Origin of the sequence: Gimesia alba (assembly GCF_007744675.1) — a bacterium.
Classification (GTDB): domain Bacteria; phylum Planctomycetota; class Planctomycetia; order Planctomycetales; family Planctomycetaceae; genus Gimesia; species Gimesia alba.
The window spans coordinates 1,295,858-1,409,049 of the sequence record NZ_CP036269.1 but is presented as its reverse complement, the minus strand read 5'-3'; the positions used below and the strand labels follow the sequence as shown (position 1 = coordinate 1,409,049).

129 protein-coding genes and 1 tRNA gene (2 of these 130 running past the window's edge) are annotated in these 113,192 nt (G+C 51.6%); 102 read left to right on the top strand and 28 right to left on the bottom strand.

What is annotated here, in order from left to right:
- The 4 genes from Pan241w_RS05615 to Pan241w_RS05600 form a co-directional block, all read left to right on the top strand.
- Positions 1-1,150: the 3' portion of a hypothetical protein gene (locus Pan241w_RS05615; protein ID WP_145212206.1), read on the top strand. It extends 209 nt beyond the left edge of the window; the window shows 1,150 of its 1,359 coding nt (coding positions 210-1,359); the start codon falls outside the window, past its left edge; its stop codon occupies positions 1,148-1,150.
- 82 nt (positions 1,151-1,232) lie between these two features.
- Positions 1,233-2,114: a pantoate--beta-alanine ligase gene (gene panC, locus Pan241w_RS05610; RefSeq protein WP_145212203.1), complete on the top strand. Its 882-nt coding sequence runs from the start codon at positions 1,233-1,235 to the stop codon at positions 2,112-2,114.
- A 195-nt stretch (positions 2,115-2,309) separates the two neighbouring features.
- Entirely contained in the window at positions 2,310-2,897 is a 588-nt protein-coding gene (locus Pan241w_RS05605; protein ID WP_232107363.1) for a sigma-70 family RNA polymerase sigma factor, read from the top strand.
- Entirely contained in the window at positions 2,894-4,516 is a 1,623-nt protein-coding gene (locus Pan241w_RS05600; protein ID WP_145212197.1) for an anti-sigma factor family protein, read from the top strand. Before Pan241w_RS05605 ends, Pan241w_RS05600 begins: the two co-directional genes overlap by 4 nt.
- A gap of 48 nt (positions 4,517-4,564) precedes the next feature.
- Here Pan241w_RS05600 and Pan241w_RS05595 read toward each other — a convergent pair whose 3' ends face one another.
- Complete coding sequence (locus Pan241w_RS05595; RefSeq protein ID WP_232107362.1) at positions 4,565-5,605, bottom strand: SMP-30/gluconolactonase/LRE family protein; 1,041 nt, start codon at positions 5,603-5,605, stop codon at positions 4,565-4,567.
- Positions 5,606-5,879: 274 nt separating this feature from the next.
- Between Pan241w_RS05595 and Pan241w_RS05590 the strand changes: the two genes are divergently transcribed.
- The 63 genes from Pan241w_RS05590 to Pan241w_RS05280 all read left to right on the top strand — a co-directional run bounded on the left by Pan241w_RS05590 (position 5,880) and on the right by Pan241w_RS05280 (position 56,176).
- Positions 5,880-5,953, top strand: a tRNA-His gene (locus tag Pan241w_RS05590).
- A 134-nt stretch (positions 5,954-6,087) separates the two neighbouring features.
- Positions 6,088-6,318 (top strand): helix-turn-helix domain-containing protein, encoded by a 231-nt coding sequence (locus tag Pan241w_RS05585; RefSeq protein ID WP_145212194.1) that lies wholly within the window; start codon positions 6,088-6,090, stop codon positions 6,316-6,318.
- Positions 6,319-6,556: 238 nt separating this feature from the next.
- The gene (locus tag Pan241w_RS05580) at positions 6,557-7,438 is read left to right on the top strand and encodes a tyrosine-type recombinase/integrase (RefSeq protein ID WP_145212191.1); all 882 of its coding nucleotides are present in this window, start codon (positions 6,557-6,559) and stop codon (positions 7,436-7,438) included.
- Positions 7,439-7,492: 54 nt separating this feature from the next.
- Entirely contained in the window at positions 7,493-7,912 is a 420-nt protein-coding gene (locus Pan241w_RS05575; protein WP_145212188.1) for a hypothetical protein, read from the top strand.
- Positions 7,913-8,026: 114 nt separating this feature from the next.
- Complete coding sequence (locus Pan241w_RS30070; RefSeq protein WP_232107361.1) at positions 8,027-8,446, top strand: hypothetical protein; 420 nt, start codon at positions 8,027-8,029, stop codon at positions 8,444-8,446.
- Positions 8,447-8,555: 109 nt separating this feature from the next.
- Positions 8,556-9,071, top strand: coding sequence for a hypothetical protein (locus Pan241w_RS29290; protein WP_198000344.1), 516 nt, complete (start codon positions 8,556-8,558; stop codon positions 9,069-9,071).
- Complete coding sequence (locus Pan241w_RS05565) at positions 9,064-10,773, top strand: DEAD/DEAH box helicase (RefSeq protein ID WP_198000343.1); 1,710 nt, start codon at positions 9,064-9,066, stop codon at positions 10,771-10,773. The genes Pan241w_RS29290 and Pan241w_RS05565 overlap by 8 nt, the downstream gene beginning before the upstream one ends.
- Positions 10,774-10,803: 30 nt before the next feature.
- A complete protein-coding gene (locus tag Pan241w_RS05560; protein WP_145212179.1) occupies positions 10,804-11,373 on the top strand; it encodes a GNAT family N-acetyltransferase in 570 nt (189 codons plus the stop codon).
- A gap of 141 nt (positions 11,374-11,514) precedes the next feature.
- A complete protein-coding gene (locus Pan241w_RS05555; protein ID WP_145212176.1) occupies positions 11,515-12,048 on the top strand; it encodes a gp33 family protein in 534 nt (177 codons plus the stop codon).
- 67 nt (positions 12,049-12,115) lie between these two features.
- Positions 12,116-12,961, top strand: coding sequence for a hypothetical protein (locus Pan241w_RS05550; protein ID WP_145212173.1), 846 nt, complete (start codon positions 12,116-12,118; stop codon positions 12,959-12,961).
- 105 nt (positions 12,962-13,066) lie between these two features.
- Complete coding sequence (locus Pan241w_RS05545) at positions 13,067-13,357, top strand: hypothetical protein (RefSeq protein WP_145212170.1); 291 nt, start codon at positions 13,067-13,069, stop codon at positions 13,355-13,357.
- 62 nt (positions 13,358-13,419) lie between these two features.
- Positions 13,420-15,084 (top strand): bifunctional DNA primase/polymerase, encoded by a 1,665-nt coding sequence (locus tag Pan241w_RS05540; protein ID WP_198000342.1) that lies wholly within the window; start codon positions 13,420-13,422, stop codon positions 15,082-15,084.
- 162 nt (positions 15,085-15,246) lie between these two features.
- Positions 15,247-16,887 carry a UvrD-helicase domain-containing protein gene (locus Pan241w_RS05535; RefSeq protein ID WP_145212163.1) on the top strand — a complete coding sequence of 547 codons (1,641 nt, stop codon included), beginning with the start codon at positions 15,247-15,249 and terminating at the stop codon, positions 16,885-16,887.
- A 72-nt stretch (positions 16,888-16,959) separates the two neighbouring features.
- A complete protein-coding gene (locus Pan241w_RS29285) occupies positions 16,960-17,124 on the top strand; it encodes a hypothetical protein (protein ID WP_198000341.1) in 165 nt (54 codons plus the stop codon).
- 16 nt (positions 17,125-17,140) lie between these two features.
- Positions 17,141-17,419 carry a hypothetical protein gene (locus Pan241w_RS05530; protein ID WP_145212160.1) on the top strand — a complete coding sequence of 93 codons (279 nt, stop codon included), beginning with the start codon at positions 17,141-17,143 and terminating at the stop codon, positions 17,417-17,419.
- Between the two features lie 303 nt (positions 17,420-17,722).
- Positions 17,723-18,037 (top strand): VRR-NUC domain-containing protein, encoded by a 315-nt coding sequence (locus tag Pan241w_RS05525; protein ID WP_145212157.1) that lies wholly within the window; start codon positions 17,723-17,725, stop codon positions 18,035-18,037.
- 103 nt (positions 18,038-18,140) lie between these two features.
- Positions 18,141-18,482: a hypothetical protein gene (locus tag Pan241w_RS05520; RefSeq protein ID WP_145212154.1), complete on the top strand. Its 342-nt coding sequence runs from the start codon at positions 18,141-18,143 to the stop codon at positions 18,480-18,482.
- 34 nt (positions 18,483-18,516) lie between these two features.
- Positions 18,517-18,747 (top strand): hypothetical protein, encoded by a 231-nt coding sequence (locus Pan241w_RS05515; RefSeq protein WP_145212151.1) that lies wholly within the window; start codon positions 18,517-18,519, stop codon positions 18,745-18,747.
- The gene (locus tag Pan241w_RS05510) at positions 18,734-19,069 is read left to right on the top strand and encodes a hypothetical protein (RefSeq protein WP_145212148.1); all 336 of its coding nucleotides are present in this window, start codon (positions 18,734-18,736) and stop codon (positions 19,067-19,069) included. Before Pan241w_RS05515 ends, Pan241w_RS05510 begins: the two co-directional genes overlap by 14 nt.
- Positions 19,059-19,526: a hypothetical protein gene (locus Pan241w_RS05505; protein ID WP_145212145.1), complete on the top strand. Its 468-nt coding sequence runs from the start codon at positions 19,059-19,061 to the stop codon at positions 19,524-19,526. Before Pan241w_RS05510 ends, Pan241w_RS05505 begins: the two co-directional genes overlap by 11 nt.
- On the top strand, positions 19,523-20,521 hold the full coding sequence (locus tag Pan241w_RS05500; RefSeq protein WP_145212142.1) for a hypothetical protein: 999 nt from the start codon (positions 19,523-19,525) through the stop codon (positions 20,519-20,521). The genes Pan241w_RS05505 and Pan241w_RS05500 overlap by 4 nt, the downstream gene beginning before the upstream one ends.
- A gap of 1 nt (position 20,522) precedes the next feature.
- The gene (locus Pan241w_RS05495; RefSeq protein ID WP_198000340.1) at positions 20,523-21,359 is read left to right on the top strand and encodes a TlpA family protein disulfide reductase; all 837 of its coding nucleotides are present in this window, start codon (positions 20,523-20,525) and stop codon (positions 21,357-21,359) included.
- Positions 21,356-21,655, top strand: coding sequence for a hypothetical protein (locus Pan241w_RS05490; RefSeq protein WP_145212136.1), 300 nt, complete (start codon positions 21,356-21,358; stop codon positions 21,653-21,655). Before Pan241w_RS05495 ends, Pan241w_RS05490 begins: the two co-directional genes overlap by 4 nt.
- The gene (locus Pan241w_RS05485) at positions 21,655-21,945 is read left to right on the top strand and encodes a hypothetical protein (RefSeq protein WP_145212134.1); all 291 of its coding nucleotides are present in this window, start codon (positions 21,655-21,657) and stop codon (positions 21,943-21,945) included. The genes Pan241w_RS05490 and Pan241w_RS05485 overlap by 1 nt, the downstream gene beginning before the upstream one ends.
- A gap of 522 nt (positions 21,946-22,467) precedes the next feature.
- Positions 22,468-22,752 (top strand): hypothetical protein, encoded by a 285-nt coding sequence (locus Pan241w_RS05480; RefSeq protein ID WP_145212131.1) that lies wholly within the window; start codon positions 22,468-22,470, stop codon positions 22,750-22,752.
- A gap of 108 nt (positions 22,753-22,860) precedes the next feature.
- Positions 22,861-23,445 (top strand): hypothetical protein, encoded by a 585-nt coding sequence (locus Pan241w_RS05475; protein ID WP_145212128.1) that lies wholly within the window; start codon positions 22,861-22,863, stop codon positions 23,443-23,445.
- A 55-nt stretch (positions 23,446-23,500) separates the two neighbouring features.
- Positions 23,501-23,758, top strand: coding sequence for a hypothetical protein (locus Pan241w_RS05470; protein WP_145212125.1), 258 nt, complete (start codon positions 23,501-23,503; stop codon positions 23,756-23,758).
- Positions 23,759-23,802: 44 nt separating this feature from the next.
- On the top strand, positions 23,803-23,982 hold the full coding sequence (locus Pan241w_RS05465; RefSeq protein WP_145212122.1) for a carbon storage regulator: 180 nt from the start codon (positions 23,803-23,805) through the stop codon (positions 23,980-23,982).
- Positions 23,960-24,343, top strand: a complete 384-nt coding sequence (locus Pan241w_RS05460; RefSeq protein ID WP_145212119.1) for a hypothetical protein — start codon at positions 23,960-23,962, stop codon at positions 24,341-24,343. The genes Pan241w_RS05465 and Pan241w_RS05460 overlap by 23 nt, the downstream gene beginning before the upstream one ends.
- Positions 24,344-24,550: 207 nt before the next feature.
- Positions 24,551-24,760 carry a hypothetical protein gene (locus Pan241w_RS05455; RefSeq protein ID WP_145212115.1) on the top strand — a complete coding sequence of 70 codons (210 nt, stop codon included), beginning with the start codon at positions 24,551-24,553 and terminating at the stop codon, positions 24,758-24,760.
- A 13-nt stretch (positions 24,761-24,773) separates the two neighbouring features.
- On the top strand, positions 24,774-25,064 hold the full coding sequence (locus Pan241w_RS29280; RefSeq protein WP_198000339.1) for a hypothetical protein: 291 nt from the start codon (positions 24,774-24,776) through the stop codon (positions 25,062-25,064).
- Between the two features lie 29 nt (positions 25,065-25,093).
- Positions 25,094-25,312 (top strand): hypothetical protein, encoded by a 219-nt coding sequence (locus Pan241w_RS05445; RefSeq protein ID WP_198000338.1) that lies wholly within the window; start codon positions 25,094-25,096, stop codon positions 25,310-25,312.
- Positions 25,313-25,317: 5 nt separating this feature from the next.
- Positions 25,318-25,590 carry a MutS N-terminal domain-containing protein gene (locus Pan241w_RS05440; protein WP_145212109.1) on the top strand — a complete coding sequence of 91 codons (273 nt, stop codon included), beginning with the start codon at positions 25,318-25,320 and terminating at the stop codon, positions 25,588-25,590.
- 11 nt (positions 25,591-25,601) lie between these two features.
- Positions 25,602-25,982, top strand: a complete 381-nt coding sequence (locus tag Pan241w_RS05435; protein WP_145212105.1) for a LexA family protein — start codon at positions 25,602-25,604, stop codon at positions 25,980-25,982.
- Between the two features lie 266 nt (positions 25,983-26,248).
- Complete coding sequence (locus Pan241w_RS05430) at positions 26,249-27,157, top strand: ParB/RepB/Spo0J family partition protein (protein ID WP_198000337.1); 909 nt, start codon at positions 26,249-26,251, stop codon at positions 27,155-27,157.
- Entirely contained in the window at positions 27,157-27,549 is a 393-nt protein-coding gene (locus Pan241w_RS05425) for a LexA family protein (protein WP_145212098.1), read from the top strand. The genes Pan241w_RS05430 and Pan241w_RS05425 overlap by 1 nt, the downstream gene beginning before the upstream one ends.
- Positions 27,546-27,863, top strand: coding sequence for a co-chaperone GroES (locus Pan241w_RS05420; protein WP_145212095.1), 318 nt, complete (start codon positions 27,546-27,548; stop codon positions 27,861-27,863). Before Pan241w_RS05425 ends, Pan241w_RS05420 begins: the two co-directional genes overlap by 4 nt.
- Positions 27,864-28,397: 534 nt before the next feature.
- Complete coding sequence (locus Pan241w_RS05415; protein ID WP_145212092.1) at positions 28,398-28,634, top strand: helix-turn-helix domain-containing protein; 237 nt, start codon at positions 28,398-28,400, stop codon at positions 28,632-28,634.
- A gap of 38 nt (positions 28,635-28,672) precedes the next feature.
- Complete coding sequence (locus Pan241w_RS05410; protein ID WP_145212089.1) at positions 28,673-29,272, top strand: hypothetical protein; 600 nt, start codon at positions 28,673-28,675, stop codon at positions 29,270-29,272.
- A complete protein-coding gene (gene terL / locus Pan241w_RS05405; protein ID WP_198000336.1) occupies positions 29,157-30,698 on the top strand; it encodes a phage terminase large subunit in 1,542 nt (513 codons plus the stop codon). Before Pan241w_RS05410 ends, terL begins: the two co-directional genes overlap by 116 nt.
- Positions 30,699-30,700: 2 nt before the next feature.
- A complete protein-coding gene (locus tag Pan241w_RS05400) occupies positions 30,701-31,015 on the top strand; it encodes a hypothetical protein (RefSeq protein ID WP_145212085.1) in 315 nt (104 codons plus the stop codon).
- 647 nt (positions 31,016-31,662) lie between these two features.
- Complete coding sequence (locus Pan241w_RS05390) at positions 31,663-32,580, top strand: phage minor head protein (RefSeq protein WP_145212081.1); 918 nt, start codon at positions 31,663-31,665, stop codon at positions 32,578-32,580.
- A gap of 498 nt (positions 32,581-33,078) precedes the next feature.
- Positions 33,079-34,878 (top strand): phage portal family protein, encoded by a 1,800-nt coding sequence (locus tag Pan241w_RS05385; RefSeq protein ID WP_145212078.1) that lies wholly within the window; start codon positions 33,079-33,081, stop codon positions 34,876-34,878.
- Positions 34,878-36,149 (top strand): hypothetical protein, encoded by a 1,272-nt coding sequence (locus Pan241w_RS05380; RefSeq protein ID WP_145212075.1) that lies wholly within the window; start codon positions 34,878-34,880, stop codon positions 36,147-36,149. Before Pan241w_RS05385 ends, Pan241w_RS05380 begins: the two co-directional genes overlap by 1 nt.
- Positions 36,150-36,240: 91 nt before the next feature.
- Positions 36,241-37,023, top strand: a complete 783-nt coding sequence (locus tag Pan241w_RS05375; RefSeq protein WP_145212070.1) for a hypothetical protein — start codon at positions 36,241-36,243, stop codon at positions 37,021-37,023.
- A gap of 163 nt (positions 37,024-37,186) precedes the next feature.
- Positions 37,187-38,479, top strand: a complete 1,293-nt coding sequence (locus Pan241w_RS05370; RefSeq protein WP_145212067.1) for a phage major capsid protein — start codon at positions 37,187-37,189, stop codon at positions 38,477-38,479.
- A gap of 99 nt (positions 38,480-38,578) precedes the next feature.
- Positions 38,579-39,229 (top strand): hypothetical protein, encoded by a 651-nt coding sequence (locus Pan241w_RS29655; protein WP_232107360.1) that lies wholly within the window; start codon positions 38,579-38,581, stop codon positions 39,227-39,229.
- A gap of 107 nt (positions 39,230-39,336) precedes the next feature.
- Positions 39,337-39,585 (top strand): hypothetical protein, encoded by a 249-nt coding sequence (locus tag Pan241w_RS05355; protein WP_145212059.1) that lies wholly within the window; start codon positions 39,337-39,339, stop codon positions 39,583-39,585.
- 54 nt (positions 39,586-39,639) lie between these two features.
- Positions 39,640-39,936, top strand: coding sequence for a hypothetical protein (locus Pan241w_RS05350; protein WP_145212056.1), 297 nt, complete (start codon positions 39,640-39,642; stop codon positions 39,934-39,936).
- 5 nt (positions 39,937-39,941) lie between these two features.
- Positions 39,942-40,682 carry a hypothetical protein gene (locus tag Pan241w_RS05345; RefSeq protein ID WP_145212054.1) on the top strand — a complete coding sequence of 247 codons (741 nt, stop codon included), beginning with the start codon at positions 39,942-39,944 and terminating at the stop codon, positions 40,680-40,682.
- On the top strand, positions 40,682-40,984 hold the full coding sequence (locus Pan241w_RS05340; RefSeq protein WP_145212051.1) for a hypothetical protein: 303 nt from the start codon (positions 40,682-40,684) through the stop codon (positions 40,982-40,984). Before Pan241w_RS05345 ends, Pan241w_RS05340 begins: the two co-directional genes overlap by 1 nt.
- An 8-nt stretch (positions 40,985-40,992) precedes the next feature.
- Positions 40,993-41,391 carry a phage virion morphogenesis protein gene (locus Pan241w_RS05335; RefSeq protein WP_198000334.1) on the top strand — a complete coding sequence of 133 codons (399 nt, stop codon included), beginning with the start codon at positions 40,993-40,995 and terminating at the stop codon, positions 41,389-41,391.
- 14 nt (positions 41,392-41,405) lie between these two features.
- Positions 41,406-42,302, top strand: coding sequence for a phage tail tube protein (locus tag Pan241w_RS05330; protein ID WP_145212045.1), 897 nt, complete (start codon positions 41,406-41,408; stop codon positions 42,300-42,302).
- Between the two features lie 80 nt (positions 42,303-42,382).
- The gene (locus tag Pan241w_RS05325; RefSeq protein ID WP_145212042.1) at positions 42,383-42,826 is read left to right on the top strand and encodes a hypothetical protein; all 444 of its coding nucleotides are present in this window, start codon (positions 42,383-42,385) and stop codon (positions 42,824-42,826) included.
- Between the two features lie 402 nt (positions 42,827-43,228).
- On the top strand, positions 43,229-45,781 hold the full coding sequence (locus Pan241w_RS05320; protein ID WP_145212039.1) for a coiled-coil domain-containing protein: 2,553 nt from the start codon (positions 43,229-43,231) through the stop codon (positions 45,779-45,781).
- Positions 45,781-46,515 (top strand): hypothetical protein, encoded by a 735-nt coding sequence (locus Pan241w_RS05315; protein WP_145212036.1) that lies wholly within the window; start codon positions 45,781-45,783, stop codon positions 46,513-46,515. Before Pan241w_RS05320 ends, Pan241w_RS05315 begins: the two co-directional genes overlap by 1 nt.
- 12 nt (positions 46,516-46,527) lie before the next feature.
- The gene (locus tag Pan241w_RS05310) at positions 46,528-49,365 is read left to right on the top strand and encodes a LamG domain-containing protein (protein ID WP_145212033.1); all 2,838 of its coding nucleotides are present in this window, start codon (positions 46,528-46,530) and stop codon (positions 49,363-49,365) included.
- The gene (locus tag Pan241w_RS05305) at positions 49,365-51,500 is read left to right on the top strand and encodes a hypothetical protein (protein ID WP_145212031.1); all 2,136 of its coding nucleotides are present in this window, start codon (positions 49,365-49,367) and stop codon (positions 51,498-51,500) included. Before Pan241w_RS05310 ends, Pan241w_RS05305 begins: the two co-directional genes overlap by 1 nt.
- The gene (locus Pan241w_RS05300; protein WP_145212028.1) at positions 51,500-53,344 is read left to right on the top strand and encodes a hypothetical protein; all 1,845 of its coding nucleotides are present in this window, start codon (positions 51,500-51,502) and stop codon (positions 53,342-53,344) included. The genes Pan241w_RS05305 and Pan241w_RS05300 overlap by 1 nt, the downstream gene beginning before the upstream one ends.
- A 15-nt stretch (positions 53,345-53,359) precedes the next feature.
- Entirely contained in the window at positions 53,360-54,685 is a 1,326-nt protein-coding gene (locus Pan241w_RS05295) for a glycosyltransferase family 4 protein (protein WP_145212025.1), read from the top strand.
- 2 nt (positions 54,686-54,687) lie between these two features.
- The gene (locus Pan241w_RS05290; RefSeq protein WP_145212023.1) at positions 54,688-55,224 is read left to right on the top strand and encodes a hypothetical protein; all 537 of its coding nucleotides are present in this window, start codon (positions 54,688-54,690) and stop codon (positions 55,222-55,224) included.
- 13 nt (positions 55,225-55,237) lie between these two features.
- A complete protein-coding gene (locus Pan241w_RS05285) occupies positions 55,238-55,570 on the top strand; it encodes a hypothetical protein (RefSeq protein WP_145212020.1) in 333 nt (110 codons plus the stop codon).
- A 21-nt stretch (positions 55,571-55,591) separates the two neighbouring features.
- The gene (locus Pan241w_RS05280; protein ID WP_145212017.1) at positions 55,592-56,176 is read left to right on the top strand and encodes a class I SAM-dependent methyltransferase; all 585 of its coding nucleotides are present in this window, start codon (positions 55,592-55,594) and stop codon (positions 56,174-56,176) included.
- 217 nt (positions 56,177-56,393) lie between these two features.
- Here Pan241w_RS05280 and Pan241w_RS05275 read toward each other — a convergent pair whose 3' ends face one another.
- Both Pan241w_RS05275 and Pan241w_RS05270 read right to left on the bottom strand, forming a co-directional pair.
- Positions 56,394-56,660, bottom strand: coding sequence for a hypothetical protein (locus Pan241w_RS05275; protein WP_145212014.1), 267 nt, complete (start codon positions 56,658-56,660; stop codon positions 56,394-56,396).
- Positions 56,661-56,672: 12 nt separating this feature from the next.
- Entirely contained in the window at positions 56,673-56,948 is a 276-nt protein-coding gene (locus Pan241w_RS05270; RefSeq protein WP_145212011.1) for a helix-turn-helix domain-containing protein, read from the bottom strand.
- Between the two features lie 103 nt (positions 56,949-57,051).
- Here Pan241w_RS05270 and Pan241w_RS05265 point away from each other — a divergent pair, with 103 nt between their 5' ends.
- From Pan241w_RS05265 to Pan241w_RS05170, 21 genes are all read left to right on the top strand, one after another.
- Positions 57,052-57,390: a hypothetical protein gene (locus Pan241w_RS05265; protein WP_145212008.1), complete on the top strand. Its 339-nt coding sequence runs from the start codon at positions 57,052-57,054 to the stop codon at positions 57,388-57,390.
- Positions 57,391-57,456: 66 nt separating this feature from the next.
- A complete protein-coding gene (locus Pan241w_RS05260; protein ID WP_198000332.1) occupies positions 57,457-58,278 on the top strand; it encodes a methyltransferase domain-containing protein in 822 nt (273 codons plus the stop codon).
- 51 nt (positions 58,279-58,329) lie between these two features.
- Entirely contained in the window at positions 58,330-59,037 is a 708-nt protein-coding gene (locus Pan241w_RS05255) for a hypothetical protein (RefSeq protein WP_145212001.1), read from the top strand.
- Positions 59,038-59,057: 20 nt separating this feature from the next.
- On the top strand, positions 59,058-59,474 hold the full coding sequence (locus Pan241w_RS05250) for a hypothetical protein (RefSeq protein ID WP_145211999.1): 417 nt from the start codon (positions 59,058-59,060) through the stop codon (positions 59,472-59,474).
- 22 nt (positions 59,475-59,496) lie between these two features.
- The gene (locus Pan241w_RS05245) at positions 59,497-60,423 is read left to right on the top strand and encodes a site-specific DNA-methyltransferase (protein ID WP_145211997.1); all 927 of its coding nucleotides are present in this window, start codon (positions 59,497-59,499) and stop codon (positions 60,421-60,423) included.
- A 63-nt stretch (positions 60,424-60,486) separates the two neighbouring features.
- Positions 60,487-60,693 (top strand): hypothetical protein, encoded by a 207-nt coding sequence (locus Pan241w_RS05240; RefSeq protein ID WP_145211994.1) that lies wholly within the window; start codon positions 60,487-60,489, stop codon positions 60,691-60,693.
- A gap of 61 nt (positions 60,694-60,754) precedes the next feature.
- Positions 60,755-61,501, top strand: coding sequence for a hypothetical protein (locus Pan241w_RS05235; RefSeq protein ID WP_145211992.1), 747 nt, complete (start codon positions 60,755-60,757; stop codon positions 61,499-61,501).
- Positions 61,502-61,545: 44 nt separating this feature from the next.
- Positions 61,546-61,872, top strand: coding sequence for a DUF4031 domain-containing protein (locus tag Pan241w_RS05230; protein WP_145211989.1), 327 nt, complete (start codon positions 61,546-61,548; stop codon positions 61,870-61,872).
- A gap of 48 nt (positions 61,873-61,920) precedes the next feature.
- A complete protein-coding gene (locus Pan241w_RS05225) occupies positions 61,921-62,418 on the top strand; it encodes a hypothetical protein (RefSeq protein WP_145211987.1) in 498 nt (165 codons plus the stop codon).
- Positions 62,419-62,483: 65 nt separating this feature from the next.
- Positions 62,484-62,645 carry a hypothetical protein gene (locus tag Pan241w_RS29275; RefSeq protein WP_198000331.1) on the top strand — a complete coding sequence of 54 codons (162 nt, stop codon included), beginning with the start codon at positions 62,484-62,486 and terminating at the stop codon, positions 62,643-62,645.
- A 7-nt stretch (positions 62,646-62,652) separates the two neighbouring features.
- Positions 62,653-62,922, top strand: a complete 270-nt coding sequence (locus Pan241w_RS05220; RefSeq protein WP_145211983.1) for a hypothetical protein — start codon at positions 62,653-62,655, stop codon at positions 62,920-62,922.
- Positions 62,923-63,123, top strand: coding sequence for an HNH endonuclease (locus tag Pan241w_RS30005; protein ID WP_145211980.1), 201 nt, complete (start codon positions 62,923-62,925; stop codon positions 63,121-63,123).
- 4 nt (positions 63,124-63,127) lie between these two features.
- On the top strand, positions 63,128-63,343 hold the full coding sequence (locus Pan241w_RS05210) for a hypothetical protein (protein WP_145211977.1): 216 nt from the start codon (positions 63,128-63,130) through the stop codon (positions 63,341-63,343).
- Between the two features lie 88 nt (positions 63,344-63,431).
- The gene (locus Pan241w_RS05205; RefSeq protein WP_145211974.1) at positions 63,432-63,740 is read left to right on the top strand and encodes a hypothetical protein; all 309 of its coding nucleotides are present in this window, start codon (positions 63,432-63,434) and stop codon (positions 63,738-63,740) included.
- Positions 63,741-63,805: 65 nt separating this feature from the next.
- Positions 63,806-64,402, top strand: a complete 597-nt coding sequence (locus Pan241w_RS05200) for a hypothetical protein (protein WP_145211971.1) — start codon at positions 63,806-63,808, stop codon at positions 64,400-64,402.
- On the top strand, positions 64,399-64,590 hold the full coding sequence (locus Pan241w_RS05195; protein WP_145211968.1) for a hypothetical protein: 192 nt from the start codon (positions 64,399-64,401) through the stop codon (positions 64,588-64,590). Before Pan241w_RS05200 ends, Pan241w_RS05195 begins: the two co-directional genes overlap by 4 nt.
- 3 nt (positions 64,591-64,593) lie before the next feature.
- Positions 64,594-64,818, top strand: a complete 225-nt coding sequence (locus Pan241w_RS05190; RefSeq protein ID WP_145211965.1) for a hypothetical protein — start codon at positions 64,594-64,596, stop codon at positions 64,816-64,818.
- On the top strand, positions 64,818-65,609 hold the full coding sequence (locus Pan241w_RS05185; RefSeq protein WP_145211962.1) for a hypothetical protein: 792 nt from the start codon (positions 64,818-64,820) through the stop codon (positions 65,607-65,609). The genes Pan241w_RS05190 and Pan241w_RS05185 overlap by 1 nt, the downstream gene beginning before the upstream one ends.
- Positions 65,596-66,396, top strand: coding sequence for a hypothetical protein (locus Pan241w_RS05180; protein ID WP_145211959.1), 801 nt, complete (start codon positions 65,596-65,598; stop codon positions 66,394-66,396). Before Pan241w_RS05185 ends, Pan241w_RS05180 begins: the two co-directional genes overlap by 14 nt.
- On the top strand, positions 66,396-66,665 hold the full coding sequence (locus tag Pan241w_RS05175) for a hypothetical protein (RefSeq protein WP_145211956.1): 270 nt from the start codon (positions 66,396-66,398) through the stop codon (positions 66,663-66,665). Before Pan241w_RS05180 ends, Pan241w_RS05175 begins: the two co-directional genes overlap by 1 nt.
- Positions 66,666-66,749: 84 nt before the next feature.
- Positions 66,750-66,998, top strand: coding sequence for a ribbon-helix-helix protein, CopG family (locus Pan241w_RS05170; protein WP_145211953.1), 249 nt, complete (start codon positions 66,750-66,752; stop codon positions 66,996-66,998).
- Positions 66,999-67,057: 59 nt separating this feature from the next.
- On the opposite strand, the gene Pan241w_RS05165 is transcribed toward Pan241w_RS05170, so the two are convergent.
- Positions 67,058-67,246: a carbon storage regulator gene (locus Pan241w_RS05165; RefSeq protein WP_145211950.1), complete on the bottom strand. Its 189-nt coding sequence runs from the start codon at positions 67,244-67,246 to the stop codon at positions 67,058-67,060.
- A gap of 562 nt (positions 67,247-67,808) precedes the next feature.
- On the opposite strand from Pan241w_RS05165, the gene Pan241w_RS05160 reads away from it, so the two are divergent.
- From Pan241w_RS05160 to Pan241w_RS05145, 4 genes are all read left to right on the top strand, one after another.
- Complete coding sequence (locus Pan241w_RS05160) at positions 67,809-68,453, top strand: D-sedoheptulose-7-phosphate isomerase (protein ID WP_145211947.1); 645 nt, start codon at positions 67,809-67,811, stop codon at positions 68,451-68,453.
- A 7-nt stretch (positions 68,454-68,460) separates the two neighbouring features.
- Positions 68,461-69,045 (top strand): D-glycero-beta-D-manno-heptose 1,7-bisphosphate 7-phosphatase, encoded by a 585-nt coding sequence (gene gmhB, locus Pan241w_RS05155; protein ID WP_145211944.1) that lies wholly within the window; start codon positions 68,461-68,463, stop codon positions 69,043-69,045.
- A gap of 164 nt (positions 69,046-69,209) precedes the next feature.
- Positions 69,210-69,800 (top strand): hypothetical protein, encoded by a 591-nt coding sequence (locus tag Pan241w_RS29270; protein ID WP_198000330.1) that lies wholly within the window; start codon positions 69,210-69,212, stop codon positions 69,798-69,800.
- A 195-nt stretch (positions 69,801-69,995) separates the two neighbouring features.
- Positions 69,996-70,889 carry a DUF1559 domain-containing protein gene (locus tag Pan241w_RS05145; protein WP_145211941.1) on the top strand — a complete coding sequence of 298 codons (894 nt, stop codon included), beginning with the start codon at positions 69,996-69,998 and terminating at the stop codon, positions 70,887-70,889.
- 40 nt (positions 70,890-70,929) lie between these two features.
- On the opposite strand, the gene Pan241w_RS05140 is transcribed toward Pan241w_RS05145, so the two are convergent.
- From Pan241w_RS05140 to Pan241w_RS05115, 6 genes are all read right to left on the bottom strand, one after another.
- Entirely contained in the window at positions 70,930-72,270 is a 1,341-nt protein-coding gene (locus Pan241w_RS05140; protein WP_198000329.1) for an ATP-binding protein, read from the bottom strand.
- Between the two features lie 35 nt (positions 72,271-72,305).
- Positions 72,306-73,895: a PAS domain S-box protein gene (locus Pan241w_RS05135; RefSeq protein WP_145211935.1), complete on the bottom strand. Its 1,590-nt coding sequence runs from the start codon at positions 73,893-73,895 to the stop codon at positions 72,306-72,308.
- 425 nt (positions 73,896-74,320) lie between these two features.
- Entirely contained in the window at positions 74,321-75,127 is an 807-nt protein-coding gene (locus tag Pan241w_RS05130) for a class I SAM-dependent methyltransferase (protein WP_145211932.1), read from the bottom strand.
- 26 nt (positions 75,128-75,153) lie between these two features.
- Positions 75,154-75,393, bottom strand: a complete 240-nt coding sequence (locus tag Pan241w_RS05125) for a Trm112 family protein (RefSeq protein WP_145211929.1) — start codon at positions 75,391-75,393, stop codon at positions 75,154-75,156.
- A 117-nt stretch (positions 75,394-75,510) separates the two neighbouring features.
- Positions 75,511-76,530, bottom strand: coding sequence for a sugar phosphate isomerase/epimerase family protein (locus tag Pan241w_RS05120; RefSeq protein WP_145211926.1), 1,020 nt, complete (start codon positions 76,528-76,530; stop codon positions 75,511-75,513).
- A 162-nt stretch (positions 76,531-76,692) separates the two neighbouring features.
- A complete protein-coding gene (locus Pan241w_RS05115) occupies positions 76,693-77,427 on the bottom strand; it encodes a GntR family transcriptional regulator (protein ID WP_145211923.1) in 735 nt (244 codons plus the stop codon).
- Between the two features lie 255 nt (positions 77,428-77,682).
- Between Pan241w_RS05115 and Pan241w_RS05110 the strand changes: the two genes are divergently transcribed.
- Both Pan241w_RS05110 and Pan241w_RS05105 read left to right on the top strand, forming a co-directional pair.
- Positions 77,683-78,963, top strand: coding sequence for a Gfo/Idh/MocA family protein (locus Pan241w_RS05110; RefSeq protein WP_145211920.1), 1,281 nt, complete (start codon positions 77,683-77,685; stop codon positions 78,961-78,963).
- 84 nt (positions 78,964-79,047) lie between these two features.
- Positions 79,048-80,454 carry an aspartate aminotransferase family protein gene (locus Pan241w_RS05105; protein ID WP_145211917.1) on the top strand — a complete coding sequence of 469 codons (1,407 nt, stop codon included), beginning with the start codon at positions 79,048-79,050 and terminating at the stop codon, positions 80,452-80,454.
- Between the two features lie 119 nt (positions 80,455-80,573).
- Here the strand turns inward: Pan241w_RS05105 and Pan241w_RS05100 are convergent, their stop codons facing one another.
- The 3 genes from Pan241w_RS05100 to Pan241w_RS05090 all read right to left on the bottom strand — a co-directional run bounded on the left by Pan241w_RS05100 (position 80,574) and on the right by Pan241w_RS05090 (position 84,049).
- On the bottom strand, positions 80,574-81,539 hold the full coding sequence (locus Pan241w_RS05100) for a tetratricopeptide repeat protein (protein ID WP_145211914.1): 966 nt from the start codon (positions 81,537-81,539) through the stop codon (positions 80,574-80,576).
- Positions 81,540-81,750: 211 nt separating this feature from the next.
- Positions 81,751-83,298, bottom strand: coding sequence for an ATPase (locus Pan241w_RS05095; protein ID WP_145211911.1), 1,548 nt, complete (start codon positions 83,296-83,298; stop codon positions 81,751-81,753).
- Between the two features lie 67 nt (positions 83,299-83,365).
- Positions 83,366-84,049 (bottom strand): hypothetical protein, encoded by a 684-nt coding sequence (locus Pan241w_RS05090; RefSeq protein WP_145211908.1) that lies wholly within the window; start codon positions 84,047-84,049, stop codon positions 83,366-83,368.
- A gap of 615 nt (positions 84,050-84,664) precedes the next feature.
- Between Pan241w_RS05090 and Pan241w_RS05085 the strand changes: the two genes are divergently transcribed.
- Together Pan241w_RS05085 and thpR are read left to right on the top strand one after the other, a co-directional pair.
- Positions 84,665-87,142 carry a Tex family protein gene (locus Pan241w_RS05085; protein ID WP_145211905.1) on the top strand — a complete coding sequence of 826 codons (2,478 nt, stop codon included), beginning with the start codon at positions 84,665-84,667 and terminating at the stop codon, positions 87,140-87,142.
- A gap of 43 nt (positions 87,143-87,185) precedes the next feature.
- Positions 87,186-87,758, top strand: coding sequence for an RNA 2',3'-cyclic phosphodiesterase (thpR, locus tag Pan241w_RS05080; protein ID WP_145211902.1), 573 nt, complete (start codon positions 87,186-87,188; stop codon positions 87,756-87,758).
- Positions 87,759-87,950: 192 nt separating this feature from the next.
- Here thpR and Pan241w_RS05075 read toward each other — a convergent pair whose 3' ends face one another.
- From Pan241w_RS05075 to aroE, 6 genes are all read right to left on the bottom strand, one after another.
- Complete coding sequence (locus Pan241w_RS05075) at positions 87,951-88,844, bottom strand: DMT family transporter (RefSeq protein ID WP_145211899.1); 894 nt, start codon at positions 88,842-88,844, stop codon at positions 87,951-87,953.
- 35 nt (positions 88,845-88,879) lie between these two features.
- Positions 88,880-89,620: a 1-(5-phosphoribosyl)-5-[(5-phosphoribosylamino)methylideneamino]imidazole-4-carboxamide isomerase gene (gene hisA, locus Pan241w_RS05070; RefSeq protein ID WP_145211895.1), complete on the bottom strand. Its 741-nt coding sequence runs from the start codon at positions 89,618-89,620 to the stop codon at positions 88,880-88,882.
- A gap of 36 nt (positions 89,621-89,656) precedes the next feature.
- A complete protein-coding gene (gene hisH, locus Pan241w_RS05065) occupies positions 89,657-90,262 on the bottom strand; it encodes an imidazole glycerol phosphate synthase subunit HisH (protein WP_145211892.1) in 606 nt (201 codons plus the stop codon).
- 164 nt (positions 90,263-90,426) lie between these two features.
- Positions 90,427-91,704, bottom strand: coding sequence for a prepilin peptidase (locus tag Pan241w_RS05060; RefSeq protein ID WP_145211889.1), 1,278 nt, complete (start codon positions 91,702-91,704; stop codon positions 90,427-90,429).
- A 24-nt stretch (positions 91,705-91,728) separates the two neighbouring features.
- On the bottom strand, positions 91,729-92,256 hold the full coding sequence (locus Pan241w_RS05055) for a shikimate kinase (protein WP_145211887.1): 528 nt from the start codon (positions 92,254-92,256) through the stop codon (positions 91,729-91,731).
- A gap of 12 nt (positions 92,257-92,268) precedes the next feature.
- Positions 92,269-93,765 carry a shikimate dehydrogenase gene (gene aroE, locus Pan241w_RS05050; RefSeq protein ID WP_145211884.1) on the bottom strand — a complete coding sequence of 499 codons (1,497 nt, stop codon included), beginning with the start codon at positions 93,763-93,765 and terminating at the stop codon, positions 92,269-92,271.
- A 284-nt stretch (positions 93,766-94,049) separates the two neighbouring features.
- Here aroE and Pan241w_RS05045 point away from each other — a divergent pair, with 284 nt between their 5' ends.
- From Pan241w_RS05045 to Pan241w_RS05030, 4 genes are all read left to right on the top strand, one after another.
- A complete protein-coding gene (locus Pan241w_RS05045) occupies positions 94,050-94,559 on the top strand; it encodes a cupin domain-containing protein (RefSeq protein WP_145211881.1) in 510 nt (169 codons plus the stop codon).
- On the top strand, positions 94,519-95,091 hold the full coding sequence (locus Pan241w_RS05040; protein ID WP_145211879.1) for a TetR/AcrR family transcriptional regulator: 573 nt from the start codon (positions 94,519-94,521) through the stop codon (positions 95,089-95,091). The genes Pan241w_RS05045 and Pan241w_RS05040 overlap by 41 nt, the downstream gene beginning before the upstream one ends.
- 166 nt (positions 95,092-95,257) lie before the next feature.
- Positions 95,258-95,749, top strand: coding sequence for a DinB family protein (locus Pan241w_RS05035; RefSeq protein ID WP_145211877.1), 492 nt, complete (start codon positions 95,258-95,260; stop codon positions 95,747-95,749).
- 164 nt (positions 95,750-95,913) lie between these two features.
- The gene (locus Pan241w_RS05030; RefSeq protein WP_198000328.1) at positions 95,914-96,873 is read left to right on the top strand and encodes a prenyltransferase/squalene oxidase repeat-containing protein; all 960 of its coding nucleotides are present in this window, start codon (positions 95,914-95,916) and stop codon (positions 96,871-96,873) included.
- 504 nt (positions 96,874-97,377) lie between these two features.
- Here the strand turns inward: Pan241w_RS05030 and Pan241w_RS05025 are convergent.
- From Pan241w_RS05025 to Pan241w_RS04990, 8 genes are all read right to left on the bottom strand, one after another.
- A complete protein-coding gene (locus Pan241w_RS05025) occupies positions 97,378-98,016 on the bottom strand; it encodes a family 16 glycoside hydrolase (protein WP_145211872.1) in 639 nt (212 codons plus the stop codon).
- A 154-nt stretch (positions 98,017-98,170) separates the two neighbouring features.
- Positions 98,171-99,514: a DUF1501 domain-containing protein gene (locus Pan241w_RS05020; protein ID WP_145211869.1), complete on the bottom strand. Its 1,344-nt coding sequence runs from the start codon at positions 99,512-99,514 to the stop codon at positions 98,171-98,173.
- Positions 99,515-100,048: 534 nt separating this feature from the next.
- Positions 100,049-101,335: a metal-dependent hydrolase family protein gene (locus Pan241w_RS05015; RefSeq protein ID WP_145211866.1), complete on the bottom strand. Its 1,287-nt coding sequence runs from the start codon at positions 101,333-101,335 to the stop codon at positions 100,049-100,051.
- 56 nt (positions 101,336-101,391) lie between these two features.
- Positions 101,392-102,243, bottom strand: coding sequence for an alpha/beta fold hydrolase (locus Pan241w_RS05010; RefSeq protein ID WP_145211863.1), 852 nt, complete (start codon positions 102,241-102,243; stop codon positions 101,392-101,394).
- Positions 102,244-103,383: 1,140 nt separating this feature from the next.
- Complete coding sequence (gene mutL / locus Pan241w_RS05005) at positions 103,384-105,333, bottom strand: DNA mismatch repair endonuclease MutL (protein WP_145211860.1); 1,950 nt, start codon at positions 105,331-105,333, stop codon at positions 103,384-103,386.
- 143 nt (positions 105,334-105,476) lie between these two features.
- Complete coding sequence (locus tag Pan241w_RS05000; protein ID WP_145211858.1) at positions 105,477-106,160, bottom strand: UbiX family flavin prenyltransferase; 684 nt, start codon at positions 106,158-106,160, stop codon at positions 105,477-105,479.
- A 32-nt stretch (positions 106,161-106,192) separates the two neighbouring features.
- Positions 106,193-106,930: a bifunctional demethylmenaquinone methyltransferase/2-methoxy-6-polyprenyl-1,4-benzoquinol methylase UbiE gene (gene ubiE / locus Pan241w_RS04995; RefSeq protein ID WP_145211855.1), complete on the bottom strand. Its 738-nt coding sequence runs from the start codon at positions 106,928-106,930 to the stop codon at positions 106,193-106,195.
- Between the two features lie 25 nt (positions 106,931-106,955).
- Positions 106,956-108,437, bottom strand: coding sequence for a UbiD family decarboxylase (locus tag Pan241w_RS04990; RefSeq protein ID WP_145211852.1), 1,482 nt, complete (start codon positions 108,435-108,437; stop codon positions 106,956-106,958).
- 139 nt (positions 108,438-108,576) lie between these two features.
- Here Pan241w_RS04990 and Pan241w_RS04985 point away from each other — a divergent pair, with 139 nt between their 5' ends.
- The gene (locus Pan241w_RS04985) at positions 108,577-109,560 is read left to right on the top strand and encodes a bile acid:sodium symporter family protein (protein WP_145211849.1); all 984 of its coding nucleotides are present in this window, start codon (positions 108,577-108,579) and stop codon (positions 109,558-109,560) included.
- Here the strand turns inward: Pan241w_RS04985 and Pan241w_RS04980 are convergent.
- A complete protein-coding gene (locus Pan241w_RS04980; RefSeq protein ID WP_145211846.1) occupies positions 109,557-109,835 on the bottom strand; it encodes a transcriptional regulator in 279 nt (92 codons plus the stop codon). The genes Pan241w_RS04985 and Pan241w_RS04980 overlap by 4 nt on opposite strands.
- Positions 109,836-110,337: 502 nt before the next feature.
- Between Pan241w_RS04980 and Pan241w_RS04975 the strand changes: the two genes are divergently transcribed.
- A protein-coding gene (locus tag Pan241w_RS04975; protein ID WP_145211843.1) for a hypothetical protein crosses the window boundary here: on the top strand, positions 110,338-113,192 show its 5' portion. 13 nt of this gene lie beyond the right edge of the window; 2,855 of the gene's 2,868 nt are visible here — the first part of the coding sequence; its start codon is at positions 110,338-110,340; its stop codon lies off the right edge, out of view.

The window sequence follows — 113,192 nt, the reverse complement described above, 5'->3', positions numbered from 1 at the left end:
GAAATCAGAATCACCCCAAGATTCTGACAATGATGAGGACGATGACTTTTTCGGTGCCTCTCTTTTTGACGAAGACGAGACCACAGCCGACGAAGAGGAAAGTCCCGCTGAAGCTGAGCTGGAACTTGAAGAAGACGAGGATGTAACAGAAGACATTCTCGACGTCTTTGATGATGAGGACGAGGAAGAAGAAATCGAAGAGGATTTCGTTCCCGCTGCTTCGACCGAAGAAAAAACCAGTGCTGTCGAAGAAGAAGACACCTATTGGGACGCTTTGGATGGCTGGAACTGGGACGAAGAAGATTCCTCCCTGGCCAAAGTGGATGAGCCCGAAGCATCTGATGAAGATGACGATGAATCTGAGGTTGAAGAAGAGGTTGCTGAAACACCAGAACCTGTTCGGAAGAAACGAGCAAAGTCGCGATCTAAGAAGCCCCAAAAGCAGAAGCCTTCAAAAAGTAAACCGGTCGCTCGCACCGACGAGCGTCTCGACGATGACGACTCGTTCGGCTTTGGTCTCATTTCTCAAGAAGTAGCCTTTGATTCCGACGAAGAAGATGAAGAAGATGAAGATCTCGAAGACGAATCAGAGGCAGTTGCTGAAGAAAGCATTGAAACTGAGGAAGAAACCGAAGAAGCTGTAGAAACCAAACGACCACGCCGACGCCGACGCCGCAGACGAGGTCGTTCTCGTAAAAGTGAAGATTCTGCTGAAAGTTCTGAAGAGGAACAATCAGAAGAAGAACCAGAGCTTGAAGCCGAGAGTGATTCTGACGTTCAGGAAGCGGAAGAAGAACGTAAACCCAAGCGTTCACGACGACGATCTCGCAGACGCAAAAGTCCGGTTGAAGCCGAATCATCAGATTCCGAAGAGGAATCGGACGACGAAGAAACCTCTCATCCTGGTAAGCAAACGGCGGAAAATAAATATCCGAACGTTCCCAGCTGGGAAGAAGCGATCTCTTATCTGCTGAACCCCAAACTGGTCGGTGGCGGTAAATCCAGCAAAGACGGTGATGAGGGGAAAAGTTCATCCCCATCCTCTACTGCAGATGACCAGAGTCGCAGACGACCGAAACGCTCATCACGCCGCCCATCAAATAAGCGGGGCGGAGGTGGAAATCGTCGTCAGACTCCAAAAGAAAAATAATCATCTCTGCCTGAGGAAACCTGGCTTCATCTTGCTTCGATTTTAGGTGCGGGACGATAGCCTGATCTGAAAGTGTTTTGTCATGTCAGAGCCATTTTCTTCACCTGTGGAAACAGTCTCAGAGATTCCGGCACTGAGAAAACTGGTTGATGCGCAACGCAAGCAGAATGCATCGATTGGTTTTGTGCCTACCATGGGAGCTCTGCACGCAGGTCATGTCAGCCTGATTGAAGCAGCACGGCGTGACTGCGATTTTGTCGTGGTTTCAATCTTCGTCAATCCGACACAATTTGGTCCCAGCGAAGACTTTGAAAAATATCCTCGTGTAGTGGAACAGGATCTGGCCCAATGTCACAAGGCAGGAGCTGACCTTGTCTGGCTGCCTACCACTGAGATCATGTACCCGGAGAATTTCTCAACCTGTGTCACCGTCAAAACGCTGTCGCAAGTTCTGGAAGGAAAAACACGCCCTGATCACTTTGAAGGCGTGACCACAGTCGTCACCAAACTCCTGTTGAGTTGTTTGCCGGATGTCGCGTACTTCGGCGCCAAGGACTATCAACAGCAGGCGATTGTTCGTCGCATGTGTCTCGATTTAAATATCCCTGTGGAGATCAAAACCTGTCCGATCATCAGAGATACGGATGGCTTAGCTTTAAGCAGCCGCAATGCTTATCTTTCTGAGTCAGAACGTGAATCAGCCTTATCGCTTTCACGTGCTCTGATACTGGCCGAGGAACTAGTGAACGCCGGAGAGACAGATCTGAATCAACTCAAAGCAGAAATGCAGCAACTGATCAGCTCAACACCGCTGTTAAAACTGGATTATGCCACGATCGTCGATGCAGACACACTAGAAGAGATTTCCACCCCACAGCCAGCCATGGTCGCGTTGGTCGCCGCCTATGCTGGTGCTACCCGCTTGATCGACAACTGCCCTCTTTCGGTGGATTCAGCACAATAAAACCGGGTTTTTCTGTCTGGTTCTGCTGAAATGATATTGACGTAACACCTTCGAAAATAAGAAGATACTCAATAACCGTTTGTGTAGGTTCTCTCTAAACCCCGATTTTCCTGAGAAGAGCGGGAACTAAGTTCGGCCTCTGTTCGTCCATTACATACTGTGACCAACAATGATCAATACCTGATTCAAGAATGTTTGGCAGGTCGTACTGAAGCGTTTGATCAACTGGTCCTGAAATATCAGGATCGCCTGTACCGAACGTTAGTGCGGATTCTGGGCTCTAGTGATGATGCGCGCGATGCCGCCCAGGAAGGTTTTACACAGGCATTCTTTAAATTAAAGACTTTTCGAGGGACGGCCGCCTTTTATTCCTGGTTGTTCCGCATTTCCTTTAATGCGGCAATCACACAAAAACGAAAAACCAAACGGACGTCCACAACACTGGATACACAAGACAATCCTGCCAGCCAATGGCTGGTTGATTCACACCCCGAAACTCATCCCCCCGATGTCGTAGAGCTTTCTGAGCGAAAAAAAATCGTTCACCAGGCATTGAATGAACTACAAGAAGAATATCGCACCCCTTTAATCTTACGAGAGCTGGAAGGGATGTCGTACGGAGAGATTGCCGAAATCACGGAAATTCCTTTGGGAACTGTCAGGAGCCGTATTTTTAGAGGAAGGAATGAACTGAAACAGAAACTGAATATGCTTTTTCAAGATCAACCGGAATCGCATGTTCCTGAGTCTGACCACGAGTCATCGATAAGTGAAACAAAATGAGTAGTCAACCACCTTCAAACGAAAACCTGTCGGCCTACTTCGATCATGAAGTCTCGCCCGAGGAACGCCGCGAACTGGAAGCGCTGCTGGAGGAATCTCCGGAAACGCGACAGGAGCTGCATGAATTCGGAGAACTTTCCCGGCTGCTGCAGGAAACCGCGACGGAATCGGCGCCTCCCGAGCTGGCGGCTTCGATCCGACGTCGCATCGAACAGGAAACCCTGTTGACAGAAACAACGCCTGCAACTGTCAAACGCGCCCCTTCGATGTTGCGTTATCGGATTGCCGTTGCGATCAGCACTTGCTCTTCAGTGGCCGCACTGGTCTTATTTATTTTATTGATGAATATCCCTGATCCTGCACAGCAATTCGCAAATGTCGACGGGCTTGCAGCTAAGACTCCTGCTGAGGCCGAAAAGGAAACGCTTGTATTTTCACGGCACAAGACTATCCCCCAAGACGATTACAATGTTGCTCTGAATGATTCTGTATCCTCCGGCAAACAAGGCAAAGCAACAGTTACGACTGCTCCTTCGGTCGCTTTACGTTCAGCCGCCCTGCCTCCTGCTACAGAGCTCGATCGCAATGAGGGGATCGTGATGCCTACACCCGATACACGAAAAATGAAAGGGGATTTTTCGGTCACGAATTCCTTCGCCGAATCGAAAGTTGCTGAAAAACTATCCGACTTCAGTATGCCCGTTGAACCTCAGCCTGCATCGGGAATCCCCAGTCATATTCCCGTTGATTCCATTCGTATCGGAGATGCATTTCCTTACTTCAGTGAAATCAACGGAAAAGTCGCCGTGATTGAAGTCCGCGTGGTGGACGTCAAACAGGCATTGGGAACGATGGAATTTCTGCTGGCTCGGAACAATATTCCCGTGAATCAGCAGAAGCAGTCTGATATCGAGCGTCAACTTCAAAGTACACGCAATTTAAAAACCAAAACGGTTGGCCAGAAGGTGCAAGATGCTCAGGGTGTAGACAATTCTGATCACGAATTATTTGCTGTCTACGTGGAAGCCACAGATACGCAACTGGCATCTGCGTTGCAGGAATTTCAGAAAGACCTCAAACAAGATCAGCTTGTCGGTCTGACTTTGCAGCCGGCCATTAATGAATCTTCATTAACAGAAGCGGTTGGAGAATTACCCCAACTGCTGGCATATCAGCAACAGTCAACGAATACGACAATCAAAGAACGAGAATCCAAAAGGGTTTCTGACCTGACATTGAATAAACAGAATGAAGCTCGCAAACCGTTGGCAAGAGGCGCCCCAGTTAAGAAATTTGCTGCAGCCGATGTGAAGCAGAAATTGCTTGAAAGCGAACCCAAAAAACAACGCTCCTACCAGACACGCTACCGGATGCAACTTCCGGCGGAAACACTGAACCGAAAAGCAAGAGTGGTTCAGCAAGGTGCCCCCTCCAGAAACGCAGTTAGTAAATTGGAGACCTCTGTTAACAATCAACCTCTAGTGGCTTCAAAGCCGGGTCTGAGCCCCAATACCCAGTGGCAATATCTGGGTAAGACACCCGTTTCTAATTCGCCCGTGAAGGTTCTGTTTGTCTTCAAAGGCACAGCCACTCCCGCCACACCCCCGGCACCAAACTAATGGTTGTGCCGGGAAGTGGCATGGTGTGAGCAGAATCGATTCCTGTTATTACTTTGCAGGACCGACGCGACCTTTGGTTTTGGTCGGAATGCGGACGAGGTAAGTATCTGCGGTCAGATACAAGGTCGAACCATCATTGCCCCAGGCACAGTTGGCAGTACGTTCGCCCGTACTGATGCGGCCTAACAAGTCCCCATCCGGAGTAAAGACATAACAGCCACCAGGACCGGTCGCGAAGACGTTACCTTTTAAATCCGTTTTTAAACCGTCGGGCAGGCCGGGCAGTTTGCCGACTGATTTCGTTGCATCATAGAATACTTTGCCGGTTCCGAGCGTTCCATCTTTGTTGACAGGAAATGCTTTCCAAATCGCCGCTTCTGGATCGGACTGTGCGACGTACAATGTTTTTTCGTCGGGTGAGAATGCGATTCCGTTGGGACGGGTCATTTCTTTCGTGAGCAGGGTCAGCGTTCCATCGGTCGCCAGACGGTAGACGCCACAGAAGTCGAGTTCACGACGTGGATCATCATACCGATTGGGCAGCCCGTAAGGAGGGTCGGTAAAATACAGGTCGCCGTTTGATTTGAATGTACCATCGTTAGGGCTGTTTAACCGCTTGCCCATATAGTTATCAACCAGCGTCCGCTTGCCGCCATCTTTAGTCATTACAGAAACGCGACGATCGCCATGCTCGCACGAGACCAGACGCCCTTTCGGATCAAGGAACAGTCCATTGCAGCCGGGTTCGTTTCCGTAGGGGGTGACTCCTGTATAACCTGAGGGTTTCATAAACAGGCTGGCTCCTTCCCCTTCTTTCCACTTCATGACGGAGTTGCGGGGAATATCTGAAAACAGTAGAAATCCATCTTTAGCATCTCCCACCCAGACCGGGCCTTCGGACCAGTCAAATCCGGAAGAGAGAACCTCAATCTTCGTATCCTTGTCTATCAGTTGATCGAGGCGTGGATCGAGACGAACGATTTCGCCAATGGTGGGATAATTGGTTGAATCCTGAGCCTGAACTTCTGATTGAGAAAGGCTCAATGCGAAAGTCGCGAGAATCATGCAGGTGAATCTAATAGTTTTCATGCGCTTTTTCCCTGTTTTAATCTGTTAAATCAATGTAAATTCATCGGGGAACTTTGAAGTATCAATTCTACAGATTGTTCGCAGGAGATGCACGTATAGAGGAAATATTCTTGATTCCGTGCCTTGGAATACTTGCATCCCGAAATCAGCTTCGATAACGTAGCAGTTGAATCATTTCTCGCAACCAATGTCTTTTCAGGTGTATGAGAATTGGTTAGAATCAGTAGAATTCTGAGAGAAGCTGGTCGAATTTTCAGCCACTTGGCTGCATATGGTGGGTATAGCTCAGTTGGTTAGAGCGCCGGATTGTGATTCCGGAGGTCGCGGGTTCAAATCCCGTTACTCACCCCTAAACCGCAAACAGCACAGTATTTAAGTGCTTCGCGAGTGGGAGGTGTCCGCGAGGCCCTCGAATGCCCCCCTCACCGGGGTCGTTTGGACCACTCGCGATCTCTATACGCAAACCGAAGGGAGCTTCAGCCATGGTCTCTGACACCGAAGCAAAAGCGATCGTCTCTGCGAATCTCACACGCTTACTCGATGAGCAGGGTCACTCCCGCTACTGGTTGTCGAAGCAAACAGGGGATGACCAGTCGAAAATCAGCCGGATAATCAGCCTTGAGTCCATCCCCAGTGCTGGATTCCTAATGCGGGCAGCGGATGCGCTCGATGTCAGTCTGGACGAGATCATGAAGGAAAACGCTATTGCGTAAAATTTCCCTTGTACAGACTTGACTAATTGCGAATTCCCAAGTAGTGTAAACCCTATGTTAAACGGCATAGGGTTTTTTTGTTGCTTATGAACACGCCGGAAAAACCCTGAAATACTGAGTATTTTAACGTCTTAAATACAGGAAAACACCTGAATTTCAGTCGACGGTGCAGGGTTGTACCTTACCTTTCAGCGAGCAGGCACGCTTCTTAACTTTCTTTTGAAACGAGGTAAAGACTATGAAGCTGAGACAGGCAACTGAGGAGTACATCAACGACCCTGAAGTCGAGCTTGCACCGCGAACCGCAGAATCCTACCTGCATCACTGTAACCGCTGGGAAAGGCTGACTGACGATCCAAGCCTCGATGATATCAACAAGGCTGCGATCCTTGAATTCTACCAAGGGTGCAAATCGTCAGGGCTCGCTGCGACGACATTCCAAAGCAGTTGGCGGAATATCCGGGCAATCCTGCGTCATGCAAAACAAAAAGGCTGGATCAGCGAAGTTCCCGTAATCCGCACTGGTAAAGTGCGTAAGCGAAGACCGGTCGTGCCGCCCTGGAACGTGCTCGATACGATGTACACGAACGTCAGCAGAACAATCTGGCCGGTGCTTGACTACTGCAGCACAGAAGCTTTTTGGCAGTCATGGCTGGCGGTCTCTTACTGGACCGGGCTTAGACTTGGCGACATGAAAGAGCTGCGGTCTTCTGACTTCAATGCCGCTGAAGGCACTCTGATCGCGATGGCAAACAAGACCAGTAAGGAGCATATCTATCCCGTCCCCGAGTGGCTGGGAAGGCATATCGACGCAGTCAGTGGCTCTGGTGACGACAGGCTGTTCAGCGTGCCCCGCTGGTCGGACAATCGCATCCGGCGGGAACTGGCCCGCATGTGCAGCGGGGTCGATCTCCGCCGCCCTGTCTCTCCGCAACAGATCCGTAGGCTGAGTATAAATACTTGGACCAGTGTTAACCCTGATGCTGGGAAAATGATCCACGGCACCGGGCTTGGCGTACTGGATTTTTATCTCGACCCCCTGATGCTGCTGGAATCGTGCGTTCCTAAAATGCCGGTTCCGGAACAGATGAAAACCGAAGCAACCTTCGTTGCTGGGTGATATTTAATCACGGGGCTCGCACGTCGCGAGCCCCTTTACTTGAAAGAATTCAGAATGCCCGGTAGTCTAGTTGAAATGCCCAGACCTCGTAAAGAAGTGATCGTGCGAACCTACTCGATGGCCATCGCTGCCAGGTTGAGGGAGCTGCGCGACGAACGCGACTGGCTGGTCGAAGATGTGATTGACCGTATCGCACTTTGCGGTTCACTCTACGTATGCCGATCAAAGAAGTGCGGCAAATCGCACGAAGGGCTGACTACGTCACGCCCCGTAAAATGCCCCTACTGCGGCGGTTCGACGAAGAAAGAGCAACTGATCGTTGCGACTCGACTGATGTTCTTCTGGGAAAAAGGTAAGCAGGCAAACGGCGCCGATATGCCCATCGACTTCTACCCGATCATTGCTGCCGTCTATGGGTACAAGTACCCGCACGAGTGGCTCCCAAGGTGGACTCCAAAGTACCTGGATATTTAACCCCATCCCCCGTGGATTACACGAGATCTCTGTTGCAAAATCGCCGTAATGTAATATTATTTCATTATCGACGCTCTCATGCTGCTGTTGCAGCAATTTTAAGGATTTGCGAAAATGCCTGCTGTACCTGTAATTACAACTCAAACGAAGGCGGTGAACCATGGCACCTGCGAAAAAAGAAGCAGACCTAAAGACGTACAGCGGGCGGTGTGCAGCAAGACTGCGAGAACTACGATCAGAGAGTGGGCTTTCTGCGAAACAGGTTGCGGAACACTTAACGAAAAAGAAAATGTCAGTGAGTTATCGATCGATCCTCCGGTGGGAGACAGCAGAGAGCGACCCGCCTATTTCTGTATTCCCAGTTCTCGCAAAGCTTTACGGAGTGAAGAAACCAAACGAGATACTTTCTTCAAAATAATAGACAATTTTCGTCCATTTTCTATGGACATTTATCGTCCATTGTGTAAAATAACCCTGTCACGTTTGAGAGACAGGTACAATAACAAAGCCCCGTCGGTGGTCGCTCAAGCGTGACAGTTTAGAGCAACACTGATCGGGGCTATTTTTGTTGTAACGAGGCCCGCCGTCCTATCGCCAAACAGCTCGGCGGGCCTCTCAAAACGACCCTTTTTCAAGGGAGCTTATGATGTCTACGGTACTCAACTCTGAAATACAAAGCAATCCGAAACCGTCACTGCCAGAGCAGATCCGGGAAATCGAAGAGGAATATACCGGATATCCTGCTGACGGGCTCGCAACTGAGATTGAGCGAATCAAGTCTCAGCTAGAGAATATTCAATACAACACTGCTAATCCAAACGGCCCCGGTGCTCCAAACGGCACAGGTGAGTCCGACTTGAATGCACGCCTCGAAGACTTCGAGTGCGTGCATTCAATGGCGGTCGGATACGAATCACTCTTGAAAATTGCCAAGCGGTCAATGATGGCACACGTCATCAAGGACGACTTCGACTTTACGTCTGGGCAGATTGTCGATGCTTTCGAGGAAGACCCCGAAGCACGACGAGTTGAAATCGAAATCCTTGGTGACGTCGTGCCTTTTAATATTTTTCACGAAGGGCACCACCTTCGTCTCGACGCAGTTCAGGACGGCACGGCAATCTACTCTGTCGAATCGGGCGGGGTGCCGAATGTCTGAATACATCCTGCCCGTCACTCTGCACGGGCGCAAACTGCAATTGCCGGGACCGAAGCCTCGCGAGCTGCAGAACTTCATTGAGTCGCTACCGAACAGTCGCTGGTGGCCTGAGAAGAATCTCCATACGTGCGACGCGACTCCTGCGACTGCCTGGAATATTCTGTCGCACTCCCCCTGCGATGTCTCGGCGTCCGACGAAGTCACCGAGCTGTCACACCGCTTTCTGCGACGATACGAAATGTTCGAGGATACCGGTGAGCAGCCTCCCGTTCGCGTGCTCGATTCATGGGAGCACCAGCGGCAGGCGTATTGGTTCGCGTACCATCGTGACTCAGCCCTATTTAATATGTGGATGGGAACCGGGAAGAGTAAACCAACGGTTGAACTGGCGATCAATAAAAAGTGTAAACGGGTGATTGTACTGTGCCCGTCCGCCGTGCTCGGCGTCTGGCGGCGTGAGTTCGCGCAGTGGGGTGTCCCCGATTCCTGTCGCACGCTGATCCTTGATAAACAGAGTTGGACTTCGAAGCGGAAAGCGAAAGAAGCCGATCAGTTTCTGAAGCAGTGCGAAGGCAGCGGCAAATGCGCGATCATCGTAATTAATTACGAGTCGGCGTGGCGGACGGCATTCGAAAAATGGAGCCTCGGCGTTCATTGGAACATGGCGATCTGCGATGAATCCCAGAAGATTGCAAACGCGAACACAAATCAGAGTCGGTACTGTGCGAAGCTTGGCATGAATTCTGATTTTCGCCTCTGCCTGTCGGGTACACCGCTCAAGAAAGATCCACTCAGTGTGTTTGGTCAATTCAAGTTCCTGGACCGTGGCGTCTTTGGAACGAGCTGGACGCGGTTTCGTGACCGCTACGGCATTAAGGGTAACTTCGGCGACAATCACATCGTCGGTTATAAGAACACCGACGAGTTGAGTGACCTGATCAGCCTGCTGACATTCACGGTCGGGCAAGATGCCCTTGACTTGCCGCCGGTGCTTGATATCGAACGGCCTGTTGAGTTCGATAAAAAGGCAATGCAGACGTATAAGATCTTCGAGCAGGAGTGCGTCACGTCGTTTGGTGACAACATACTGAGTGCCGACAACATTCTGGTGAAACTGCTGCGGCTCCAGCAGATGACGTCTGGCATGGTGCCACTCGACCCGGAGTATGTGCTCGGCCCCGGTGGTGAGTACGAAGTGGTCGCGACTGAGTGGGAATTTATCTCAGATGCGAAACGGAAGGGTCTGCTCGAACTGCTGCAGGACTTTCCTGCTGACGAACCATTTGTTGTGTTCTGTAAGTTTAAACAAGACCTCGTCGCTATTCGGGAGATCGCGCAAGAACTAGGCCGTCGGTACGGCGAAATCAGCGGTGACCGTAAAGATCTCACCCCCGACGCCAAGATGCCCGAAGGGATCGACCTGATGGGGGTTCAGATCCAATCGGGGGGCATTGGGATTGACCTTACCCGAGCTTGCTGTGCGGCGTACTACTCCATCGGCTACTCACTGGATGACTTCCAGCAGAGTGCCGCTCGACTCAGTAGGCCGGGTCAGACTCGCCCTTGCCGATTCTGGCACCTGACAGTGCGAGACACGATCGATGAATTAATTTACAAAACCCTGGAGAGACGCCAGGAGATCAACGAAGGCGTACTAAGTTACCTCAAAGAAAAGCAGCAGCGTATTCTGCAAACAGGCTAATTCATAACCCTTTGAACCAGGAACGGTTTCATGAGCAATCAATCACAACCAGTGAACCTGACGATCTGCACGTACAACGAGGCAACCGATCGCGGGCAGATCCTCAATATCGAAAGCACCTGCATGCATCGACCGTGGCGAAGCATTGACTTCGAGCAGTCGATGCAGGACCCGTTTAACTTCACGATCGTGGCGAAGGTCGGCAGCAAAGTGATCGGCTATGCGAACTTCGATATGACCGATCCACAGGTGTGTAATGGACACGCTGGTTTCAAGCATCTTTACCTTTACCGCATCGCCGTGCTCCCTGCCTACCAGCGTAATGGCGTCGGGTCTCTACTGCTCGACGCCGTAAAGGATCAACTGAGCCATCAGGGGGTTTCGCGAATCCGACTGGCGGTCGAGGATCAGGTTCGCGGCAGTGGCAAAGTTAAGGCGTGCCGGTTCTTTGCCGCTTGCGGGTTTAATTCAAGACGCGTGGACGTACAGAGCCTCGTTGGCAACGTAGATGAAGAGAGCCTGTGCGTCGGATTTCGATACACCCTACCTGGTGGTAAGATTTACAAAAACCGCATCGCGAAGTACTTCCATGCAAATTAACGCCATTTTGGAATTGCAATATTTTTACTTTATTTTTATGATTGCCTCTTGCTCCTATTTATGCCGATAGTTATAATCTAGCGAGAGCTGGTCATTCAAACGACCCTGGTGAGTCTTTAATCCAAACAGAAAGGTGAGATCATGAGTATCGGCGAAGCGATGCAGTCCAGCGTGCTTGATCAGCTGGATGAAATGCAGCAGTCCATTGGCGAAGGGCAGTCTATCACTCAAGAGTTGAGCGACCCCCGCAACACGATGACACACCAGCAGCGAGTGAAGATGTTCGCCCGGCTGGAGAACCTGCGGCGGGATCTCGAAGAGGCCCTGAAGCTCTGTAAATCACAGACCGAGAAGCTCGGCGGTGAATTGCTCGAAGATATGGCCGAGTCCGGTACAACCTCGATCAATGCAGACGGCCTGAATATTCATCAAAAGAAAATCTTCTACGTCAGCAAGAGGGCTGATAAGGACGGTGCGACAAACGAGGCGGTCTGCGAAGCCTTGAAGAGCAGCGGTATGGACTTCCTGGTTAAGAACGCAGACAGCTACTCCGCCGCATCCCTCAAGGCTCATATCAAAGAGTTGATGAACGAGGGGAAGGAAGTTCCAAGTCAGGTCGCCGGACTGCTGAATATCGGCGAGAAGGTGACGCTGACATCAACGAAGCGAGGTTAATCTGCAGCGGGGTGCTGCAGCGAAATATTGCGGTTTACACTTTTCACACTTCATGAAGGAAATAGCGATGAGCTCAAAAGAAGAAACAGAACCAGCGGGCGACGGCACGATCAACGGATTAACCGTCCTAAAGTCCAGCGAGCTGGCTCGCTTCAGCAACAATGAACTGCAGGAAGCGATGGATTATTGCGACGAAGATTTCGGCGTTGGCGACTTGATTGTTGTCAAAACGCCAGCGGCTGGGGGAACTAACTGGACGATCGAAACAATCGCCGGGGAGCAGGTTGAAAAAACGATTCGCGGCATCCTTGTTTACGTCCAGCGGTCAGGAGTCCTCTGGCCAAGCTTTGATCCAGACGGCAGCGGAAATCGCGTTCTTCAGACCTACGACTTTAAGACAGCGCAGCTGATGTGCGACCCTGAAGAAGTTCCCGACGAAATGATCGACGTTCTCGAAGACTACAAACTGGCCGATGCAACTGAGACAGAACCCGCGATCTACAATTGGGAAGGATTGCCCTACAATCAGTTCGGATCTGGCAAAGACGGTCACGGCAAGCGATGTAAAGACCAGCGGGTTCTGTTCATCCTTCGGAAGGACGATATCTACCCGTTGATGATTCGCGTTCAGCCGGGGAGCTTGAAGAACATCACGAAGTTTATCAAGCAGATCCCTGCAGTTGCGAAGGTTCCGTATTTTCGATGCGAAATCGAATTGTCTCTCACTAAGGAGAAGAGCCAAGGCGGGAAGGACTTCTCTCAGATCCATGCGAAACTCGTCGGTATCCTCGATAGAGCTGACGGCGAGTTGATCAAGGAAAACTTCTGGGATGTTCTACACTCAGGCGTAGCAAAGCAGGCTGACGAGGAGCTGACTGAGTCGGACGACGCCGCATACACCGACGCGGAATAATCCGCGTCCTCGAATTGGGTTTCACCGCCCATGTTTGGAGCCTGCCTCGGTGATCATTGATCCGAGGCAGGTTTGATTTTCATCGCTAAAGTCAGGAACGACATTATGGGTAAACCGCAGCTCGTCAGGGTTACCGTCAAGAGCAAACACGACAAAGATGGGCCATTCTTATATGAATATTGGAATCTGCGAATGCCGGAATGGGACAGCGGCAAAGCGGGAGTGAGCGGTGGTTTCGTGCGACTGTGTCACGAGGATCTCGCATCTAACCGCCGGGTCAAGGCAGAGGTAATCCGGCAAGCAGGTGTGTATCTCAAGAAGTCATTCTGGGACCTCTGGGATGATACTATAGCGGACCTGATGCAACAGGCCAACACTGAAGTCGTATATATTTAGAACTGGTATCACATCGCATGGACGCCCCGAAGCGACAGCAGGAATCAGCTGAAGAGAACTCAATGCTGCAAGCAGCGTTGGAATACGCTTTGTTAGGCTGGAAGGTCTTTCCGGTATTGGAGCCACCCGTCGGCACGCAGTTTCCGCGACCAAAAGAAGAGGCGATCAAAAAGCCGCGTATTAAAGAATGGCAACATAAGGCAACTGACGACCCCAGGAAAATTGCAGCCTGGTGGGGCAAGTGGCCTCGTGCGAACATCGGCATTCTAATGGGGCCGAAGTCGGGCATTATCGTTATTGATACCGACAGCGAGGAAGGTGAAGAAAAGTTCATCAGCCTGTTCGGTGGACCGGAAAATATTCCTGAAACTGTGAAGTGGCGAACAGCTCGCGGAAATCACTATGTTTTCCGATGGTGCGATGGGTTGCCTGCGGATGTTCTGAGAAGGGCACACTGGCCTTATACCGACTCTCAGGGAAAAAAGCATGACATCGACTTCAAGCTCGGCGGGAACGCAGGAACGTATGCGCAAGCACCGCCTAGCATCCACCCCCGAACCGGCGAGCAGTATCAACTCGTCTGTGATCCAGAAGATTTTCCGATCGCGGAATTACCGGATATTTTCCTCGCCAACTTCTATGCAGATACGATGGGCGAAGGAATCGAAATCGGCAGTAGTGGAGAATTCGAAGCGAAGCCGGATGAGTACTGGAAGGATATCCAATCTGGTGTTGCGGAAGGTGGCAGAAACAACGCGGCAGCGAGCTACGCAGGCAAACTACTGTGTGCGGCTGAGTGTCCTAACATTGAAAGTAGGGTATCCGTCAAATCGCGATGGGAGTCACTATGCTTTTGGAACGAGAATTACAATAAGCCCCCACTGTCCGTCAGTGAGCTAAGGACGACATTTGAAGAAATCCTTGCGACAGAGCGGAAGAAACGTTCACTGTCGAATATGAACCAAGGGTTGAGTCACCTTGTTCCGATGGACCCGGAAACAGGAGAGCCTGACCACAATTGCTTTGTATTAGCTCACTATAACTCAGAGCCGCCCATGAAGCTTCTGTATTCAAGCTCATTTATCACGGGGAAATACAAGGCTATTAATAAGTTTTTAAAAATCCCACCCGAAGACTTCCCGTCGGGCGCGAAAATGCGAAACGTCTTCGCGACCCAGTTAAACCCGCCGATGATCTTGAATCGTAAATTACTCACACCGTTCTGGGAAGGCTCGAAGGATAACCCGTCCTTCGCGCAGATCCTGGCGGACGACCAGATTTATATTGAAGCGCCGGACGACGAGAAGAGAAGCCATATCATTCTGGATGTGCTCTACGAGCTGGCGATGAAAGCCAAAGATAGCGACGAGAACGATTACCCTGACCCCAGCGGGGTGATGACAAAGCGGAACGATGGCTCGATCTATTTTAAGGTTAGGAAGATTCTCACGAGCACTGAGTTCATGTACTTCGATGATAAGGTGTCCGAAAGAGAACTTTCGGACGTGCTTGGTCGAATCGGCGTGCAGGTTAAGAACTCAAGGTACGGAGAAGACAGGAAGAGGGTAGCTAAATTCAGGGTCATCACTACAGAGTCCCTGCATGTTATGGATGCCCTTCGGGATGGGTCACCATCCGAAGACGGATTTGGAACCGTCGACTACATACTGCGACAACTCGTCGAAAAGGCGACAGCGAAAAACGTTTCACTGCAACAACTTATGTAGTCTTGTAGCCTCGTAGCCTTTTCTGACGATGTTTTTTCAGGTTAAATATAAAAAAATAAAGGCTACGGCTACAAGGGAAGTTAAGTCGTTTGTTTACAGTACCTTATGTTGTAGCCTTTTCTGAAAACTAAAAGGCTACAAGGCTACAGAAAGCAAATCTTCATGCCAATAATCGCACAAGTAATCGGCGGGGCCGGAACCGGGAAAACGACCTACCTCCTCGGAGTTATGGACAAGCTGATCGATATAGGTGCGGACCCAATGAAGATTGGCTTCGTCTCATTCACGAAGGCTGCCGTCAAGGAAGCTGCGGACCGGGCCGGAAGTCGATTCAATGTCGACCCCGGCGTTCTGAGCCGAGACGGCTACTTCAAAACTCTGCACGCGATGTGTTATATGCTCCTGGATGTGCGGTCCGAAACGCTAATCACGGATGATCAGAAATCGAAAAAATGGATCGCCGAAGCGATTGGGGAAAAGATCGGCAATGAGGATGAGTCTGACCCGTTCAGTTCTCATACAGAAAGCGGTATTGCTTTAATGCTCTGGCACTGCGCGAGGAACCGGCTGGAGCCTTACGAGGCGGCGTGGCAGCGTGCGAGCTGTACGGACGAGCGGACGCCCTCATATTCATTCTGCAGGAGCGTCGTTGAAAAATACGAGCACTACAAAGTGCTCGATAATAAAGTTGACTTCACTGACCTGCTTGGCAGCTACGCGGGCTATAAGTTCAGGATTGACGGAGTAGAGCAGCGACCCCCTCGGGGGGACGTTCCGCAAGTCGACGCCTGGTTTCTCGATGAGTGCCAGGATAACAGTGCCCTGAGTGATGCGGTGGCCCGCAGGCTCTCCCAGAAGTCGAAATACGTCTACTTAGTCGCGGACCCGTTTCAGGCAATCTACGGATGGAGTGGGGCCAGTCCGGGGCACTTTATGAACTGGGATGTGCTCCCTAAAAATAAACAGATCCTGCAACAGACATATCGCTGCCCATCCCCGATCATCCGTCTCGGCGAAGGCATTCTAAAGGGGTGTTCTGATTATTGGGATAGGGGGATAAAACCCGCCGAACACAGCGGGTCTGTTGAAAACGACATCTTCAACGGCTCGTGGATCAGTTCAGTCAGACCGGATCAAAGCTGGCTGCTGATTGCTCGCACTAACTTCCAGGCAAACCGGATCGGCAAACGGCTCGATGCATTGAATATCCCCTGGAGAAACTCTGGAAAGGGGAATAATAAGTGGAACGCACCGGTCAGGCATAAAACGATTCTCGCTCTGCTCGCACTTGAGAGAGGTCAGGCGATTACCGGCGACGAGTGGCTGTCGATCCTGAAGAATATCAGAAGCCGCAATGGGAAGGTGTATTTCAGTCGCGGCACAAAAAAGGAGTGGGAGCAGAAAGATGTTTCCGGTATGCTCACGGATCTGGAGCACATAGCCGACTGGGGGGGCACTGCCGACTTCGTGAAATTAGTCAAGACTCACGCCTGGAGAACTCGCATCGAGGGAACTTCTGAATACATGGAAGCCCTGGATCAGTGGGGGTATGCAGCGACTGCGGAACCGCAGGTTAAAGTAGGGACCGTCCATAGTGTCAAGGGGGCTGAAGCAGACAATGTCGTGCTGCTGACATCGATCAGTCACCAGATCTTGCGGGGACAGGATAGCCAGGGGGGGTTCGACGAAGAACGGCGAGTCGAGTATGTTGCAGTTACGCGAGCGAAAGAACGCCTGATTATTTGCAATGAGCGAAACTCAGTCAAAAAAGGAATGGCAATGATGCACGGCATGGACTACTGACCTGCGGTTGACTTTTACTACTGAATTAATACATAGTACCCTTGTTCACGATTTTATTTAAGGAACAGGGTTATGTTTGAATGGTTTACAGAAAGCTCAGTTGGTCGTTTCACCCTCGCAGTGATCTGCGGCTATATCATTGCGTCAATGGCCCGCAGTGCCACTCGCGAAGAGGTGAAGGGGGAAATTCAAAAAGAGCTTGAGAAACGAGAGGGGGACAAGCACCCCTCGGATTAAACAAGAGGGGTGCGATATGGAGTTTTATCGGGACGTAGCAGTTATCACCGCAGCTGGACTGCTGATCGCGAGGCTCGCTTGGCTAACTGTGATCGAAGCAAGAACACTGAAACGCAACAGCGTCTCGGAGAACACTTTTGAAACAGCGAAGGTGGAGCCGATCATGTGTGAAGGGTGCGGCAACCTGTTTTTCGTGCAGTACGGCAGTGATGAATTTCTGCCGAAGTGCTGCTGTTATTGCAAGTCCAACCTGTTCTTTGATGAAAATTCGGACTGCGAATTTAGTAACAACTAATTTCTGTGCGGCCAGCGAGAGATTAAGGCACGGTATAGATGTCACTAATCAGAGACATCGCGGACAGAAATTAAGAGTGACTGTTGCGCGCAGTAATTTCTGTCAGATCAGTGAGAAATTAAGAGTCGATACAGGTGTCGTTAATTTGTTGCCAATCAGGCAGAAATTAGTCAGACTTCGAGGCTCCGCTAATTTATATGATGTCACACAGAAATTAGTCGCCACTCGAAGCGGCAGTAACTTCTGTGTGATCGACGAGAAATTAACAGGCGATATAACCCGCGCTAATTGGAGAATTTCTCAATGGGATTAACACCCGAAGGTCGCGTCACCAAGGCGATTAAGGATTACCTCACAACCCTACAGCGTGCAGGGCTGCCTATCTGGTCGGTCAAAATCGCCGGCGGTAAGTTTCAGCAAGCCGGTCTCCCCGACTGGCATATCACCTATCGCGGACAGTCGCTCTGGGTCGAAGTCAAGAAGCCCGGCGGTAAACCAACCGATTTGCAAACCGCAACAATAGAGAAGATACAGAGGGCGGGAGGCGTCAGTTGCGTCGTTACCAGTGTTGATGAGGTGAAAGCGTTGCTAAGAAAGCTTGACAGTCAGTCTGGATAGCGTAATAATTTTACATTAACCAACTCAACCCCTGTGACGAAGGGGATCAATCGCCGCGATGGCCGTCACGGTGTAGAAGCTAAATAACTACACAGGTTCTTTGATGACGGACCAGTTGACCGAAACGGTCGAGAATGCAGTCGAAGAGGTTATTCCTGCACGCGGGCTCTATATCCCAAAGTGGGTGATCGTCTCAGTGATCATCCCGATTGTTCTTGGAGGTGTTGGGGCGACTGCCTTTATCACGAGCAAGATTAACGATCAGGTGCAGAATGACACCGTGCAAAGCCAGCAGTTGATTCAGATTGGCAACAAGCTCGACTCACAAAAAGAGCTGATGCTTTCCCAGAAGGAGCTGATGCTACGGCTTTACGACAGTCAGCAGCGGCAGATCAACCAGATTGAGGCGAGGATCGAGAGTCGGATCTTCGGTAAGACGGAATAAAAATCCCAGACCGGATTAAAAAGAGGAACGAGAAATGCCTGAGAAGAAAGTCAGTGGCAAGTGGGAGTGGTTGAAATCTGACACAGTGGAATGGATTACGAACATTGCAATCTATGGCGCTGCTGTTGGCGGGATTGCAGTTCTGGAACAGGTCCAGGCGTTGCACATTGAAAATCAAATGCTCGCGTCTTTCGTAGGGCTGGCCGCCGGCTATGCGATCGATGCTCTGAGACGTTGGAAAAAGGATAACAATGCAAACGTTTAAAAGCTGGCTACCAATCATCGCCGCCATCGTCGGTTTTTTTCTGATCGGCAACGGCGGATTCACTCTCTCTGATGCTTTGAATATGGACACCTCGAACCTGAGTGTGCTCATCCAAGGCATTGTTAGTCTGCTCGGTGGTCTCGGTTTCAGCGGAGCAGGCATGTACTTTAAAGGAGCCGGTACTGATCCCAGCACTTACGATCAAGATGTAAAGTCCATCAAACATCTGGCGTCGACCTGCAAAGGGTGTGACGAAGCTGAAGAAGCCTTGGAAGTCATTCACAATCGCATCTTAAAAAGGCTTTACGGAGATGACACGTAAACTACTGCTGATAGCTGTGTTATTGCTTCCCGGCTGTTACGTCGGGCCGAGCAATCCAAGCGGGCCAATGCCTTCGCCGGACGTTCCACAACCCTCAGTCACCGATGACTGGGGGTTTGGTTCTACCCTGCCCTCTCAATTCACCGGCAAGCCACAGCTCGCCGCCGATGTGGCTGCGGTTTGCAATGCGTTCGCCGATCGTGTTGAGTTCGATGGCAAACAGGACGAGCCGAACATCATCAGTTCAACTGATGTAGGGCTGGTCTTTGCGGAATGTATGTCGTTTGATCTGCTCGGCGGCGATCCAGCTTTAGGTCCATTCGCTGACACAATCAGCAATGCTCTCAGTAAAGAACTGGAACCGGATAACGAGGCAGTCGACCTCTCCAGTGGTCAACGCAGGCGAGTCGTGCAGATGTTTCAGGCGATGGCCCAGGCTTTGCGGGGTGGGAAATGATTCAGCAGGTTAATGGCGTTGATATCGCAGATCTGTGCGGATGGAAACCCAACCCAGCAGGCGTGACGTCTATTCTCAATGATCCAAGCAACCCCTTCCCAGACTTCACAAACGCAACGTACAACCTTCGTGGTCAGTTTGCAGCGGATATGGAAGAGACATTGCTTTACGAGCCGTTACTCTGGGCTGACCCAAGTTACCGACGCGGCGCACAGGCAATCGGTTCGTGCGTTGCATGGGGGGCTGAATTGGCTGCCACGCTTATCACTGCAAAGATGGCGTATAAGTCACGATCAAAGAAACGATACGCAGAGGCGGCAACTGAAGCGATTTATGGTGGTTGTCGAGTTGAAACCAATGGCGGGCGTCGTGGTGGTTACTCAGACGGTGCCTATGGTGCGGCTGCTGCTCAGTTCATGAAAGAATGGGGCGTTGTTTATCGCAAAGATTACAGCCAGGAAACTGGAATCTCAGAACATGACCTCTCCCAATACTCAGGCAGTAAGGAAAAAGAGTGGGGCAACTGGGGCTGCGGCGGTCGAAACGATGGCGGGAAGCTCGACCAGGTGGCCAAAGGGAACCCGGTCAAGCTGATCTCCAAGGTTAACAGCTTCGATGATGTGGCGGCAGCGATCGCCATTTCAAAATGCCCGGTCACCATTGCATCGGATTACGGCTGTTCAATGCGGAGAGACCGCAACGGCTTCTGCAGTCGCTCTGGCTCGTGGTCGCACCAGATGTGTCTGATTGGCGTCAGGTTTGATAAACCAGGTGCTCTCTGTGCCCAAAGCTGGGGGCCGAACGTTGCCAGCGGACCGAAGTATCCCGCATCAATGCCTGACAATATCGCTGGCTTTACATGGTGGATTCCGGCACGAGACGTGGACTGGATCTGCCGGTCGGGTGACTGCTGGGCAATTGGTGATTATGCGAACTGGCGACGGGACCGGACTGATTTCAAGAAAATATTTAACCGCTTTACCATCGGAGCATGAAATGAAGTGTGAAACAGAATTGGCTGATATGACTCGCTATCTCGGTTTTTTGGAGTCAAGGTTTACCGGGCTAATCAGTGACAACATCAACTTGAGACTGCAACGTTACGCTTTAATCGCGATCACCTTGGTTATGCTTGTTATTACGCTCTGTGGTTGCGATCAGAACGCCTCAGGCTACGAGCCGGACAAAACCACCATCAAAGCAGAGGTCGCATCCCAGATCGCGTTCTACGAGCCTCAACCGGCGAGCAACCCAAAGGTGCAAACAACCTGCGACGAATGCAGAGGCACGAAGCAGGTGCGTTCTGGAGACGGCCTGGCAATGGTGCCGTGTTCGTGCGGGGAAAACTGTAAGTGCCAGCGGACCGAAGAGGCCAAGGTTGGTCCACCTGTCGGGAATCGAATGTTGATGTTTACGGCAACCTGGTGCGGGCCTTGCCAACTGTGGAAGCAGAACAACGTCGCCGCTTTAAACGCTCAGGGCTGGACTGTCGGCCCGTCTCGTGACGATCACATTCAGACAATCAATTATGACGTGAGTCAGAGTCTGGTTCGCCAGTACGGCGTTGGTCCGATCCCGGTGTTTATCATGATAAACTCGGCAGGTCAGGAAGTAGCACGACATACAGGTAATAACCTAAACGCTATAGAAACCGCCGAGTTTTTTTATAACAACCAGCCGTTGCCGCGCAGTAGTTATCCACCGGCTCCTGAAGCAGATCCGATTGAGGACGTTTCAGAAACGGCGTGGCAGTCACCGCCACAGCGGCCAGCGATGGTGACGCGGCGAGGTCGGATCATTTCGCGCGGGTGTCGCGGCGGGCGGTGCCGATGAGAAAACGCATCATCGACGGCCTGCAAAAGCTGATCGAAAGCGGCGGAGTGAGTGTCAGTGACGTCGCGACGGTCAAGTGCCATTCCGGCAAGCGACTCCAATTTGTCATGACATCCAACGCAGGGAAGTTGCGTATCGAATTTGCAGCACCAAAGCCAACTGTTGAGATCCGAAAGATCTTCAAGGTTGTGCCAGAGGTCAACGCTATCGAGCTGGACGATACTGGTATCAATATCGACCTCGCCCTGTTTCCTGATATGTCTTTCACTTACGAGGAATTGGAGAATTACGCCTGATGCCCTACTCCGCACAGCAGAAGCACAGTCAATGGGTTGGACTGCACAAGGCCGCGAAACAGCGGTTTAAGTCGCGATGGTTCCTCGCTGATCGGCGTGAGGTCTTTGTGCATGCCCTCTCGATCGCTCAGGAGCACAGCGACGTTGATGACCCAGTTGAGTTGAGGCAGATCGTCCTCGACGACGTACGTGATCGCATGGGGCTTACCTGGATCGCTCTGCTGTGGTGGCTGCTACCCAAACTGACCGAGTGGTTCGTGATATGGTGGTTGGAGAACCGCAACTCCTAGGTGATTTCCCTTACGCGGGGCGTTTCCGACAAATATCCCCGCGCGATGAGGTGCATGCGTGAAAAAACTCCCTATATAGAGGGGTTTTTAACTTCTCGCTCATCGCACAGAGAGTAAGAGCCAACATTGTTGGTCTTAATCCCGGATCGATGCGACACAAATTAACGGACGATCGAACCCTGGTTATTTTCTGATCGATCGCACAGTAATTAGCAGCCACTCGAACCCGTCCTTATTTTCTCGCTGGTCGGCCAGAAAATACCATCAACTATAACGGCGGTTAATTTCTCGTCGATCACACACAGATTAACAACAACTCGAAGCGGCGTTAATCCCTGTAAAATCGCACGGAAACCAGTGCTTTTCGCCCTGCCCCGCCCGGCGGCACCTCAATTCAGATTATTTTTATTTTTTATGCCGAAAGTTATATAATGCCCTTGCATCGTTTATGCCGATAGTTATAATAAGGACATAAGAGTTAACCAAACGACTCGAGTAATTCCAAACGAAAGAGGTGAGACCATGAGACGCGAATTCAAAACAACCGAGTTTACTTTCGAATGCGAAGAATCCGAACGTGAGTACATCTTCGAAGTCGGTTTCTTTCATTACACCGACGACAGTCGGGTTTACGTTGAGGACATCGAACTGACTTTCCTTGAGTGTCTTGATTCAGAACGTGAAAACGTAATTAACATCACTCCTGAGCAGGAGCGGGAAATCACAAGCGAAATCATGACTCGCTATATCGAGCGAGTCGAAGAGTGCTGTGTCAAGGAGATCGACACGGCGGCAGCTTACAGCTAGTCCCTTGACGGGATCGTCCGGGCAACGGAGGCCCACACCGCTCCCCGCCAAGCAGGCGGCGGGGAGTTTTTAAAAAAACATTCAGATTTCATAGCAAGGGAGAAGACCATGTTAGTTGAGACTTATGAAACACCAGAAGTAGACGAACAGGGAACAGTCGAATGCGAGGCCGAAGCTCTTGAGCTAATTGAATCGCTCGATCTAGAGGGTCAGCGCGAGCTGACAAGACAGACTGAAGACGGCGAGGTGAAGCGTGTTCCTTATCCCAAAGTTACTAAAGAGCAAGGGGTTGTTATCCAGGCAGTTTGCCCGAAGGAAACAAAGCTGAATGAGTACAGCGATCAGGCTATCCCGCTCCGAATACTTCAGGTTGCAGCACATGCAAAAGACCTATTTGATTACTTGGTGGTATGGCATCCTGAAAACGCAGACGAGAAAGATCCTTATCTGATCGGTTGCAACGGCGAGTCCTGGAGCAGTAGCAGAGAGCTATACCTGCTCGCACGTTGGGGCGAGGAGCTTCTTCCGTGGGGCGAGATGGTTACCAAGGCCGGAGCACTCATTCGGGGCAAACGACTCACGAAGCTTCGTGAGATAGTCTCCCTTGCTAAAGCGGCTATCGAGGCTACAGAGTCTGCTGATCCAGAAGCCGCTATCGAACTGAGCGCTACGCCATCTTATTACGATCACTAATCGCTGAAGCGGGCTACCTCAGGTTTTTTAAATCAAAGCGAAAGAGGAATCGGCGATGGTAACAAGTCTTGAGATCGAAGCTATCGAGATGCTCACGGCCAGTGAGCTTAATGACAACGTGATCTCTGTTTACGAGGTTCCCGGCGGTATCGTGGTCGATTGCGGCAACATGGAATACACGATCGGCGCGGAAACAGTCGCGTTCAAATCTGAGGGGGCTACCAGTTCAACAGAGCTTCTTGCCGACTGTGTCAGGGATTTTCGTAAGTGGGCCGACTTTCTGGAGAAGATCGGCAATAAGCTCAAGGGGTAACCCCCTGTTAGTAAATTTTCAGACCAAAGGTGAAAGGATTCACAGTGCTGGTATTAGAACGCAAAGTAGACCAACGGATCAGGATCGGCAACGACGTCGAGCTGGTCATCATTAAAACATCCCGTGGTGCCGTGAAAATCGGTATCGCCGCCCCGGATGAAGTAAAGATCGTCAGGGGTGAGCTAGTTAAGGAATCGGAGTATGAGCACGAGAACGCAGCTTAACGATAATTCGGAAATGAAAATCCTGTCGTTTTCGGACGAGGTTCAAAACGCCGTTAGCTTGGCGGTTTTGAACTACTTGAAGAAAGGCGATTGGATTAGTCCGGGTTACACTGAGAGGATTCAGATACCAGCAAGCCACATTCGGGCTGTTTATGAATCTATCGACATGAATCGCGTGTACGAAATTGTTGGCGAGAAGGTCGAACAAAAGATCGCTGACGCGATATTCAACAAGATGGCAACAGAGATCGCAAACGACACAAAGCAGATTATGTGTCACACCGAGCTGAGGGAGGATTGCCGCTCTGTGATACGTGAAAAAATTCGAGAGTCGATGGCGGCTCTAGGCGAACCAGATTGACCCTCGGAGCCTGAAAAACTGCGAAGTAATCGTCGCTGCAGTCGACGTTAAAGGCGGCACTGCAGGTGCTCCAGCGCGAACTGGAATGCCAGACATAGAAGCCACGCCGAAAGGCCCGGAGCCTATGGTCGGGACGGCAGTTTCAACGGCTGACACTCGGGAAAGACCGGGGTTTTAAAATTATACCTATTCAAGAAAGGATGTGAGATGACGACAACAGTGACAGTTGAAGCACACTGCGACGCAAGCACGACGGAGGTCCAAATTGCCGTGTCGAATGGCGGGTCTGGCGAAACGCACATTGTGCAAGATGGGCATTCCCATCAGTTGTGCATTCACGACGACCGCGAAGTGACTGTGCGTGAGGTCCCCAAAGCATCATCTGCGGACTATCAATTATCTTCCAATGGGGGGTGATCAAGAGGACCGAATGATGAGGTGGTTTGGTTTTGGTCACTTACCAGATGACCTGAAAGCGGTGTCCGGAGAGTTTTATGCGATCGCTTGTACGTTGACCGCACTTGTCGAGCCAGGACCGGAAAGAACAGTCGCGCTTCGAAAATTGCTCGAAGCCAAAGATGCGGCGGTTAGTGAAGAAGCTACCTATAGAGGAATAAAGAGCACCGGCATGCAAAAAACGAGCTTCCCCGATCGCGACGTCAGTGAACAGCCGGGACACTATCGGGATTGGAGCTCGCGCTCTTTTTGTATTTTGGGATGATTGAGGCCATGAGAGGCAGGACAGTAATTGTGAAGTGCGAGCGATGCAAGCAGGAGTTTCGCGCAAGAGTCGCTGACCGCAAGCGTGGCTGGGGACGGTTTTGTTCGAAGCGATGTAAAGCGATTAAGCAGGAGTTTCGCGCAAGAGTCGCTGACCGCAAGCGTGGCTGGGGACGGTTTTGTTCGAAGCGATGTAAAGCGATTAAGCAGACCTACGGTCGGCGTTCATTTATTCCAGGGGGGGGATGATCGCCATGGCGAAAACAAAGCAAAAAACACCGCTTGAACGGCACGATGAGATCAAGCGGAGCAACCCTGGTGTAGTCCTGTTGTTTCGCACGGGCGACTTCTACGAAGCGTTTCGCGAAGACGCGGAGATCGCTGCTCGTGTGCTGGGTCTTACATTGACGACGATGACGAAATCCTCAGACGACCCGGTAACAAAGGTCGGCTTTCCGTTCCATTCGCTTGATGACAGTTTACGAAAACTGATCGAAGCCGGTTATCGGTGTTCGATCTGCAACTGAAAGGCAGTGTCATGAAAACAACTCAACCAACAACTCGTCAGAAACTGACCGAAAAGCAGCAGTCGATCTACGACTTTATTGAGCGGCAGATCACTGTGCTCAGGGTGTCGCCGACGGTACGGGAAATCGGAGACCAATTCGGAATCCGTTCTTCCAACGGGGTCCTGTGCCATCTGCGAGCCCTTGAACGCAAGGGGTGGATCAAACGTGACCACTACCTTTCGCGCGGGATTACGTTAATACCCGTGATCACAAAGCATGAAGTCGAGACCTGTAACGGCTCATGTTTCAAGATTGGCGACACGATCGTTAGGTGTGTCGGTCCAGAGGGTCAGTTTGTAAATCTTGAAATCGAGACATCCGAGCAGGTTAGTGAGGTTTTCGAAGAGTAAAATGAGTTACCATCTACCGCCAATAGAAATCAGAGGGAACGACAAGCCTCGCCGGTGGAGTGCTGCAGACCCATTGACAATGGACGAGAGAACGGCGGTTGATGAAATGATAGTCAAGAAGCTTAAGCAACAGGGAGTGCCGCCGGGGACGAGCGTGTTTCTTGTTTATGATCGACGCGAAAACAGTTTTGAGTACGTTGTTGGCAACCACTGGGATTCGCCTCACCGTTATGTCGGCACGATTTCAGGGTCAGGGGTTTAGTAGAGTGACAGTTCAAATTAACGCAGGAAGCGTAATTCATATTCCTCTCGAACAGATTCGCCCCTTCGCGAATCAACCGCGAAAGGACTTCGACCCGAAGCAGTTGCAGGAACTCGCTGGTGCGATCTCAGTGGTGGGCCAGCAGGTGTCGGCCATAGTAATCGCTCTCCCCGAAGGCGGCCAACATCGTTTCGAACTGGTCGACGGGGAGCGCCGCTGGCGTGCTTGCAAACTTGCCGGTGTTGAAACACTGAAATGTGAGATTGTCGAAACTTCCGGCGAGGCAGATCAGTACCGCCGTTCGGTTGCTTCAAACTTCGGGCGGGCAGATCACACACCGCTTGAGATCGCCGATGCGATCAAGGTGCTGCGGGCAGACGGGATGACGATCGAAAAGATCGCCGACTTGTTCGGGAGGTCGGTTCCGTGGGTGTGTAATTACCAGTCGTTGCAAAAGCTATCCGACTCCGTGTTGAAGCTTCTGAACCACCCTGAGAAAGATAAACGACTGCGAGTGAGCCACGCCTTCGCAATCGCGTCACTACCAAAGAGTGAGCAGATCAAGGTTGCGAGAGATTGCGTCAGTCAGTCGATGCGGCCCTATCAGCTGAGCCAGCGGGTTCGAAGCACAAAGGTTCAACTGGGAATCGCAAGGCCCGAAGACCGCGATTCTCACGACGACTGGATGGTTATAGTTCGCTTTGTGGATCGCACATTGGGCGACCTACAACCGCTGATGGATATCGACGAAAACTGGATACTGCGGATTTTGTCAAACCGCAATGAGAGGCAACTGGACAACCTGGATGTTCTGGCAGAGGAACTGGCGAGCGAGATGACAGCCTACACGGAATTCATCCGAACACTGATAAAAAAGGCTCGAAATCAGGGTCGGCGAAAGGAAACCGCGTAATGCAGGAAGCAATTGAACGACGACCACTCACCGAGCGTCAGAAGCAGTATTATGAATTCATTTGCCGCTTCACCGTGGCGAATTTCAGAGTTCCAAAACTCGACGAGATCGCACAGGCGATGGGTGTAATAAAAAACTCGTCGGCAATACCGACCGTGAATACGCTGATTCGGGACGGCTACCTGAGACGGCTTGAAAGCAATCGTGGTTTCGACCTGGTTGTCAAGGAAGATGAGCGGCAATACATCCGCCTGTCGCCGGGCGAAGGGGCGACGATTGGCAATGTCTACATCGGCTTGGTTCAGACAGAGGAGAGCTGCGAAGGTGATCCGATTTACGTGATTGAGGTGATGGCTCCGGATGTTCTGGGAAAGTTGGAGAGGTGCAAATGAAATACAAGGCAATCCCACTCGGTGAGCGAGTTTTGATCACAAAGGATGACGACCAAAGGCAGTCTCGCGGCGGTATTATCCTACCGGACGCGAGCAAGGTTCCGACGATCACCGGTCGCGTCATTGAGATATCCCAGCAGGTGAAAAACGACCCGCTGATTCCGATCCGTGTGATGGACAAGGTTTTGATTCAACCACAATCGGCGACGCCCGTCAGCTACGATCAAACGAACAAGCAGTACATCGTTCACGTGGATGATGTGATCGCTGTTTTCGAACCGATTGAGAAATCAGAGGTTGAGGTGACTCCATGACAGAAAGCAAGGAACGGCGAGCGGTTCACGGGCCGGCGAGCGGTTCACGGGCCGGAAATCGGGCGACGTATTCGACGAAGGCGAGAAGAGCTTGGTCTAAGGCAGCACAAGCTGGCCGAGATCCTCGGTGTGTGCAGTAGTCTACAAGCATCCGGAGGAGACACCGTGGTTGACATGAAGAACGCGGGACCGCACGGGTACTCGCAGACTTACATTGGTCTCGGACAATCAGAACTGGACCCGAGGATGCTCCCTGATGCCAGTGTGGAGATCGCCGAGATAAATTCGCTTCGCAGGCGGGCGGTGTCAATCAAGCCGATTATCACGCTACCTTGGGGCACGGTGTGGTTTCACTACATCGACTCTGGCGGGAAGGTGATCGGAACGACCGTGCAGCCTCCGGGCGGCTGCGAGATACTTTGTGCGTCTATTTCTGAGGAACGACGATCCTGCGAAACCAACCCTTGACGAACCGGCATAATCGAGTATGATTTAGTTTATGTCGTTAGTTATATTTAGAAGCAGGCAAGAGACATGGCAATGGAAACCGCGAAGGCGGATGATGAAAAGACGGACTGGACGGTGCAGCAGATCCTGTACGACAAAGTGATTGAGGCACGCAACAGTGGCATGTCGGTGAGTCAGATCGCACGCGATAGCGGCGTGACTCAGCCGGTGCTGTCGCGTTGGCTCAGCAACACAGGAAAGGAAACGATCAGCGGTCCGACTGTGGATAAGCTGGCGAAGCACTTTGGTTTGACGCTGCAGTAGTTTATACCGTTTGACATATAGACTTGACGGACTGAGTCATGAAGACACATCTCGACACAGCCCTGATTGATCGTCGCCGCGAACTTGTTTCACGCTACAAATCAAGGGGGATGACAGTACGTGAGATTACAGACCAACTGGCCAGTGTGAAGCACATCGATCCGGTGACAGGCGAAGAGGAGCCGTTCTGGAACCCTGAGACCGGCGAGCCGTGGACCAGGGGGACCGTTCAGAATGATATCAATTACATTCGCCAGCAGTGGCGGGAGCGAGCCAGCGAGAACGCCGATGAGATTTTCGGCGAACAGCTCGCCGACCTCAACGAGGCGATCCGTGCGGCATGGGAGCAGGGGGATATTGGTCTCGTCATGCGGGGCCTCAAGGATCGTCGGGAGTTACTCGGCCTTGGTAGCAAGACGCTAAAACTGGAACACTCGATCGACGGTGAAGATCTGCCGCCGTTGCTCAGCATGGAAGCACTGAATATTGATCAGCTCGCAACTATCGTCGAAGCATATCGAATTGCTGGACCAGCTGCCGACAGCAGCGGGGTCGCTGGTGCGCCGTCTTCCGAACAACCGACTGGCGATATCATCGAAGTTAGTGGCGGCAGCGGAGCAGGAGCTGGCCCAGCGTAGCCTGTACCACTTCACGAAGCAGGCATGGCACATCCTGGAGCCGGATGCCCCCTTCGTTGACAACTGGCATATTAAAGCGATTGCCGAGCACCTGGAAGCGATTGTGAACCCGGTGAATGACGACACGCTCGGGCTCCGTGACTTTCTGATCAAGAAACTTTTGATCAACGTTCCGCCAGGGGCGATGAAATCTATTCTGGTTAATGTGATGTTCCCAGCCTGGACATGGGGACCGAACAACAAGCCGTCGAAGCGTTTCTTTTACGCGAGCTACGATCAGGCGTTGTCGATGCGAGACTCCGTGAAGTGTCGCGATCTGATTCGCTCTGATTGGTATCAAAAGCGATGGGGTAAAATCTTCAGCCTGAAGTACGGGCAGGACCAGAAGAAGAAATTCGAGAACAACAAAAAAGGCTGGCGGATGGCGACCAGTGTCGGCGGAACAGGCACCGGCGAACACCCCGACGTGATTGTGGTCGACGACCCGCACAACGCACTGCAGGCCGAATCGGAGAACGAGCGGAAGACGGCGGTTGAGTGGTGGTCCGGGACGATGGCAACTCGCGGCGTATCGCGGCAGAGTTCTCGCGTGATGATTATGCAGCGGCTGCATGACCAGGATCTCTCGGGTCATGTGCTAACGAAGGAGAAAGGCTGGCTCCATATCTGCTTGCCGATGCGGTTTGAGTTCGACCGAATGAAAACGACGCCGCTCGGATTCAACGATCCACGAACTGAGGTCGGGGAGTTGCTCTGGCCTGCTTTGTTCAACGAGCAGGCTGTCGATGATCTGGAAAACACACTGCGTGCTGTCAGTGAGGCGAGCATCGCCGGGCAGCTGCAGCAGCGACCTCCAGAGAAGTTTGACGGAGCGGAGTGGCCTGCTGGCTATTTCAAAGAGGGAATCTGGTTCAGCGAGTGGCCCGATCCGAAGGATATTATTCTAAAGGTCGTTACACTGGACCCGTCGAAGGGGGCGACCGAAAAGAGCGATTACCAGGCTTACATCAAGCTCGCTGTTGCGAAAAATGGAACCTGTTACGTCGAGTGTGACATGGAGCGGGAGGACATCGCCCGAATGGTGATGCGCTGCTTCGAAACGTATGTAAGCTTCGGTCCGGACCATTTCGCCATTGAGGAGAACTTTTTTGAGGGGATGCTGTCAGGGGCGGTAAAGGCGCAGTCGCAGGCGGCGGGCTTCATGATTCCGGTGATCGGCATCACGAACCGACTGAACAAGATTCAGAGAATTCGGCAGTTGACGACGTACCTCGCAAATGGCGAGATTCGGTTTAAAGCCGGTCACATTGGCACGGCACTGCTCGTGAACCAGTTGAAAGCGTTTCCGGGCGGTACTCACGATGACGGCCCTGATGCGTTGGAGATGGCGATGCGGACGGTGCGGGAACTTTTATTAGGAGAATAGTGATGGACAGACGTGGATTTTTAGCAGCAGTGGTCGCGGTGGCTGCGGCACCGTTTGTAGTGAAGAAGTCGGAGCGGGGATGGATCGGTGATGGGGTGAATATCCCGGCAGGTTACAAGATCCTGGATGGCGAACACAGGATTGAACTGCCAAACATGGCCGTCGTCCCCGGCACTGCCTTCACCTTGACATACAGGGGCAAAACTACTCGCGACATTCCGTTCGATGCCAGTCAGTGCGAGGTTGACGCTGAGGTGATAAAAATTGGTCTGTCGCCGGGGGACGTGTCAGTTCCGGGGGATTACGGACTAGGGTAGCAAGTGTTGATTTCTATCTCGACCGACTGGGAGTAACAACCACTATAGTGAGCAGTATTTTGTCGTCGATCACACTGGGATTACTGCGCATTCGAACGACGACTAATTTGTGAGTGACGTGTCAGAAATTAGTGACAACTACAGTCGGTGGTAATTCGTGAGCGATGCGACAGAAATTAGTGGCAACTCGAAGCGTCACTAATTTGTGTGACGGCGAACAGAAAATAACGAACGTTATAACGTGGCTTCGTTTCTATGCGATCATACAGGAATTAGTGGAAACTATAAGCGGCGCTGATTTCTGTCGACGTCGACAGAAATCAGCGCAACCGCAATGCTGGTTAACTGGAGAATGTGATGACAGCAACAAGCAGGCATAGAGGGCACCCGATCCGGTATGATGTGGAGTCAGACTGTTGGCGGTATATCGACAGTGGCCAGGGGACGGTTTGTAACCCAAACCGCCGCTGTGGCGTCTGCAACCAAGAGGACACACCAGAGGGGCATGACCCCTGCCTCGGCACCCTGCCCTGCGTGTTGAATGCCTGCTGCGGTCACGGCGAGGACAACTGTGCTTACGTGCAATTCCCAGATGGAAGCGACATCAGAGGGATCGAAGCTATTGAATACTTCAGAGGGGTAAAACAGTGCCAAAACTAACCAGTATTAACCAACTCGACCAACCCCTGGTCAAGTCAATCGAAGACCGCATCAACGTCAAGCTCGACCAGATGCCAGAGGAGCTGATTCCGCGACTTCTGGATGAACTCGGAGACCCGCCGAACCCGGAGAACATCACCAGCGGCTTTGTAACTTTGATCACCATGACTATCCAGGATCAGGTTCGCAGAGTAGTTGACAAAAGGTTCGAAAACCACTTAAAGAGGTTATTCGACAAATATCCCCGCGAGATTCAAGCGCATCTAAAAACCGCGCCTTATATAGGGGGGCCGCCCGCGAGCTGGTGGAATGAAAAACAGCAGGAGCTTGAGAACTCACTGGCTGTCTTCCTGATCGCCGCCTATGGCCTGTCGGCGAAGTGGCACGGGATGGACCAGCGGGTCGCCGAGATCCAGTCGGCGAAGTACGCGGCCTCGCAAGCGAAGTCGGTCGCCGCTGGCTTCATCGAGAATTCGCGAAACGCCATGGAGAAGATGCAGGCAAACTGGGCCGCCGCAGCCGCGACGGTCGGTGGTTTATCGATGATGGCGGACAACCTGAAGGCGAGCCCGCCCGCAACAAAAACAGCGGGGCCGCCCGCGAGCACAAAGCCGCCGAGTTTCTCCGATGTGCGGCATGCCCTGAAGGAAGTCTTCAGCCCCGCCCGAATCGAACGCATGGCCGTCAGCGAAGTGACTGATGCCATCACTCACGCCGGGGAAGCAACAAAGCAGCAGGCCGGTCTCAGCTCGGAAGAGGATACCTGGTGGACTGAGGATGATGACCGCGTGTGTCCGATCTGCGAGCCGCTCCATGGTCAGCCGCGTTCGGTCTGGGCTGAGAAGTTCCCGCTTGGCCCCAAAGCCCACTACAAATGCCGGTGTCGCATCGCTTATGCCAGTTAGTTTATGCCGTTCGTTATTATTTCCAGCTTTATTTGCAAGAATTCCAGAAAACACGTTGACACCCCGGACCGGAGCAGGCAAGATGCCAGCAGACCAAGTGAATTGTAATAATATTTCATTATCCGAAAACAACCGGAATCAGTCGAGGCGAGCACATGACCTGCTTGATCAAGCGATACTTGAAGCACTTCAGAGCCGGTCGGGCCGCGAAGTTTCTCGCATTTCGGTAGTGATGCCAAAGCACGGCTCCAAGCTTGGGAATCCCAAGTTGATTATTGAGTCGTCCTGAAGCCGGTAGTGAAACTTCAATAACCGCACAAACCTGAAAGTGATGAAGAGAGCTGCAGCAGCTTATTGACCGCAAATCCTGAGCTGCTGCCACAACGAACCTGCTGCACGACGCAGTATCCAACCTGTTCATGGATGGGCAAACCATAAGCCCACGAGCATAACACTTAACCGTGCTCGTGGGCTTTTTGCGTAGATAGGGAAGTTTTTGTGAGCAACGGAACTGCACAGCACAATCACAGCACGGCTGTCACGGTTGAGGATCTTCGGACCCGCCGTGATGAGCTTAAGCTGCTGCGCGAGGTCCGAGAGCTTGAGTATCAGGAGATCGCTCGTTCACAGTCGCTGACCGCTGAGTCACTGCATGGCTACATGGATTACACGAACTACGTTGATCCGCGTGAGTGGCTGACAGACTCGTTTGGTCAACCGCTGGGTGCGATGCTCGGCATGGCGGCGACTGACGCCCGCGAAGATGGGCGTGACCGTCCAGTCATCGAGACTGAGCAGGATCTCACTGACATGCGGAGTATTGCCCGCGTGATGGTGAAACTCAACCCGTACCTCACTGGCGTGCTCGATGACTTGACGAATTACGTAATCGGCACCGGCTTTACCTACACGGCGATGGGCCGCAGTAAACGCAACGCAAACCCGCAGCTGGTCAGTATCGTTCAGGATCTTCTCGATGAATTCGAAGACCTCAACAAATGGTCGGGGAACCTCGAGCGCGAAATTTTTCAACGCGGCACACGCGACGGTGAGGCACCCTTGCGGTTACATCACGTTGGCTACGGTCAGGTGAAGTCACGCATCGTTGAGCCCGAATATATTACCGAGCCTCGCGGCATGGTTCGCGAACTTGAAGAGTACGTTGCTTTTCATCATCCACATCTGTTGAACTGGGACAGTGAGCCGAGCAGCTGGTCGTTTGGCGTGCATACACCGGAACGGGATATCGAAGACCACCTCGGTTACTTTGCCGAGTGGAACGCCAGTGGCAGCGACTGGGAGTACATCTGCGCGAGCGACATGGTGTTTATCAAGTCGAACACCGACCGCAACGTGAAGCGTGGCCTCAGTGATTTCTATCCGGTCGAGGGATTTAGTGACAGAGCGATGAAGCTTGCTCGCAATATCGCCAGCGGTGCCACCGTGCAGGCGGCGATTGCTTTTATCGAGCAATACGAAACTGGAGTCACTGGATCTCAGATCGTCAGTATGAACGAGGCTGTAAAGTCCTATACCCGCAGTGAGCGTAAACCGGGCGGCGGGATCAAGTTCAATAACGTCAGCCACCTGGACGAGGCTACGAAGCTCGACATGCCCAACGGTCGCAGCTTTATCGCCGGACCGATGGGGCAAAGTTCGGCACCTCTGTACCTCGAAGTTCTACAAGCTTTGCTGCGTGCGATTGGCACGCGTTTCTCGATGCCCGAATACATGGTCTCAGGTGATGCGAGCAACGGCAATTATGCCAGCAGCGTCGAGGCTGGTACGCCGTTTGTTAAAGCCTGTGAAGCGAAGCAGTTCTTCTACTCATCGCATTTCAAAGACATGATGTGGCGTGTGATCCGGTTTGGCTTCGCCGCTGGCCGATTCAAGGGTTACGCGAATTCGTTTCAGGAGATCAAGCGGCAGATCGAGATTGATGTTGCCGCACCAGACATCGAAGTCCGCGACCCGCACATTGCAACGCAGCGGCGTGCGATCCTGTTCGGCAAGGGGATACTCTCCGCGAAGACGTGGGCAGCCCAGGAGGGCGAGGATTACGAGCAGGAGCTTGAAAACATCCGTGCCGACAAGAAGGACAACTTCGAACCGGTGCCAAACATCATCAGTGGTTCGAGCGTAGCGGTGCCTGCAGCGCTCGGTGCCCCTGATATGGAGTTGGGGAACGCGTCAGCACCGACTGCAGGTTCCCCTGCAGAAACTCCCGTTGCATCCCCTGCTCTTGAATCCATCGCAAAGACGATCATCGGCGACATCTTCTCGGAGGCGTACCCATAATGGCAACAGCAACGGTATTGCAACCCGGAACCCAATGTCGCGTACAGGAGAGCCAGTCAGCCCTGATCGGCGTCGCCGACGGCGTGTCGCGGGTTGATCGTGAGAACCGCGTCATTAAAGGCGTCAAGGTAGCCGGCCTGGTTAGTGGCAATTCGCCAGAAGTGCTCGGCATAGATTCCGATCAGGATCATTACAGCTACACGCTGGAGTGTCTGCGGAACGCCGCTCCGCTGTACGAGGGTGTCAGCGTCTTTGTTGATCACCTCGAATCTGAATATGACAACAAGACCGGCAAGCGGCTGCCGTCACAAAAGGATCGCAAGCTCACCGACAAGTTTGGTCAGCTGAAGAATATTCGCGTTACAGAGTCCGGCATGTTCGGTGACCTGCATTATCTCGACGCTCACCCGCTCACGGCGATGGTGACCGAGGCTGCCGAACGGATGCCTGATGCGTACGCATTAAGCCACTACGCATTTTCAACGCCGCAAGTTTTTCCTGATGGCAGTGTGAAAATCGTAAAAATTGACCACGTTGAAAGCGTTGATCTGATCGGGGAACGGCCTGGCACGACGCATGGACTTTTTGAATCTTTAGGAAAAGGGAGCCAAACCACAATGGCCGACGTACTGGAACCTGATGAAACCGCTGCAACAACGGAAATGGAAGACGGTGGAGTCGCCGCACCTCAAACGCTTCGCGAGAAATTGCTCGCCGTGCTGAACAATCCCGAAATGGATGACGCCGCATTGGTGAAAGCAGTGACCGCCGTGCTTGGTGTGACCACGGAAGCCGATGAAACCAGCGCAGATGAAATGGCTGCTGCAACTGAAGCCGATGACACCGACCCCCTTGACGCTGCTGCAACGACCGAGGCTGACGACACTCCCGCTGACGAAACTGCGGCGGCTGCAGAATCCGCCAGCCGCAAGGAGCAGCAGGGCACGGTCACTTTGGAAAGCCGTTTGGTCAATCTCGAAAAGAAACTCGCCTTTGCGGAACGTAAAGACAAAGCCTTGAAGCTGCTGAACTCCCACGGGATTCCCGTGACAGAGTCTCGCATCAGCGTTTTGGCGAGAGCCAAGGAAAAAGCAGAGGTGACTGACCTGCTCAGTGACTGGAAGCAGATCGCACCCGGCACTGGTCGGTCATTGCCTCGGTCTGCACCGCCAAAGCCGAATCTGCAATCCGTTGCACAGGAATCACTGCAACATCCCCAGTCGCAGACAGAGGACCTGAAGTCAATCGCCGCTGACGTGTTGAACGGCTAATCGACGCTAATCGACGCAAAACAACGGCACAAGCCCAGTTTTAGATAAACGGAAAAAACGAAAACATAATTTTCTTTAAGGATAAGAAAACATGACCACTCCACAGATCACCGGGCCAAGCATCGAGACAGAGTCTCACGCAGCGTTCGATGGAACCATCGCGGTCGACATGTACGACCTGATGTTTCACGACAGCGACGATGTAAAGCCTGCTTCATCTCAAGCTGATAAGGGCACAGCCCTGAAGAATCAAGTCGCCTTCGCGCGTAACTTCGCTGGGCTTGCACTTGATGCACGACTTGTGACCGACACGGATGCCGACACGAACTTCCCGCTGGCAACGCATATCATCGCTGTTATGGACTGCACCAGTGCGACGTTCGAAAAAGGCGACATGGTTGCCGCTGTCGAAGCTGCCAGCGGTACGGCACTTGAAAATCAGAAAGTCGTCAAGACTCTTGATCCGACACTCGCCATCGGTCGCGTCACCAAGCGATACGCATCGGCGACGACTCGCGTTGAGTGCGAGTTCATCGCGGCTCAGATCCGCAACATGGCGGCGAATCCTGCGAAGGGACCTCTCGTCTGCGGTGGGTCGAATGTCGAAACGCTGACGGCAAATAAAACCCTGACGGTTGACGACGCTCGCGTGCAGGTGCTCGATCCAGGTGGCGCAGCTCGCGACGTTACCCTGCCAGCTGAGGCTCTGAGCTACGGCGACAGTTTCATTATTGACAACACCGCCGACGCTGCTGAGGCGATCACCGTGAAGGATGATTCTCCGGCGACCGTCGGCACTGTTTCGCAGAATGAAGTGGGTATCTTCTTCTGCGACGGGACCACGTGGCGAATGCTGCAGGGTGCCCGAGTTTAACCCTTAACCGATATAACGCGCCTCGTCGCTGGGGGTGGATGGCGGCCACCTGAAGCCCCTGATTTTTCACTTCGAAAGATCGAAACAGCGACGCGACGAAACGAGATAAGAAGCGACGAGAAACTGATTTCTATTTCTTTTCAAGAGAGAAAGGTTTCTCAAAATGCCAGTTACAGTAGAGAGTGTAAGAAACATTTATCAGCGGCACATGGTCGGTAAGACCGGCGATGCCGCACTGCAGGAAGGGCTCGCCGCAGGTTCGCGGCAGTTCAGTGCCCTGATTGGGCTGACCGACGAGCGTGGTCGCCGCAACCTCAACGAGAACGGTGAGCCGATCATTAATCCTGAAGCCCCGATTAAACTGAAGCAACTCCCGCTGGGTGTTGTGTCCGAAGCAATCCTGGGTATTGGCGGCTACAATCCGCGTACCGTGCTTGAGTCGCCCGGCTCGGCGGTTGCGATGGAGTCAGTCGGTAACACTGCCGTGCAACCGGGTGCGTTCCACAATGTGAATGCATGGGGGTCTGCCTACGGCGGCCTGTTGGAAGTCAAGATTCTCGAAGAGTATCACAAGCCCGCCTTTATTGGCGACAATCTCTACGAGACGATCCCAACCTCACAGCGATGGGAGCGTATGCCTGGAACAACTCTGATTGGAGATGTCGCCGAAGAGATGACACCTGGTCAGCCGCATCCTCGCGTTCAGATCGGTGAGCGGTGGGTTGACACCCCAAAGACTGCGAAGTATGGATTGGGGATGGATGTTACCCGCGAAGCGGTGTTCTTCGATCCGAACGGCAATAACATCCTGCGTCAGGCGGGTGATATTGGCTACAATCTGCGTCTGCGAAAAGAAAAGCGTCAGCTCGACCTGTTTCTCGGCTTGACCAACACCTACAAGTACAACGGTACATCGTATAACACGTACTTGACTACGGGTAACTGGATCAACAAACTGGCGAGTAACGAGCTGGTCGACTGGACCGACATCGACAACGCTTTGAATCTGTTCGCGAACATGACTGATCAGGAGACCGGAGAGAGCATTGCAATCACCGGGCCGTTTGACCTGCTTGTCATGCCTACGAAGAAGTTAACAGCCAATAAGATCGTGCGTGACACGACTGTCGAATCTCGTACCAACAGTGCTGCCGTAGTCAGCTCTGGTGCGAATCCGACGCAGGGTTCATTCAATGGCGATCCGATGAATTCGCCGATTGCCTATCAGCGGCTGCTGGCAAATAGTGTCGCCGAAGCGGATGCAAAGAAGTACTGGTATGTCGGCGACTTCAAAAAAGCCTTCAAGTACATGCAGAATTTCCCGCTGAATGTCACCAAGACTCCTGCGACTTCATACATCATGGTCGACAGCGATCTGGTTCTGAGTGTGTTCGCAACGGAAATGGGTGTACCCGCGATTGTCGAGCCTCGCTACGTGATTCAGTGTACCGGTTAATCACCGGCCTGGCAGTGATGCGGTGTAGTTAATCCATCAGTCCGGCATTCAGTTTTGCCGGGCTGATTTTCAAGTTTCAGTTTTAACGAGAGAAACATTATGAATCAGAAGAATCAAGGCGGCTCGATGAAAGAGGCTGCGAAGCAGGCAGGAGCAAAAAAACCAGAGGGGCAACAGGACAAAGCTGCTGCCGAAAAAGCTGCTGCCGAAAAAGCCGCTGCTGACAAAGCTGCTGCCGAAAAAGCTGCTGCCGAAAAAGCTGCTGCCGAAAAAGCTGCTGCTGAAAAAGCCGCTGCTGACAAAGCTGCTGCTGAAAAAGCCGCTGCTGAAAAAGCCGCTGCCGACAAAGCTGCTGCTGAAGCACAGGAAGCCCTACTGCAAAAGCTCAAGGAAGCTGAAGGCAAATTGGATCAACTCGAAAAGGAGAATGCCGCACTGAAGGACGCTGCCGTTGATTCAGCGACTGAAATCGGCGAGTTGCGCAAGATGAACCTGACGCCGACCAGCGATGACACCGGTTTGTATCAGGCAAGCTTAAAAAGCAACCCGACGCGGTTTGTCAAGGCGAACAACCCTGGCGAAGCACAGCGGATTTACTTCGACTTCTTTGGCGTCACAGCTTCGGAGAACGGTTTCTCCTGCAGTCCTGTCGACGCAGCCCCGGAAGGCGAGCAGGTGATCTACGTCGATGAAGCCGGGAAAGTTTGCTCGAAAACACCTGACGGCGCTTTGCTCGTCGCGGGTGGTTAAACACTACCTCGTTTCTCTCCTCTTTCCGTCGGTGGCGGCAAGGTCTGGGATCGTCACTGACGGGGAGAGGTTGGGAGTTTTAAGAATCGAATCATGAGGCTCAAGACATGGCAACGGCGGCGGAAAATCTTCAGACGAGATACAACGCAATCGCGGCGATTCTGGCGGCGGGTCAAACGCCGGACGGCCAGAGCTTGAGTAACGTCACTGTCAACATCGACGGTGAGCAACAGGACACAGACAAGTACGTACAGCGGTTGTATGACGAACTGGCACGAATCAATGAAGCATTGGGACATGCTGCAGCGAGTGGCGGCCCAACGGCAACTGTGATCTCACAGGTTATGCCGCGTTAGGAGTCGATCATGTCAATGGCGGATAGTTACAAGGGGTGGCACCACAAGGAAGCGGTGACCGTTACGTTCAAGCGTAGCGGTGTCGCCGATGTGGACGTGTCCATCGCCATTGCAAAGCGATCCGCCGTTGACGAAGAGTCCGCGATGGCGGCGGGGGTTCGCTTGACGGGGAATGATCTGTTCTTTCATCTTCCGATTACCCTGCTCGAAGCAGATGACAATTACCCCGGTGAGCTTCGAAACGCCGATGTAATCACCGACGCGGCGGGCGTATCGTGGGTCGTGAAACATCACCAGCTGCTCAGTTATGGAACACGTTACAAGGCCCTGTGTAGTCAGAGTCGGACATAGAATCAATGGCAACTACTCCCGAAATTTCGATCACTGACAATGAAGACGGCACCGCGACGGTGTCGGTCAGCGGGAGCAGTGCGGGCAGTACGAACCTGCTGCGATCTCAGAAAGTTGATCTGCAGCAAAAGACGAACACCTGGACGACGCACACCAGCCGCGTCGGCGATGGCACGATTTCCGTGACGCTCGATAATGGGTTTTACTACTTCTACGTCGAGAGTACATTGAGTGGCGACACGAAAGCCAGTACGCCCACCCGTTCGCGGGTCAGCGATGGGGCCGGTGACATTTTCACGCGTTGCCTCAATGCTGTTCAGAGTACGCTGCAGGAGTTGTCCCTTACCGGGCTTCCTGACAGTCAGGTTTTAATCAAAACGATTCCGCAAGACACACAGGATCTTGCTTTGCCGTGCGTTTTTGTTTGCCCTGCTGCTGCTGAGCAGTTCACGCCCGGTGGCGGAACCAATCAGCGAGACGAAGTAATCTACCCGGTCATGATAGCTTACCTGAAGGGGGGTGATCAGGATTCCGGCAACGATACCGCGCGGCAAAGCTATCTTTCGTCGAGGCAGAAAATCAGCGACGTATTCCGCAATCAGCGGTTAAGCGGGGTCGCCGAATCAGTCAACGTAACTACAAAGTTTTACAACGTCGTCGACGAGAATGCATGGTTTAACCACATGCTGTACGTCGGCGGCATCTTGCTCAATATCACCGTTTGGCAGCCGCGAGGGATGTTTTAATGAAGAAAGTCGTCACTGAAGAAGTAAACCTCTGGAAGGTCAGTACCAACACGCACGGCGGACTGCGGTTCAAAATGGTCGACGAAGACGGAAAGCTGATCGATGAGGAGAGGGCGATTGAACTATACGCCGATCAGATCAGTACGGATAACCGGGAGTTCAGTGCCGAGCAAGTCATGGCTCTCCCCGGATTCAAGGTCAAGCAAATCAGGGATACTACGCGATGTCTGCGGGAAGACGAATCGGAGGAAGTTCAAGAACCATTAGCACCAGAGAGTTCGGGGGATTCCTCGACGGAGTAGTTGACCGATTGGAGAAACCGCAGGCAGCGGGCGTGCTGGCGGAGTGGAGTGACATTCTCGCAGGAGATTTATCGCAGTCATTTTTAAATAGTGAGACGCCGGACGGCGAAGGGTGGGAGCCGTTGAAGCGGCGGCGTCCGAAGGGACACAACCAAGGGGAACGCCCATTGATTGACATCGGGGCACTAATGCAAAGTGTGGTGTCTGATGGTCAAGGGCACATTGAGATAATAACAGCGGATTCGATGACATTTGGAACCAGCGTTGAGTACGCCGGTGTGCATCAGTTTGGAAGAAAAGACGGAACAGTACCGGCGAGGCCGTTCATCGGCATTCCGGATAAAACATTTAACACTGCGATGCAGATGCTCAGCGAGCATGTCATCACCGTGATCGATGCAATTTAATAAGGAACGCAATCATGGCGGAACCATCAGTCGGCACAACAACGCGAATTGCAATTGACACTGCCCTGCCCTTTGACACTAGCTCGATTCCAATTGAGCACGTCGGGCAGGAGTCTCTCGTTGAGGCTCAGGTGATCGACGAGACTCAGGGCAACACGGGCACGATGGAGCATATCTCTGAGCGAACCCGCTTAGGGCAGAAGCGATGCAGTGGGTCGTTTCAACTTGCCTGCGACCGACTGGCCCTTGATACGTTCCTGCCACTGATCCTCGGCGCCGCTGAAAGCACAAATGTTTTCGCGCTGGCGGATTCAATACCGGAATTCGTCATGATGGTGGATCGCGGTCAAAAGGTTTACACGTACTCCGGCTGTCGGGTTGCGCGTGCTACGTTCTCAGGGTCGTCAGGCCAGATGTTGATGCTCAATCTCGATATTGAAGCGGAAACAGAGACCCAGGGTAACGCCGGGACATTCCCAGCGATCGCCACGCCAACGGGATCGCCGTGGCGGCTTGAGGACGGCGTGCTGACGCTGCAGAGTGCGACTCGTGAATTCAATGAATTCAGCCTCACGATCGAGAATCAGCTCGACACCGAGCGGTTTGAGAACTCACTCACGCGAATCGACATCCCCCTGCTTGACCGCGTGATTTCCCTGAGCACAAACCACCCCTGGTCGAGCGACAACATCGATTTGATCAAGCAGGACCTCGCCGGTGCCGGCGGGTCGCTCGTGTTCACGAATACGGAAGTCGCGACAGATATCCTGACATTTACGCTTGGGACAGTTCAGTACCCGACGCGCACGCCAGGCACTGCGAAAGCACAGACGACGAGGCTTCCTTTAGAGGGTATGGTCCGTAAGGTTGGCAGCACGGCCAGTCTTGTCGTGACCAATGCACACGTATAGTGTGATTTTGCTGCTGAAGCCGGAACTATAACTTAACAACGCTTAATTAAAACCAGAGAAACAAAAACGGAGAAACAGAGATGTCGAGAGCATTCATTCCAGATGGTTACACCGAAGACGGTTTCATTGCTGAATCCAAAGGGGTTCACGAGGCGGTGCGATTCAAGTTTCGCCCCGTCCTCCCTGAGGCTGTGCGGGCACTGATGCACAATTTCTATGAAAAGACCGCGAAGGCTCAAAGTGATATCGTCAACGAAACGTTGAAGCGACAACTCGTCGAATGGGATTTATGCGACCTGAGTGATACACCGCTGAAAATTACGACATCCAATCTGTGCCGCATTAAGAAGCCGCTGAAAGACCGCCTGTTTAACATCGTGACTTGCTACGAGGGTAGCGATGACGACCAGGATTCCGATTCTCAGAAAGAAGATGAAGACCTCAACTTCGATGAACTACTATCCGGCGAATCAGACGGCGCAAAGACTCCAGCTGAAAAACAGTTGGAAGAGGTAAAAAACTAAAAACCGGGGTGGAGCTGATCTTGCTCTATCCCCAGTTTGCTCATCGCGATTGTAGTCACTGTCTGAAATGGGCGTATAACGACAAGCCGGGAGCAGAACGATATGGAGAGATCGAAGAGTTTAAAGGTGAGCCGCAGCGGCGACACCCGAAGCACCTGCCGTTGTGTCAAACTAAGGACGGGTGCCCGAAAGGAACACCAGGGGGGCAGAACTCCCTTTCTGACAAGAATCGCCAGGCGTACCGACACTTTCGCGAATGTAAAGCGGTTGGTCAGTTTCCCGACGATCCAATCGTGAGGATGAATGCGGATCTGATTCAAAGCGTATTGGATCGGGTCACTGAGAAGCAGAGAGTTGATGAACTGACTTTGTTGACATCTATTATAACCAGGTAGCGTCTGAATGATTGCAGCAGCCGAAGCAGAACGCAATGTCGCGATTACACTGCAGTTGGTTTCCGATCCACGGAATCCATCGACGGCGAAGGTTGTGCGCAATCAGGTCGAGGATGTCGAAAAAATTCGTGTCAAGGCGGCGAAGAGATCAAAGTCCGAGATGGACCAGGTTGCAAGGGACGAGCAGCGAGAGCGAGAGTATAATTTAAGGGAACAGATCAAAGCTGCCCAAAAAGAGCAGCGTGAAAAGGATCGCTTAGAAGCGAAGGCCGCCAGAGACCGGGAGCAGGCGCGGAAGCGTGAGGAGCGCGAGAAAGCGAAGGCGGCGAAAGCAGAGGAACGCGAACACGCGAGATTGGAAAAAGAGAAAACCAGGAAGGCCGAGAGGGAAGCCAAGCAGCGGGAGTCGATTTTTAAAAGAGAGGCTCTCGAAATAAAACGCTATCAAGAAAAGATCCAGAGAGAGACTGAAAACGCACAGCGACAACGGGTCGATGGATCTCGGCGGGCAACAGAAGCGAGCGTCGGTGCTTTACAAGGCGTCATGGACCTCGTTGAGGGAACTGCAATCCTCGGCCTCACGAGCGAAGAGAACTTCGAAAAGTTCGCCAAAACGTTCATTAAGATCCAGGCTGGCTTCAAGGCAATGAAGGGCTTCACCGAACTCGTCTGGAAAGGCCGCGAGGCTATCGTCGCGTTGCGTGAATCGCAGGAAGCACTTCGCACATCACAGGTGTTGCTGTCGGCAGCGCCTGTCCCCGCAGCACTTGCTGCAACCGCCGCAGGTAAGGCGACCCTGGCGGGTGGCGGTAGCGGCGGCGGATCTGGGATCGGTGGTTTCGCAGCAAGCGTTGGAGCGGAGGCGGCCGGTGGGGTGATCAGTGGGCGAATGGTGGCTCGCCGGGCCGCGAAAGAGGCCGCTGAGGCGGCTGCTGAAAAAGCGGCTCAGAAAACAGCAGGCCGCGTAGGTGGGGGCTTTGCTAATGAGTTTTTCGGGAGCCTTGTCGGAAGTATGCTGTTCAACAGTGGTGCTGGAAAGGCTGTTAAAGGCGTGGGCCGCAGGGTACTCGGGCGAGTGGGTGGAGCCACCATCGGCGGGGTGGCTCGCGGCACTGGCAGATTACTGTTCCGAGGTGGGCGAGCCTTGATTGGTAGCGGAAAGGCGGCACTTGGAAGGCTTGGTGGAACATCTCTGGCTGGCGGCGGCATGGTAGCGCTGGGAGGCGCCTTGGGCTATGGGCTCTCGGAGTTACTAAGCTACACGAACAGCCTCTCTACGGGGCGAAAGCACGGTTCTGAACCGCCGGGGCCACAGAGGATGGGTTTTGGCAACTACTTCAAGGATTTGTTCGACAAGCCGCTTTACAACGAGTCTCCGACCGGAGCGTTCAAATCAACGTATAAAGCGGTGTCTGATATGTTTTCGTCCGACGAAGCTGTCGAAAAGCGTCAGAAAGAACTGGACGAAAATAAGATCAAAAACCAGGAAATCCGAGAGCGGCAGCGGGATCGCCTTTCATTCAGGCTTTCGCAGGATTCGGCTTACTCTGGACTGAACCGGCAGCGGATCGCACTCGGCCCCGGAACCGACATTGAGAAAGCGAAGAAACTGGAGATCCAGGCAGCGGCAGAGGTGGCACAGGCGAAGGCTGCAGCTCAGGAGAACTACCAGAAGCAGATCGACGCCATGAACCGCAATGAAGCTTACAACGATGAATTGCGTTTGATGCATCTTGAGAATGTGAGCGAGAAGCAGGCACAGCTCGTCGATGCGGCACGATCCAGGCTTGATCTGTTGAAGGCTCAAAACAAAGAGCATGAGAGTGCTGTCAAGTCAGCGAAGGAACAATTGAAGGCAGCGAAAGAGCAAGTTACCGTTGCCGAGAAAGCAGTTGCATCAGACCGCGAATCGAAGCTGGCACAGTTTGACAAGCTGGCTGATCCACAGAAGCGGAATCTACGATCGATTGCCGACAAAGTGAACCGTGGTGAGAGACTATCGTTTCGCGAAGTTAAACAGCTTGAAGAGACGCCGTTCGGCGGTGAGATCGCTCAGAAGTACCGGGCACAGAGATCGGCGGGCGATGCAGGTACAATCCGCGCTTTGGGTGGTTTTAAAGACGCCGAAAAGAATCTCGCGGATGCGAGGACAGAAGAGAACAAGAAACGTGCGGAACTTTCCGAGTCGATCCGCAAGGAACGCGAATCCAGAGATGCGATGATCGTGCAGACGAATCGCGTGAAGCGCAGCATGGAATCGCTGTCTGCGATCGTCGACAAGGTCGCGAGAGCCAGTGCGGAACAAGCTGGCGTCGAGTACACACCGCCGCCCGTAGTGCCTCAACAGGGAGCACAGCAGGTAGGGCAGAGAGGCGGCAGTGTCGTCGGCGCGGTAAACAATGCGACAGATTCGTTCGTTCAGGAGCACCTTGCACTCATTGAGGCGCTGAAGAACTTCAAGGACACGAATTCCGAGTCGTTCCGCCAACTCAGAGAGCAACTGACTCAGCAGGACCAACGGGGTGCCGATTACCGATCTGTATTGCAGGGGGGTCCATAATGGCATCGATTCTGTATTACGGAAGTCACCAGCACGCGGATAATGAAGTGACTGTCCATATTTCGCGCCGAGCGATGGAGAATTCAACGGGGTTCGTTTACGGTTCGATTGAGACATGGAGCGTTACTGGCGTCCTGCAAGCCGATACGCTGACTGCGTTGAAGACGGCGATGGATCAGTTCGAAGCCGCATACCGGGAGCCGAACAGAGATCTGATTTGGAAGATTGGCGACAAGGTAGTGCATCAAATGCTGAATGACGACACCGCCTATGGGGTCCGCGTGGTTGTTCCGCCGCACTTTCCTCGCGGCGATGCACCAGGGGAACTGGTCAATCGTCGCAGTTATGCGTTTGTTGTCGAGGCGGCGTTTTTGCTACCTGCGTCGGCAAGCACTGCTGACAATATTTATGTCGTCAATTACGAATCAAACCTGTCGTACACAGGAACCGGCGGTACAACGTTTGGTCACTTACCGACGCTCACTGGATTGCACCAAAAACAGGTTCTCACTGAGACGAGTTTAGTCACTGCCCAGCAGACGGGCATGAAATCTGGAATTGGATTTTATCCAGAGCCAGATGCCCCGTTCCCACACTTGGCGGATTACGAAAAGACGGACCGGCGAAACATTCGCCAAGGCAATCCGCGTCGATTTAACAACACTCAGTTCGAGTTCCCGATTTATTGGACCTACACATTTGAACGGAATCAACCGTTCCCAGCAGCAACCTAAAGGAGTAGAGACATGACTTCACACATCTGGATCGGGGGTGCCCCGGCAGTCGCTCAGGTTAATACGATTACATTTCCTTCGGATGTGGCGGCCGGTCAGGTGATTAATTTCACTATCGGATTGAAAACGCTTTCTGTGACAGCAACGGGGAGCACGCGAGCTGAGATAATTACCGAAGTGGTCACCGCCTGGAATGCCTCTACGATTCCCGAATTTGCCGAAATCACTGCTTCAGTCGGGGTTGACTCAGAGGGCGATGCAGACGGGTCGGTGGTCCTGACCGCTGACACCGCAGGGAAGCCGTTTGTGGTCGCCGTAGTGATCGGCACCGGAACGAATGAGAAGCAGGTCGTAACAGTCACCGGGGCAACGGGAGGGACATTCACACTTACCTACGCCGGTCAAACAACAAGTACCATTGCCTATAATGATGCTGCTTCTACTGTAGAGACAGAGTTAGAGTCTCTTAGCAATATTGGTTCGGATGATGTGAGCGTATCAGGTGATGCAGGAGGCCCTTATACCATCGAGTTTACCGGGGCACTCGCTGCCACAAATGTTGCGTTGATTACTGCAAACGCAACAAGTCTTACCGGATTTGCGAACGAAGAACAGACGGTGACGATTATCAACTCACCTTCCGGGGGTGACTTTACCTTGATTTATAACGGCCAGACCACAGTGGCGATTGCCCACAATGCCGCAGCAGCGACTGTGCAATCAGCTCTTGAAGGCCTGGCAAATATTAAGGTAGGTGACGTGAGTGTGACCGGCCCGGCAGGTGGTCCTTGGACCGTGGAATTCACGGGAGACCTTGCGAAGACAGATGTTAACCTACTTGCTGCAAACAGCAGTTTGACAGGTGCACCTACCGCCGCCGCCGCAACGAGTCAGGCCGGTTCAGGACTAAACGTAGGGAACGTAACTGCCTATTGGAAGACTGACGAAGCGAGCGGAACACGCGCCGATGCAATCGGGTCTCTCGATCTGACTGAAACCGGGACTGTGACAGCCTCCTCTGGTCTTATTGGCAATGGGGTTTCAGGGTTCACTTCTACCGATTATTTAGAAACCCCGCACAATGCATTGCTTGCCCCCACTGGCAACTTCAGTATCTCACTTTGGATACGCCCAACAGGTAGCTCTTTGTCAAATATCGGCTACCTCATTAGTAAAGGTCTGATATCAGGATCGGCAAACAATTATTCAATATACCAGAGTGGAAGCAGCATAGTCTGGCAGTTCAGAACTGGATCTGGAACGCAACAGATCACAGCCGACACGACGGTATCAAATGACGGCTGGTACTTCGTCGTAGGCGTTGCTGACTTTGACAATTCGTTAATTAAAATCAGCATCAATGGAGAAACATTTCAAACAGGAGCCCTTGCCGGAACAAGCATCGGTGACGATGGAACGCACTTAACTGTTGGAGTATCAGAAAACACAACAGCCAACTACGTGTTTAATTACCTTGGGACAATAGATGAAATCGGACTCTGGCCGGAAGCATTGTCTCAGTCTGAAGTCACGACACTTTACAATAGTGGGGCTGGTCTCCAGCCGCCATTCACGGGAACAAACGAGGTGCAAACCCTCACCTTCACAGGCACACCAACCTCTGGAAGTGTTGGGGTATCATTTGCCGGAGAGGAAGCCCTGATTCCATACGATGCAACAGCCGCCGAAGCGGAAACACTGCTCGAAGCATTAAGCACGATTGGTTCCGGTAATGTAGATGTCACTGGGGGGGATTGGCCTGGGACACCTTTGACAGTCGAATTCATCGGCGACTTAGGGCAGACAGATCAACCGCAGCTTGTTGTTGACAACACTTCTGTGCATGTGGCGATTGTTGAATCGACAAAGGGTGTACCGCAACCTACCGTAGTTGTTGAGACGACGGATGGACCGATTGACACCACTGAGACAACTGCCAATTCCGGCCCGAATAACTGGGACGTGGCGGCAAACTGGAGCACGAACACGGTTCCGGTTACCAGTGATACAGTCCACATCAGCCACACGGACATTAGCATTCTATACGGTCTCGATCAGAGTGCGATCACGCTGGCTGCTCTGCACATCGAGCAGACTTTCACCGGGGAGATCGGTCTCCCTCGCTTCAATGCCGATGGCACGACATCCTACTCTGAGTACCGTGATCAATATTTAAAAATCGGTGCGACACTGCTCAACATCGGCGACAAAGAGGGGGACGGCTCGGAGCGGATTAAAATCAACCTCGGTTCGGTGCAGACAACGGCGTTGATCACTGATTCCGGCGATAGTCCTGATGGAAACACACCGGCGATCTTATTGCTCGGAACACATGCCAGCAACGTGATCAATATTAACCGGGGATCACTGGGCGTTGCCTACTACCCAACCGAAGTCTCCACAATAGCGACATTACGTCAGGCGTTCTTCGATGACGCCGTCGACGACACAAACGTGTTTTTGGGATCGGGAGTGACGGTCACCGACATTAATAAAACGGGGGGCGTGTTGGATATCAATTCAGCAACCACGACATTCAAGCAGACCGCAGGAACGACCACGGTACACGCCGGGGCGCACGCTGCTTTGACCATCCTGGCTGGGCTGCTGAATTACAATTCAACGGGAACTCTGACCCTCGCGAACCTCTCAGGTGATGCAGTGCTGGTCTTTGATCAGGACGCGCGACCGAAGACGGTCACGAAGATCAATAAATACACCGATGATTCCGAGATCTATGACGAGTCGGGGAGCATCGCCACGCCAGTAATCGACCTACATAACTGCGGTGATCTGAGCACGCTCCACATGGGTCAGGACTTCAAGGTGACAATCGGAGCCACGACCTAATGCCAGCCGCAAACACAACAGATTACGTCAGTGTCGGTTCTGTGATCTATCCGGGGATCAAACAGATCGTGAGTGCATCTTATTCACGCTCGCACGGCATTACGCCCGACATTTGTCAGATTGAAATGGCTCCTCAGACGCTCGATCCGAAAGACAAGGACTATGTACCCATTGAGCCGGACGGGTATCTGATCTTCCGGTTTGACACGGCTAAGATTTCCACCGACGGCAACGGCATCACCAGCACGACGAATAAGCGTGTGGAAATTGTAATGCAGAGCTGTCGGCCTGATAAAGCATCGGTGCGGCGTTCTGCGTCATCAGAGAACTGGACGATTCCCGTTTACGACCGGCGTTGGAAATGGAAGTTCGGCTCATTCTCAGGGCACTGGAATGTAAAGAAAAACGGGGTCATTGAAAAACGAAAGGAGAAAACAGCGAGAGAACTGGCTAATCTATGTCTGGAAGCGATGGGAGAAAAGAAGTACGAAACCAAAGCTCTCGACGAATTGGAAAAGGGGAAGGATCTACCCTATCGAAAAAAGGTGCGTCCAGAAGTGCATTGGGACCGCATCCCCCCCGCACAGGCTTTAAGCGAATTGGTGACTTCGTTGGGCTACCGGGTCTGTCTGGACTGGAACGACATCGTGCGAATCGAGAAGTACGGCGAAGGGGAATTACTCCCCACGGATGATCTGATGTCAGGAGGTTTCGACGCAGATCTCCCAGAGGTACCTGATTCCGTAACCGTGCTGGGTGGAATCTCGTACCACGAGGCACTCTGGGAATTGGAGCCGGTTGGACTCGACATCGACGGCGAGTGGCGACCGATCAACCACCTGAGTTACACGCCATCCGAAAAGTACGAATGGCTGTTGTCTGATCCGCCGAATTTCCCCGGAATCGAACAGAAATACGACGAAGTGAAGGATAACAAAAAGCCAAAAGATCCGATCATTGAGCATCGGAAACAGCAATTGAAGCTTGCGCAGGAGACGGTGTTTCGCTGCTACCGCCTGAAATACCCGGCCGGAACCAAGGAGAGCGAGGTTCTACGGAAAAAATATGACGAACTTGGCAGGAAAGTTGCAAAGGAAGTCGATAAGGGGATTCGGCGCGGTGACAAAAAGTCGTTCGATAAATTGATGGATGATTACGAAGAAGCCGGGCGAGAGCTGTTTTATAAGGCAGGGCCAATCCTGCCCGGACCCAAGGTGACTAACCCTAAGACCGGTAAGAAAGAGGATTATAAACTAGCTCTGCTTGAGCAGGTGCTCCCCTGCTTCGAGACACGCGCCGGTTTAGCGATCGACCCTATCACAGGGAGCCTGAAGCGGAAAGATACAATCGTACTTGGGGAACGGTATAGCGATACCCGTGGCTACAACACGGAACTAAATGTCTACTTCAGACGTGATGAGTACAGTATTATTCCCGAGCAGGGAATCATAAAGTTCAACAATCCGGTCTATAAGCTGGGGACCGCCAAGGTTCCAGTCGTCAACGGCAGCAGAAAAACAGAGAAGCGAAGTATGTACGTTCCCGCCAGTCTTGGGGTTCTGATTGCCGTACCGCTGAAGTCTGTCGTCGGGGAGCCGGCTCGGTACGAGTATCACTACGAAGTTCCCAAGGAGTACCGCACCAAACCGGCGAAGCTGCCGTCGGGCCTGCAGAGTAACCCTCGTAAGCTTCCGGGCGGAACCGACACCAAGATTGTTGTCAACAATCAGATCGTCCAAGCCTATGAGGCGGTGTACGAATTCAATAAAAGTAAAATCACCGGTGAGGTTCTAGTTCGCCAAAAAGAGGTGAAGGACAACGCGAAGTCTGAAGATTTTGAAAAACTCGCGCTCGCCGATGTCGATGTCACACTACTTAGGCTGACCACGGGGGATGCAGGCTCCGGAATTTACGCCGGACTGAAGAGGATCGATCTTGATGGCGCGATTCAGCAGGTTGCGATCCGCCTGACGACTCAGGGCGGCATGACGACGACAGTTGCCCGCAACCGCGAAGTGAATATTTACGTGCCGAATTTCGATGAGCGACAGCGAAGTCAGGACCTGAAGGAGATGATCAGGAAGCATCGGCAGACGGTTGACAAAACGGAAAAGGTAAACCCGAAGGGGGATTGATGTTTAACGCAGCACTGGACTCTCCGGGCAGTTGGTTCGACTGCCTGAATGTCGGCGATGATTACGAAGCGAAAGACGATCGACGTAAGGACGAGAATCTGGTGATACCCGGATTTTCGGTTGTGGAAATCGTGGGTATTCGAAAAATCAACGACGATCACTTCGTGCATGAAGTTCGCCTCAATCGACCTCGTACAGCAACGTCCGTTGAGGCAGATGCGAATACCGTGGGTTCCGGTTCCAATCAGGCATTCACAGGTCCGGGTGACATACCGAAGAATCATAGCGGTCGAATCAAATTCGCTCCAGCAATGTGTCGGTTTACGGGCAACGAAGCAGACACGGAAAAGATCCACGGCCGCTACAAAGCACCTGAGAGAACTAATGGGGGGAAATACACTTCTGCAGAGTACGACGCATTCGAAGAGCAAGAAAGACTGTTCGGTCAAGGGAAGCGAGTCCAGTTGATCGGAACTCCTGACGGGTCTCTCAAGCTTCCTTCTGGTGAAGACAATTCCGATCAACAGTTCATCACCGGCTGGGATGTGATGGGAGTGTATAAGTACCGCACCGGCGAAAAGACCAAGGGTAAAAAAGACGACGAGGATAAAACGAAAAACCTCCTCGTGATGGTGGCTCCCGCTGCATCTGCCCCTCCCCCTGCAATATTATTCATGACAAAGGAGCCGATTACGCAGCAAAGCTTTGAGTCTGCAACAGTTGCAGTAGATTTCATTAAGCACGTCAATCCGAATTCAAAAACATGGAATCAAAAGTACTGGGTTAATTACAACGGTGTTTTTGGTCATGAATTCAAGTACGAATTTCACGACGAAAACGATGTGAATGTCTCAGCATCTGTATTGATCACCTCAAGTGCTAACGAGGTCAAGACAGCACTGGAGGCCTTTAGTTGGATTGGCGAAGGCAACGTAGAGGTCTACTCTCCCGGCGGGCTATCCGGCAGGCTGATTATAGAGTTTGTGGGGGAGCTTGCCGGGATGGAAGTCCCGAAGCTTTACAGGAGGCGAATAATCGACACTTCTATCCCGGATATTCCCCTGAGTACAACCGCATCAGGAGCGATTTACGTTCCAGAGATCATAAGTTACGAACTCGAACCGACAGATATGAAGCCATCGGCGGGTGAGAACACTGTGACATTGACCCCTGCGACTAGTAATTTGTCAGGAAGTTACTTTACAGTTGGTGCACGAAATCTGTTTAGTCATGATTATGAGACCGGGAAGCGAAGACCGTGGAGGACTGAATTTTACGACAGCAGTTACGCATCGGCGGGAGGTTACTCAGGGGGGCCATTCGGCTATTGGGGTGCAGCGCGTGCTTACAACGACTCTACCCTGTATTGGGATGGTAGTAAAATCGTAAGCGGAGTCTATTACCTTCTCCAATCCGTTTACGCGCTTGCATACACGGACGATGATGTACTCAACGGCCCGTACGATCGAGATGAATCCGGCACTGTGGTCGGGGAAGCGACCGGCAAGTATAACGCCAAAGGTTACGACGCTAATCTGTTGGATAAAAACGGCTATGATCCCGCTGGCTATGACGTGAACGGACTTGATGAGAATGGATCTACGTGGGGCTACTTCGGTGCCTGGGGGCACTTTCACCATGGTGCAGTCTCTCACGATACTCCACATAAGAATGACCATGGAATCGATCGGCGGTTCCCGCAGTGGCAGGAGTACTCCGCTGGATCAATCGGTGTGGCAGTGTGGGTCGATGGGACGGGGTATGTGGTTTCAAACATCGAAGACAGAGACTTCTATATTGACACCGATTTGATTGGTCACAGAGATCGCACTACGACATACTAGCAAGAATAAATCAGAATGTTTGATGCAATTAAATTACGGAAGAGATATCGCAAGCTAATACCAACTGAAATTACGACGAAGCAGTTTGGCGCAAGAATAGAGTCGTGTAACTTATGCGAGTCGCGAAAAGGCAAACAATGCACGGTGTATCAGGAAGACTGCGCGAGATACGCACGTAGCGGTAATAATTACTGCGAACTTTGGGGGGAAGTCTCTCCTTCCGTCTGTCGGTTGAAGGAATGGCAGGCCGAATTCAAAGAGAAGAAAATCAGACTCGGTGTCTGCATGCCTAACATGGCGATGGGTGGCGTGACCCGACTACTCCTGACGATGATGGATACTCAGGTAGATCACGGGCTCGAATGGTCTGGGTTTGCAATTGGCAATTCTGAAGTGTTCGACATTGAGACAGCGAAACGCATCCTGAGGTATTGCCCGATCTATTGCACGAGGAATGACCCAAAGTTTCAAGGGCTGGTGACAGTTGTGAAAAATGCCTGTCAGAAAGTCGTCGACGAATCGGACTTGGTGAACCTGTGGGGTTACACAAAAAGCAACGACGAGATCGATTCGACCAACTGGAATTCCAAGCCCTCTCTAGTGATTTCGCATGGTCAATGTGAATGGACCCGTAAGAATCTCTCTGTGAGCCTCTCTAAGGGCTCGATGCACGTTTTGGTTGCAGTATCGGAAGCGGCAGGTGAGTGCATTCAGGAAGCGACGAGGAAGCCCTACGCGGTGATTTATAACGCCGTTGATTTCTCCCGCTGTGCCCCGTCACGCGATCGCGATGAAGTGCGGCGGGAATGGGGTATCAGTCCGGAAGCGAAAGCCGTTGGTTACATTGGACGGTTTGCGATGGACAAAAACCCGCTGGCGACGGCGAAGGCGGTTGCAGGACTGGGTAAAGGATTTCACGCCGTGTATGTCGGTGAAGGCTGGCAGAGTGATCAGGTTATTGCCGAAACCAAAGCGCTTTGCGGAGATCGCTTGACCATTGTTCCGCGCGTTGAGGACATTGGAACGGTGCTGGCTGCCTTGGATTGTGTGGTAACGGCTGCCACGTATGAGGGCGGGCCGTTGGTGGCAGCGGAGGCTTGGCTGGCAGGCTGCCCTGTGGTTTCAACTCCGGCGGGGATGATCCCCGAATTAGAGCGTGATCACGGATCACTGGTTTATGGCGTGCCGTTCGACCCTTCGGTCATCGAATTGACTGATGCGGTTTTAGACGCGATCACCGGTGACGAACGGATTGAGCGGGCGAAATACGTCGCCTGGAAATTATTCTCGCCGGGGCGACTGATCACGAGGTACGAGTCAGCGATTCGTGGGGGATGTTAAACATGCTGGTTAATCACGACATTCAATTCACATTCATCCACGCTGGGAAATGCGCGGGCATCGCACTGAGTCAATGGCTGCTTAATCACTACGATTTTGAATACTACGGCGACCCCGACGCAAAAATCCCCGGAACGAAAATCGTCGAGCGTCACCGTTTTGTGATTCCGGATGAACTGAAAGGCTATAAGGTCATCACGAGCGTCCGCGAACCGTTTGCACGCTGGGAGTCTTTCTATCTGTATCAGAATCTGGTGATGGGTTTTGATATTCCGTTCGGTCAATTCACACGCGAGCGGCTCGACTGGATTTCCAAACAAAGCGAATATACCTGTCAGGCCGATTACGTCCTCCGCGTTGAGAGTCTCGCGGAAGACGTGTTGAAGCTGCCGTTTGTGAAGCAGCCAGTGCCAGAGATCCCGCGTCTGAATGTCTCCCGCGACCAGGCACGATACGACGAGATCAGATCCCGCATCGTGTGGACGATTGAATTGAGATCGCTGGTGGCAGAGCACTTTAAAGAGGACTTCGATTATTAAAAAGGAGAAACATATGACCAATCTTGTAAAGAAAACCATAAATGAGCTGTATGAAGAATTGAAAGAGGAGCATCACGGCAAAAAGTATCCCTACTCAGACGGTTCCGGGTACGACATTACGGAAGTAGAATTCCATGAAGAGGAACAGGTGATCTGTGTTTTACTGACAGATGGCGGAATGTTCTTGCAGGCAGATTACTACTGGATCGATCACGACGGAGTCGTACGCAAGGACACATCGTCAAGCATCACCAGCAGGCTATGTCCATCTGAAATCGCCAAGTACCGTGAAATATTAGCAGACCCAATTAAGCACTCGTGCGGGGAGTGGGTAGTGTCCACTTAGAAACAAGGAAAGCAATTCGCAATGAGAGATCTGTTTGAAAAAATCTACAGCACCAACGGCTGGGGCAGTCCTGAGAGCGTGTCCGGCACCGGCTCCACCCTGGAGCAGACCAGAGTGATCCGGCAGCAACTCCCGAAGCTGATTGAAAAATATCAGATCAAGAGCATGCTCGACCTGCCCTGCGGCGACTTCTATTGGATGCGTCACGTTCCACTGCATCTGGAATACATCGGCGGAGACATTGTGCCAGCAATCGTTGAGCGAAACCGGAGGATTTATCGCAAGGAATTCCGCAGGCTGGACATCACGCAATCAGAACTCCCCAAAGTGGATCTTGTCTTCTGTCGCGACTGCCTGGTACACTTCTCTGATGTGGACGTGTTCGCGGCGATCGCAAACATTAAAGCCAGCGGTTCGAAATATCTACTTACCACCACGTTCCCCGGTCGTGAAAACCGTGACATTCAAACCGGGTATTGGCGTCCGGTCAACCTGCAGTCGGGGCCGTTCTGTTTCCCCGATCCGGTGGAGATCATCAATGAGGGTTGTACCGAATTTGGCGGAGAGTTCAAAGACAAATCGCTCGCACTGTTTGAATTGAATTAAAGTTCAAAGTGCCGATCAACAGCCTTGGTCGCTATTTCGCGTGCAACGTATCTAATCTGATGTGGTAGCGGCTCTCTCTTGCGGATGATCCGGCAGACAGCTGAATCAGAAGAAAATCCAAGCGTTTCTGCCAACAGGTCTAAGCGGTCTCTATACTTATTACGCCGACCCCCGCAGGCTTCAAGCAGGTCCGTCACGAGCTGGTACACCTCGTGATTCATCCGAAGTACCAAAACAGCAGCTTTACAATCCCAGAGCAAACCGCTGCGCCAACAATGGCGCCAACGATCCTTTTCCCGACGAGGTCTTCTTTCTGCTCGCTTTCTGGCTGAACCGTTTCGGCAAACTTTCGTTCGGCCTCATCGCGGGCGTGACGGTACTCTCGCACGGCTTCGCCAAGTTTGATGTATCCGGCTTTGTGACCGACGAATGCTACCAGTAGCAATCCGGCGATCAGGCTGATTGGCAGTAAGTGCTCCCCCATTCGGCAGGCTCCCTATTTCAGATTAAGGTCAAAATACTTCGCCAGTGCGTCAACCGTCTGAATATTGATATTCTCGCGGGTCCCGGTCACCCAGCGGTGCAACGTAGGCTGCGCAACCGATATTTTCGAGTGATCGCTGACCTCGCTGGCGAGTTCGTAAAGCGTCATGCCTGTCTGCATCTTTTTAATGACGCGATCCAAGAGCACGTAGCTCACAGTGCCTTTTTTCTTCTGCCTCAGGGTTTCTTTCGCATTATCGACATTACTAAGCTGGGCTGGTCTGGCCATTTCTTGAAAAATCCTCGTTTATCTCTTGCGTTGTTTATGCCGATAGTTATAATAACCGTATAAGTGAGTTGAGTTTCACAATCCAAACGAAAGAGGTGAGCCCATGAGTTCTTCCGTTACTGTCAATCAGTGGTGCGTGATTTGCGGCACCAAAATCAAAACCGGCGACGCGGTCAGTATAAACACCGCAACCGGCGACGTGGCTCACACACAATGTGTAGGCGACCCGTCAATGTATGCTGATCACGATGATTCTAACCGAAAAACGGAACAGAAATCCAGTCCAGACGCGGACCAACTGGTCCCGGCCCCTGCTGCCGTGTCCCGCGATGCAATAAAACAGGTGGTTATCGAGGTTCTGTCCGAGTGCTTTTCCAGTGTCGATTTCTCGTTCCTTGACCAGAAAATCGACGAGCGGATTGAGCAGAGGCTGACGAAGTAAGTCTTTTGCAACGGCTAATTTATGCCGTTGGTTATATTTCAAATCCAAACGAAACGAGGTGACGGCGTGAATGTCGACACAACAAAAATCGGCGAGAAGCAAATCGACTCGGATGTGATCGAAGCAATCAAGTCGGGGCTCTGGAATCACGAAACCTTCGGGTTTTCAATGCCGCAGCTGGACCGTGCGATGTACCAGAAAGTCGCGAAGGTCCTCGAAGCTCTCGGTGGCAAGTGGAACCGCAGGTCGCGGTCGACACTATTCGAAGATCAAGACGCAATGCAGTCTGTGATCGATGCCTGCGAGACCGGGGTTTATGTTGACCTAAAGAAAGCATATCAGTTCTTCGAGACGCCGCCGGAAGTGGCGGAAAAGCTCGTCACCGCTGCTCGAATCTCGGATGGAACATCGATCCTTGAGCCGGGTTGCGGCAAAGGCGCAATTATCCGGGCGATTGCAAACGAGGTTGACGAACTTGGGTTCAGTGAAGGTGTCGATGTTCTCGGAATTGACATCAACCCGGAATATTCGCTGGGGATCCTGAACGAATTCATTGACGAGCCGTTCTGTGATGTGCGGTTTTTGAATGGTGATTTTCTGTCGTTTTACGAAAATCGAATCGGCTCATTCCAGACAATTATTATGAACCCGCCGTTCTCACGATTTCAGGACATCAACCATGTGATGCGAGCTTACGACTTCCTGACCGAAGGGGGTCGCCTCGTCGCCGTAATGTCCGATGGTTTCACATTCCGACAGGACACAAGATCCGCTGGTTTCCGCGACTGGCTGGAAGTCAACGGTTGGCACTGGGAACCGCTGCCTGAGGGCAGTTTCAAGTCATCAGGAACCAATGTTAACACCGTCATGGTGATCATCGATAAGTAGTAAGGCCCGCAGGCGGGGTGTCTCCGGGGTTTTTCTAGCAGATTGCCCGGATTGATACGACACCCCGCCTGCATTTTGCAGGAATCGCAAATTATGCAAACAACAATCGAAGTCGAAGCAAAGTTAATCATGGCCGCCTGCGAGATCCTCGACCGGGGGACATCCAACAGCGTCGATGGCGTGCATTTCACGCGGGACTCGAAGGGTAACCTAGTCGTCGTGGCGACCGACGGCGAAGGAATGGTCATGTATCGCAGCGAATCCCCTGCTCCGTCTTTCAACTTCACAATCCCGACGAAGCTTGCCAAGGCGGTTAAGGGCGTCAAAAACAAATACCGAACTGCCGTGATTACCGCTGAAGAGCGAGGGCCGGGTCAGGACGAAAAGAAGACTCAGAAAGCGACTGTCACATTTAACGGCGGAACATTCGAGGATGTGACACTTGAGTCATTAGCCCGCCTGAACGGCAGATACCCAGACATAGCTGACTTCGTCCGCAGGTGGCGAGAGCAGGGAGAGCCCTCAGGTGATCCCAGTTGGGTTCGCCCCGCCTTTATCGTGAAGCTTGCGAAGTCTATCAGGACTGCCGACTACCTACCCGCCATGATGCGGCTTGAGCACAACGGTGTTGATATAGCGAAAATTGTAATTGCGAAACACATCAACGTTAAATCACCCGAACCCAACTTCGCCTGTCTCGTCAAGCCGATGAAGCGTGAGTCAACCTGCGAGAGTTCGGATCTACTTAACGACATTTAATCCAACAGCGGAGATTACCGATGAAAGAAATCAAAACAACAAAACCGTCGCAATACACCCCGCTCGAAAATCAGCAACCTCTTCCGTTCTACGAAGACAGTGACGACCTGATCACGGACCTCGCCCACGGAATCGAACAAGCGTGGCGCGACCTGATTCGCCTTGAAGGTGAGCAGTCAGACCGACAGGGTGAAATGAAAGCACACACCGCCAGTGTGGTCCACGACGACAAGGGCGTCGCCCGATGGTCACACACAAAGAAGCGGCTGGAGCACTCCGAGATCCTGGAGCGGGGACGCAAGGAAAGTCAGCTGAAAGGGGCTGTCTCTACAACAACCCGTAAGGTTAACAAGCAGAAAGAACGGGTCATCAAACTGGTCGGTGAAATCATCGACGCGAAGTGTGGAACGCAGCGGCTGGAGCCGATGCAGCATTAACTTTAAACGAGGAGAAACGAATTTGACTAACAAATTTATCACAACGGACTGTCTGCCATGGATGAAAAAGCGGGAGGACAATTCGTTCAATCTTACTTTCGGTTCCCCACCATACGAAGACGCGCGAAGCTACGGCATAGACTTTAATCTGAAGGGTAATCAGTGGGTTGACTGGATGGCGGATATCGTCTGTGAAGCCGTGCGAATCACAGACGGTCTGGTTGCATTCGTCGTTGAAGGAAAAACGAAAAAGTTTTCCTACTCTGGAACCCCTGTTCTTTTACTTGCGGAATTGGTCAATCGGGGAATCACAATTCGAAAACCGCCGATCTTCCAGCGTGTTGGAATTCCTGGATCAGGTGGTCCCGACTGGCTGCGGAATGATTATGAATTCATTGTCTGTGCGACCAGTGGAGGAAAACTGCCCTGGTCTGACAATACAGCAATGGGGCATCCACCCAAGTGGGCACCAGGCGGTGAAATGAGTCACCGGCTGACTGACGGAACCAGACGCAATCAATGGGGCGGCGGGGAACGTGGAAAAAATGGAATTCTCAAAACTGCTAAATCTCGACCATCTCACCAGTTTACAACCAAATCCGCAACGCGCGTATCTCGAGACGGAGACACACAGACCGAAATCGCATACGTGCCACCGGTAAAAGCGAATCCTGGAAACGTGATTCAGTGCAAAGTCGGCGGCGGTTTGATGGGCTCGAAGCTCGCACACGAGAACGAAGCCCCCTTCCCTGAAAGTCTGGTTGAGTTTTTCGTGAAGTCTTTTTGTCCTCCTGGCGGCCTGGTGTTAGATCCGTTTTCCGGATCCGGAACAACGGCTGCCGTCGCTCTGAAAAATGGTCGAGGAGCGGTCGGCTTAGACGTTCGTAAAGAACAAAACATGCTGGCACGACGTCGCGTCAAAACCGAAGTTGTGACAGAAATCGTGTAACAATGACCGGGTAAGGTTAATTACCCACCCATTATTTTAAACCACTTTTAGAAAGTCGAAACGATGAGTGAACCACAAAACGCAAGAGACTGGCTGCCAAAGGTTACGTCACACGCCGAACTGGAAATCGCTGCACAGGTTCTGGAAAAATTTGCCGAGGAAATTGAACGAGTAGATCTTAATAACACTGAAGGCAATATCAAAAACTATCTGGCAAACATGGCTCGGTCGAATGCTCGTATTCTCAGGAATACTGAATTAACGAAATGACCGGGAAATAACGGTTACCCGGTCATTATTTTTTCCATATTTAGAAAACCGAGAGGGCGAAATGACAATCGAAGAACTCTATCAGCTCGTTTTAGAGCAGGACTCAAAAGCTAAACTAGAAGGCGTCACGCTCAGTGCCGGCGGCACCCTGTACCTGCGAAGTCTGACCAGTCTGCCGGAAGGCGTCACGCTCAGTGCCGGCGGCAACCTGTACCTGGAAAGTCTGACCAGTCTGCCGGAAGGCGTCACGCTCAGTGCCGGCGGCTACCTGGACCTGCGAAGTCTGACCAGTCTGCCGGAAGGCGTCACGCTCAGTGCCGGCGGCACCCTGGACCTGCGAAGTCTGACCAGTCCAGATCAGATTTATCAGGGTGATTCAATCTATCTCGAAACGATTGACGGCGCCGCGATGCAGCGTCTTTCATCATCGCATATAAAAAATGGATGTGAATATTACAAAGCCGCTTATTTCAACGGTCGCGGGGACGGCGACCGTTGTTTTGTCGCGCGTTGTGGAGAATACACGGCGCATGGTGATTCGCTGGCGACCGCAATTCGCGACGTGAGATTTAAAGAGCAACAAGCCAACTTCAATGCGGATGAGCTGGTCAAGCAGATTAAGTCTCGCGGAGTGGTCACCTTTAACGACTACCGCCTCCTAACGGGCGCCTGCGAAAGCGGTTTGCGTGCTGGTATTAAGTCACTCGGGTTACCGGAAGACACGCAGGAGTTGCCACTGGAGCGCGTGATTGAGTTGTGCGACGGGCAATACGGCGGCGACACCATTCGCGAACTGTTATCGGCGTAATGTCCGGGTAACGCTAATTACCCACCCATTGAAAGGGGGATAACGTGACTGTTTATGTAGATGATTACGAGGGGCAATTTCGACGAATGATCATGTGCCACATGATGAGCGATGAATCAATCGAAGAGTTGATTGCAATGGCCAGAAAGATCGGGGTAAATCCAAAATGGATTCAGCATCTCGGCATTCCCGGAAAGGCGGTCCATTTTGACATCTGTAAATCATATCGAGCAAAGGCGATAAAGGCCGGTGCTGTTGAGCTGTGCATCATGACTGAAGACGAAAAGCGGAACATGGAGTGGCAACGAGTTTACAGAGCAGCCAGAGAGTTGAACCAACAGTACATCGAATCACAGGCAATGACCGTGTAATAGCAATTACCCACCCATTATTTTTAATCATGTTTAGAAAGGTAAATCATGGCTTACGAAGTTTATTCAGCAGGTGACTCAATCGGAGAGTTCGGTGTTTTCCAAGACGCGATTGAATGTGCGGAAGATGAGATGAACAACCTCTGGGCGGATGAAAACGGCGACGCTGAGTTGGTTCAAGTCCATTTAATATGCAGTAGCACTGGTCTTTACGATCGTGGATCAAAGGATAAGGACGGAAACACAACTCTGGATTATGAACATCATACAACTTCCGAGTGGGATCGCATTCTGTCTGCCTTAGCTTCGATGGATTATCTGGATGGGTATCTTCCTATTACACATGATAAAAAGCCAGTCTATCCAGGAATGAAATTGTATTTAGTGATCGGGATATCGCGAGAGGTATTCCGCTTTACGGTAAATTCTATTGAATGCGGCGAAGCTAAAGGGGAATACGTAGTCCGTGGTTGGGACTATGGCAGGCAGGTTTCTGTGTGTGAAGATCCGTCAGAATGTTTTTCAAGTCTTGAGTCAACACGATGACCGGGTAATAGCAGTTACCCGGACATCAGTTTAAACGAGTTTTACAAATCAAGGAGAATAAAATCATGGAAGTATTCATCCTAGCCGCCCTGCTCGGCGGCACGTTCACCGCAATGAAACTCTGGGGTGCGATCAAGTGGCCCTGGATCTGGGTGCTTTGCCCGCTGTGGCTGTCCGCCCTGGTCATCTTGATTGTTGGCGTCATCGCCGGACAGATCGAGGTGTAGCCGATTTATGAAAAGCAAAATCTCATTCGAACATTTCGCCCGCCTCTGTCAGGGTGCGAAGCTGCAAGCCGTCGAGGTGACTGAGGCCCACTGGCAGATCAGGGGTGGTCTGAGGATCGTAAACGTATACCCAGTCACGAAGAGGGGATCGTCGTACTACATTCAGGGAATGAGTAGCGGCGTCAAAGGAACACCTCTCGAAGCGATCAAAGCAGCGACGAAACCGCCTCGACAGGAAAAACGGCACGAACGCAACAGCCAGGAGAAAAACAAGTGAGTGAGACAGTTGCTCTGGAACAAGCAAAAAGGCCTCTGTAAATGGTGTGGGTTTTACGTTCCCGAAAACGAGGCGACCCTTGACCACATCGTTGCACTCAGTCACGGTGGCGGAAATGGAAGCGACAATCTATGCATGGCCTGTGAACCATGCAATCTGAAACGCGGAAATAAATGCACCGCAGAGGAGCTGAGGAGCTGAGGAAATGACGATACGAGTCCCTGAAGAAATCATCGTTGAATGTGACGAATGTGACGAATGCCCCGAAGAGTGCAAGGTGCGCGAATTAGCCCCGACGAGTTTCCAGACTGGCGGTGCCTGCTATCCCGATGAGAGATGGCTGCGAAATCGCGGTTGGGCCATATCGAAAGACGGCATGGAGCACGTTTGCCCGCGTTGCAAAAAACTTTGCGATTCGTGACATTTTGCCCTTGCGTTATTTATGCCGTTCGTTATAATTGACGATATAAGAGTTAAGAGTTCTTTATCCAAACGAAAAAGTGAAAACGATGAGTACAACAAATTCAGGAGTCGCGGAAATCATTCTTGGCCAGATCGGTGGAGCACGCAGAGTTCGCATGATGCTCGGCGTCAAAAAGTTCTACAAAGATGACAACGGCAACACTCTCGTGTTCGACTTCAAAGGGTCAGAGAAAGCCGACCGGGTTCGCATCGCCTATAACGCACTTGACCTCTACGACGTGCAGTTCTTCACGACTGAACGTACCCTGACGAAGGCCGGTGAGTTCAACAACGTCGCCTGTGACGAGCTGGTCGGTATCTTCGAGGACTTCACCGAAATGTTCCTGACGTTCTAGCTCAACGCCGCACTGCCTCGGTGGTGCGGTTTTCTTTTTGATTCCAAACGTGATGAGGTGAGACGATGTTTAATAAAGGCGACAGAGTTTACGTTAAGAAAACCACCGGCGGTCTGCACTTCGAGGAAATGAAAGTCGTTTCCACTGAGTGGGACGGAAAATTGTTGAAACTCGCAAACAAGAACCATGTGATCGAATTCACAAAAGCAAAAGATGTCTTCGCCATGGGTGATATGGCAGAGATTATAAACGAAATTACAATTGCCACAGAGAACTTAAAAGAGCTCAAGAGGTTCATGTTAAACAAGGTTCTCGGAGACAGGTTCGGTCTTTCTATTAAGGGTGTTGCAGACATCCTTAAGAAACACGGATGCAAAGCAAACTTCAGGGCTCTCGCTGAGTACCCTGAAGGTTTCGACCTGATTCGGGTGCACGGAGATCCGTTCGACTTTGCTATTAGCAAGGATCGGGACACCGTCAGCTTTTACCATATATCAGCAAGTCTATCGCTGTTATTCACCCTGTCCGATGAACAGCTTCAGCACGTGTTTAACGAGGAAGAGATCAAGGAGTGGCCGAGGTGGAAGCCGGCGATGATGGAGATCTGCGACCGCCTCAGTATCAATTACACAAAGCCCAAGTACAAGGTAGCGATTCAATGATTAAACGAGGTGGCATCTACTTCCGAGTTGTAGAGTGCTGCGTTGCCAGTGTTTCTGAATGCCCTGATGGAGACCATCCGGTGATACAACTTCGCGTCATTGAAGATAATGACTGCCCCTACCTTCACATGCAGGCCATCGGCGTGCTTTACGTATCGCGAGTCTGCGGAAGAGATGGAGACCAGTAACCAATGAAGCCATTCGCCCTGATCAAACTGACTTACTCCAGCGACTCGGAAGACGCCGTGGTGATGGAAAAAGAAATCATCGAGACCTTCGAACGTGAAGATATGGCATACAGGTCAATGCGGAAATGGATGACGAGTTTTCATCTCGCCGAGGAAAAGTACTGCGTGATGAAACTGCATTACCTTGAATCGAACAATCGGATCGTTAAAGCGGAAGGGGTGTATTGATGAGCGTGGACACAGACTGCGTTGTTATCCAGATTGGAAACAGTGACGACAAGCTGACTCAAAAGGAGTGGTCACAATTCGTAGCCAAGCTGTCAGAGATACTGGAAGCTTACTGTCTGCCGATACACTTTTCTGGCACGTCGTTTTCCGGCGATCCATGGCAGAACGCCTGCTGGGTAATGGAGCTTCCGCTCATTGAGCGGAGCAATGTCGCCGGCGACCTGGAAAAACTCGCCTCTGAATTCAGACAGGATTCAATCGCAGTGATGATCGGTCGATTTGAGTTTTTCGGCCCGCACGGGCTGATTGAAGCACCCTTAGGGTTGAAGTCACTAAAGAAGCTTTACAATCAGGTTTACCAGAGCTTTGACCAAGAGTGTGTTCCATCTGTCTTCGAGGGAAAAGGCACTCCCCTGCTTTTTGTTTCGGCGATCCTTGACGACTTCCGCAGGCGAATCGAAGCCGACACCACCGACGGTGACCCGTTGAAAAACCGCAACTTAATGATTGACCCGGTTCACGATTCACAGGTGCTCGGCGTTCCGCACTTTGCAGTTGTGGACGTTGTCGAGCGACTTGAGGACATTGGACTGCTCGACATATGGGGGCGAGCGACCTGCCCGAACACCGGAGAAACCATAAGCGAAGCACCGCTCACTGATGATTGCTACAAGTTCCCGGTTGACGATATTGCAAACTGCCATGAGTGCGGGCAAGACCATTTGATTGACCGGCAGACTGAGCAGTTCTATGTGCTACGGAAGGCGAAACGAACCAATGCTGAAACATGAAATCACCGTCGAGCGATACCGCGAACTGACGAAAGATAGGATTGAACCCGACGTCGCTTTGATGATGTTCGGCTCGGAGATTAAAACGCTCAGGTTCTTTTCTTCGCCTCACGGCGGTGTCGTGGGAGTCCTTCTGGTAAAATCCGGTCAACCGCGAGACTGTCTCGGTCGCAGGCCGTGGCGATACTTCGAACACAAGAGCGACGAGTTTTTCTTCTTCTGCCTGGTTCGTGAGGACGACGACCTGTATCACTATCTTCGCCGAAGCGGTAAATACGTTAATCGCGAAACCTGCCGAGACGAGCTGATCGGCCAGATTGGCGAGTTCGTAATCCGTGGTTTCGACCGCCCCTTTGCTGTTGGCGGCATCCTAAATAATCGCCGTGTCGATTACCCGAAGGAAGGAAAGACCCGCGCCGGTTATTCGGAATGCCGCGAATTGATTCGCGATGGGGAACGCCTGGTCGAGCAAACTGATCACCATTACGAGTGGAACAAAACCGACCAGAAGTGGCACTTCACAAAGAAGATTGTTCACACCCATTCGTCAAGCAACGAATTCGAAGTCATCCTTATGAAGTGCGGCACGACGTCGGAGATTCGCAAAAGTCCCAAAGGCGACAACTGGCAATTCCGGGTGAACGGCGGGTCGTGGACCGACTTCCCACGATCAATGGAACAGCTGCGGAGGTTCCTGCCATCGGTGACAACGAAGGATATCGAAGGTGGGGTTGAGACCGCAATGACGAAGCTGGCTTTAAGGATGCTGACGAAAGGGGGTGAATAGTGGCGGCAGATCCACCGCAAAGTTGGCGAAGCGTCTGTGTGGTTTATGTCGTGATGCACCAACCGCCACCCACCTACACTCTCACCATGATGTGCTGCCTCGCATCCTGGTCGATGTTCTTTGTCGGGATCGACAATCTCGACCGCGAGACATCGTCGGCACCGTATTCCGCACTGTGCCGCGTGAAACCGAATTCGCTTATCACAATGAGTGCGAAACCTTTAACTCCGCTGCAAATCTGTGGTAGATTCCCCAGTGGAGAGCCTTAGATGGAACCGCACTCGTTCAGTACCCTCAACCGGAGTCAGCGTCGGAGGCTCGCTGGCTCCGGTTTTCTCTATAAAGGAGTTGTCATGCCAAAAAAGATACCTAACAAAGTTCGAATCAACTTAGAGCTACCGAAAGCCGTGAAAGATCGGGTTGAGCGACTCCGGAAAGCATCGGAGGCCGAGTCAATGTCCGAAGTGATCCGCTTTTCAATCGCCGTGTACGAGCTTCTGTGGAGTGCCCAGAAAGATGGCTCAGATATCGTGATCCGCAATCCTGACGGCACGGAATCGGAACTGCACCTGCTGCCAATGTCCGTTGATCACAGAAAATAAGGGTGATTCGAGTTGCCCTTATTTTCTGTGCGCGCGGCGAGAAATTAACAGCCACTAAATCACAACAGTAGGCGGCTGCTCAGTTCTGACCTCTCATCCAGAGATAGCAACTCCTCCCGCACGATTCGCACGCCGGTATTCGTGGTGATCCCCAATCGGACCCGGTTACCTCTGATCGCGACTACTTCGAGCACTATGTTGTCGCCGATTAAAATTCTTTCGTTGATCTTTCTGGTTAAAACTAACATTGACGCATCTCTCGTTTCTCTTCGCAGGCTTTGCATAACACCCAGTATTCCATCCGGGGCAGCTTGTAACGATCACTCGGATCAGTCGGATCAAGACAATTTTCAGGTTTTCTGAAAAACTCCCGGATTGTGATTCCGGAGGTCGCGGGTTCAAATCCCGTTACTCACCCTCTTTTTCTGTTCCTCAGGCAAATCGATCTCGATTTGTGGTATCTCCCCTGTTTTCTTGTGGGCAGAATCTACTCTCACAACATACGCCTGCCTGACTGCCACGATTGTAAAAAGTACAATCATTTTCCGTCTTGCGTGCCCCTCCAACTGTTGTATTCATATCGACTTAAAGACTCTACTGTTCCATTCGAGAACTGGTGCTGATGTGCATCGATGGCCTCTGAAACTGCGAAAACTTATCTTGCCTGTATTTTTCGAAATCCGGTATACTGAGAGTTTGACTGAAGTCACCCCAATTCAAACTGAGATGCGGGCGGTCTACAGGATGGAGACCACTGCGAAATTTGTGGGATTTTGAGAGCGCATAACCAGGGACGGAGAAGTTGATCTCATGCATCAGGCCAGTAAAATTATCTGCCGCAATTTGGAACGATCCATTTCTGCCAAACAACAACTGCTGGACGATACCCAAATGCAGCAGGAGTTTTCGAAAGCAGTAGATCTGATACTCCAGAGCTATCAAAACGGCGGTCGATTGTATCTGGCAGGTAACGGAGGCTCAGCAGCAGACGCGCAGCATCTGGCAGCGGAATTTGTCTGTCGCCTGAGTAAAGATCGGGCTTCCATTCCAGCTGAGGCTTTAACGACTGACAGCTCAATTCTGACTGCCATCGGGAATGACTATGGTTACGACGTTGTATTCTCGCGGCAACTGGAAGGTAAGCTGACTCCGAATGATGTTTTCCTGGGAATCACGACCTCCGGCAATTCTCCCAATATTGTCAAAGCAGTAGAGGCCTGCCAGGAAAAACAGGTTCCCAGCATTATCTTCACCGGACATGGCGGCGGTGAAGTCCGTTCGCTATGCGACGTGTGCGTGATTGCTCCCGGCGAACTGACAAGCCAAATCCAGGAAGTGCATCTAGTACTCGAACACACGTTATGCGAATGTGTCGAAGCGGCTCTGTTCAACTTTAAACTGGATCTGGATTCATCCGATTCCGACCAGCCCCTCTCTCTGAAACGGGCAGCCTGATTCAGTAATGCAGGTGAAGCCAGCTCGACAAAAGTCATTGTTTCTCGACCGTGATGGTGTAATTAATAAAGAGAAACACTATCTGTATCGGATTGAAGACTTCGAATTTATTGACGGAATTTTTGCGCTCTGTCGAGCCGCCGTGAATAACGGATACTGTCTGATCGTCGTCACGAATCAAGCAGGCATCGCACGCGGGTATTATAGCGAAGCCCAGTTCCTGGAGCTGACGGAATGGATGAAACACGAATTTGTCCGGCGCGACTTACCGCTGACGGATGTGTTTTACTGTCCCCACCACCCACGGTATGGTGGAGAGCAATATTGTCGAGAGTGCGAGTGCCGCAAACCGGGACCCGGCATGCTGCTGGATGCGGCACAGAAATATCATCTGGATCTGTCAGCATCGATTCTCGCCGGCGATAAAGGCTCTGATATCGCCGCAGGTCGGGCCGCCGGCATTGGTACTGCGGCTTTGGTAGGGACCGGACACCCGGTGAGTGCACAGGATCGGCAGGCAGCAGACCTGTATGCCGACTCCCTCGCAGAGCTCAAAGAGAACCTGTTCCCAGCGACCATCGCGAACAACTAGACGGTGTCCCGCTTTTTTAACAGCGTCAGCAGCGTTCATCAGACTGTGTATCAGGTGTTCTACTTACATGCACAGCATGTTCGATGAATATTCCATAATGCATCTGTCTGGACTGGTTAACCAGGATTGATTTTGGGTTCGATCAGAATTATGGTCGAATTGTGATGAGGATACCGTTTCGCAAATTATCCTGGGCTCTGGGAATCGCAGGCCTGTTGGGGATTCTACTTCAATCTCTACAGGTGCAGGTGGAACATACGCACTCTGATGGCGATACTCCTCATAGCCACACACACGGGCATCGTCACTCACACGGTCATTCACATCATCATGGACATGACCACCATCATCATAGTCATGATGCACATTCCAAACGGATCACGCCTCAAACTCACATTCACATCACACTACTCTGGTGGGAATTTACGTTACACACCAGCTCACCCAAACCAGATTCCGTGGCAAAACAGAACAGCACAACCTCAGCCGAAAATTCGTCGGCTGATACATCCGAACCGGCACATCAACGATCCCTGAAAACTCAAGGGCCGCTGCTCGGCTCCCTTCACTGGTCGCAGATCATTTCGGAATGGTATTCCGCGTGGCAATCGGTGCTTCCCCCTGACAAAAACAGACTGCCTGTTCAACAGGGACACGCTAATTTGAATCTCTTTACCACTTCCTGTTATCAATCGCTTTCTGAAGCGCCTCCCGTACCACCGCCGGAAATCGTTCTTTCTGTTTCCATCTCGTAATTTCTGTAGAGAAGCCGGTAAGCGGCTTCTCTCAGAATTCGCGCGCATTCGCTCCTGCAGAAATCTCTATGACTGCTAACGGGACGATGCTACGCGCAATTCTACAGAATGATTCTTAACAGAAAACGATCCCCATCTGCGCAGAGCTTGCGCGGAACGATCGTTGTTCATAAATAGAAAGATCATTTTCATTCCATGAAAGAAAAACAAATACTTCGAAGAGGGTTCACCTTGATCGAGCTACTGGTGGTCATTGCGATCATCGCGATTCTGATTGCCTTACTCTTACCCGCGGTTCAGCAGGCAAGAGAAGCAGCCAGAAGACTCTCGTGTAAAAACAACCTGAAACAGTTGGGAATCGGATTACACAATTATCACGATACCCACGGCTGTTTTCCCCCGGGCTATGTTTATAAACCGGGAACGGGAGGCAACCAGTCTGGCTTTGGCTGGGTGACGATGTTACTGCCGATGCTGGATCAAGCTAATTTGTATCACCAGTTTGATCTGTCAGAACCGATATTCAGCGCGGTAAATCTGGAGCCACGCGAGCGACACATCCCCGGTCTGTTATGCCCGTCTGATCCAGTTTCTGAAAACGGGTTTGTGGAGATGGGAAGTTCGGCAGAGCGTTATGCGATGGGTTGCTACGTGGCTAACTTCGGTCCGCCGGATCTGGACGCGACTCAGGAACAGCGATCCGGGATGTTCAGCCGTAATAGTTCCACACGTTCGCGTGATGTCACGGATGGACTTTCCAATACCCTGTGTGTCGGAGAGCGCCAGAATGGTGAATTCAGAAATGGCGCCGTCCATGGAAACCATTTTGAATATGAAACGACGTGGGTGGGTGCCGTCCGAGAAATCACTGATGCCTCAGACGACCACGGCCATATGGTTTTGTTCCAGACAGGCCACGTTCCGAACGCGAGTACCAGTGATGACCGCGATGTTTCCGCCCCGCATGTGGGTCTCGCGCAATTTCTATTGGGCGATGGTTCGGTTCGTTTGATCGGAGCCAGTATCGATTTCGGTGTTTATACTGCGCTGGGGACGATTTCCGGTCGAGAGGTTATCGGCGAATATTAATGATTCGTCCGCATCAACTGACGTGTGTTGCATGCTCACATCACTCAACGGTGTGAGCATGCTCTCGATTCGTGTACTGACAGATCAGTCCAAGCAATTGCTTGCGATTGATCGGCTTGCTGGTATAGGAATCACAACCAACGGCAAGGCAGCCTTGTAGTTCTGATGTCATGGCATGTGCAGTAATCGCAATGATTGGCTTTTCGTAACCGGCATCTCTTAATTGTTTGGTCGCCGTATAGCCATCCATCACGGGCATCTGAATATCCATCAGGATAATATCAAAAGGTGTGCCCTGCTGTTCGGCTAGCAGTGCTGCTTCGACAGCCAACTCACCATTCTCGACCATTTTCAATTCACACTGCCACTTCTGCAGAATGAAGGCAATTAAATTCTGATTATCAACGGCATCTTCCGCCACCAGAATTCGCGGAGAAAAGCCAAAATGATCTTTTAGATTTCCTGTAATTTCGGGTACATCTGCTGCATTCTCTGCCTGCCCTTGACTGCCAGAATCATATTGAAGCAGATTGACTTTTTCCGGATTTCCGACAGGAACTTTGAGATTAAAGGTACTCCCTACAGATGAAATACTGGTTACAGAAATCGAGCCGTTTAACATTTCGATCAGTTTTTTGCAGATTGTCAGGCCTAATCCCGTCCCCCCGAAGCGGCGTGTCATGGAAGCATCCGCCTGCGTGAAGGGCTGGAACAGTTTTTTCATCTGATCGTCCGTAATCCCAACGCCAGTGTCCACAATTTTGATTTCCAGACAGGGAGACGAATCTTCATTCAGAAAACGGGTAATGACTCGTACCGATCCTTCATCAGTAAACTTGATTGCGTTTCCAACGAGGTTGACCAGAATCTGCTTTAATTTGGTAGGGTCTGTCTGAATATATTCGGGAATGGCTCCGTCATACTCGGTCAGATATTCAATATGCTTCTTCTCTGCTCTGACTTTCAGTAAAATTTCCACGTTATTCAAAATTTCTGCGGGAGAACAACACATGAGCTCCACAGTCATCTTCTGAGAATTGATTTTTGACAGGTCAAGCAAATCATTGATTAAGCAAAGCAGGTAATCGCCATTCTGCTTAATGGTATCAATCATTTTTACCTGAGAACCCGGCTCCAGTTGTTCCATCAGGATTTCTGAATAGCCCAGAATCGCTGTCATGGGAGTTCGTATTTCATGGCTGATATTTGCCAGGAACAGATCTTTGGAAATATTGGCTTCGACTGCTTCCTGCCGCGCCGATTTGAGTTCTTCAGTCAAACGGTCATTCGCGATCGCTACCCCAATCAGCTCACCCAGGGAATTCAGGAACAACATCTGGTCAGGATCGTCATCCGGAAATATGTCGCTGAATAAAACCAAAGCTCCCAGCGGTTCCTTGCTATGCCTGATGGGAATTAAATAGTGGCCATGGGATGCATTTTCCTGCCGTTCCGTTTTTGTCGTACAATCACAATGACACTGATTGATAATCTGCATCTGCCTGACCGTATCGGGAAACGGCGCATACTCCTCAGAGAAACAGGACTCATGATAGTGTGCGGGGGGGGAGTAAGAAATTCTCCATACTGAGAAATCAGTTCACTCTGCTGGGTCTGATCATTATTGAGGTACAGACAACCTCGATTTAAACTTTTGTATTCGGGAACTTCCAGCAGACGCGTCAGTACTTCATGCAGTTTGACTTTCAATGTAGACTGCTGTTGCAGGCTTTTGGCCACCCCGGCTCGAATGACTGCCTGCAGATGTTTTTGTGCCTGTTTTTTCTCATCCAGAACTTTCTCTGTAATATCGCGTTGCAGCGCCACATAAGAGATACAGTCTCCTCGCTGATCAAAAATCGGGGAAACCGTCATATCGACCCAGCGGTAATCGTCCAGCCAGTTCTGCTGCTGTCGCGAGTTTTGTCCGAGCAGAGGCAGACTGGATGCCAGCCTTTGAGTTGGCTTGCGGCGATTAATTAATGCCCCCTGCCAGGTATTTCCGGACAGTAACTGATCCCACATTTCGCGGTAGATTTCTTCCGGATTGAGCTTACTTTTGATGAAGCGGGGTGTGTGTCCAATCGCTTCCTCTGCGGACCAGCCATACAATTCTGAAAAAGCGGCATTCACATAATTGATCACGCCCCGGGTATCAGTAATGAAGACTGCTTCTGCACTGGAATCGACAGCGCGTGCCAACCGTTCCACTTCCGCTCTCTGTTGAACCAACTCGGTAATATCTGTCGCCAAAGCAACAATCGCCGGTTTGGAAAAAACAACCGTCTTCTGAAGATAGATCTCGACAGGATAATTCGTTCCGTCTTTTCGATGAAATTCGGCATTCAAAAATGCTTGTGAATCGGAACCTGTCAGAAGTGAATTGACGGCTTCCTTGACTTCGGATGCCGAATCCTCTTTCATAAAATGAAAGGGGGACATCGTCTGTAGTTCCTGGATCGAATATCCCAAGTTATTGGTGGCGCCGCGACTGGCATAGAAGATCCGATACAATTCTGCGCTGAATATATAAATCTCATTCAGCGATTCTTCCAGAATATTGCTGAGTGCCATCTGGATCCGGTCAGATTTTTGAATTGCAATGATCTGAAGTGTGTTACGAATCCGTTTACTGACGAGAGCATCAGTGTAAGGCTGCAACAGGAAATCATCGACGCCGTGTTCCAGGGCACGGTCAATTGTTTCAGACTCCTGAAATTGAGACGTTGCCAGAATCGCCGTATTGGCGAGTGCGTCCTGGGATTTATAAAAACGGATCATCTCTATCGGATCCGCTTCCTGTATATCGAGACTGATAACGATGAGATCGGGCTGAATTTTCAGCCCCAGCATCAGGGAGGCTTTTGCATTCAATGAGAGATGGATTTCATATCCTTGATCCGCATTGATTGCCTCAAATTCTCGAAAGTGATTTAAATTTTCATCAACATAAAGAATACAGGGAGACCAGTTTCTTTGCTGTTCAAGCAAATTCAAAAACTGCATACTTAAACCTAACCTATCTAATCATCAGTGCCAAAATCATAGAAGGACTTAGTCGTATTCACCAACGAGTCTAAACTTATGTCGGGTGTAGATCATCAGTTGGCTCTAGTCATTCATCTTTATTGGATCGGGTCAATATTTCTGGAAATCCAATCAATTACGACGAAATAGAACGCGAAGCGACGCGGAAAAGGAGAGGCGCGAGTTAAATACACCAGACTGAGAAAGCGTTCTTCCCTGTCCTTCTAGCTTAAACTGCTTGACAGGGGACACCTCAGGAGGAATAGTCCTGAATTGGCAAGAATCTGAGGCAGGCTCTCGAGCTGATTTCACAAGAGGATTCAATTTTGTCCAGCATCAATTGAAATCTGTCACTCAATTTCTGCAGCAGCAGATCAGAGTCGTTCATGACACGCGACTGAGGTTTATTCCTCAGTAGTTTTCTCGAAGACCAGAATGTGCTGGCGAGGTAAAACCCCGATGGTCTCTTTCCATTTCAAATTCAGTTCCGGGCGGGAGACTTCTTTTTTGGCCTGTGCTTCGGACATTTTGTGCACGAGTTTAATCGGAACCGCAGGGTCTTCTTTGCGATACTCCACCAGCACGACCCGTCCTTTGGGCTTGAGGGCTTTGGAAATTTCCAGCATCATCTCATAAGGAAATTCAAACTCATGATAGACGTCAACCATGATCGCCAGGTCAATTGATTCGGGTTTGAGCCCGGGAGATTTCTGGGTTCCCAGAACCGGGTGAATATTATCCACCCCCACCTTCTTGAGTTTCTTTGCCAGGAGATCAAGCATCTCCTGTTGTACATCGACGGCATAGACTTTGCCGCCCGGACTCACATGTTCGGCCAGAATGACAGAAATCACACCACTGCCTGCACCAATATCAGCAACTGCCATTCCCGGCTGCAGCTTTAACGCTTTAGGAAGTAATGACAGTCGTTCTTCCTGCTCACGTGTTTTCCGTTCGAGCCAGGGAGCCCCTTGATAACCCATCACGCGGGCAATTTCACGGCCTCGATAGAACTTGCCAATCCCATTGGGATCGTGATTACGCTTATATAAATAAAGCGGATTTTCATCGAACTGCGGATCCGACTTTGATGCCGCACCTGCTGATTCCTGTGCGTTTACGGGTAAGGTCAATGAAACGTCTGCCAGAAAAATACCAAAACACCCGATGAAGGCAATCTGAAACAACCAATTCTTCGACGTGTTCTGCATCTTAAATCCTCTGGCTGATAAAAGGGTCAGGAGACTAATTCCCCTGTTTCCGGATTGCGGTCGTGCCGTTTCATAATGTCGGCCCACTCATCCAGTGGAACTTCGGTTGCTTCATCAACCAGCATCACCGGAATGCCATCCTTAATGGGATACTTGAGCCGCGTGTCTGGATCGACCGAAACTAGAAAATCGCCTTCACAGACGAGTTTTGCTTTTGTTTTCGGGCAGGCAATAATGTCCTGCAGAGTTTGTGGATCAAACGACATTGTTTTTTACTCTTGAACGACTTTATTTTTATTGTAGCAAAGAAATGGGGCGATCGACAGTTTTTTCTAAAACCGATACTGCCTGCCTTTCGCCCCCTGCTGTCTGCACACGGTGAATTAGAAACCACGCAGTTCCTGAATGTCCTTGAACGTGCGCAGATCATAATCAATTCCCACATAATCCAGAACAGAACAAAGCGCCCGAACCGCTACGCCAATTCCGTCCGGGCCACTGAAGCCTCCAAACTGGCCGCCACCTTTCAAGTGTGGTTCGACTTCGAGAAAGACACCGGGCACACCCAGTTTCTTCATTTTCTTTTCCATCTTAGGCAGCATCTCACGCAGCTCACGCAAAATAAATTCGTGACCGGCATCACCAACGTTGGCCGGTACAAAATTCTTCAAGCGTTCTTCATCGACCACGCCCGTCCATTCCAGATCCTTATCGACGGCGTAATCTTTGATGTGCAGCCAGCCCATCGATTTACTCATATCATGAAACTCACTCAAGCACTGCATCGCGTCTTTATTCTGAGCGGCTATATTTCCGCCATCATAAATCGTGACCATATTCGGCCGTTTAACTTTGCGAGCAAGTTCCGCCAGGAGCGGCCCCGTTTCTCCAATCAGGTTCGGTTCGATCTCGAGACCATAGACCAGACCTTCTTTCGCACACAGGTCTACAATCTGACCAATCTGATCGACGGCCTGATTCATATACGGTTTGGGATCTTCGCCTTTGGGAGGATAAAACGAGAAACCGCGGATCAGTTTCGTACCCAGTGTGGTTGCAGCATTGATGGTATTCGCAACTTCTTTTTTCAAATATTCCTTAAACGGGACAAACACATTATGAGAGCCATCGTCTTTGTCGACGAGTTTGATCTTACCGACACGTGCTCCGATGCTCGTCACATTCATGCCATATTCATCATGCAGCTTGAGCAGTGCTTTGTACTCTGATTTATTCAGGTCGACCACATGCTTGACGTTACCATCGCCATTCACGTCAATAAACCGAGGGCTGTAGTATCTTAGCCCCAAAGCAGAAAGTGCCACCATTTGTTCGATGGCTGTTTTATGATTGGCTGCTTCATCTGCAAATGCACTCAAAATCACACGTGGATTATCTGACATGACGGTTGTTTGCCTTTTATTTCTAAATCTAAAGAGGATACGACTGCGCTGTTGGTATGCACCAGATCGAAGTCATTTTTGACAGGTTTCAGCTAAGTTTCAAGAGCTACGAGAAGATCCGACTCGCTTTTCAACGGCATTTCACAAATTCAACTGAATCTGTCACACAATCAAACGATCGGGCCGCATTCGGGATGCATTTCGCAAATGCATCGTCATGGCTGCGGCTGCCGTCTCAGAATCGCCGTTGTGTAATGAGTCCAGGAGAACAGTATGATCATATAACCCGCGAATCATGATTTCAGGAGATTCACCAGCTGCAGAATAAGAGACGCGTTTATAACTCCAGCATTTGTGAATCGCTTCGCAAATGGGCAAATTGCCGCAGTGATCCGCGATACTCAGGTGCAAGGCATAATCAAACGCACGAGAAGCGGCCCCCCATTTCAGTAAGTGAGTGCTGGATTGATCGCCATCTTCATATTGCTGCTGGCAGGTTTTAACTTCAGACGCCAGCGCCTGTAATCGCGTTACCTCTTCTGCATCCATCTTTTGTGCAGCCATACCGGCAGCAGAGGGTTCCAGAAGCAGGCGCAGTTCATGAATTTCGACTAACCAGTTTTCGGCCCCTTCCCTCACAACTGCCCGGTGATTTTTCTGTTGAATCACAATCCCATCCGCCTGCAATCGAGCCAGCGCCTGCACCACGGGCGTCCGACTAACACCAATTTCGCGCGCCAACTGGGTGCTTTTCAATTCGGTCCCGCCGGGAAGTTCACAACGAATGATCCGCAACAACAATTTCTGGTAAACTTCATCTACGAGCGACGGACTATCTTCATCGTCAATGACATTTTGTCCATTCAGATCATCTGCTAAAGAAAGATCTTTCATCATGAGAGTCTCATTTCAGTTGAAATCAGAGGGTGAAACCAAGCCACGATTCGCTGTCAAACCAAAGCGGGGAAACCCGGAACTCTTCGGTTGCCATAGGGTAGAAGAGGCTTGACAATTCCTCTTTCAACACCTAAAGTGAATTCACTTTTGCGAATTTATCAGTTTTATTAAGTTTTAACAATCTTTATTATAGCAGCTTATCTGAAATTACCAGCCAATAAAACTCCATATATTGAATTCACTTAAGGATATCTTATGAGCACCGAGACAACCCAGAACAAACTCAAAGCAGGTCTGGTCGGATTTGGAATGATTGTCGACGAAACGTACCGTCCTTTTTTTGAAAGCGTCCACGAAACGGGCCTCTACCAACGCGCCACCGGCCCCATTGAAGTATCTTTGGACGCGGTGGCAACTCGCACAGGCTCCCGAGCCGAGAAATATCTGGAAGAACGCGGCGAAAAAGTGGGGGGCTTCGAAAGTTACGCTGGAGACAATGCAATTGAGGAGATGGCGGCTGCCGGCCTGAATTTTGCCTGCGTGGCGTCTCCCGATGACCGGCACTTTGATTCCTGTAAAAAATTGCTCGAAGCAGGCACACACCTGATCGTAGAAAAGCCATCGGTTTTAAAACTACAGGAGTTGGACGAATTGGTCGCTTTGGCCGAGAAAAATAATGTCACCGCAAAAGTGGTCTACCATAAACTCTTTGATCCCGACCACAAAAAACTCCGAACGCTCGTGTACGATGATGTGCTGCAGCATGTGAATAACGGCTATTGCTCTCTGCTGGAACCCAAAGCAATTTCCGGAAAACAGTTTGCCCAATGGATCACGGGACGCAACCCGGGAACTTATGTCGCCGTGCATTATATCAAGCTGATCGACTTCACGTTCGGCGGAAAACTGAAAACACTCACCGCCTCCGGTCAGCGTGGATTAGTCGGCGATAAAGACGGCCCAACCTGGGACAGTTGCCAATTGCGAATGGTTTATGAATATGAGTCCGGTCGCGAAGCCGCATTTGACATTCACACTTCCTGGGTCACGCCGGATAACTTCCCCGGTTACGTCGAACAGGAAGTCCAGTTCCGATTCGACAATGGGTTATGGAACGGGCACTCTCGCAAACGGGGTGTCGAATGTACGGTCGAGGACAAAACTCCCTTTGAGATTAAAAACTCGATGAACAATCACTTCAACGGCACCTTTGTCGAACCGTGGAATGAGCGTTCACAGCGGGGATACGGAATCGAAGTCATTGAACAGTTTGCCCGTGAAGTGGCACAAATTGAATTTGGCGGACCGGAATCGGAACGGCAACAACGTTTGGAACAAATTCGTTCTTTAAGCTACAACGATTTATCCGCAGACCGCCAGACCGTCGCTACCGTGCAGGCACTGGAAGCGATTCTGGAAAAACACGCACAAGGCGAGCCCGACTGCGTTGTTCGTGTAAACGATGACAAAGGAGGCCTGGTGCTCTACCGTCCCGGTTCGACGGAAGCCGAAGTGCTCTATGAGGGAACCGTTTAATTCATAGAAATCATTAAAAACTGCTTTTATCTATTTTGGTAACAAACATTTTTATCAGTCCTTTCAAATCTAAAAGAGAAAACCATGACGACAGCCATTCAGTTTGACAATGAAAATCAATCCAATGCCGTTCGCCAGGATCTGTACCAGACAGAGCCCTTAGCGTTAAGAACCTTCACTCCCAGCCAGGCGGTACTGGCAAAATCAGCCGGCTGCTATCACTGGACGCCGGAAGGTCGTCGCCTGTATGACTTCACTTCGGGCGTGCTGGTTGCCAACCTGGGGCACAATCCCCGACGCTGGATGAAACGCTTCAGCGAATACCTGGGCTGGAAACCGGAACACATCTCCGGCGAAGGAGAAGGTGATTATTTTGAAGCGGCAACGCTAACGGCCTATAACGCTGTCACCGCGATTGAAACGGAAGCCAGCAAACGCCTGATCGCCAATATTCAGTCCTTCCAAGGGGGCAATCGTTGCGACAAAGTGATGTGGGCCGCTTCCGGATCCGAAGCCGTTCAAAAAGCACTCTGGGCATGTCTGCACCGTGATCCCAAGCGGGATATTATCCTGGCGACACGCCATGGGTTCCACGGTAAAAAAGGACTGGCGGGTGCTGTCACCGGTTCCGAAACAGACGCTGATCGAGATCCGCGCGTGAAGTTCATCAGCTTCCCCCGCACGGAATGCGATGATATCACCAAGTGTGATGACACTCTGGATACCTCAGTCTATCAAAAGGAACTAGAAGATCTCTGGACCGAATTCGGCACGCGGATTAACTGTCTGATTACCGAACCCTATCTGGGTGGCGGGGGAAGTTATCATCCGCAAGTGGCGTATCACAAAGTACTGCAGGACTTCTGCCGTGCCCATGACATCATGTTGATCTTCGATGAAGTGCAAGCCAACTTCGGTCGCACCGGCTGCATGTACGCGTTTGAGAAGTATCAGGTCGAGCCCGATTTTGTCGTGCTCGGTAAAGGTCTTGGAAACGGCGTTCCCGTCGCGGCTGCCGTCGGTCGCGATGATGTCATCGCCAGCCTGAAATACGGCGAAGCATCTGATACCTGGAGTGCCAACCCACTCTCCTCTGCTGCCGTCCTGGCAACACTGGATGAGTTCGAAGGAACGGATGTGATGGAAAATACCGCAAAGCTTTCCAAGCTGTATATCGATGGCTTGCAGAGTCTGAAAGAAACCGGTGTGATCGCGAAAGTTCGCGGCGAAGGCATGGTCTTTGGAATCGAATGTGCCGAGCTGGGTGGCAAAACCAGCCAGGAAGTCGCTGTAGAACTCGTCAAAACTTGCTACCTGGGTGAGGAAGGCGGAGACGGAATTCACCTGCTGGGAGCATTGGCTGGCAATGTGTTACGCGTCAGCCCGCCGATGACGATGACAGAAGACGAAGCACAAGCATCGATTGCCCTGCTGAAACGATTATGCGTGAAACTGGCAGAGCAACTGCAGGGCGCAACCGCTTCTGCTTAATGCCAAATGAAAGACAGTCAACGAAACAGGCCCCGATGTGAATCGGGGCCTGTTTTTTTATTCGATTGAACTAACTAGCTGGAAACTAGTGGAGTGTCAATTCCTAGCTTGACAAAGCACTAGAACTGGCGTTGATTCCGCCACTGCTCTAACTGTTCGGCAGTCAGGTTAGCCGGTGGTGCATTTCCCGCGCTCGTAGCTGACTTAGGAGCTGTCGAGATGCCGGTCGGGCTCATGCCTTTGGAGACCCCCGGTACTTGCCGCTTCACTTGTGCTGTTTTTTTCGGATTCGTTTTTGAATAGGAAGCCTGCTGTGCCCTTCCATTCGTGCCTGTGGCACCGCCGGTTGTCACACCAGCTAACATCAGACGGTTCTCTTTTTCGCGACGAATTTCATCGAGCCAGTATTGTGCTTCGTTGAATTCCGGTTTCAGCAGAACAGCCTGGAGAAACTGCTGCTCACTGGCCTGCAATTGCCCCCGGTCTCTGAGAATGTAACCAATGTTGTAATGGGCTTCCGCTTCGCCAACAGCACGAATCAGATGCGGCATGGCTCCCTGGTAATCGCCGGCAGATGCCATGGCGATACCCAATTGATAACGAATGTTTTTATCAGCCGGTGCCGACTTGACCGCGTCATTTAACAGTGCAATCGCCTGATCCCATTTTTCCTCAGCCGCATAAAACTGACCGATGCTGGCACGGACCTTGGGATCTTCCGGTGACATCTCCAAGGCTTTTTGGAACCCTTTTTCGGCAGACACTTTTTTCCCGGCGACCTGATCCAGGCGTGCCAGACCAAGGACGGCTTCAACCGATTTGGGGTTTTGCCCTAATGCGACTTCATAGGAAGAACGGGCCGCATTCACATCGCCCATTTTTTCCTGAAGTTGACCGTGGGTGATATAAAACTTATCTGGATTCTTCAGCTTCTGTTTCGCGACAGAAACTTTCTCCTTCAAAGTTGTAGGTGCCTCATCTGTACTGGCAACAAATTTATCGCGCATGGAAGAGCAACCGGTGCATACCAGTAATGCACAAGCGATTCCAAGAATCCATGTCTGTTTTGTCATCCGTACTGACATCCTAATACCTCCGTGAGGTGCACTTTCAAAATTTGAATTGCGGATTCTTCATGTTTGCCTTCCAATGACGCTCGCTCTTGACACTGCACTATCTGATGCAGCCATCCGTAATGACAGATCAGTGAGCCAGGACAAAAGTGATCATGAAAGAATCTATTTGCTTTAAGGGGCCTTCAATAAAAGGCTTACTAAAGATATTGCAGGAGAGAAGCTATATTTGACAGAAGAAACGTTGTGCTGCTTCTGATATGAGTTGAGTAGAAATGATGGGTGCCTGTCCTTTAAATCGACAGATTGATTGAAGAATCTCCAGTAAATCTCGTGGGTCGCTGGATCTAGGAGACTTTCCCTGGTTGTAGTAAGTGTCATATAGATAACTTACAAAAACTGGGCTATATTCGACTCCCCGTTGACGGCAACAGAGCTGAGCGATTTCCGTGAAAACTTCCCGGGAAGGTGCGCTGATTTCAATCTTATGTCGAATACGGCGCAGAAACGCCTCATCGACCAGATCCTTGGGATCCAGATTGGTCGAGAACACGATGAGCTGTTCAAACGGAATGGCAAATTTCTTACCGGTCGCCAGTGTTAAATAGTCAACCCGGTCTTCAAGCGGCATAATCCACCGGTTGAGCAGGTCTTTGGGACTGACAAGTTGTCGACCAAAGTCATCAATCAGAAAAACGCCCCCATTAGCTTTGATATGAAGCGGCGCCGTATAAAAATTGCTCGTTTTGTTATACCGCAAATCGAGCATTTCCAGGTTCAGCTCGCCCCCGGTAATCACGACCGGACGCCTGATGCGACGCCAGCGCAAATCGGTATCGGGTTTGACCCAGTCTTTCATTTCGGGCATTCTGCCAGCATTTTTCGGATCGGTATTATTCCGCTCTTCCAGCTCATGATCGTCGGTAGTCTGATGGATGGTCGGGTCAAACAGCGTGATGATGCTGTTTTCCATCTGGATCGCATAAGGAACGTAGATTTCGCCCCCTTGACGATTCAGAAACCGCCCCAAGCCTTTGGCAATTAATGTCTTCCCGTTCCCCGGCGGCCCATAGATGAAAATAGATCGCCCGCTACAGACCGCGGGGCCTAATTCATCCAGTAGACCTTCGCGGATAATAAAATCCGAGAACGAATCTTCCAGCCGTTCCGGCGTGCATTCGATGCCGACTACCGTCTGTAACTGGCACTGACGCACATAAGCTTCTAAGGGCACCGGTGCAGGCCCGACGTAACGACATTGTTCAAAGGCTTCTCGCGCACGGATGCGACCGAGTTCGGTCAGATTAAAACGATAGGAAGAACGACCGATCATATTCCCAGATGTGACTTCAATGCACTTATCATCCTTCAGGAATGCAAGCGCCACATCGATAATGCTGAACGGCAGATGCGCGCTGCGGGAAATTTCAATTCCCAACGCACTCCCCTGTAAATACAACTGCTTCAAAACCAGATTGCATAACTGAATCAGAGACAAACCGGTTTCATCCAGCGTTTGTGGTGCGGGAATCACCTCTCTCTGATTTTTGGTTCCCGGAAAGGGGACCTTCTCTGTTGGTTGCTCTGGCTGAGCAACGCTGCGCGACGGGTCTGTCACTGTCTGTTTTTTTTGAAACAGATCGCTGTAGAGATCAGTCAGGTCGTGGTTTTTCGTCGTTGAACGAAGTACCTGCTCTGAAGATTCATCCAGTTCCTGGAATGAATCCTCGGATGGATTGCGAGATTCCTCGTCGGTCGGGCGATCTATCATTACAGGTTTACGATTAAGCTAGTTTGAACAGGGAATTTTGATCAGAAAGCACAGACAGCTAACAGAGTTAATTACCGCCGTTTGCTGCCGAACCACCACCGGCCGTATATTGGATGCGCGGTGCTAATATCGAACCAACATAGGCACGGTATTTCAGATCTTCTTCACGCGCCGGTCGACCATATGTGGGTGACAACCTCAACATCGCGGACGGCACATTCTGGTCGCCCACCATTTGAGAAGCCGCATATTGGACATTCGCCAGACGTTCTTGACTGGCAATGGATTTATTTGCGGTCTGTACAAAAATGGTGCGGCGGTTTTCAGGAGCATGTTCCAGAATCCAACGCAAATGCAACAAACCGGCTTCCGTCAACTTGTTACCATCCTGCTCGAAGTGGTACGCATATAAGGTTGTCTGGTCGGTCCAGCCATTGTGGATTTGCCGTTCCATCACGTCTCGGACGTAGGCTTTATCATCGCAATTGTAAGGGTAAGGCCAAAAGGTTGCGCTATGGTATTTGTTCCAGAAGCGTCGTTGAGGGCCCGTCGGTCGGGGATAGGGAGGCCAGAGTTCACCGAATTTATATTTCTGCCGTGATCCAACGGGCCGCGATGCGATCTCTGCCCATTTTGCTTCTTTTTCCTCTTTGGAACAAAAAGGCCACCCCGCCTGCGCATCAAGGCCATTGGTCAGGCTAACCACAAACAAAATAAGCAGATACGTATTAATCTTGACGGCAGTCGTCATGCCATCCCCCCCTGAAATGACTGTACTGGAATCCCCGTCTGTTGCCGCAAGTTGTTTTTGCGCAAGCCAGACCGGTGATTACTCGAGATTGTCCTTTTGTCTCTTATCGGCAGAGGAGTGGTCCGGTCCTAACGAGAAAAACGATTCTACCGAGAGAATGAGAGAGATAATTTCATACACTAGCGCATCCTGATATGTAATCGAAGTCGCTTCCCTCTGCGATACAAACACAAACAGAAAATGAATCGAGCCGGATGATCAGGCTTTCGGAATGAACGGCGATTCAAATAAAAAAGATGTGCGAGCCACTTTGCTCGTCGATCTGTTTTGACCCGACAGGAAAAGTCGGATTAAAAAGACCTTTAAGAAATTCCACGGTGCTAAAAATCGCGTGTCGTGTGTCCTGATTTGATCCGCGTGAGCCTATTCAATTCAAGCCAGTCTCACTACACTTTCGGGAGAAACAATTCTATCGACTCTGGTGTTGTTGAACGGGCATTTCTATTTTCTCTCAAAACAGTTATTCTTATAGTGAGTCGTGTAGTAGATCCTGTAATTTTTCAGATTCCTAAATCAAGTTTTCGAAACCATTGTTCGGAACGAATCGAGATCGAAATGGATGCGGTTGAGATACAAAAGAATCAATCCAGTCCCCCCTTCTCTGCACAAGATGCAGAGAAGATGGCTTTGGAATTGAATCTCACATCACAGCAGATCCTGAATGTGATTGCATTGCTGGACGAAGGGAATACCGTTCCCTTTATCACTCGCTATCGTAAAGAGCGGACAGGCAATCTGGATGAAGTTCAAATTCGCGACATTCAAAAACGGGTTCAATCGAAACGGCAAATTCAGGAACGTGCTTCAACCATCCTGCGATTGATTGAAGCACAGCAGCAACTGACTCCACAGCTAAAAGCAGAAATCGAAAAAGCCGATACACTGAAACGCCTCGAAGATCTTTACCGCCCTTACCGCCCGAAACGAACATCTCGCGCCGCGACTGCCCGTAAACATGGGTTTGAACCTTTGGCAAATGCGATCTGGGCTGGTGACGCCAGCATTCAGAATCTGACGGAAGCAGCGAAACAATATACCAAAGCGGAAGAAGGCGCCCGCACGACAGACGATGTGCTCAAAGGAGCCGCCGACATTCTGGCGGAAAAAATTGGCGAAGATCCTGATGTGCGTGATATCTCACGCAAGATTGCCTGGCGGTCGGGACGGCTGGCGGTGACTGCCACCAAGAAAGCAGAAGAATCGGGACAGGAATATCGCGACTATTTCAATTACTCGGAACAAGTCGTCAAAGTCCCCCACCACCGCACGATGGCCATGAACCGGGGTGAAAAATCAGGCGCTCTGCGTGTGCGATTCGAATGGGCGGAAGACTCGGCCTGCCTGTCTATTATCCGCCATCTGAATCTGAATGATCACCGCTTTCATTCGTTTTTAAAAGAGGTCGTCACCGACGCGTTACAGCGTTTGATTCTGCCCAGCCTTGATCGCGAAATCCGCCGTGAACTGACGGAAAAAGCAGAAAAACATGCCGTGTCGGTGTTTGCTCAGAACTTGAAAAACTTACTGCTGCAACCGCCGCTGCAAGGCCAGCGGATACTGGCCATTGATCCCGGTTTACGCACGGGCTGTAAACTTGCCGTGTTGGACGAGATGGGCAACTGTGTCGCCACCGATCTGGTCTATGTTACCGGTTCAGCCGAGAAAAAAGATTACGCCCGCAACAAGCTGGCCGAGATGATGACCGAGCATCAATGCAAGCTGGTCGCGATCGGCAACGGAACTGCCTGCCGGGAAACAGAAGAAATCATCACCGAGATGATCGAACAGAATCTGCCCGAGGCACGTTACTTAATCGTGAATGAAGCCGGCGCGAGTATTTATTCTGCCAGTCCGGTGGCCCGCGAAGAATTTCCCGATCTGGACGCGACCATTCGTGGCACCATTTCGATTGGCCGCCGCCTGCAGGACCCGTTGAGCGAACTGGTCAAAATCGATCCACAGCATCTGGGGGTTGGCATGTATCAACATGATGTCAATTCCAAGCGTCTGAAAGAATCACTGGATGAAGTGATTGAATCGTGCGTGAATTATGTGGGCGTGAATCTGAACACCGCCTCTGCTTCTCTACTGCGGCATGTTTCAGGAATGAACCAGTTGATCGCCCGCCGCATCACTGAATGGCGCGACAAGCACGGCTCGTTTCAGAATCGCAAGCAACTGCTCGACGTTGCCGGGATTGGCGATGCTACGTTCACTCAGGCGGCCGGATTTTTGAAGATTGATGTGGGTGATGAACCGCTTGACTCCACCTGGATTCATCCCGAAAGTTACGAGCACGCTCATAAAGTTTTCACACAACTCGATCTGCCTGAAGACAGTTTAAAGGCATCCGCCAGTGACCGCGCTTCGATCGTTGAAAAAGTCAGCCAACTCGACAAACAGGATCTGAGCCGTAATTTGAATATTGGTTTACCAACACTGGAAGATATTCTGGAAGCCATTGTTCGTCCCCGTCGCGATCCTCGTTCTGACTTACCGGGGCCGATCTTCAAGCAGGGCGTGCTGAAGCTCGAACAACTGGTCGAAGGCATGGAGCTGCAGGGCACCATTTTAAATGTGGTTGACTTTGGTGCCTTTGTGGACGTGGGTCTCAAAGACAGTGCCCTGATTCACGTCAGCGAGATGGCCAATCACTTCATCGAAAATCCGTATCAGTTTGTCTCAGTTGGTGATGTGATTACCGCCTGGGTGCTGGGTGTCGATCTGGAACGCCGCCGCGTCTCGTTAACTTTGATCAAACCAGGCACCGATCGCCAGCCGAAAAAAACACAACGATCAAAACCCGATCAGTCCAAACCAGCGCAGCGCCCCCAGCAACAGACAAAAACAGTACAGAAAAAACCAGCAACCGCACCACAAGGTAATCAAAACAAACCTCACCGGAAAAAACGGAAAAAATCTGGCAAGCAGGGACCGCCGCCCGCTAAACTGACGGATGAAATGAAAACCGGAGCACAGCCCCTGCAGGGCTTCGACCAACTCAAAACGCTTTGGAACCAGAAAAAGAAATAGGGACATTCCGATTCCGTATCTCAGACGGAACCCCAGATGAATCATGATGCACGCCAACCAACGCACACGCACTTTTATCGCCGTCCCCATTGAACCGCCACGGGGACTGAAGAAACTACTGCAAAAACTGGAGCTACTCGGCTCGGCCGTGAGACCGGTTCCCGTGGATCAAATGCATATCACTCTGAAATTTCTGGGGCCGACAGAACTCGATGACATCATGCCGATCAGCACGATTCTGAAAACGATGCGAACCGAATTCCCACGTCTGAAACTGGCCTTCAAAGGCCTGGGAGCGTTCCCGCGTGTGGAACGACCAAACGTCATCTGGGCCGGCATCACGGATGCCAGCGTGCTGACAGAAATGGCCGAGTATCTGGAACGGGAGACAGAAAAACTGGGTTATCCCCGCGAACGCAAAGGCTTTCATCCACACCTCACGCTAGCCCGCGTCAAAGCTAAGCCACCCGAAGAACTGTTTGAGATTCTCCGAGACCGCGAGATTGCGGAATGGGGAGAGGTGACGGTGGACACGCTCAAATTTTATCAGTCCGAACTGAAAACAGAGCGGGCGCATTATCATGAAATGCAAACCGTGAAGCTCGCTGCACGCTAGGTAGTGTTTATTTAATAGTATTGAGCGTGATTTTGCGGTCGACAGAGTGAGTTATATTAGATCAAACCGTAGCCGATGGTGTGATATTGCCTTTGTTTCTTAGACTATGACCGCAAAAAAAGCCACTAGCCGCAGGGCGTTAGCCCCGGTTGGATGTCTTGGGTAGCCAACGTTCGAATTAAGAAACGCTACCTAAGCATTTTCCGGTTTCAAAATTTGTTTCGGCCGGAAAAACAGAAACCGTGCGAGCAGTCCCAGAATAATCAGCGAACAGCCGACGAGCGTCGCAATCGAAACGGTCTCGCCCCAGAATAGCCAGACCCAGATCGGATTCAAAATCGGCTCAGCAAGTACCAACAGAGCGGCTTCCTGTGAATTAACTGTCTTGACCGCATGCGAAAATATGACATAGGGAGCTCCCAACTGAACGACACCTAACAGCGCCAGGAGGAAGAACTGCTGGCCTGTTAGAGAAATCCCCAGGCGCCACATCCAGGGGGCCACGATGGCCGCTGAGGTCAAGAGGCAGAGCGCGACCAACCAGGCCGGATGTTCGTCGCGAAGGACGCGAAAGAAAATCACAACCAGCGAGTAACAGACGCCGCTGGTGAGCGCAATCAGGTTGCCGGAAAAGTTCTCTCCCGCCCAGTCTCCGGCTACGATGCAAAAAATGCCAGCCAGCACAATCAGGATCGCCAGAATCGATCCACGTTCGATGCGTTCCTTTAAAAACAGAAAACCGAACACCATCGCCCAGACCACGCTGGTATTCTGCAAAAAAATCGCCGCGGCGGCAGAGGTTTTTGTCATCGCGGTCATGAACAGAATATTCATCGCAGCAAACACGATCAACAGCGGGATCAGAGCAGGGCGCCAGCGCACGTATTTGAATTTCACAAACGGCAGCAGAAACAAACCGGCAAATAACGCGCGATAACAGGCCAGAATCAAGCCACGGTCTGCTTCGGGAATCGATTGAAAGGGAGGCGACTTGATAAAGACGCCGCTCAAGCTCCAGAGCACCGAAGCCAGCAGCACCAGCATCCGCGCACGGAACAGTTTCCCCTGTTCATCTTCATCCGTCATGAAATGCTGTCCGTTCTTGCGGCTCTGGAAACGCCTTACCCCTCGGCGGCGGCAATAGCGGCGGGAACTTCAATCGTCCCCTCATACAAAGCGCGGCCGATAATCGCACCGACTAACTTTGGCTGTGTGCGACTGACTTCTGCCAGACGGGTCACGTCTTTGAGTGTCGTCACCCCACCTGAAGCGATCACGGGCAGCCCGAGTTCGGCTAGCGCAATCATATCCTGAATCGTGCCTTCATCGACGCCCTGCATCATGCCGTCATTGGCAATGTTTGTATAAATGACAGCCGCCAGTTCAACACCAACATACTCCTTAGCCAGATCTATGGCTGAGGTTTCTGAAACATCCAGCCAGCCTTCGGTGGCCACCTTGGAATCGCGGGCATCCAGCCCCAACGCCAGTCGATTGGGATAGCGCTGGACCATTTGTTTGAACCACTCTGGATCCTTGAGTGCCTGAGTGCCGACAATCACTCGGTCGATGCCGACGTCGTCCAGCATCAACTGAATGGACGCTTCATCACGAATGCCGCCCCCCATCTGACAGGGAACAGAGACGGACTGTACAATCTTTCGTACCACTTCCTGATTGACGGGTTTGCCTGCTTTCGCACCATCCAGGTCAACCAGATGCAAACGTGAAGCGCCGCCGTCTACCCAGAGACGAGCCATTTCGGTCGGGTCATCACCGAACACGGTTTCCTGACCGTAATCGCCTTGCCTGAGTCGAACGCATTTGCCTCCCCGAATATCAATGGCGGGCAGTATTTCCATAGCTGAGCTGACTTTCTTTTTTCTGTAATACGTAGTTTAGAAGGAAGCAAAATTTTGTAGCAGTTTCAGTCCCGCGTCCTGACTTTTTTCAGGGTGAAACTGTGATGCAACGACATTGTCGCGCGCAACCATCGACGCAAAGCGGCAGCCGTAATCGGTCCAGGCAGCGACATCCGATTCATTCTCGGGTGCAACATAGTAGCTGTGAACAAAGTAGAAATACTCATGTTCGGGAATGCCTGCCAGAATCGGGTGCGGGGCCGTCCGTTCAATCTGGTTCCAGCCCATGTGGGGAATTTTCAGATCGGGCTGATCTTCGAAACGCACGACTTTTCCGGGAATGATCCCCAGCCCCTCGTATTCGCCGTCTTCATAGCTGACATCAAACAGAAGTTGCAGACCAAGACAGATTCCCAGAAAGGGCTTGCCGGAACGGGCGTGCTCGAGAATCGGTTCGACCAGCGACTGATCTTTCAAGGCTTGAATGGCATCGCGGAAAGCACCCACACCGGGCAGAATTAATTTGCTGGCTTGGGCGATTTTATCCGGATCCGAGCAGATGACTGCTTCGGCACCGACCTTTTCAAAGGCCTTCTGAACACTCCTGAGATTGCCCATTCCGTAATCGACGATTGTAATCATAGCTGTTTCTAAGTTAAGGCCTTGAATAATGTTCTGGCAAATATTTGACAACTGATACTGGGAAGACACACGCGAAACAGATTAGTTCAACGTATGCCGCTGATTCTAGTGTCTCAAGCTGTTTTTGTGAATGATGCCTGCAAAATGCGTTCGTTTTTGGAAGTTTACCGTCCTTTTTTCCATTGATGGTAATACTGAGTGCCACGGCCAGCTCGGGTATGCGAGTCAGTACCCCGATCCCAGCGCCCCTGAGTCTCATCTACATTTTCCCCGGACTGATAGGTGAGCTGGTCTGCGGATGTCCATTCTTCCAGCCATTCCTGTTCCCAGTATAAAGGAATACCGAGCATCCACTTCACCATTTGCGTGAAAAGCAGACAGGCGGCCAATAAGATCAGCATCACAATCGCGAAAACTGGCAGGAGCGGGCCAAAATGACAAATGCGTTCGGCCAGCGGCCAGATTTTTGACCAGCCCAGCAGCACCAGCAATGCCCCCAGACTGAGATACGGACCAAAGGGAATTTCGCGCGACTGTTTGAAAAAGATGGAAACAGCAACCACCGCCAGAGCACACAAAGGCGAGATCACAAACACGGTGACGGTTGCCTGCCAGCCCAGAAAGCTGCCGATGACCGCCATTAGAATCACATCACCAAAGCCCATCGCTTCCTGTCGTAACGTCCACTGACCGATGATGCGCACAGCCCATACGACGCCGCCACCGACGACCAGTCCGACCAGACTGACTGCCAGTCCGTGCAAGTGCGGATACACTGTAATCCACTGCGGTACTTTCTCGACGATAAAGGAAGTCCGATACTGCTCGGGAAAATACAGGCCGATTAAACGGACCACAGACGGCTCCTGGAACCAGACCGGCACCAGATAGAGATATCCAAACACAAAGGAACCGACGACGCCGATAAACATCGCCGGCATCGTTGCGCCATCGGGAATGATCTTGAGATCGAAATCAATGAAGGTGGCGATCATCAGCGATTCGATCAACACGAGATGAAAGGCATATCGGAAATTTAACAGCGCAACTGGCGAGAGCCAGGAGTTCATCGCCACCGGGTCAGGCGCGTACACGGAAAACAGGCCGCTGTCCTGCAACGTGGACTGGCCGCTGAGCGGAACTTCCGCACAATACAGAAGCACAAAGATCAGGCCATTTAATAGTTCTACCAGTGCTTCCCGCTGAGATCGTTTATAGGGAAAGGTCGAATTTGGGGACCGCGTGAGATAAACGCCGATGATCGGAATATGATAGCGCGACCAGAGATGACGCATACGACGTGCCACCCGTTTCCAGGCCGCGCCTACTTTTTCTTCGCGGGGAATTTCTTCAATGCCGATATTGACGATTCGCCCGAGCGCTGCGCCCAGCAGAAACAGCAGCAGGAGAATCAGGATGGGGTCGATGCCAAAAGGAGTCATAGTCGGGAAAACTTTCGTCGTGCCTTAATCGGTGGAATCCAGAGACGTCATAATTTCATCGACGATTTGGGAAACGGTTTTGGAATCGGTCTCGACCGTGCTGGTCGCTGCTTCCCGATACAGTGGTTCGCGCTGGTCAAGCAGATTCTGAATTTCCTCGCGTTGAGAAGCGCTGGACGTCAATGCGGGGCGGCGGCTGGATGTCGTGACATCCTCGGTAATTCGCTGTTCCAGTGCTGCCACACTCGCTTTGAGCCAGATGACCGGCCCCGCCTCGCGCATTTCTTTGCGTGTCTCAATATTTAAAATCGCACCGCCACCTGCAGCAATAATCAACTTGTCGCGACCGAGTAAACTCTGCATGACCTCACGTTCAATCTGACGAAAACGGGGTTCCCCTTCCTCGGCAAAGATTTCCGTGATGGATTTCCCGGCGACCCGTTCGATTTCATCGTCGGCATCGATCCAGTCAAAGCCGAGTCGCTCTGCCAAAGGCGCAGCAACACTGCTTTTGCCACTGCCCCGATAGCCGATTAACGTGATGACTGGCATTTCAAGATTCCCTTAGAGTTTTCCGACAGCGGAAATCCCTTTGCGCAATGTATTCCGCATCACTTCCAGGGGAGGTTCTTTTCCGGTAAACAATTTATATTGCGCGGCGGCCTGACGAACGAACATTTCAATTCCGGAAACCGTTTTGCAACCACGCTCGCGCGCCTGTTTAAGGAGCAAAGTATTTTCCGGATTATAAACCGTGTCAAAAACCAGCATGTCGTCCTGCAGAAAGTTCTGCGCAAACGGCGTCTCATTGACCTTGGGATGCATGCCAACCGCAGTGCCATTGACCAAAATATCAAAATGACCACTGCCCCGATTTTCCCAGGTACTGTAAGCACAGCCCAGATCTTTGGCCAGTTTCTCGCCCCGTTCGCGACTTCGATTGGAAATCGTCAAGGCACCGCCGGCTGCAACAATGCCTGCACCGATCGCCCGCGAAACCCCGCCAGCGCCTAGCAGCAGGACCTGCTTGCCGTCAATCGGATCAGTGGTTGCATTCCCCTCGGGATCGAGCCCCAGGCGAATACTGTCCAGAGCCGCATCGTAATCGGTATTGCGAGCCTGCCAGACATTGTCACTGTCACGAAACAACGTGTTAGCCACGCCCATGGTTTTCGATGCTTCATCGGCTTCCCCTGCCAGGTTGAGTGCCCCTGCTTTATGCGGAATCGTGACACTATACCCCTGCACGTTCAGCCATTCGAATTCTTTCAACGTTTCCGGCAGACGATCTTTGGGAACACGAAACGGCAGATAGACTGCATCCAGTTTGTCATGGCGAAACGCGATGTTGTGAATTAACGGGCTCAGGCTATGAGCAATTGGATCGCCGATCACGCCATACACGGGCGTCTCGGGACCAATCTCGTCATAGCGATAGATGCGTGTCATTTCGGAAAAAGAGAGTTGCCCCGGTGCCAGTTCCCGTTCGCGACTGAACGTGGCATACGTAAAAGGAGAACCATATTTGCCACAGAGAATCCGGCTGATTACGCCATATTCCCCCATACAGAAACCGATGGTGGGCACTTTGGCGTTGGCTACCAGTTTCAACATACGTACCGAATCACCGGGTGAATTGGCCATCGTGACCAGCTTGACAATATCGGGATCTTTCTCGCAGAGTGAAGTGTAGATTTCTTCGAGGTCATCCGGCGTTTCATCAAAATTGTGATGACTGATGATACGTTTGGTTTTGCCGTAGCGGGGAATCTTGTCGGCAATATCATCTTCGATGTCGACATACTCGACTTCGGAAACAATGGCCGTTCTGAGCAGCGCCTGACGCTGTTCTTCAGACCGGTTCCAGCGTCCTTTATCTTCCGGTCTGCGGCAGGTGATCACGACGGGCGTCGGCCGGTCCTTAATCAACCGGTTCACATCAGGGGCACGGGCGATCCAATCCAGACGCAGTTCCACCAACTCCGCCCCTTTTTCTGCCAGGGAGCGGTGTTCCATCATCACCATTTTGTGCCGGGTTCGACCGATGCTGACACAAATCATTGAATTACTTCAGCTTTCTATTTTGATCGGAACGATCTAAGAGTGCGGTTTCCGCTTTGGTTTCCTCACAGATCAATGAAATAACGACTTAGCAGGTTCACAGTGTAACCAATATCGTACCCCGACTCAAACAAGTGTCTACGTGTCTCAATCAGTAATCAGAGACCGTTCCCATTGTAGGGATTATGCCAGATTCCGGATTGCCGTTGACTCAATATAACGAACGTTATATAACGATCGTTATATTGACAATTCCGCTTTCTTAAATATCGGGAGACAAATAGATGAATGAGACGACCGAGCGTGCCCAACACGGCACAGGATTTGACTGTTTTGAGGCGGGTCCCATGGCAGACTGGGGCCAGTTTCAGCTATCTCCGCCGGAAGCGCCGATACCGGTGCGGGGGAAATACTTTCTCAAGAAATACCTGAATTCCGCGGGTCTGGAGATGTCAATCAACGTCCTGCCGCCGGGGGCCGCGATGCCGTTCGTACATCGTCACCAGAAGAATGACGAGATTTATTTTATCCTCAAAGGCACGGGGCAATTTCAGGCAGGCGAGGAACTGCTTAACGTTTCCGAGGGATTCTTTATCCGCCTTTCGCCGGAAGTGCCGCGCGTCTGGCGAAACCATTCCGAGGAACCGTTATACTATCTGGTGATCCAATACCATTCCGAGAGCCACATCACAGGCGGAATCTCGGATGGAAAAAGACTGAAGCACCCGATTGCCTGGAAAGAAAGCCCTGAAGATGAATCAGCCCACGGACCGGAAACAACGCTCACGGAATAAAATTCTGAATGCCGCCCTGCGGATGTTCAAGCGGCAGGGTTACGTGGGAAGTGGAGTGGACGGCATCATGGAAGAAGCGGGCATGACGTCGGGCGCTTTCTACGGGCACTTTGGTTCGAAGTCGGACGTGCTGGGAGAGACGCTCGTGCATTCCTTCATTGAAGATCAGGCCGCGATGAACGGCGCGCTGGAGAAGGCAGAAACCCCCGAAGATCTGGCGAACATCATGCTGCGTTATCTTTCGAGTAAACATTGTGAGAATGTGGAAGAGGGCTGCTCGATCCCGCCGCTCTTATCTGATCTGGGCCGCGCTGACAAGGAGACCAAAGCACAGTTCGAAGAAGTCATCAACTGGTTGACCGAGCAGTTTGTCGAGCGTTCGGATAACCAATTTACCCGGCAGGAAGTGCTGGCCACGCTGGCACTCTGCTTTGGCGGACTGTCACTGGCCCGCGCGGTCAAGTCCCCTGCACTGTCGCGGCAGATCCTCTCGGCCTGTCGTAAAAATTTACCGTTAAGAAAAGAAGAGTGAGTTTTACTTTATAAACGGAATGTATTGTGGTGGTGATGGATTTCGATCCCTTCACTTTCATTCACTGTTGGCAAGCCAACAGTGCCACCCGCCCGCTCAATAAAGTACCCCGTTACACCGATTCGCTACGAATACTTTTACTCAAAACGAACAGGAGACTCTCGTCATGAACACGATCGAATTCATTCGCTCCGGTCTCGAATACAGTAAAAACTGGACGTGTACCCTGCTGGACGATATGCGAGATACTCCTTTTGTCGAACCGACGCCGCGCGGCGGCAATCACCCCCTCTGGGTGCTGGGACATTTGATCGTGAATGAATCGGTCCTGCTGGATGAGTGGATCCAGGGAAAACCAAATCGCTTCCCGGAATATCATGAACTGTTTGGTTACGGCTCCACTCCTGTTGCCAATCCGACGAAGTATCCGGCATACGATGAAATCCGTCCCCGCTTTGATGAAATCCGCCAGGACACACTGGCCTACCTCAAACAGATTTCTGAAGATGACCTCGACAAACCGAGCCACTATACCAAAGATCCGTTTTACAATACCGTCGGAAACTGTTTCCAGGCAATGATCATGCACCCCATGAGCCACTCCGGCAATGTCACCGACGCCCGTCGCGCCGCCGGGAAACCGCCACTGATGACTTGAATGTGAATCTCGTACCAATGCATCTCATGTACAGGAGGCAAGTCCCTTGCCTCCTGTTTCTCAACCGAGAAAGCCAAATCACTGGTACTATTCATAATCGTAGACTGATATAATTGAGGTGTTCTTAGAGTCTTCTTTTACCGCGCATGCAGAAAGGCTCCCGTATGCTTGCCTTCAGTTCCCTTTTGTTGACGGTATCGATCGCTGCCCTGCCCGAGGATCAGGTTACCACGACTCAGGTTCGCGAAACGGTTCAGCACAGCATTCCCTTTATCGAGGAGAAAGGGCTGTGGTGGATTGAGAAAAAGAAATGCGTTTCCTGCCACCGTGGCGGAAATATGATCTGGAGCCTGAATGCGTCGAAGCAGCGCGGTTTTGAAGTCAGTGAGCAATTGAAAGAATGGACCGACTGGTCAACCGACAAATCGCTCTCAAAAAATGACAAAGGCAAAACGGTCGGACTCGGAAACAAGGAGGGGGTGGCTCAAATTCTTTTAAGCTCTGGTCATGCCAGCATCACCCCGGATCAAAAGAAGACACGCCAAAAACTGACCGCGCTTCTTTTCGACGACCAACAGCCGGACGGTTCCTGGAAACCGGGGGGACAGCTCCCGTTTCAAAAACGCACCGTACCTGAAACGACCAGCGTCTCAACCATGTGGCTGGCACTGACGCTGTTCAGAGAAGGGAATGAAAAGAGTAAACCCGTTGTTGAAAAAGCCATGCAGTTTATCAATGCCAGTCCGCCCGGAAAGAGTACTGAATGGTATGCGGTGCGATTACTACTCGCAATTGAAAGTAAGCAAGTTGATGTTCGCGATCAAATGGTAGAGCAACTCCGAAGTCTGCAAAAACCGAATGGCGGCTGGGGTTGGATGGTGGCTGACGAAAGCGACGCATTGGGAACGGGGATGGCACTCTATGCTTTAGTGGTCGCCGGCCTGGACCATGAGGACGCTTCGATCAAACGGGCACAACAGTTTCTCGTCAGTACGCAACGCAAAGATGGTTCGTGGCCTGTGAAGGGAACCAAAGAAAAGAAAAAAGCGAGCATTCAGGAAACCGCCGTCTACTGGGGCACCTGCTGGGCCGTCATCGGTCTGGTGGAAAGCCTGCCGCAATAGCTTGCGTCATTCCACGCATGTCGTTGAACGTTGAATAAAACAACTGATCCGTTTCACCAAGACTTCCTGCTCGCTGCGCTCGGCCCGAATATGCATTCGAGCCCACCCAATGATTAGATCATTTAGGGCGGTACCGGATGCAATCCGGTATTGCCGCAGGCAACAGGAAGTGGCAGCGAAGACGAACAAATCAGAGAGCCAGGGCGATCCCGTGTGTTGTCGTAGGGGCTGCCCCATGTGTCAGCCCTCAGTGATTGCGTTAATCGTGTGATGATTATCGAACGTTTCTTCCGATTACATTTGATCGAAAATAGATTTCGTTCATCCCAAGGCGGGCGGACACATGGATCCGCACCCTACGAATTGAATTTAGCGGGTGGTACCGTTGGCTTGTCCAACGGTGAATGTTCGATTTCAGAATACATACTCCCATCCCCCTTGCGCACTGTCGGGCCAGCCGACAGTGGCACACGGTAAGATTACACGCAAGCAAGAACGTGCTTACTAATCATCCAGATTCCAGGCGGATAGATCATCCAGCAACAGCGTTTTGCCTTTCATGACGAAGCGGTAGCCGGTTTTCCTGCTGTCGAGTGAAGGATGCTGGCCTTCGACTTTTAAGCCGTTATCAATCTGGGCAACGACCTTGTCTCCCTGCATTTCCAGTTGCAGCGTATACCACTTGTTGGGATCCAGCTTCGTTTTGGCTTTGGCTAATGTGATCGGCTTGGACTTCGGGTCTTTCTTGTTTTTATCGGTCCTCAAAATCATGCCGGACTCGTCGATCATAATGCGGAACAGGTGCCCTTTGGGATGATTCAGGCTCACGTGAAAAAACTTCGCATCCTTGAGCTGAAACGAACAGCGAAGGGCCGAATTCTGGTGAGGCAGTTTCCAGGTCAGCACAGCCGCATGCTTGTCGGCCGGCAATTCCTTGCCTACCAGCGTGCCTTCTTCGATGGTCCATGCGCCTTTGTTCGCCGCCCATTGCTTGCCGAGTTTTTTACCATCGAACGACTCGGCTTGTGTCGGCTTGTCAATCTTCGTCAACGCCGGTTTGAGCGATGCATTCTTTTCGGCTTTCAACAACGAGGGAGCCAGGAAGGTCAGAGCCAGACAGAGGCAAGCGGCTTGTTTCAACATGACAGGAACTTTCTTGAAAGTGGAAGAGTCGGGCTTTCCTATTTACACCAAAAAAGTACCAGACAAAACTGGCATAAACAAGAGAAGACTTGATAATACAGCGTCAATCCAAAGAAAGAATGGGTGGTAGCTAAAATCAAAAACCACCGGAAATTCAGATCAGCTCGTCGATCGGTTCTCTAATGTCGAGCGTGTATTGCGGGCGACCGGCGTGGTCGGGAATCGTCGTCGTCGCGGGGTCGATACCCAGCTGACGATAGAGTGTGGCAAAGACGTTCTGATAGTGAAGCGGGCGATCGAGGGGGACTTCGCCCAGCCGATTCGTGGAGCCGATGACCTGCCCTGTGCGCATCCCGCCGCCGGCAAGCAATGCACATGAAGCTTGTGGCCAATGATCGCGGCCGGCATCTTTGTTAATACGGGGCGTACGTCCGAATTCGCCCCAGGCAATCACGCTCACATCGTTTTGCAGTCCGCGTGCGTGCAGGTCTTCCACGAGTGCGGTGATCCCCTGATCGAATTTGGCTAACTGCAATGGCAAGCGGGCAAAGTTCGAGTGGTGCCGATCCCAACTGCCAAACGATAACGTGACACAGCGGACGCCGACTTCAACCAGGCGGCGGGCCATCAGGAATTGATCCAGCCAATGCGGGCCGGCGTCTTCTCCAAAGGCAGGACTGTCATCCCCCCGACCGTAGCGGTCTCGCACGGCGGGATCTTCTTTTTCGAGGTCCATCGCTTCGACCAGTTTACTCGACGTCAACACATCGAAGGCCCGTTGTGAGAAGGCATCCAGTCCATCATAGGCAGCGTCAGCGGTATGGCGAAAGGAATCGATGCCGGCCAACAATGCTTTACGGTCGCGCAAACGATCGAGCGATATCCCCTGCAGGCGCATGTTGTCCATGCCTTCTCCCGTCGGCTGGAGCGGGGAATGCGCTTTGCCCAGAAATCCAGGGAAACCGGGGTTGCCATACGGTTCATGACGGCTCTTGATACTGAGTCCGACAAACGGCGGTACCGCTTTGTCGACCGGTCCCTGGACTTTGGACAAGACGGAACCGAGTGAAGGATGCCCCGACTGCCGTCCCTTGCCACCGATGGGCCAGCCGCTCATGCAGAGATCAGAAGCGTGTTGATCGGGGCAGCCGTGCAGGGAGCGGATGACGGCGAACTTATCCATCATCGTGGCCAGTCGCGGCAGGTGTTCGCAAATCTGGATGCCAGGCACGTTCGTATCGATCGGTTTGAAGTCGCCACGAATCTCTGACGGCGCTTCCATCTTCAGGTCGTACATATCCTGATGAGAGGGACCGCCGGAGAGGTAAATCATGATGATGGCTTTGTGACCTAACGGCCCGGCCGTTGCCCCTGCCTGTGCTTCGGCCTGCAGGATCTGTGGCAGCGAGAGTCCGCCCAGCGCAAGACCGCCGATCTTGAGGAATTGCCTCCTTGATCCGTCGCATTGTCTCTGTTTCGGTCCCAGGATCGAGAGCATCGTGTTCTTCTCCAAAGCGCTGCAGGAATGATTTCACACTGGGTTGACTGACGGCAACCGGGGTGTAATTTTACTCACGAAATGAGTCTTTTTGCTACCACGAAAGGCACGAAAAGACACGAATTCCGGGATTGTTTCGGTTGCAGTCGAGAGGGGAAACAACATTTATTTGTACTTTAGATTTTCTAGTAACGGATGCCTATTGTGAGCGGAATGGCGCTAGGTAGCGTTTTTTGAAACGTATCTGTTCTCGTCAAACGGCGGCCAGATTGTGTTTCTTAATTCGAATTGGTCTTTGCAAATGGGGAGGAACCGGGGCTAACGCCCTGCGGCTAGTGGCTTTTTTTGCGGTCATAGTCCAAGAAACAAAGGCAATATCACACCATCGGCTACGGTTTGATCTTACATAGCTCACTCTGTCGACCGCAAAATCACGCTCAATACTATTAAATAAATACTACCTGGCGCCGTGCCGCTCAGTGGGTTGGAAGCGAATAGATCAGATCATCATTATTGAGAATCATTCTGTGAATGCTAGATCCTGTGATTGATCATGGGTACCGTCAGTCGTCCGGCCTTTGTAATGCCGCCCTGCATCACGGCGATGATTCTTGAACGATCTTGCAGAATGGAAATGTCCGTGACTATATCGCCATCCACAACCAGAACATCGGCTAATTTGCCGTTGGCCAGCGTGCCGATTTCATCTTCGCGGCCCAGGATTTCCGCGCCGGTTTTCGTGGCACATTTCAGCACATCCAGCGGTTTCAGCCCGACATAGTTCACGAAGAATTCCAGCTCTTTCGCATAGTCGCCATGCGGGTTCCAGGCGAAGCCGTAATCGCCTCCCATTCCGAGCCGTCCGCCTGCTGCCAGAATGCGGCGGGCGCTTTCGGCCCCCCCTTCCAATGTTTCCTGATGGCCGTCAATCACATCTTGCGGCATCCCATACTCGGGACCAACTTCAATGCTGGCCTGTTCAAAATACAACGCCGGCACCACAGGTACATCGCGCGCCAACAGCAGATCGAGTGTTTCGTCATCCATGAAAGTGCCATGCTCGATGGCGTCGTAATTTGCTAAAAGGGCATTCTTGATCCCTTCGGTGGCCCGACAGTGGCCGGTGACTTTTAAATTATGGTTGTGGGCGGTCTGGACCACTGCATGCATTTCGTCAAAGGTCATGCAGAGCGTGTGATGGTCGTTCGCGTTCGCGTCGGCGGCATCGCCTGTGGGATAGGTCTTGACCCATTCGACACCATCTTTCACCAGTTTACGTACGGCGGTGCGTGCTTCGTCGGCCCCGTTCACCAGTAAGATCAGGCCTTCCATGCCAATTTTGCGAAAGTCGGGATTCCAGTCCATCAAGCCGCCAGCGCCACAAATTTCGCGTCCGCTGGCGGCCATTCTTGGTCCGGGAATGAGATCGTTCTCGATCGCTTTTTTCATCCAGACATCGATATTAAACAGGCTGCCCCCACTGCGGGCCGCCGTGTATCCACATTCCAAAGCCAGCTTCGCATTACAGGCCGCCAGCAGCGTGACGTACTCAACGGGATACTTGATATCCAGATCTTCCAGTTTGGCAACGTTGAAATAGGTAGGATGGAAGTGCGCTTCCACCAGGCCGGGCATGATGGTGCCGCCACAGGCATCAATCTGTTCTGTCTCTGCTGACAGCGGTGGCAGATCATCCTGCTTGCCGACAAATGTGATGCGGCCATTTTCGACCAGGACGGCGCCGTCGGCAATCGGCTGAGCCCCGGTGCCGTCAACGATCTGGCCATTTTTGATCACCGTTTTATTCGTGGCTGTCTTCATCTGTGAGTGCTCCTAAAGAAGATTTGCTTCACCTCATCCCCGCTGGCTGATTTTCATCAGGTGGATGCCAGGAATCCCAATACCTGATTGACGACCTGTTGTGTGGCGGACGAGTGGACCAGGTGTCCCACGCCGGGAACTTTAATGCGCGTCAGATTATCAGACCATGCTTCCAGTTGAGCCGCATCGTTGTCCGGCAGCATGCCTCCCGCTGTGGAATCGGCTTGAATCAGCAGCGCCGGGCAGGAAAGGTGGCGAAACACCGACTCTGTTTCATATCCCTCCAGCCAGCGCCCTTCCACAATGGGTAACAGGACCGCGGGGTCAAGCTGCTGTAGACAGCTTGCGGTAAACCTCAGTGAGACACCATCGCGGACATCTCCCAATCTGAATTCCACCCCGTTTTCCGGATTGTGCAAGCGTACCTCTGACAGGTCTCGCGAGATTTCGTTAATCGTTCGCTGATCGCCGGCAAAGGTTTGCATGGCTTTAAAAAAACTATGAAAGACCGTTGCTGAAATGTTTTCGTTCATCGTATTGAAGGGCGGATCTTCCAGGATCACAGCAGTAACCAGTTCCGGAAGTTCAGCAGCAACGGCAGCGGCCACGAGCGCACCTAATGAGTGACCATAAATGGCGGCTGGCTGATCGCGGTCTTTGATGAATGCGATGATATCAGCAGCATAATCTCGAACGAGGTAGCCGATTTCCGGCTTTGATGACAGGCCATGGCCGCGCGAATCCAGGGCGATCAATTGTCGATGAACGCCCAACGGGCCAATCAGAGGCAGGAAGGATTGCCAGCGGCGTGTCACTCCATGCAACAGAATTAGCGGAGCCCCCGTCTCAAGACTGATCGCATAATTCAGTTTCAAATTGGATTGATTCACCCATGTTTCTGTGAGCACGCGCCTTGCTCCTTAGAAATCGTCGTTCAAACAGTCACGAAAACCTTCCAGGTTGTTTCCGTCGTATTCATTTACATTTATGCTACCTTGAAGCACGCTGTCCGAACAGGGACTGGGGTGGGTTTTATGCAGTTCGTCGTTCTTGAATCGGGATGCTTGAAGACGACTTGTTTGTTTCTACCACGAAAGGCACGAAAACACACAAAATTTTGATGGCGGAGTTCTGATTCGTGAGGCAAGAATCAGGTTTTAGGCGGGCAGGTAGCGTTGGCTTCCTCGACGGTGAAGGTTTAATTTCAAAAAACGTACCCATCTGTGTTGCTGTAGGGTGCGGCCCTATGTGGCCGCCCGCTGGGACAGGGTTGCTGACAGGGATAACGTACGAATTCTTTTAACTGGTTCCATTCAAACAACCATAAATAATGAAGCTCTCCAGGCGGGCAGGCACACAGGCACTGCCCCTACAATTTTTTAGCGAGGTATTCGGGAATTGCTGGGCACGGCCGGACAAGCCGGGCCGTGGCAACCGGGGAGCTTATTGGGCCATTGCTTGCCGCTCAGTAGGTAGAGTGCTTTGATCAGTTCTACTGCTGGATTTTCATCTGCGGCCTGCTCGTTGACATCGGGTAGAATTTGCTCGTGTGGGATCGGTCTCTATTGTTTGACGGTTCGATCATTCTTTTCAGGGAGGAAACGAAGATGTTGTGCTGGTGTCTGCTTTGCTGTGCTTGTGGTGTGTTATTTCTGGTCTGTGTTACGACTGTGAACCATCTTCTTCAACGGCGTGAGGGAGTCAAGCGGGGTTTGCTTATGAACCGCTTAGGAAGTATCAATGATCGCCAATCAACAGGTGATAATCGTACTAAAAAGGTTCTCGATAAGCGTAAAATTGACGGTGCTCAAAACAGAACCTTACTGGGTCATGCCGCTCAAATCTTGCTCTACACAGAGACTTTTGTAGTGCTCGCTTCAACAAGTGCGAAAATTCTCAACTGTTTTTGTAGTGCTCACTCGCGCGCGCGACGTTATCTCCGCATTGTGGTTCCCGTCACGTTGCTGTCAAGAGGATGTTTTCGCACCGGAATATCGGGAGAAACAGCAGGTCAGGCCGATTTGAAGAAAGCGTGTCTGCTGCCGCGGTTAGCCCATGCGTCCGAACTGGCGATCGAGTTCGGCGTGACTGAGAACCAAGGCCGAGGGTCGGCCATGAGGACAGTGATGGGCATCGTCGATCAGATGACGCTGTTCGAGCAGGCTATAAATTTCTTCCTGCGTCAGACGCTGGCCCGCTTTGATGGCGGCTTTGCAGGACATCATCGTAATCAGATCGTCCAGCAGATCCCGCCTTGAGGGTTGCTTGGCATTATCGAGGTTGTCGGCGATGTCGCGCACGAGCTGTTCGAGGTTCGCCTTTTTAAGCATCACAGGATAACTGGTCACAAGCAGTGTGTTGCCGCCGAACTCTTCGATGCCGAGACCGAAGCTACCCAGCATTTCCGCGTGGTCAAGAATGAGGGCGGTTTCTTTGGCACTCATTTCAATCGTGAGGGGGACAAGTAACTTTTGTGCTTCGACCGATTGAGCGAGAACACGTTTGCGGAAGTACTCATACATGATGCGTTCGTGCAAAGCATGCTGATCGATGATGGTGAGCGCGCCTTTGATTTCAACAACGATGTAACAGTTCAAGACCTGAATCGGTCTGAGATCGGCGGTGGCGGCTTCGGCGAACTGATCTGCGGGTCGATCAATGTCGGGGATGACCAGGTCGGCTGGTTCCGCCGCTGCTTCCGGTGCCTGTGCTGAATGCAGCTGCTCGGCGACCTGCTGGAAGTGAGAGAGCGGAATGGCGTCTTTGCTGGTAAACGGAGCCGCGAGGTCGGGCGTTGATGCAATGGAACGCGGAGCAGAACTGATTTGAACCGCGGGATGATCTTTGGCAACTTGACCCAGTTGTTCTTTGGCCCAACTGGTTAATTCGAGCTGACTCTGCTGCTGTTGCGGTGTGGGCGGTGGTGCAATCGAAGCCGGATCGATGTCCCCTTTTTTCCCGAGTGACATCTGCGACTGCAGATCCATACTGAGGAACTGACTGCGCAATGTGGAGAGTAGTTGACGATACAGATGCTGGCCGTCGCGGAAACGGACTTCGGATTTGGTGGGATGCACATTCACATCGACCATCGAAGCGGGCATATCGAGATAGAGAAACGAAATCGGCTGTCTTCCGACCATCAATAAGCCGCGATAGGCTTCGGTCAATGCGTGCTGCAGGGTGCGATCCTGAATCCAGCGGCCGTTCAGGAACAGGTACTGTCCTTTGCGGGTCGATTTATTTTCGCTGGGATGAGAGACGTAACCCCAGATGCGAATGTCGTCGACTTCGGATTCGACCCAGATCAGATGGTCGGCCAGTTTTTTGCCGTAAAACAGTCGCAAGCGATCGATCAGATTCTCGGAGGGAGGCAGATCAAAGATGACTTTATTATTGTGACGCAGGACCATATACAATCGCGGATGTGCGAGAGCGGCGCGGGTGAACTGTTCGCTGATGTGGCCGAATTCGGTTTTGGTCGTTTTCAGAAACTTCCGCCGCACAGGTGTGTTGGCGAAGAGCTGACGGACTTCGATGGCGGTACCCAGCGGACAGCCACAAGGCTGCGGTTTGCCGGCGGTACCCGTGTTGACTTCGAACTCGAGTCCTTGAGACTGATCGGCGGTTCTTGTGCGAATGCGAAACCGGCTGACTTCGGAAATCGAAGCGAGTGCCTCGCCGCGAAAGCCCATGGTCTGAACGCTGAAGAGATCATCGGCGGATGTAATTTTGCTGGTCGCATGACTGGAAACGGCGAGCAGCAGATCGTCGGGATGGATGCCTTCGCCGTTATCGACCACGCGAATCAGGTCGGCCCCGCCGTTCATGATGTCGACCTCGATGCGGGTCGCCAGGGCGTCGATGCTGTTATCGAGCAGTTCTTTGACGGCACTCGCGGGGCGTTCGATCACTTCGCCGGCGGCGATTTTATTAATCACGCTGGTATCGAGTTGATGAATGCGGGAAATTGCTTCCACGAAGGCCTTCCGTTCCATTTAGTTGATCAGTCCGTTTGTTGTAGTATCTTACGTCGCTTTATACTGTTTTTAACCGGAAATTGGTTGAATCGCAATGAAGGCTCGGAGAAGAGGTGGACAGACTTGATGCAGTGGCGGCTTCCATCCACGGTTGCTGATTCTTATTTGCCCCAGCGCTGATGAATATCGTGTTTAATTCCCAGATGATCACAGACGCGACCTGAAATAAAATCGACGAGATCGTGAATCGTCACCGGATTATGATAAAAACCGGGCGATGCGGGCATGACCGTCGCACCGGCCTGAGTCAGGCGGACCATATTTTCCAGCGGGATCAAGCCGAGCGGTGTTTCGCGGGCGACGAGAATCAGTTTGCGGCGTTCTTTCAAATGCACGTCGGCGGCACGATGAATTAAATTACCACAGGCGCCCGAGGCGATGCTGCCCAGCGTTCCCATCGAACAGGGGCAGATCACCATGCCTTCCGTCAGGAATGAGCCACTGGCGATGCCTGCGGAGAAATCCTGATAATGATGATAGACCAGTTTCCCCTGTTGCAGATCGGAATCGCCTAAGACAGAACTCAAGGCGAAATCTTCGTTGGAAGCATGTCTCATTTTTTTGAGTGTGCTGTCGGCCGGCAGACTGGCATGATCGGGGAGCAGTTGATTCGGATCAAAGTTTTCCAGATCAATTTTCAAGCCGAGTTCGTGCTTCATGACATGGGCGGCAGAAGTGCTGATCGTTAAATGCACGGTGCGGCCGGCAGCCATCAGAACTTCGACTAAGCGGACGGCATAAATGGCACCGCTGGCTCCGGTGATTGCGACGACTACATTTGACATGAGGACATCCCCCGTTTTCTTTTCTGAACTTATTATTCTGAAACTTCGGCAGCCGCACTCGTTTCGTTCGCTGGTTTCACGCCGGCGTACAGCGTGGCGATTCCAAAGGTAAGCGGATACCAGCGGGTTCCCTGCAAGCCGCATTCATCCATCATATCAGCCAGTGCCTTGCCATGTGGAAATTCGGAGACCGACTCCGGCAAATAGTTATAGGCTGACTGCTGGTTGCGGGCCAGTAATTGTCCCATTTTCGGGAGGATATGTCGAAAATAAAATTGGTAACAGGCCCGAAACAGCGGGTTCGTCGGGATCGAAAATTCGAGCACCGCGACCTGACCGCCGGGCTGACAGACGCGAATCATCTCTTTGAGTCCCCGTCTGGTATCGGCAACATTTCTCAAGCCGAAGGCAACTGAGACAATCTGAAACTGATTGTCAGAGAACGGGAGCTGCTGAGTGTCTGCTTCGAGAAAGCTCAGTGATTCGCTGTTGTTTTTCTTGAGTGCCAACTTCAGCATTTCGTGGGTGAAGTCAGCGCCGACGACCTTGGTTTTGCCGCCTGCTTTTTTGAGATAGGAAATCGCCAGATCGCCGGTCCCCGTGCAGACATCTAGAATGGGTGCAGCACCCGCGGGAGCAACTTTGCGAACGGTGCGCCAGCGCCAGTAGTAATCGACTCCGCCCGACAGAAAGTGATTCATAAAATCGTAGCGGGGTGCGATTTCGCCAAACATCTGCTGCACTCGTGAGCCGGTTTTATCTACATTCATAACTTCGGTATCGATTCAATTTCTTTCAGGAAAGGCCGAGTTCATCAAGACGGCTCTGTACGCGTTGTTGTATTTCGGTCGGCATCTGTAATGCGTCCGGCCATTCACGGGGATGCCCTTCTGCCGTGGTTTTGCGAGTCGCATCGAAGCCCAGTTTGTGGCCGATGCCCTTGACTGTCGCACTGTGATCGTAATCATCCCCAGGGCCTTCCGAGAAAATCAGATCACGACCGGGGTTCACATTCGTGCTGACATGGTACCAGACTTCAGACTCGTTGTGCACGTTCACATCTTGATCCACGACGATAATCAGCTTTAATGAGAGTAAGCGTTCCAGGCTCCACAATGCATTCACGACGCGGCGGGCCTGATGCGGATAGGATTTCTGAATGCTGACAAACAGCAGATAGCGGCCTGTCCCTGACGGCGGGAAATGGACGTCGACCAGTTCCGGAACCACCAATTTTAACAGGGGACGAAAAATGCGTTCGGTGGCTTGTGCAAACAGGCCTTCTTCAGCCGGGGGAGCGGCGGGAATCAGAGCGGGCCAAATCGGATTGGCGCGATGCGTGACCGCAGACAGATGCAGGGGCAGAACGTATTCGGATGGACTGTAATAGCCAGTCGGGTTCGCGACTGGTCCCACTTCCAGAGGATCGGCGGTGGTATCGATGAAACCTTCCATCACAATTTCAGCGTGCGCGGGAACTTCGAGATCAATGGATCGTCCTTTGACCAGTTCCAGAGATTGATTCCGCAGAAAACCGCTGAAGGCATAAGGGTCGGTCAAAGTCGGTAACGGCGCATGTGCCGAATAGAGACCGACTGGATCGCCGCCCAGAACGATGGCAGCGGGCATCTGCTGGTCGCGGGACTGATATTTCTGCAACAGCTGATAGCCGGCGTCATGCTGACTCCAGCGAATCGCGAGTTGCTGTTCGGAGATGACCTGAATCGGTCGGGCATTCACAAACCGGGCATTGGTATCCGGATCAAAGGTGACAATCTGCCCGGCGGTGATGGTGGGAAAAGCTTCGTCGGGCCAGTTTTTCAACAGAGGAAATTCGCTGAGGTTTACATCACGGCCCAGTTTGACGACCTGCTGGCAGCTGGCGGTTTTGACGATCCGGGGTTTGATGTTGAGCAGTTGTGAGAACTGTGGAATCATCTTCAGCGAATCGAGCCAACCTTCCGGGAGATCGGGCGATAAGAGGCCGGCGACGCGATCAGCGATGGCGTCCAGAGAATCAGTGCGTAAGATCTGTAGCAATCGAGGCAGACTGCCGTACAAGTTCGTTAAGACAGGGACCTTGTGTCCTTTGACCTGATCGAAGAGGAGCACGGGTGCCAATCCCTCCGGGTTTGATTTGATGACATGTTCGGTGATGGCGGCGATTTCGAGTTCGGACTCGACAGGCGCCGAGATACGGACCAGTTGCCCGGCTTCTTCAAAGTTCGCTACAAAATCGGCCAGATGGTCCGCATTCATCATTATGGTGTTATTCATAGAAATTCAGGAACACATTGTTTACAGTCAGGAATCATAACCAATTCAGAACTATCAACAAATGATCGTGGCTGTGAACCTCTCAGAATATTACGATCCCAATTCTCTCAACATTTGACTGCCACCGGATATCGGAACCATGCTACAACGTTTTTTACTCTTCTGGCTGATACTGCTGTCTGCGATCGCGGTTTTCTGGGACCGGATGATTCCCCTCGATTTTCACCCGTTTCATGATTCCCAACCCTATCTGCCGTATTTATTCACAGCGACGATGTTTGTGATTGGTTCGCTGCTGCCTGGGAATGAGGTCCGAGAAGTCTTCCGCCGCTGGCATACCGTGCTGAGTGGCACATTTGTGCAATACACGGTGATGCCGGGACTGGCTTTCTTGATGAGTCTGTTCTTTCTGAATCAGCCTGAATTACGAATTGGTGTCATTCTGGTTGGCTGTGTGCCTGGTGCGATGGCTTCGAATGTGCTGACGCTGGCAGCGCGGGGGAATGTGAGTTACTCAGTCTGCCTGACGACTTCTGCGACCCTGCTCTCGCCGTTATTCGTGCCTCTGATGTTGTATCTTGCGGTTTCGGGAACGGACATTGACGCGATCGCACTCGCTCAGGATTCCTTTGTCAAACTTTTAACCCAGGTGGTATTACCCGTGATTTTCGGGCATCTCCTGTCGCAGATGCATCACGGATTCAGCCGCCTGATGCAGATATTTGGGCCAACATTCGCGAATCTATCCATCCTGTGGATCATTGCCACAATTATCAGTCTGAATCAGCAGCGACTGCAAAATGTGTTTCTTTCTCTGGCGGTCGCACTGCTGGTCATCAACCTGCTGGGCTATGTGTTGGGATATCTTGCAGGTGGAATCATCAAACTGAATGAACCGATGCGGCGGGCTCTGACACTGGAAGTCGGCATGCAAAACGCGGGACTGGGAGCTGTGCTGGCGGGGCAATTATTTCCGGGCAAAGAACTGATCGCATTACCGCCGGCGTTATATATGTTTGGTTGCATGCTGACCGGAACGATTCTGGCACAACTCTGGTCGCGTCAAACCGAAAGCCAGATACAGGAAGAGGAGGCATTGGATTCCGCGACGCCGGAAAATTAAGTTTCTTCCAGACGGGCTTTGAGTTCATCGCGTTCTTTTTTGGTGACGTCGAGATCAAACATCAGATACTTCACATCGAGACGAAGTTGAGCCAGTGCTTCCTGAATCAATCCCAGAATGCGTCTGCGGCGTTTCACAGATTCGATGACACGAGAATAAGAAACTTCCAAAAGCGCTTGATGTTCGCGCGGGAGCTCAGAAATTTTCTTGCCCAGATCAATCACTTCGCGGGGCAAACTTGCACTATCTGATTCGTCGGTCAGTCGGATATTCATAAGTTTCATTTCTCAGTTTGTGCCAGTACTTTCATCAAAAACCACATTCCACATGGGAAACTGAGAACTAATAGAACAGATTTCATGCCGATTATGAATATTTAATAAAGAATTTGCGGTAAGTTGCCGTTAATAAAGCACTTCGAGAACATCAAACACTACAGCAACCTTTGATCAGTTTCGCAAAAATGAATGGCTTCGTATTGGCGAAGATTGAAATTTCTTCTAAAATCCCCACGGTTTGCAGCCATTTTTACTAATTCAACAGCATGTTGCTTTAAAACAACGTGTTTGTGGGGCAACTGCAACGAAAACCGGACAGCGAACAACAATTCGTAAAGAATGCTGAACGACGATCGGTTTATGTAAGCTGGGAAATATATTCGGCTAGCGTTTAATCCCGTTATTTGAAATCCAGTAGACATTGTTGTGCAAATCAGTATAGTAGTCGATCTTTTAATCTTATTTCTTACCCCAGGGATGGGTTTAAGTCTGGGCATTGATGCCATCAAAAATTGGTAAGCTGATTCAAGGACGAAGCATCTTCCTGGTAGTTCTGGTTCTGGAACTTCTTGGCGCATCAGTGTTGCGCGCAGAGTCATTCAAAGCCAATTTTGATGACACATCGAGAGTCAGCTGGCAGGTTCGCATTGATTCCTCGCAGGCGCAAAAGAAATGGCACGTCAGGAATACAACCGTCCCACACGCTGGAGCGGCTTGCGAACATTTGCAAATTGTCACCGGGAACCTGGGGTCCTTAATTGAGCTTTCCCATCGGCTCCCCTCCAGCCGCATTATCAATGAATTGACGGCGTCGCTCTGGTTCAGATCCAATCGACGTGGTACGCGCATCGGTTTAGAGGCGGTGCTGCCCCACCAGATAGATCCGGAAACAGGTGCCCCGGCCCGAATCTACCTGATTGGTGATACGTATACCGATGAGGGCAAATGGCAGGAACTGCGCTGCACGACTACCGATACCCTGGTGAATCAATCCCTGGGACTGTTACGCGGACGCAGCAAGCTTCGTCAAGTCGATACCCGTGAAATGTACGTGGAACGCGTGCTGATAGTAACTCGTTCTTCATCAGATAAAATTGAATTCCTGCTGGATGACCTGGAACTCTCTCCCATCGTTCATCCAAATCAGAGAGTCCTGGAAACTGCTGCAGCTTTGAATAAGCAAAATTCAAAGCCGATTGTCGAATTTCTACTGGATCGGGTCCAATTGCAGGGCAAACCCATGTTTCCGCGGATGTCCCGTTTTCATGGTGAGAATCTGGCAGAACTCAAACAGGCTGGTTTGAATGTCGTCTGGGCACCTGAATTCGATGACTACGAGTTCCTCGCAAAATTACGCAGCCAAGGTCTCTGGGCGATGGCAACGCCTCCTCGCCCTCAGGCTCAGGACGGCTCCTTTCTCCCTTCCCGAGACGCCACGCTGATTCCGTTTGAAGAGCAGACCGCGCCAATCATTTTCTGGAACCTGGGAACACAAATTCCAGGAAAGCAGTGGGATGAAATCCGCAGCCGTGTCGGACAGATTCAAAGTGCCGACCAGCAGTTTAAACGCCCGATCATGGCAGATGTTCTGGGTAAAGAACGGCAGATCGCGCGAGAAGTGTCGATGATTGGCTCCAGCCCCCATATTCTCAACAGTGATATCAGTCTGCTACAATACCGTGATACGTTGATCGAAAAAACGCGAATTGCACCGGGCCGCTTTCTGTGGACCTGGATTCAGACCGAACCGACTTCGGCTAATGTGCGCTGGAGAAGTTCGTCGAATAAAGCTCCGATCATCGTCGAGCCGGAACAAATTCGCCTGCAGACTTACGCAACTCTCTCTGCCGGTTGTCGCGGCAATGGATACTGGACGACAACCCGCTTGGATGACACAACCATACCAGGAGCGCTGGAACGCAAACTGGTGATTCGCCAGTTGAATATGGAAATTGATCTGATCGAACACTGGCTGGCGACAGGGTCTGTCATTTCTCATGTTCCGTTTAGTTTGCGACAACGAGAATCGCCACGGATCAAGCAGTTGAGTGCAGCATTTAAAAATTCCGGCTCAAAACGATTGCTGCGTGATGAGCTGCTGGAAGAACGGGAAATGCAAATTCAACGAGAAAAGCAGGCCGAGAAGGAAATGCAGGCGGCGATCATTCACTCGGAATACGGAACCCTGATTTTACCAGTCTGGTATCGGCAAGGTTCTCAGTTTGTCCCCGATCAGATGGCCGGCAATGATGCGACGATTGTGATTCCAGGAGGGAATGTTTCTGCTTCAGTCTGGGAGTTGAGTACCACGGAAATTAAAAACTTAGATCGTAAACGGGTCAATGGCGGCGTGCAGATTACGATTCCCAAATTTGATATGACCTCTATTCTTATCATGACGTCGGATCAGGGATTGATCGAAAAGCTACGAAAAAAAGTGGCCGCTCTGAGCCGGCCTTCTGCAGAAACCTGTGTGCAACTGTGCCAAACGAAACTGAAACGCTGCCAAAAAACCAATGCCGAGCTGGTTCAGCTGGGTGTCAGTCAGATCGCCCGCATGGATGGTCCTGCGATTCTGGATCGTGCGCAAAGTTTAGCAAAGCAGGCTGAAACCGCTCTGGCTGCTCAGGACTTTCACGCCGCACGGACTCATGCACGTGACTCGATGCAGATGCTGCGTATTTTACAACGCAGTCAATGGCTTGAAGCGACGCGTACGCTTTCGTCTGCGATGACAAGCCCGTATACCATCGCTTACAGCACATTGCCCGACCATTGGAAAATGATCTCGAAAATCGGACGGAGCGGGAAAAATATTGAATCCAACCTGCTACGTTCCGGCGATTTTGAAGACATTGATACGATGGTCGTAGAGCGCTGGAAGCACGAACAAAATGCCATTGATGGAACAGAAGCCATCGCTGAATTATATCCGCGAGACAAAAAATCCGGTGACTTCAGTCTGCGACTTCTCGCAGCCCCGCTAAGTCGTAAACAAATGCCAGCCCATATAGAAGGCCCCTTGGTGAAAGTGACTGCTCCTCCTCTGTCTGTTCGCAGTGGTCAGATTGTGCATGTGACCGGCTGGGTTAAAGTTTCCAGTCCCATTACCGGTAACCCTCAGGGAGCGACTTTTCAGGATAGCATTATGGGACCGGGAGGTGCCCTGCACTGGAACGAGCAATCTGGCTGGCAAAAAATTGACCTGATCCGAGAAGTCCCTCAAAGTGACAATCTCATTTTAACGCTTTCGCTCAATGGTATGGGCTCGATTTTGTTTGATGATTTACGAGTGATTGCCTATACACCTGAGCCGAAACTGTATCAGCAGATCAATGCTGCAGAACCACCTCC

Coding starts and splice junctions, on each gene's coding strand:
- Pan241w_RS05090 (WP_145211908.1), bottom strand. CDS start 84,049: ATGACGACTGCCGTCAAGATTAATACGTATCTGCTTATTTTGTTTGTG.
- Pan241w_RS05440 (WP_145212109.1), top strand. CDS start 25,318: ATGGCGAAAACAAAGCAAAAAACACCGCTTGAACGGCACGATGAGATC.
- Pan241w_RS05510 (WP_145212148.1), top strand. CDS start 18,734: ATGCAAACGTTTAAAAGCTGGCTACCAATCATCGCCGCCATCGTCGGT.
- Pan241w_RS29290 (WP_198000344.1), top strand. CDS start 8,556: ATGATGTCTACGGTACTCAACTCTGAAATACAAAGCAATCCGAAACCG.
- Pan241w_RS04990 (WP_145211852.1), bottom strand. CDS start 108,437: ATGAATAACACCATAATGATGAATGCGGACCATCTGGCCGATTTTGTA.
- Pan241w_RS05235 (WP_145211992.1), top strand. CDS start 60,755: ATGACAATCGAAGAACTCTATCAGCTCGTTTTAGAGCAGGACTCAAAA.
- Pan241w_RS05030 (WP_198000328.1), top strand. CDS start 95,914: ATGCTTGCCTTCAGTTCCCTTTTGTTGACGGTATCGATCGCTGCCCTG.
- Pan241w_RS05075 (WP_145211899.1), bottom strand. CDS start 88,844: ATGACGGATGAAGATGAACAGGGGAAACTGTTCCGTGCGCGGATGCTG.
- Pan241w_RS05500 (WP_145212142.1), top strand. CDS start 19,523: ATGATTCAGCAGGTTAATGGCGTTGATATCGCAGATCTGTGCGGATGG.
- Pan241w_RS05190 (WP_145211965.1), top strand. CDS start 64,594: ATGAAGCCATTCGCCCTGATCAAACTGACTTACTCCAGCGACTCGGAA.
- Pan241w_RS29275 (WP_198000331.1), top strand. CDS start 62,484: ATGGAAGTATTCATCCTAGCCGCCCTGCTCGGCGGCACGTTCACCGCA.
- Pan241w_RS05105 (WP_145211917.1), top strand. CDS start 79,048: ATGACGACAGCCATTCAGTTTGACAATGAAAATCAATCCAATGCCGTT.
- Pan241w_RS29270 (WP_198000330.1), top strand. CDS start 69,210: ATGAGGATACCGTTTCGCAAATTATCCTGGGCTCTGGGAATCGCAGGC.
- Pan241w_RS05200 (WP_145211971.1), top strand. CDS start 63,806: ATGTTTAATAAAGGCGACAGAGTTTACGTTAAGAAAACCACCGGCGGT.
- Pan241w_RS05315 (WP_145212036.1), top strand. CDS start 45,781: ATGGCATCGATTCTGTATTACGGAAGTCACCAGCACGCGGATAATGAA.
- Pan241w_RS05110 (WP_145211920.1), top strand. CDS start 77,683: ATGAGCACCGAGACAACCCAGAACAAACTCAAAGCAGGTCTGGTCGGA.
- Pan241w_RS05375 (WP_145212070.1), top strand. CDS start 36,241: ATGACCACTCCACAGATCACCGGGCCAAGCATCGAGACAGAGTCTCAC.
- Pan241w_RS05495 (WP_198000340.1), top strand. CDS start 20,523: ATGAAGTGTGAAACAGAATTGGCTGATATGACTCGCTATCTCGGTTTT.
- Pan241w_RS05165 (WP_145211950.1), bottom strand. CDS start 67,246: ATGTTAGTTTTAACCAGAAAGATCAACGAAAGAATTTTAATCGGCGAC.
- Pan241w_RS05000 (WP_145211858.1), bottom strand. CDS start 106,160: ATGTCAAATGTAGTCGTCGCAATCACCGGAGCCAGCGGTGCCATTTAT.
- Pan241w_RS05575 (WP_145212188.1), top strand. CDS start 7,493: ATGCCCGGTAGTCTAGTTGAAATGCCCAGACCTCGTAAAGAAGTGATC.
- Pan241w_RS05320 (WP_145212039.1), top strand. CDS start 43,229: ATGATTGCAGCAGCCGAAGCAGAACGCAATGTCGCGATTACACTGCAG.
- Pan241w_RS05515 (WP_145212151.1), top strand. CDS start 18,517: ATGCCTGAGAAGAAAGTCAGTGGCAAGTGGGAGTGGTTGAAATCTGAC.
- Pan241w_RS05055 (WP_145211887.1), bottom strand. CDS start 92,256: ATGCCAGTCATCACGTTAATCGGCTATCGGGGCAGTGGCAAAAGCAGT.
- Pan241w_RS05130 (WP_145211932.1), bottom strand. CDS start 75,127: ATGCAGAACACGTCGAAGAATTGGTTGTTTCAGATTGCCTTCATCGGG.
- Pan241w_RS05565 (WP_198000343.1), top strand. CDS start 9,064: ATGTCTGAATACATCCTGCCCGTCACTCTGCACGGGCGCAAACTGCAA.
- Pan241w_RS05310 (WP_145212033.1), top strand. CDS start 46,528: ATGACTTCACACATCTGGATCGGGGGTGCCCCGGCAGTCGCTCAGGTT.
- Pan241w_RS05275 (WP_145212014.1), bottom strand. CDS start 56,660: ATGGGGGAGCACTTACTGCCAATCAGCCTGATCGCCGGATTGCTACTG.
- Pan241w_RS05410 (WP_145212089.1), top strand. CDS start 28,673: ATGAAGACACATCTCGACACAGCCCTGATTGATCGTCGCCGCGAACTT.
- Pan241w_RS05250 (WP_145211999.1), top strand. CDS start 59,058: ATGAAAGAAATCAAAACAACAAAACCGTCGCAATACACCCCGCTCGAA.
- Pan241w_RS05325 (WP_145212042.1), top strand. CDS start 42,383: ATGTCGAGAGCATTCATTCCAGATGGTTACACCGAAGACGGTTTCATT.
- aroE (WP_145211884.1), bottom strand. CDS start 93,765: ATGATTTGTGTCAGCATCGGTCGAACCCGGCACAAAATGGTGATGATG.
- Pan241w_RS05485 (WP_145212134.1), top strand. CDS start 21,655: ATGCCCTACTCCGCACAGCAGAAGCACAGTCAATGGGTTGGACTGCAC.
- Pan241w_RS05240 (WP_145211994.1), top strand. CDS start 60,487: ATGAGTGAACCACAAAACGCAAGAGACTGGCTGCCAAAGGTTACGTCA.
- Pan241w_RS05540 (WP_198000342.1), top strand. CDS start 13,420: ATGCTGCAAGCAGCGTTGGAATACGCTTTGTTAGGCTGGAAGGTCTTT.
- Pan241w_RS05340 (WP_145212051.1), top strand. CDS start 40,682: ATGAAGAAAGTCGTCACTGAAGAAGTAAACCTCTGGAAGGTCAGTACC.
- Pan241w_RS05585 (WP_145212194.1), top strand. CDS start 6,088: ATGGTCTCTGACACCGAAGCAAAAGCGATCGTCTCTGCGAATCTCACA.
- Pan241w_RS05345 (WP_145212054.1), top strand. CDS start 39,942: ATGGCAACTACTCCCGAAATTTCGATCACTGACAATGAAGACGGCACC.
- Pan241w_RS05560 (WP_145212179.1), top strand. CDS start 10,804: ATGAGCAATCAATCACAACCAGTGAACCTGACGATCTGCACGTACAAC.
- Pan241w_RS30070 (WP_232107361.1), top strand. CDS start 8,027: ATGCCTGCTGTACCTGTAATTACAACTCAAACGAAGGCGGTGAACCAT.
- Pan241w_RS05025 (WP_145211872.1), bottom strand. CDS start 98,016: ATGTTGAAACAAGCCGCTTGCCTCTGTCTGGCTCTGACCTTCCTGGCT.
- Pan241w_RS05115 (WP_145211923.1), bottom strand. CDS start 77,427: ATGATGAAAGATCTTTCTTTAGCAGATGATCTGAATGGACAAAATGTC.
- Pan241w_RS29280 (WP_198000339.1), top strand. CDS start 24,774: ATGATGAGGTGGTTTGGTTTTGGTCACTTACCAGATGACCTGAAAGCG.
- Pan241w_RS05595 (WP_232107362.1), bottom strand. CDS start 5,605: ATGAAAACTATTAGATTCACCTGCATGATTCTCGCGACTTTCGCATTG.
- Pan241w_RS05555 (WP_145212176.1), top strand. CDS start 11,515: ATGAGTATCGGCGAAGCGATGCAGTCCAGCGTGCTTGATCAGCTGGAT.
- Pan241w_RS05085 (WP_145211905.1), top strand. CDS start 84,665: ATGGATGCGGTTGAGATACAAAAGAATCAATCCAGTCCCCCCTTCTCT.
- Pan241w_RS05370 (WP_145212067.1), top strand. CDS start 37,187: ATGCCAGTTACAGTAGAGAGTGTAAGAAACATTTATCAGCGGCACATG.
- Pan241w_RS04980 (WP_145211846.1), bottom strand. CDS start 109,835: ATGAATATCCGACTGACCGACGAATCAGATAGTGCAAGTTTGCCCCGC.
- Pan241w_RS05455 (WP_145212115.1), top strand. CDS start 24,551: ATGACGACAACAGTGACAGTTGAAGCACACTGCGACGCAAGCACGACG.
- Pan241w_RS05480 (WP_145212131.1), top strand. CDS start 22,468: ATGAGACGCGAATTCAAAACAACCGAGTTTACTTTCGAATGCGAAGAA.
- Pan241w_RS05550 (WP_145212173.1), top strand. CDS start 12,116: ATGAGCTCAAAAGAAGAAACAGAACCAGCGGGCGACGGCACGATCAAC.
- Pan241w_RS05525 (WP_145212157.1), top strand. CDS start 17,723: ATGGGATTAACACCCGAAGGTCGCGTCACCAAGGCGATTAAGGATTAC.
- Pan241w_RS05185 (WP_145211962.1), top strand. CDS start 64,818: ATGAGCGTGGACACAGACTGCGTTGTTATCCAGATTGGAAACAGTGAC.
- Pan241w_RS05225 (WP_145211987.1), top strand. CDS start 61,921: ATGGCTTACGAAGTTTATTCAGCAGGTGACTCAATCGGAGAGTTCGGT.
- Pan241w_RS05305 (WP_145212031.1), top strand. CDS start 49,365: ATGCCAGCCGCAAACACAACAGATTACGTCAGTGTCGGTTCTGTGATC.
- Pan241w_RS05535 (WP_145212163.1), top strand. CDS start 15,247: ATGCCAATAATCGCACAAGTAATCGGCGGGGCCGGAACCGGGAAAACG.
- Pan241w_RS05380 (WP_145212075.1), top strand. CDS start 34,878: ATGGCAACAGCAACGGTATTGCAACCCGGAACCCAATGTCGCGTACAG.
- Pan241w_RS05060 (WP_145211889.1), bottom strand. CDS start 91,704: ATGACTCCTTTTGGCATCGACCCCATCCTGATTCTCCTGCTGCTGTTT.
- Pan241w_RS05400 (WP_145212085.1), top strand. CDS start 30,701: ATGGACAGACGTGGATTTTTAGCAGCAGTGGTCGCGGTGGCTGCGGCA.
- Pan241w_RS05040 (WP_145211879.1), top strand. CDS start 94,519: ATGAATCAGCCCACGGACCGGAAACAACGCTCACGGAATAAAATTCTG.
- Pan241w_RS05290 (WP_145212023.1), top strand. CDS start 54,688: ATGCTGGTTAATCACGACATTCAATTCACATTCATCCACGCTGGGAAA.
- Pan241w_RS05020 (WP_145211869.1), bottom strand. CDS start 99,514: ATGCTCTCGATCCTGGGACCGAAACAGAGACAATGCGACGGATCAAGG.
- Pan241w_RS05180 (WP_145211959.1), top strand. CDS start 65,596: ATGCTGAAACATGAAATCACCGTCGAGCGATACCGCGAACTGACGAAA.
- Pan241w_RS05205 (WP_145211974.1), top strand. CDS start 63,432: ATGAGTACAACAAATTCAGGAGTCGCGGAAATCATTCTTGGCCAGATC.
- hisH (WP_145211892.1), bottom strand. CDS start 90,262: ATGATTACAATCGTCGATTACGGAATGGGCAATCTCAGGAGTGTTCAG.
- Pan241w_RS05470 (WP_145212125.1), top strand. CDS start 23,501: ATGGTAACAAGTCTTGAGATCGAAGCTATCGAGATGCTCACGGCCAGT.
- Pan241w_RS05195 (WP_145211968.1), top strand. CDS start 64,399: ATGATTAAACGAGGTGGCATCTACTTCCGAGTTGTAGAGTGCTGCGTT.
- Pan241w_RS05580 (WP_145212191.1), top strand. CDS start 6,557: ATGAAGCTGAGACAGGCAACTGAGGAGTACATCAACGACCCTGAAGTC.
- Pan241w_RS05160 (WP_145211947.1), top strand. CDS start 67,809: ATGCATCAGGCCAGTAAAATTATCTGCCGCAATTTGGAACGATCCATT.
- hisA (WP_145211895.1), bottom strand. CDS start 89,620: ATGGAAATACTGCCCGCCATTGATATTCGGGGAGGCAAATGCGTTCGA.
- Pan241w_RS05285 (WP_145212020.1), top strand. CDS start 55,238: ATGACCAATCTTGTAAAGAAAACCATAAATGAGCTGTATGAAGAATTG.
- Pan241w_RS05435 (WP_145212105.1), top strand. CDS start 25,602: ATGAAAACAACTCAACCAACAACTCGTCAGAAACTGACCGAAAAGCAG.
- Pan241w_RS05280 (WP_145212017.1), top strand. CDS start 55,592: ATGAGAGATCTGTTTGAAAAAATCTACAGCACCAACGGCTGGGGCAGT.
- Pan241w_RS05100 (WP_145211914.1), bottom strand. CDS start 81,539: ATGTCAGTACGGATGACAAAACAGACATGGATTCTTGGAATCGCTTGT.
- Pan241w_RS05460 (WP_145212119.1), top strand. CDS start 23,960: ATGAGCACGAGAACGCAGCTTAACGATAATTCGGAAATGAAAATCCTG.
- Pan241w_RS05415 (WP_145212092.1), top strand. CDS start 28,398: ATGGCAATGGAAACCGCGAAGGCGGATGATGAAAAGACGGACTGGACG.
- Pan241w_RS05265 (WP_145212008.1), top strand. CDS start 57,052: ATGAGTTCTTCCGTTACTGTCAATCAGTGGTGCGTGATTTGCGGCACC.
- Pan241w_RS05095 (WP_145211911.1), bottom strand. CDS start 83,298: ATGATAGATCGCCCGACCGACGAGGAATCTCGCAATCCATCCGAGGAT.
- Pan241w_RS05330 (WP_145212045.1), top strand. CDS start 41,406: ATGGCGGAACCATCAGTCGGCACAACAACGCGAATTGCAATTGACACT.
- Pan241w_RS05210 (WP_145211977.1), top strand. CDS start 63,128: ATGACGATACGAGTCCCTGAAGAAATCATCGTTGAATGTGACGAATGT.
- Pan241w_RS05520 (WP_145212154.1), top strand. CDS start 18,141: ATGACGGACCAGTTGACCGAAACGGTCGAGAATGCAGTCGAAGAGGTT.
- Pan241w_RS05490 (WP_145212136.1), top strand. CDS start 21,356: ATGAGAAAACGCATCATCGACGGCCTGCAAAAGCTGATCGAAAGCGGC.
- Pan241w_RS05270 (WP_145212011.1), bottom strand. CDS start 56,948: ATGGCCAGACCAGCCCAGCTTAGTAATGTCGATAATGCGAAAGAAACC.
- Pan241w_RS04985 (WP_145211849.1), top strand. CDS start 108,577: ATGCTACAACGTTTTTTACTCTTCTGGCTGATACTGCTGTCTGCGATC.
- Pan241w_RS05355 (WP_145212059.1), top strand. CDS start 39,337: ATGGCAACGGCGGCGGAAAATCTTCAGACGAGATACAACGCAATCGCG.
- Pan241w_RS05015 (WP_145211866.1), bottom strand. CDS start 101,335: ATGAAGACAGCCACGAATAAAACGGTGATCAAAAATGGCCAGATCGTT.
- Pan241w_RS05420 (WP_145212095.1), top strand. CDS start 27,546: ATGAAATACAAGGCAATCCCACTCGGTGAGCGAGTTTTGATCACAAAG.
- Pan241w_RS05220 (WP_145211983.1), top strand. CDS start 62,653: ATGAAAAGCAAAATCTCATTCGAACATTTCGCCCGCCTCTGTCAGGGT.
- mutL (WP_145211860.1), bottom strand. CDS start 105,333: ATGGAACGGAAGGCCTTCGTGGAAGCAATTTCCCGCATTCATCAACTC.
- Pan241w_RS05300 (WP_145212028.1), top strand. CDS start 51,500: ATGTTTAACGCAGCACTGGACTCTCCGGGCAGTTGGTTCGACTGCCTG.
- gmhB (WP_145211944.1), top strand. CDS start 68,461: ATGCAGGTGAAGCCAGCTCGACAAAAGTCATTGTTTCTCGACCGTGAT.
- Pan241w_RS05545 (WP_145212170.1), top strand. CDS start 13,067: ATGGGTAAACCGCAGCTCGTCAGGGTTACCGTCAAGAGCAAACACGAC.
- Pan241w_RS29655 (WP_232107360.1), top strand. CDS start 38,579: ATGAATCAGAAGAATCAAGGCGGCTCGATGAAAGAGGCTGCGAAGCAG.
- Pan241w_RS05295 (WP_145212025.1), top strand. CDS start 53,360: ATGTTTGATGCAATTAAATTACGGAAGAGATATCGCAAGCTAATACCA.
- Pan241w_RS05170 (WP_145211953.1), top strand. CDS start 66,750: ATGCCAAAAAAGATACCTAACAAAGTTCGAATCAACTTAGAGCTACCG.
- thpR (WP_145211902.1), top strand. CDS start 87,186: ATGATGCACGCCAACCAACGCACACGCACTTTTATCGCCGTCCCCATT.
- Pan241w_RS05045 (WP_145211881.1), top strand. CDS start 94,050: ATGAATGAGACGACCGAGCGTGCCCAACACGGCACAGGATTTGACTGT.
- Pan241w_RS05505 (WP_145212145.1), top strand. CDS start 19,059: ATGACACGTAAACTACTGCTGATAGCTGTGTTATTGCTTCCCGGCTGT.
- Pan241w_RS05035 (WP_145211877.1), top strand. CDS start 95,258: ATGAACACGATCGAATTCATTCGCTCCGGTCTCGAATACAGTAAAAAC.
- Pan241w_RS05600 (WP_145212197.1), top strand. CDS start 2,894: ATGAGTAGTCAACCACCTTCAAACGAAAACCTGTCGGCCTACTTCGAT.
- Pan241w_RS05145 (WP_145211941.1), top strand. CDS start 69,996: ATGAAAGAAAAACAAATACTTCGAAGAGGGTTCACCTTGATCGAGCTA.
- Pan241w_RS05120 (WP_145211926.1), bottom strand. CDS start 76,530: ATGTCAGATAATCCACGTGTGATTTTGAGTGCATTTGCAGATGAAGCA.
- Pan241w_RS29285 (WP_198000341.1), top strand. CDS start 16,960: ATGTTTGAATGGTTTACAGAAAGCTCAGTTGGTCGTTTCACCCTCGCA.
- Pan241w_RS05475 (WP_145212128.1), top strand. CDS start 22,861: ATGTTAGTTGAGACTTATGAAACACCAGAAGTAGACGAACAGGGAACA.
- Pan241w_RS05125 (WP_145211929.1), bottom strand. CDS start 75,393: ATGTCGTTTGATCCACAAACTCTGCAGGACATTATTGCCTGCCCGAAA.
- Pan241w_RS05425 (WP_145212098.1), top strand. CDS start 27,157: ATGCAGGAAGCAATTGAACGACGACCACTCACCGAGCGTCAGAAGCAG.
- Pan241w_RS05530 (WP_145212160.1), top strand. CDS start 17,141: ATGGAGTTTTATCGGGACGTAGCAGTTATCACCGCAGCTGGACTGCTG.
- ubiE (WP_145211855.1), bottom strand. CDS start 106,930: ATGAATGTAGATAAAACCGGCTCACGAGTGCAGCAGATGTTTGGCGAA.
- Pan241w_RS05135 (WP_145211935.1), bottom strand. CDS start 73,895: ATGCAGTTTTTGAATTTGCTTGAACAGCAAAGAAACTGGTCTCCCTGT.
- panC (WP_145212203.1), top strand. CDS start 1,233: ATGTCAGAGCCATTTTCTTCACCTGTGGAAACAGTCTCAGAGATTCCG.